The organism is Mesorhizobium sp. M0292, from assembly GCF_040321695.1.
In the GTDB taxonomy this organism is placed as follows: Bacteria; Pseudomonadota; Alphaproteobacteria; order Rhizobiales; family Rhizobiaceae; genus Mesorhizobium.
In genome coordinates this window covers 341,619-435,863 of record NZ_JAMYSB010000002.1, presented here as the reverse complement: position 1 = coordinate 435,863, position 94,245 = coordinate 341,619, and the positions used below count along the sequence as shown (strand labels likewise).

The following is a 94,245-nucleotide window of genomic DNA, read 5'->3' as shown; positions in this document are numbered from 1 at the left end:
TGGCCACAAACCAGCGCCGGAAAACCACCTCGCATTTGCCCTTGCCGTCTCTCTCCACGCCCAAAGCCTATAACGCAACGGGCCCCTTGCGGGGGAGATGGCCGGCAGGCCAGAGGGGGGTGCCTGGGTGCCGACCTCTCACGGCTCAGCCAGCACAATGTTCTCCACGCCGCCGACATAGTAGAACGGCTTCTGCTTGGACGCGGTCAGCCGCAGCACTTCGCGCGAAATATAGTCGGCGAGGCCGAACAGCGTCACGCCGCCGTCGGAGGTCTTGGCCCGGCCGCGCAGGCCTTCGAGGATCGAATAGGTGAAGACGCCATGGCCGAGCTCGGGCAGTTCGGCGGCGGTGTTGTTGGCAGCGGTGGCCGAGAAGACGACGATGCGTGCGTCCTGCGCGTCTTTTTCCAGGCGCGGGTTGAAGGCGTTGGCGGCGTGGCAGGTGTCGAGCAGCATGAAGCGCATGCCCTTGGCCCGCTCAACCGATTTCTGGATGTCGCCCCAGTCGACCAGCGAGGAGCGCTTCCAGCGGTCGGGATCCTGTTTGCGGCCGTCCGTGGGGATGAAATAATAGTCTTCGTCGATGTTGATGCCGTGACCGGCGACGAAAATGATGGTGGTGTCGTTCTCGCCGGGTTTGTCGAGGAAATCGGCGAGCTGGTCGTCGATGGTGTCGGAATCCGGTTGCAGGATGGTGTCGGCGCTGGCGACCTTGAACACGTCCTTGCCGGAATCGGGCGCCTCATCCAGCGCTTCGCGGTTGACCAGAACCAGCGTCTCCATCGCCGAAAACAAGGGCGCGGATTTCTGCGAGATCACCTTGAGGAATTCGGTGGCGTCATCGACGGGATAGCGCAGATCGCAGGCGTGGCCGGCGCATGCATCGGTGAGGAAAGGATATTTGTCGACGCCGATCACGGCGACGTAGAGCTTGCCCTTGTTGGCGGGCTTTTCGGTTTTCCTGCCAAGTGCTGTGACACTGCGCTCGGTCAGATAGCCGAACTCGTTGGTGCCGGTGATGCGAATGGTATTTTCGCCATTCTCGACCGGCACTTCGACGATGGTGCTCTTGCCGCCATCGGCCGAGCGCGCCGTGACATTGCCGACATTGCGGCTGTTCGACAGGATCGAAAATCCGGCGACATCGGCGCCGGCTTCCTGCGCGCCCGAAATCTCGACGGCGACATAGCCCTCGCGGACGTTGCTCTGGTCGGCGGCAAGCTTGATGCCGAATTCCGGCGGTTTGCGCTCGAGCAGCTTTTCCAGCTGGCGGTCGACGCCGGGGCGCATTTCCTGGACCGCCTGTTCGGCGCTGCGCAGGATGATGGCCCGGCGCACCATTTCCGGGCTCCAGAGATATTTCTTCAGCTGGCCGGCGCTGATGAAACGCCCTTCGTGGTCGCGACCCTGATTGACGTGCCAGCCTATCAACTTGTCGCCGTCGGCGGAGGAATAATAGTAGCCCTGCGGCATCCAGGCGATCCATTCGGAACCGGCGAAGAACATCGACACGATCAGTTTGTGTGTCTTCAAATTCCACAGCCGCACGGTCTGGTCGGCGCTGCCGGTGACCAACAGCCCTTCCTTCTCGGCGGCAACCATGGCGTTGATCTCGCCGGTGTGGCCGGTGAATTCACCCGATACCTCGGCGGTCGCGGTTTTATATTCCAACAGCGTGCCGTCGCTGCCGCCGGTGATCAGGCCAAGCCCATTGCCGATCAGCGTGTAAGCCGAATGGACGAAGCCATTGGTGGCGGAATTCTCGATGCTGTGCATCACCTTTCCGCCGCTCGCGATTTCGAGCACGGCATTCTCCAGGCCGTCCTTGCCGCCGGGGGCAGCACGGAGCGACCACTCACCCTCTGCGAGTGCCGCGCGGGCATAGGCGCCCTGTTCCGCAAACGCCACCGGGTCCTCGAAGAACCGCTCGGCCGTCGGTAGTGCCAGTACCTTGTCCAGCGTGCCCTGCAGCTCGGGACAGGACACGCGTTCAGGGCAGGGGTTGGTGTTGCCCCAAGCGATGGAGCTGCTCGCCGCATCGATCCCGATCGCCGTCACCGGTTCGCCGACCCCTTGCAGCAGCGCCTTGCGCTCGCCGGTCATGGGGTTCCAGACCTGGATGGCGTTGCGGGTGCCGCCGGCTGTCGCCACCAGCGAGCCGTCGGCATTGCCGGCGCCAGCAAAGACCGTGCCGTCATGGCCGTTATAGTCGAGCAGTTGCTCGCCGCTCTCGGTATTCCAGACCGCCGAGCGATGCTTGTCGGCGCAGCGATAGCTGCATGACGCCACAAGCCGCGAACCCGTGGCGAAGCTCAGAGCGCCGATCTGGAAATCCTGCTTCGGCATGGCGCGGACGAATTTGCCGTCGCTGGCCCGCCAGAGCTGGACGTCACCGTCCTTGCTGCCGGTGGCAAACAGGCTGCCATCCAATGACACGGCGAGTGCGGCGACGCCGACATCCCGCAGCGGTTCGGCCTCGGCCGGCAAGGCGATTTCCTCAGCCTTGGCCACATCCCAGAGCCTTATGCCGTTGTCGGTGGTCGCTGCCGCCAGCCGGGTTCCCGCAGCGGCGAAGGCGAGCTTTTCCACACGCCAGGAATCGGCATCGAGTTTTTCCGCCAGCGTCCAGCCCGACGCGGATTTGTCGTCCGCCCGCCAGAGGTAGACGAAACCATCGCCACCGCCGGCGGCGAGCGTGTTTCCGTCGGGTGAAAAGGCGACATCATAGATGGCATAGTCAGCGGCCTTGAGCACGGTTTTGATCTTGCCGGTGGTGAAATCGAACAGCCTGACATCGCCATAAGGGGGCTCGTCGCCGATGCCGGCGCCGAAATAACCGCCGGCGGCGATCGTCTCGCCATCCGGCGACACGGCAATCGCAAAGACCTTGCCGTCATTGCCATTGCCAAGATAGCCGCGGATGGTGCGGAGCGTCACCCCGCTCTGCCAGTCCCAGATGCGGATGGTCTTGTCGTCAGATGCGGAGACCAGTTCCTCGCCGTCCGGCGTGAAGGCAAGGTCGGTGACCCTGGCGCTGTGGCCGCCGGTGTTGAGATCGAGACGGAAATCGAGGTCCTCGGCACCGGCGGTTGACGTTAACGCCAGAAGACCGACCAGGATTAGCCACCGGATAGCACGCAAGGGATGAGAGCTGCCCGGCACCTTGTTGCGCCGCTATTTGGAGTCGGCGGGCGGCGGCGACCCGTGACGCACATAATTCTCGATCGCCTGGGCATAATTGGCGGAACCGGCCTTGCGTTCTTTTTCGATGTAGCCGGCAAAATAGCTCCAGAACGACACCGCATAGTCGCGGAAATAGGCATCGGCGACATCGCGCGAACAGAGCTTGCCCTCGACGGAGATCGAGAGACGATTGAGGAAATAGACGATGCGATCGAAATTGTCGTTGAAGTCGGCGATCGGCATGGTGCCGCCGCCGGCAGTCATCGCCTCGATCCCGATGCGTTGCCGAAACACTTGTTCCTCGGTCGGCGACGGCGTGGCGCTGAGCAGATTGTCGTATTTGGCGTTGAGTGCCGACAGGCGCTCCTTGAGCGCGCGTTGCGCCTGCTGAAAATCCTTGCTTTCCCAGAGCTCGACCAGCGACATCGTCTGCTCGACGCGCTTCTGTTCCTGGTTTGCCAGAAACTGGAAGACCGAGAAGCCCAAGGTGAAGACGATCGCCAGGCGCACGGCGAGACCCGACCAGGCATAGATCAGCATGCGCCAGTCGCGGTCGGTGAACGGGTTGGCTTCCTTCTTGATCTCGTGACTGCTCGGCCACGGAAAGCCTTCGGTGGTTTCGGGCAAGGTCGCCGGCTTCTTGGCCGGCGGAGGCGCCGATGTGACCGGCGATTTCTGCGTTGCAGTGCCCCCCGGCTTTTTCATCCGCAGCTGTCCAGTTGGATGATGGCGGTGGGATCGAGCACGATGCCGGGTGTCTCTAGCTTCTTTTTCAGGCAATCGAGCTGCGTGCGCGAAATCATGAACTGCACGTCCGGTTCGGCAGCCGCCTTGCTGGGTGACGGCAAGGGCTCGACCACGCCGCGCGAGGCGCAGCTGGAGAGATCGACGACAACGGCCGTGTTGCCGGTCTTGGCGATCTGGTCGTACTGGTCGAGAAAGCAGGTGGCGAGCTCGGAATTGGTGACGATCTGCTTGGCGCACAGGCCGCAATTCTCGTCCGCCGAGGCGCTGGCAACCAGCAACAGGCTGCCGGCAAGGCCGACCGTCGCTGCACGCCAGGAGAGCACGGGGATAGTCACTGATGTCCTCATCTGTTGCATCCGGCCGCGGCGCATAGAAGTGTCGCGAGCCGGGAATGTTCCTATATCACGCCGGCAAGAGCCGGCGAAGCGATGTCAGGTCAGGCGCGGGGCACCGTCTCCATCGGGAAGATCATCACCGCGCCTTTGGGACCGCTCTTGTCGGCAAGCCGCATCACCGAGCGCGTCGCCGGCGCCATGCCGATGTCGGCCAGCATGTCGGAAAAACCAGGCGTTCCCGATGCGGCACGCGTCACGGCGCGCACGCCTTCCTGGGCAAGAAAGCTCAGATCCTCTTTCTCGCTCTGCGGCGGCGCCTCGGTCAGCACGGCAATCATGCGCTCCATGCCGAAGCTGGTGTCGGTGAAGGCGAGCAGCCCTTCCTTCAGGCCCTGATCGGCCTGCTCGTTGATCGGCGCCAGCCGCTCGGCGACGATATGGGTGATCGAATAGTCGCTGCCGATATAGAGCACGTTGATGTCGACGAACTCGTCGGACTCGTTCTTGGCCGCAATGTGTACCTGATCGCCCGGCGAAACGCGCGGCACCGTCGAGGATTCGATCGGCTCCAGCACATCGCTGTCCTGGCGCTTGATCAGGAACTGGACGCTGACCTCGTCCGGCCGGTAGTCGGACGCCGCGGCGAGCCGCGACAGGCCGGTGGCGCGGAAGATCGTGGTCAGGTTCTTGGCTGTGTTTTCCGCAAGCTTGTCGCGGCCATCCTGATGGATGACGATGCGCGGCGGCTTGCTGCCGTCCTTCAAGCTGATGTCGCCGGACGCCGGCAGGAACCACAGCGCCGGTTCGTCGCTGGCGTTGGCGGCAGCGCCGTCCATGGATTTTTCGCGCAGCACCGCAAGCCGCAGATCGGCGCTCTTGCCGGGCTCGACCAGCGCGATGTGGAAGCCGGACTTCGGCTTCGCCACCAATTCGTCCAGAACCGAATTGACCAGCTCGGTTTCTTTATCGAGCCCTGCGGTCGGCGCCGGCTTTGCCACCAGCAGCTTGTAGTCGACTGCGAGTTCGGCAACGCGCGCATAGGCGCCGGCGGGCACCGCCGTCGGCGCAAGCGCCGGCTTGCCGTCGAATTCGACCGGTGCGAGCTGGCTTTCGAGGTTTTTTGCCGATTTCACTTCGAGATAGCCGACGGCGTCGGAGAGCTTCGACAGCGCCGAAGGCAAAATGGCGAGCTTGCTGCCGGGGGTCAGACCCTGCAGCAGCCCGGCGCCGATCGCGACATCGCCGTCCTTGACGGCAATCGGCCATTGCATGACGGCGTCGGTCTTGTCGGTGCCGAACACGCGGGCGTCCAGTTCGCCCTCGAACAGGGGCGTCGGCCTTGTGCGGCCGTCGGCCGAATATTGCTGCAGCACGGCCTGGCCGAGCTGGCGATAGGTGACGTTGGGGTTCTCGGCCAATTTCGACAGGATGGTGAAGGTGAACAGGCCGAAGCGCGGCGCGTCGGGCGTGCCCTTGGGCAGCGGCATTTCCGGCGTCGTCTCGACCGTCTGCGCGGCATAGAAGGCGACCAGCTTGCCCCTGGCGATCGGCTCTGCGCCGGTCGGCGTCAGGTTGAAGGCCGGCTTGCGGCCGCCATTCTCGTCGAAACCGCGCGATGCGCTTGCCGAGATGTCGTCATAGGCATTCACCGCCGTTGCTCTCGCCGCGTTGTCGCCGCCGACGAGGTCGGCGAACTCGACCTTGCGCTCCAGTTCGTCATCGACTTCCGCGGCGCGCGTCGCGGTGCCCGAATGGCAGCAGTCGAACACCACCCAGACAAAGGCGCCCTTGTCGCGGATGGCGTCGAGTGCGGCGCCGACCTCGTTGTCGACCAGCGCGTTCGGCACGCCCTCTTCGCGGTTGATCCATTTGTCGATATCGGACGGCAGGAAAATCTCGTCGAGGCCGTCGGTCTCGTCACCGGCCTTGGCTTGCGGCTGCTGGGCGCCGTGGCCCGACAGATGCAGATAGACGAAATCGTCGCGTTGCACCTTGCCGGCGAGGTCGGCAAGGGCGGCCTTGATCGCCGCATGCGTCGGCGGGCCGTTGGCGCCTTCGACGTCCTTGGCGAGCAGGATCACATTCTCGGCCGAGAACTTCACCGGATCGGGCGTGTTCTTCAGGAGATAGTCGCGCACCAGGCCGGCATCGTTCTTCGGCCCGATCAGCCAGTTCTTCTGCGGCAGGTTCGGATAGTCGGTGCAGGCAACCAGCAGCGCGTGATAGGTGCGCGAGGCGGCGAGAGCGCGGAACGAAACCGTACCGGCAGCCACAAGCGCCGACGTGCCGACGAGCAGCGTCCGTCGTGTCAGTTTGATCATAATTGCTTCCCCAAGCCCGATCGAATTTGCAAGTGCGGCAGCTTTCGTCGCGAATTTTGTCAGTATTTTGAATGTGGTCGGTGCCGTCAATCGGCGGTGGTGGTCATGGTGTCGATGGCGATAACGGAAACAGTGGCAAAAAGCCTGCTTCATCGCTATCTCAAGAGAATTGAGACCGTCGCATGGCAGAAATGATTTGCGAGCGGCGCTGGATCAAACAGATGGAACGATGTCGTCCGAGAACCGCTCCACACTTTTCGGCATCATGCTCTAAACGATCGGAAAACGGGATCATGGCGGCAAGGGATGTGCTGACGAAGAATCAGCTGAGCGTGCTCGAAAAGCTCGAGGCCGCCAGCGGACCGCTCAGCGCCTATACGCTTCTCGACCAGCTGCGCGAGCGCGGTTTCCGCGCGCCGCTACAGGTTTACCGGGCGCTCGACAGCCTGGTGAAGTCAGGCTTCGTGCACCGGTTGGAAAGCCTCAACTCCTTCGTCGCCTGCGCCGAACCGCACGACCATACGCATTCGATGACAGCCTTCGCTATCTGCGACACATGCGGGCAGGTGATGGAGATGTCCGACCATGACGTCGACCATCGGCTGGACGAATGGGTGCGCTCGACCGGGTTTGCTGCGAAGAAGGCGGTGATCGAGTTTCGAGGGACGTGTGCCAAGTGCCTGGCTGAGGCTGCCTAACGTTTCGACGCTGGCGGGACAGCACCCCCTCTGTCCTGCCGGACATCTCCCCCGCAAGGGGGGAGATTGGCAGTTCAAGCGCTGCGCCCATTGCAGCAACGTCGGAGATTGGCGAAACCGGAAGTGGCGGCTGATCTCCCCCCTTGCGGGGGAGATGCCCGGCAGGGCAGAGGGGGGTGTGAAGGATCGCGGCGTATCCGGCGCTAATGCGCCTCGTCCCAGTTGTTCGCTGCGCGGGCATCGACATGCAGCGGCACCGACATCGAGATGGCCGGCATCGGCGCGTTCTCCATCACCCTGCGCACCACGGGGATCGTCGCCTCGACTTCCGCTTCAACCGTCTCGAAGATCAATTCGTCATGCACCTGCAAGAGCATGCGGGCGGACAGGCCGGCCTTTTCCAGCGCCTCGTCCATATGCACCATGGCGCGGCGGATGATATCGGCAGCGGTGCCTTGCAGCCTGGCGTTGATCGAGGCGCGCTCGTTGAAGGCACGGATCGACGGGTTTGACGACCGGATCTCAGGATAGTGGATGCGGCGGCCGAAGATGGTTTCGACGAAGCCATGCTCGCGGGCATAGGCTTTTGTTGCCTCGATATAGTCGCGGATGCCGGGGAAACGCTCGAAGTATTTCTTGATGTAGGCGCCGGCCTCCTCGCGCGGGATCGACAGCTGGTTGGCCAGCCCAAAGGCCGAGATGCCGTAGATGATGCCGAAATTGATCGCCTTGGCGCGGCGGCGCACTTCGGAAGGCATGCCTTCGACCGGCACGTTGAACATTTCCGAGGCGGTGATGGCGTGGATGTCGGCGCCATTGGCGAAGGCCTGCTTCAACTGCGGGATCTCGGCGACGTGGGCAAGCACGCGCAGTTCGATCTGGCTGTAGTCGGCCGAGACCAGTTTCTGGCCCTTGTCGGCGATGAAGGCCGTCCTGATCTTGCGTCCCTCCGCGGTGCGCACCGGGATGTTCTGCAGATTGGGATCGGAGGAGGACAGCCGGCCCGTCGTCGTTGCGGCCAGCGCATACGATGTGTGCACGCGCCTGGTGTCGGGATGGATGAAGCCGGGCAGCGCGTCGGTGTAGGTCGATTTCAGCTTGGTCAGCTGGCGCCAGTCGACGATCTTGCGCGGCAGTTCGTGGCCTTCGGCGGCGAGGTCTTCCAGAAGCTGCGCGGAGGTCGACCATTGCCCGGTCTTGGTCTTGGAGCCGCCGGGCAGGCCCATGCGGCCGAACAGGATGTCGCCGAGTTGCTTTGGCGACCCGATGTTGATGCGCTCGCCGACAAGGCCGTAGATCTCCTCCTCCAGCCGTGCAGCGCCTTGCGCCAGCTCGCCGGAGAGCCGCGACAGGATCTGGCGGTCGACCGAGATGCCGCGCTGTTCCATCCGCGCCAGCACCGGCACCAGCGGCCGTTCCAGCCGCTCATAGACCGAAACCAGGCCCTTGGCGGCAAGTCGCGGCTTCAGCACCTGCCATAGCCGCAGCGCTACGTCGGCATGGCCGGCGGCGTAGGCGGTCGCCCGGTCGATGTCGACCTGCTCGAACCCGACCGAGCTTCTGCCGGAACCGGCGAGATCCTTGAGCGGCGTCGTGGCATGGCCGAGCCATTTGTCGGCAAGCGAGGACAAAGTGTGGTGGCCGGTGCCGGCGTCGAGCACATAGGAAATCAACATCGTGTCGTCGAAGGGTGCGATATCGATGCCGTGGCGGCTCATGACGACGATGTCGTATTTGGCGTCCTGGGCGATCTTGAGCACCGATTTGTCTTCCAGCAACGGCTTCAGCAGCGCCAGCGCCTCGCGGACCGGAATCTGGTTCTCCAGCGTGCCGCCGCCGAGCAGGTCGCCGGCGCCGCTCTTGTGGGCGAGCGGCACATAGGCGGCGCGGCCGGGGCCGATCGCCAGGGAGAAACCGATGAGGTCGGCCAGCATCGGATCGGAAGACGTGGTTTCGGTGTCGAAGGCGACGGTTCCGGTCTTCTTGGCTTGGGCCAGCCAGGTCTTGAGCGTTGCCGTGTCGCGGATGGCGACATAGGCGGCAGGATCGATTTTGGCCGCGGCGGCCGTTTCCAGGCGAAGTGCGGCAAGCAGCGAAGGCGCGTCCCCGGCCCTTGCGGTTTCGGATTTGGCTTCATCCTGTGTTGCCGCAGGCACCGGTGTGCCGGAGCCGACATCGGGGCCGTGCGCGGTGTCGGCGCGCTCGACGGTGACGGCGACAGCCTGCACATCGCCGGCTTCGGTGCTGGTCGCCTCGGCCACACGGCGGGTCAGCGAGGTGAATTCCATGGTTTTGAGAAAGCCGATCAGCTTCGGCCCATCCGGCGCATGCAGCACGAAATCGTCGAGCCCGTCGGTCACCGGCACGTCGTTCTTCAGCGTCACCAGCTGGCGCGATATGCGCGCCTTGTCGGCATTGGCGATGATGGATTCGCGCCTCTTGTCCTGCTTGATCTCGCTGGCCCGGGCGAGCAGCCCGTCAAGGTCGCCGAACTGTTCCAGAAGCTGCGCCGCCGTTTTCGGCCCGATGCCGGGTACGCCCGGCACATTGTCGACGGAGTCGCCGGTCAGCGCCTGCAGGTCTATCATCTTTTCCGGCGGCACGCCCCATTTCTCGATGACTTCGGGGATGCCGATCTGGCGGTCCTTCATCGGGTCGTACATGCCGACCGTGGGTCCGACCAGCTGCATCAGATCCTTGTCAGAGGAGATGATAGTGGTGTCGCCGCCGGCCTCGCACGCCAGCCTGGCATAAGTGGCGATGAGGTCGTCGGCCTCGTAGCCTTCGATCTCGATGCAAGGCAGGTTGAAGGCCACGGTTGCCTGGCGGATCAGACCGAATTGCGGGATCAGGTCTTCGGGCGGTGCGTTGCGGTTGGCCTTGTATTCCGGGTAAAGATCATTGCGGAAGGTTTTCGACGAATAATCGAAAATGACCGCTAAATGCGTCGGCACGATGCCTACATCGGTGTTGCGGGCGTCCTGCATCAGCTTCCACAACATGTTGCAGAAGCCGGAGACCGCGCCGACCGGCAGCCCATCGGATTTGCGGGTCAGCGGCGGCAGCGCATGATAGGCGCGAAAGATGTAGCCGGAGCCGTCGATAAGGAAGAGATGGTCGCCTTTTTTCATGCCGGCAGGGATAGCGCGGCAGGACGGCGCGGTCCATGGCAAAGGCGGGCTTCCAACAGGTGTTGCGGCGACATGCTGACAGAGCCTGCCTGCCGATAGGTCCTGCTGCTGTTTGCCTCGGCGCTCACGGCTATGTTACAAAAGTGTAATTTTTGTGCCCTTGAAACGCCACGATCCGAGACACAAATAAAGGTCATCGGCAGTTTTCGCCGAGTCCGGAGCAAGGCCCGTCCCCCGCCTATCCCGGACAATTGCGGCAGCCTATCCCCCCTCTCCGGGCTGCCGCATCGTTTCGAGTAAAAGACCGCCGTGGTTCCCCTCCACCACGGCGGTTCTTTTTTGCCTTCTGACAAGTGTTTACGGTCCGTGGTCCAACGATCGCGGGCTTTTCGTTTTGATGCGCTGCCTTTACGGTCCCGGCACCGAAAAGAAAGGCCCGCAGTAATGTCCACCATTTCCTCCGTCCTCGACCGTCTCGACAAAAATCTCGACCAGAGCCTGGAGCGCCTGTTCGGCCTGCTCCGCATCAAGTCGATCTCCACCGATTCAGACTATACCGCCGACTGCCGCAAGGCCGCCGAATGGCTGGTGGCGGACCTCAAGCTGATCGGCTTCGACGCTTCGGTGCGCGACACGCCGGGACACCCGATGGTGGTTGCGCACCATGAAGGCCCCGCCGGTTCGCCGCATGTGCTGTTTTATGGCCATTACGACGTGCAGCCGGTCGATCCGATCGAGCTTTGGGAGAACGACCCGTTTGCGCCGGCGGTCAAGGAGATCGAGCCCGGTCACAAGGTAATCACCGGCCGTGGCTCGGCCGACGACAAGGGGCAGCTGATGACCTTCGTCGAGGCCTGCCGCGCCTGGAAGCAGGTGCATGGCAATCTGCCCTGCCGCATCACCATCCTGTTCGAGGGCGAGGAGGAGTCCGGTTCGCCGTCGCTGAAGCCGTTCCTCGAGGCCAATGCCGATGAGCTCAAGGCCGATTTCGCTCTGGTCTGCGACACCGGCATGTGGGACCGCGAAACGCCGTCGATCTGCGTTTCGCTGCGCGGAATGGTCGGCGAGGAGGTCACCGTCAAGGCCGCCGATCGCGACCTGCATTCGGGCCTCTATGGCGGCGCCGCCGCCAACCCGATCCGCATCCTGGCGAAAATCCTCGCCGACATCCATGACGAGAACGGCCACATCACCATTCCCGGCTTCTATGACGGGGTCGAGGAAACGCCGTCGCAGATCCTGAAATCATGGGAAACTCTGGGCGAGACCGCCGAAACCTTCCTCGGACCGATCGGCCTCTCGATCCCGTCGGGCGAAAAAGGCCGCTCGGTGATGGAACTGACCTGGGCGCGGCCGACGGCCGAGTTCAACGGCATCATCGGCGGCTACACCGGCAAGGGGTTCAAGACGGTGATCGCGGCGGAAGCGTCGTCGAAAATCTCCTTCCGCCTCGTCCACAAGCAGGACCCCGAGAAGATCCGCGCCGCGTTCCGGGAATTCGTCAAGGCGCGCATTCCCAGGGACTGTTCGGTCGAATTCCACCCGCATGGCGGCGGGCCGGCAATTCAGCTTTCCTACGACTCGCCATTCCTGGCCAAGGCCAAGACTGCGCTGTCGGATGAATGGCCGAAGCCAGCGGTGACGACCGGCAGCGGAGGCTCGATACCGGTGGTCGGCGACTTCCAGACCTATCTCGGCATGGAATCGCTGCTGGTCGGGTTCGGGCTCGACGACGACCGCATCCACTCGCCCAACGAGAAATACGAGCTGACCTCCTTCCACAAGGGCCAGCGCTCCTGGGCGCGCATTCTCGATGCGCTGACGCGCTGAGGAGGCTGGGAAGTTTTCTTGTTGATTTTTCAGCGGATCGCGGCGAGGACGAGTTACGCCGCGATCCGGAGACAACTATGCCCGACATCCGCTTCCACAAGAACGATCTGCCCGACCTCGCCCACTACAATGTCGACGCGGTGGCCATCGATACCGAGACGCTGGGGTTGAACCCGCACCGCGACCGGCTTTGCGTGGTGCAGATCTCGCCCGGCGATGGCTCGGCCGACGTGATCCAGATCGCGCCCGGCCAGAAGAAAGCGCCGAACCTCGTCAGCCTGCTGCGCAACCGCGGCATCACCAAGCTTTTCCATTACGGCCGTTTCGACCTCGCCGTGCTGTACAATGCATTTGGGGTGATGCCCGAGCCGGTGTTCTGCACCAAGATCGCCTCGCGGCTGACCCGCACCTATACCGACCGGCACGGGCTGAAGGACATCTGCTTCGAACTGCTCGGCGTCGGCCTGTCGAAGGCGCAGCAATCGTCGGACTGGGCGGCCGAGACCCTGTCGCCCGAACAGCTCGAATATGCCGCTTCCGACGTTCTCTATCTGCACCGTCTGCGCGAGGTGCTGGCTGGACGCCTGGCGCGGGACGGGCGCACCAAGGAAGCCGACGCCTGCTTCCGCTTCCTGCCGACGCGTGCCAAGCTCGATTTGATGGGTTGGGACGAAGAGGATATTTTTGCCCACAGCTGATGGCCTTCGGATAACGCTTCCGGCAGCCTTGCAACCAGACACGCGTCGTGGCGTTCTGTCGACTCAATGAGGGGGATGACGTGGCAGACCGCAAACCGATAGCGACCGCCCCGACGGATGGATCCAAGGTCACTGTCCTGTGGAAGGACGGCGCCGGCGTCGTCAGCGAATCCGTCGGGCAATATCGCGACGGCGCCTGGTGGGTCTACACCGACAGCGATACCCAGAAAAAGGTCGACCCGACCAGCTGGCGGCCAGTCTCCAGCGACGATGACGACGACCAATGAGCGTCCTGGCGGGTGCAACTGCTTTCGCATAGCCTGAAGTCGTTGATATCGAGGCCGATTCGGGGCCTTCCGCTCCGTAGCCTCTCTTCCTGGAGGAACGCGTCATGGGCATCGAAAGCCTTCTCATCTTCATCATCATCGGCGCCATTGCCGGCTGGCTCGCCGGCCTCATCGTCTCGGGCTTCGGCTTCGGCCTCATCGGCAACATCGTCGTCGGCATTATCGGCGCCCTGATCGCCGGCTGGCTGTTTCCAAGGCTGGGCTTCGCAATCGGCGGCGGCATTCTGGCTGCCATCATCAACGCCACGATCGGCGCTGTCATCCTGCTGGTGCTGGTCAAGGTCTTGAAGCGAGCGTGACGCTCGATACGAAACGGAGCGCGCCATGAAACAGAACACCCTCTATCTCCTCATCGGCGCGCTCTTGGTCGTGGTCATTGCGCTAGGTATCTATGTCTATCACGAGCAGACCAAGCCAAAGGGCGTGGAGCTGAAGATCGACGACAAAGGCATTTCGATCCAGCAGAATTGATGATGTCCGCCTGCGGGTGGCGCTGATTTGTCATCCAGGCATTTTACGGCGATTGGGAGTTTCCTTGTGCAAATATTTGCACATCGTGATTGACTTTCGTTTCCACTATGTGCAAAAATTTGCACATAGATTTGAGCCGAGAAATGAACGAAACCAACACCGCCAAAGTCAAGGCCCGGCTCGAGAGGGAAGGCTGGAAGAACGTCGGCGGCACGAAGCATGACAAGTACAAAAAAGACGGCATGCCGACGATCATGGTTCCTCGCCACAAGACTCTGACGCCGTTGGTAGCTCGGTCTATAGCCAAGGCGGCAGGCTGGGAATAAACCGACCTCATCGCGTTCCGAAGCCTAATGGACATAAAGTCGGAATAAGGAAAGCTGTTAGATATGTCTCGCTATGTCGCACTCGTGGATGCTGCCGACGGCTTTGTCGGCGTCTCGTTTCCCGATGCTCCTGGCTGCGTCGCGCAGTCGGAAAGCCGGGACGAGGCTGTAAAGGACGCTATGGCCGCGTTGGCCGAATGGGTGGCTGAAGAAATCGCGGACGGCCGTAAAATCCCCACTCCTCGCAAAGTCGAGGCGCTTTTAGAAGATGCTGAGGTTCGAGCAGCGCTCGCCGCTGGCGCTATCTTGATGTCCGTGCCCTTGATCCGAGATGCCGGCCGTCCGGCCCGGGCCAATATCTCGTTGGATGCCGGTTTGCTCGCCGAGGCTGACGAAACAGCCAATCGGTTGGGGGTCACCCGATCGGCCTTTGTCGCCGCCGCGTTGCGAGACAAGATCCGTCAAACTGTTTGAACAGTGATCTCGGGCACCCGCCAAAGTACCGCGTTGCCGACGCCTGTTAGCCAGCGGCAGCGGATTTTAGAAATTCTTAAGGAATTTCAGAAGGGTGCATAAACCCTGCTTTAACGCGCCCTTAAACCGCCGCATCTACCCTCCAACCCGAGCGCCATTGATACCGGGAAGACAGCGCAACGCATGGCGAACCGCAGAGACAGTCGCGTCGAACCCAGCTTCGAGGGATCGCCAAAGGCGAAATCCGCGGCCGGTTTTTCGGTGAACGAGGAGGATCGGGTCGTGCCGGCCAATCGCAAATCATCTTCGGCGCGCAAAACCTCCAAGGCAAAATCATCGTCACGCGGCAAGCGCGGCAAACCCCGGCGCGGGCTGTTCGGCGTGATGGCGCGGATGTTCTACTGGTGCTTCGTGCTCTGCATCTGGGGCGGCATCGCGGTGGCCGGCATTGTCATCTATTACGGCGCCAAGATGCCGGCGGCCACCACCTGGTCGATCCCCGACCGCGCGCCCAACATCAAGATCGTCTCGGTCGACGGGCAACTGCTTGCCAACCGCGGCATGAGCGGCGGGGAGGCGGTCGGCCTGCACGAAATGTCGCCCTACATTCCGGAAGCCGTCATCGCCATCGAGGATCGCCGCTTCTATTCGCATTTCGGCATCGACCCGATCGGCCTGTCGCGCGCCATGGTGACCAATGTTCTGGGCCGGCGTTTCTCGCAGGGCGGCTCGACGCTGACCCAGCAGCTGGCCAAGAACCTGTTCCTGAAGCCCGACCGCACGCTGGAGCGCAAGGTGCAGGAAGTGCTGCTGTCGCTCTGGCTGGAGCACAAGCATACCAAGGACCAGATCCTCGAAATGTACCTCAACCGGGTTTATTTCGGCTCCGGCGCCTATGGCGTCGAGGCGGCCTCGCGTCGCTATTTCGGCAAGAGCGCGCGCGATGTCACTCTGTCGGAGGCGGCCCTTCTCGCCGGCCTCTTGAAGGCGCCGTCGCGACTGTCGCCGGCGCGGGATCCGAAGGCGGCGGAGGAGCGCTCGCAACTGGTGCTGGCCGCCATGCGCGACGAAGGCAAGATCAGCGCCAAGGAACTGGCCTCGGCGATGAGCGCGCCGGCAACGCGCGCGCCATCCTATTGGACCGGCTCGGAAAACTATGTCGCCGACACCATCATGGAAGAATTGCCCGATTTGATTGGTGACGTGCGCAGCGACATCGTCGTCGACACCACCGTCGACCTCAACCTGCAGAAGCTCGCCGAACAGTCGATCCGCCGGCTGATCGACGAGAGCGGCAAGAAGCTCAATGTCAGCCAAGGCGCGCTGGTCTCGATCGACAATTCCGGCGCCGTGCGCGCCATGGTCGGCGGCTACGACTATTCGACCAGCCAGTTCGACCGCGCCTCCGAAGCACGCCGCCAGCCGGGCTCGGCGTTCAAGCCGTTCGTCTATATGGCCGCGCTGGAAGCCGGCCGCACGCCCGACAGCGTGCGCAACGACGCACCGATCAAGATCGGCAAGTGGACACCGGACAATTACGGCGGCAAGTATTTCGGCAAGGTGACGTTGGCGACCGCTTTGGCGAAGTCGCTGAATTCCGTCGCCGCACAGCTGACCATGGAAGTCGGGCCCGACGCCGTGGTCGAGGCGGCGCACCGTATGGGCATTCAGTCCGATCTGATCGCCAACACCTCGATCGCGCTCGGCACTTCGGAGGTGACGCCGCTGGAGCTGACATCGGCCTATGTGCCGTTCGCCAATGGCGGCTACAAGCCCGACATCCATTTCATCCGCCGCATCACCACGACCGAAGGCAAGGTGCTCTATGACGACAATGGCGGCAGCGCGCCGCGCGTCGTCAAGCAGAACATTGTCGGCATGATGAACTCGATGATGACCGGCACGGTCGAGATCGGCACGGCGAAGAAGGCGGCCTTCGCCTGGCCGTCTGCCGGCAAGACCGGAACCAGCCAGAATTCGCGCGACGCCTGGTTCGTCGGTTACACCGCAAACCTCACCACCGGCGTATGGTTCGGCAATGATGACGGCACGCCGATGAAGAAGGTCACCGGTGGCGCGCTGCCGGCACAGGCCTGGCACGAATTCATGGTGGCGGCGCATGAAGGCGTGCCGGTCAGGCCGCTGCCCGGGACCTGGAAATCGACGCCGCCCGACACCATCGTGCCCGACGATATTCCGTCAGTCGATAACAATCAGGCGGCGCCGTTGCCTGCCGTGGCCGTCAGCCGTTCGGAGCCTGCTGCCGCGCCGGCACCTGCTGCTGTACCCGCACAAGCACCGGTCCGCCGTCCGGCCGAAACGGTCGATGCCGACGGCTTCGACATGCCGGGCGACGGCGGCACCACGGCCTCGATCAAGCACCCGGTACCGCCGGGCAGCGTCGGCGGCCCGGCCAAGAAGCGGAAAACCTCAATCCTGGATATTCTCGGCGGCGGCTGAGCGGCTCGTCATTCTGGCTTCAAACCAATGGCGAGCTGGCAATCCGTTCCTCATATGAGAGCTGAGTTGACAATTCGGCCTCTCGCCACCTCCGCCGCATTCGGCTACATCTCCGGCCGGAGTGACAGACATGGCTGAGACCGACACCAGAAAAACCATCGTGCTGACCGGAGCCAGCCGCGGCATCGGCCATGCCACGGTCAAGCGCTTTTCGCGTGAGGGCTGGCGGGTCATCACCTGTTCGCGCCAGGCTTTTGCCGAGGATTGCCCGTGGCCGGCCGGCCCAGAGGACCACATCAAGGTCGATCTCGCCGACCAGGAGGATGTCGGCATCGCCGTCTCGGAGATCCGTCACCGGCTGGAAGCGCATGGCGGGCAACTGCACGCGCTGGTCAACAATGCCGGCATTTCGCCGAAGCTCAAGGACGGCAACAGCCGCATGGATTCGATCGACACGCCGATGCATGTCTGGCGCGATGTGTTCCAGGTGAATTTCTTCGCGCCGATCATGCTCGCGCGGGGCCTCTTCAAGGAGCTTGCTGCAGCGAAAGGTTCGATCGTCAACGTCACCTCGATCGCCGGCACGCGCGTGCATCCTTTCGCCGGCACCGCCTATGCGACCTCGAAGGCGGCGCTCGGCTCGCTGACGCGCGAGATGGCGCATGATTTCGGCCCGCACGGCATCCGCGTCAATGCGATTGCGCCGGGCGAGATCGACACCGCGATCCTGTCGCCTGGCACCGACAAGATCGTCGAGACGATCCCACTCAGGCGCCTTGGCGCCACCTCGGAAGTCGCCGACATCATCTTCTTCCTGTGCTCGCAGCAGGCGTCCTATGTGACGGGCTCGGAAATCCACATCAATGGCGGCCAGCACGTCTGAGCACTGACAGACTGCTCATTCGGCGATGGTGAGAACAGCCTTGCCGCTGAAGCTGCGCTGTCGCAGGGCGTCCAGAGCCTGGGCGATGTCTGTCCACGGCACGGTCATGGACACACGGGTTTCCAGCCGGCCAGCCGCGACCAGAGCGAGCAGCGAGGCGATGTCCGCGCCAATGGCTGGACCGGATGTGTAGTAGGCGAAAGTCTGAAGCCTCGCTCCCTCATGGCCCGGAACGAACTGTCTGAAGCCAACCGGCGTGAGTTCGCTGCTGCTCGAACCGAACATGACGATGGTGCCGCCGGGGGCGACGCGGTCGATGGCATGGGCGAGGCTTTGGCCGCCGACCGACTCGGTGATCAGAGAGAATGGCCCTTCGGCCAGTTCGATCGACTCGACGACCTCGTGAGCACCAAGACCGCGGAGATCCTCGGCGTGCCGGGCGGCGGCGATTGCAATCACCGCGGCGCCTTGCTCGCGGGCGATCTGGATCTGGAAACGGCCGACCGCGCCGCTGGCGCCGGTGATCAACACCTGCTGTCCCGCGAGGTCGCCGCCATGGCGCAAGACCCTGAGAGCCGTCGTGCCCGCGACCGGAAGCGTGGCGGCGGACCCGAAGCTGACCTCGTCCGGGATGACGGCGAGGCGGTCGGTCGGAACGGCGACCTGTTCGGCCCAGCCGGCCTCGTCGACCAAAGCCACAACCCGGGCGCCGACGGCAGGCCCGGAGCCATCGGCTGCCGCCCGCTTGATTACTCCAACCACGTCCTGGCCAGGTATCCCGCCTTCCGGGCGTATGGTGAGCAGGCGCAATTCACCGCGGTTCAAGGAGGTTGCGTGGACGCAGACAAGCGCTTCGTTGGGGAGGGGCCGAGGGTCCTCGACCTCGGCGAGACTGATCCGGGTGATGCTCTCGGGAGAGATGACAAGCGCGCGCATGGGAAGCCTTCCTGCCGGTTTGTGACATGCCAGCCACGAACCAGAGTCTATCGACTCCCCGCATCAAAGAATTTAGCTATCACCGCGAATAGTCGCTAAAAGCCATCAATCATGAGGCAGCCGCTCCGCTACCCCTGGGTCAATTTCGATGTCGATGATGTGCAGGCACCTGCGATTGCCGTGCGCGTCGATGTCACCGAAACCAAAGCGGAAGTCGCCGCCCATTGGCACCGCAAGGGCCAGCTCGTCTTTGCGCTCGGCGGTGGCGTCACTTGCCGCGTCCCGAGCGGCCTGTGGATGGTGCCGCCGCATTGCGGTGTGTGGATTCCTGGCAGTATGGAACACAGCAACATCGCGACCGCCAATGCGCGGATCTTCTTCGTCTATATCGAGCCGGGAGCCGCCGATCTGCCGGACCGGTGCTGCACGCTGTCGATCTCGCCATTGTTGCGCGAACTGATCATCGAGCTGGCCGATCGCGTGGAGGAAGATGAGGCGAGGGACGGGCTCTTGACCACGATCCTGCTTTCGGAACTGCCGCGCATGCCTGTCCAGCAGCTGCATCTGCCGATCTCCGCCGAGCCGCGCTTGCGGCGGATCGCCGAAGCGTTGGCGCAGAACCCTGCCGATCGCAGCACGCTTGCCGAGTGGGCCAACCGTGTTGCGCTCTCAGAAAGCAGCCTCGCCCGTCTCATCGTGAAGCAGACCGGCCTGAGCTTCGGCCGCTGGCGCCAGCAATTGCACCTGATCGTCGCCATAAGGGAGCTGGCCTCGGGTGCCAGCGTGCAGCAGGTTTCAGGCGATCTTGGCTATGGCTCCGTCACCGCCTTCATCACCATGTTCAAGAAGGCGCTTGGCAAGCCGCCGGCAAAGTATCTCGCCAGCGTCGCGCACAATGGCGGCTCCGCCTTCGTTGGATGATCGATGCGCCTGTGGCAAGCCTCAGGCCGGGGAGGGCTCAATGGCTTCGGGGCGCGGCATCGGCTTTTGCTCCAGCACTTCTTGCACGATGCCGCGGGCGATCTCGCGTTCGCCCATGATGACGGTGTCGGCGCCGAGCCCCATCAGGTGCTCGACCTCGGCATCGGAATGGGCCCGCGCTATGACGTTGATGCCGGGATTCGCGGCGCGTGCCCTGAGCACGATCTGCCCGGCCTCGAACGCGTTGGGGATGGCAAGGATCAAGCGTTTGGCCCCCTGCGGATTGGCGGCGGCAAACACGCCCCCATTGGCCGCATTGCCGGAGACGATTTCGACGCCGTCGTCTCTGAGCCTCGCCAGCGTCTTGTCGGCGTCCTCGATGACCAGGAAGGGCAGCGATGCCTGTTTCAGCGCCGCGCCGACCAGGCTGCCGACGCGGCCGTAGCCGATCAGGATGGTGTGGCCCGAAAGCGTTGTGCGTGGCGGTGGGCCATTCTCTTTTGCCGCGGCGGCCACCGAGGCCACTTGTCCGGGCTGCGTCGCCGGGCCGACCGGCTTGGCCTCTTCCGGTGGTGCTGCCTTGGCGGCGCGCGCGTCCAGCCATGGCTTCATCCAGTCGAGGGCGAGGAACATCAGCGGATTGACCAGGATCGACAGGATGGCGCCTGCCAGGATCAGGTCGCGTCCCTGTTCGGGCAACAGCTTCAGCCCGACGCCGAGCTCCGCCAGGATGAAGGAGAATTCGCCGATCTGCGCGAGGCTGGCCGAGATCATCAAGGCGGTTCCCAGCGGATAGCGGAAGGCGATGACGATAACGAAGGCGGCCAGCGACTTGCCGATGACGATGATGGCCAGCGTCGCCAGGATCGGCCAGCCATTGCTCATCAGGCTGAACGGATCGAACAGCATGCCGACCGAGACGAAGAACAGCACCGAGAAGGCGTCGCGCAGCGGCAGTGATTCCTCCGCCGCGCGGTGGCTGAGCTCGGATTCGCTCATGATCATGCCGGCGAAGAAGGCACCGAGCGCCAGCGAGACGCCGAACAGTTTGGCGGCGCCGAAGGCGACGCCGAGCGCGATCGCCAGCACCGCCAGCCGGAACAGTTCGCGCGAGCCGGTATGGGCGACGTAATGCAGGATCCACGGAATGACGCGGCGGCCAACCACCAGCATGACGATGACGAAGGCGACGACCTTGGCCAGCGTGAGGCCGACGACGCCCCAGATGCCGAAGCTGGCCGGCAGCGACAAAAGGCTCGCATGGTCATCGACCTGCGGCTGGCCGCCGAGCACGCCGGCCAACGCCGGCAAAAGCACCAGCGCCAGCACCATGGCGAGGTCCTCGACGATCAGCCAGCCGACGGCGATGCGGCCGCGCTCGGTCTCGATCAGCCGTCGCTCCTGCAACGCGCGCAACAGCACCACTGTGGACGCGACGGAAAGCGCCAGGCCGAAGACGAGGCCTGCGCCCATCGACCAGCCGAGCATCCAGGCAAGGCCGGCGCCCAGCGCGGTGGCAAAGCCGATCTGGACGATGGCGCCGGGTACGGCGATGGCGCGGACGGAGAGAAGATCCTTCAGCGAGAAATGCAGGCCGACGCCGAACATGAGCAGGATGACGCCGATTTCGGCCAGCTCATTGGCAAGACCGGCATCGGCGACGAAACCCGGCGTGTTCGGTCCAACCAGCACGCCGGCGACGAGATAGCCGACCAGCGGCGGGATGCGAAAACGGTTGGCGAGCGCCCCGAAGATGAATGCCAGCCCCAGACCGGCGACGATGGTGGCGATAAGGGGCGTGTCGTGCGGCATTGTCTATGGAGCGCCTTTCGGGAAATGTCGGGTGTGCGCCGCCCGCAGCCGCCGCCTTTGCAATATGGTGGAGGGGGTGCGGGCGACGCAACCCGCGAGACGTAAATTGGTGGCCAGAGGCGCCGAAAAACGAAAGGCGCGCGCAGCGAAAACGCTGCGCGCGCGAATGATCTATGAGATAGGGTCAGGCTGCCTGCTGCAGCATGGCCTCGATGTCGATCAGCGGGCGGTTGGTCAGTGTCTTTGGGATCTCCGCCTGCACCTTGTCGGTGACTTCCTTGTGCAATTTCTTGCGCATGGTGCCGAGCACCAGCGGCGGCGCGACCAGCACGATGTCGTCGAAGATGCCGTGATGGGCGAGCTTGTAGAGCCGGTCCGCGATCTCTTCGGCAAAGCGTTCCTTGCCCTGCCGGTGCCAGTCGGTTTCCTCAACCGCGCTGCGATGCACGGAGGGGCCGTCATTGTAGCGGCCGGGACTGTCGCTGCCTTGTTCGCGCGTTGCCGGATTGCCCTGGTTCATCTCCTGGAAGAGCTGCAGGTGCGGATAGAGATTGTCGCCCTCGTTCTTCAGGAACAGCGCTTTCTCGCCATCGGCCACCATGACCAGAAGGCCATGTTTCAGGTTGATCTTGCTCATTTGCGGGCTCCTGCTTGAAGGTTCAAATCCAGCCGACGATTGTCTGTTACGGCAGGGGCAGAACGCGTGGCGAAGCGGGAACGTTCCACTTCGTTCGCCGAGATCGCACGCAGCCATATCAAGCCCGATCTATCGTCTATCGGAGCAATGTCCGAGGTGACGGCTTTAATCTACTAGATTGGTAGAATTTAGAAAAAATAATTTTGCAGCTTGGCCGGCTCCCGGATAAAAGAGCCGCAGAACAAAGCCTGCGGCAGCAGCTTGAATCCGCCTGATATGCGGATGTGGAATATTTTTCTCTTGGCCCTTTGGCTTGCGGAAAACCGATTGCCTCCCGTCAGGGGATGCGCGAGTGGGTTCCTTCAGCTTTTTCGCGTCCGCGCCTAAAACTGCCGAATTGTTCCGGAATCTGTTCGTCATGCCGCACACCAATCCCAAGCTCACCGCGTTCCCGGTCTTCATGCGGGTCGAAGGCGAAGCCGTGGCCATCGTCGGCGGCGGAGGCGAAGCGTTGGCCAAGGCGCGGCTACTTGATCAGTCGAGTGCTGTGCTTCGCATCATTGCCGATGTTGCCGACGCCGAATTGCTGAGCTTCATCGCCACGACCGGCGCCATCCGTATCGACGCCCCCTACGACGCCGCGCATCTCGAAGGCGCGGTCCTGGTGTTTGCCGCCAGCGGCGACGAGACGCTCGACCGCCGCGTCGCCCACGATGCGCGCCGCCTTGGCATTCCGGTCAATGCCGTCGACCGGCCGGAGCTATGCGATTTCTTCACCCCGGCGCTGGTCAACCGCGCCCCGGTCGCCATCGCCATCGGCACGGAAGGCGCGGGTCCGGTGCTGGCGCAGATGCTGCGCAGCCGCATCGACCGCATGCTGTCGCCGTCGCTCGGGCCGCTGGCAGCGCTTGCCGCCTCGTTCCGGGGTGCCGCCGAAAAGCTGCTGCCGAAAGGCAACGCCCGCCGCCAGTTCTGGAGCAGTTTTTTCCAGGGTGCACCGGCGCGCGCCGTCGAAGCCGGCGAGCTTTCGCAGGCGCATGACGCCGCCGCCGATCTGTTGCTGTCGAAGGCTCCGGCTTCGGGCCATATCGCGTTGGTTGGCGCCGGGCCAGGTGCTGAGGATCTTCTGACGCTGCGCGCGCATCGGCTTTTGATGGAAGCCGACGTCATCGTCTATGACGCGCTGGTGCCGGAGGCGATCGTCGCCATGGGCCGCCGCGACGCCGAGCGGCTGCCGGTCGGAAAACGCAAGGGATGCCACACCAAGAGCCAGGCCGAGATCAATGCGCTGCTGGTCGATCTCGGCAGGCAGGGCAAGCGCGTCGTGCGGCTGAAGTCGGGCGACCCGCTGGTGTTCGGCCGCGCCGGCGAGGAGATGGCCGCACTGCGCGATGCCGGCATCGCCTATGATGTCGTTCCCGGGGTCACCGCCGCCTTTGCCGCCGCCGCCGATTTCGAGCTGCCGCTGACGCTGCGCGGCGTCTCCTCGTCGATGGTGTTCACCACCGGCCATGATCTGAAGGGCAATTCGCTGCCGGATTGGGCCAAGCTCGCCATTTCCGGCGCCACCGTAGCCGTCTATATGGGCCGCTCGGTCGCCGCCGAAGTCGCCGGACGGCTGATCGAGGCCGGCCTGTCGCCGGACACGGCGGTTGCCGTGGTCGAGAATGCCAGCTTGCAGAACCGCCGCCGTTTCCACGGCACACTGGCCGATTTGCCGTCGCTGGAAGAGCGCGCCGATCTGGCCGGTCCGGTGATGACCATCATCGGCGACGCGGTTGCCGGCGCCAACTTTGAACGTTCCGAGCCGCTCGCGGCACATAACTATGAGGGCGCCGCCAACGCGGCCGACGCAGAGGTCGAGCCATGAAGATACTGACCGCAAACCGCCTCTCCGACGGCATCGCCGTCTGGTATGCCGATGGCGGCTGGGCCGAGACGGTCGACCATGCCGACCTTGCCCATGACCAAGCGGCAGAGGACAGGCTGGAAGCAATCGGCGCCAAGGCCAACGCCAACAATCAGGTTGTCGACGTGAATCTGATCGACGCTGAAGTCGTCAATGGCGTCGTCGTGCCGGTGCGGCTGCGCGAAAAGATCCGCGCCGCCGGCCCGACCATCCGGGAAGATCTGGGCAAGCAGGCTGCGCGGGCAGCTTAACAAAATACGGGCGGACGCGCCCTGAAAGACGAAACATGTACCGCTACGATGAGTTCGACCACGATTTTGTCCAGGCCCGCGTCGCCGAGTTCAGCGACCAGGTCGAACGCCGCCTGTCCGGCGAGATCACCGAGGATCAGTTCCGGCCGCTGCGGCTGATGAACGGCGTCTACCTGCAGCTGCACGCCTACATGCTGCGCATCGCGGTGCCCTATGGCACGCTGAACAGCGCGCAACTGCGCATGCTCGGCCACATCGCGCGCAAATACGACAAGGGCTACGGCCACTTCACCACGCGCCAGAACATCCAGTTCAACTGGCCGGCGCTGTCCGACATTCCGGCGATCCTGGCCGATCTCGCCAGCGTCGAGATGCATGCCATCCAGACCAGCGGCAATTGCATCCGCAACGTCACCGCCGACCATTTCGCCGGCGCCGCCGCCGACGAGGTCGCCGATCCGCGCCCCTATGCCGAGATCCTGCGGCAATGGTCGTCTGTGCATCCGGAATTCTCGTTCCTGCCGCGCAAGTTCAAGATCGCGGTGACCGGGGCCGAGCGCGACCGCGCCGCCATCCAGACGCATGATATCGGTCTGCATCTGAAGAAGAACGCTGCCGGCGAGCTCGGCTTTGCCGTCTATGTCGGTGGCGGCCAGGGCCGCACGCCGATGGTGGCGCGCAAGATCCGCGACTTCCTGCCGGAAGCCGACCTGCTTTCCTACTGCACGGCGATCCTGCGCGTGTACAACCTCTATGGCCGCCGCGACAACAAGTACAAGGCGCGCATCAAGATCCTCGTCCACGAGACAGGCGTCGAGGAAATCACCCGCCAGGTCGAGGCCGAATGGCAGGAGCTGAAGGACGCCGAGCTGAAGCTGCCGGAAGCCGACATCCGTGCCATCGACGCCTATTTCGCGCCGCCGGCACTGACCGCCCGGCCGGAAGGCGACGCGGCGATCAAGCTGGCGCGGCTCGATTCCAAAAGCTTCTCGGATTGGCTCGACCAGAATGTCGTGACGCATCGCCATCCCGACTATGCCGCGGTGACGATCTCGCTGAAAGGCATCGGCGAGGTGCCGGGCGATGCCACCGACAGCCAGATGGAAGCGGTCGCCGACATCGCCGAGAAATACGCGTTCGACGAACTGCGCGTCAGCCATGAGCAGAACCTGATCCTGCCGCATGTGGCGCGCGCCGATCTCAAGGCTGTCTATGATGCGCTGGTCGATATTGGTCTGGCGACGGCCAATTCCAACCTGATCAGCGATATTATCGCGTGCCCTGGCCTCGACTATTGCGCGCTGGCGACGGCGCGCTCGATCCCGATCGCGCAGGAGATTTCGCTTCGCTTCGCCTCGCTGGAGCGGCAGCGCGAGATCGGCGAATTGAAGCTGAAGATTTCCGGCTGCATCAATGCCTGCGGCCACCACCATGTCGGCCATATCGGTATCCTCGGCGTCGAGAAGAAGGGCTCCGAGCTCTACCAGGTGACGCTTGGCGGATCGGCCGACGAGAACACCTCGGTTGGCGAAATCATCGGCCGCGGCTTCTCTTCGGAAGAGATCACCGACGCCATCGAGCAGATCGTCGACACCTATCTCGGCCTTCGGCTCGGGCCCAGTGAACGTTTTATCGACGCCTACCGCCGTGTCGGTCCCGCGCCGTTCAAGGAGGCGCTCTATGCTGGCGAAACCAAGGCCGCTTGACCGCATCCTCGACGTCGACGACAGCATCGCCGCCAAAGCGGCGGGCTTCGACGCGCTGTATGGACATCTGAGCCCGCTCGACATCATCGAACGCGCGGCGAGCGAATTGTTTCATGACGAGATCGCCGCCGTGTCGTCCTTCGGCGCGGATTCCGCCGTCCTGCTGCATATGATCGCCAAGGTCGACCGCACGCTGCCGGTCATCTTCCTGGACACCGGCAAGCATTTCGAAGAGACGCTGGGCTACCGCGATGCGCTGGTCGCCGATTTCGGGCTGACCAACATCAGGGTGATCAAGCCCGAAGACGCAGCGCTCGAACGGGTCGATCCGACCGGCAATCTGCACCAGAGCAACACCGATGCCTGCTGCGACGTGCGCAAGGTCGAGCCGCTGGCGCGCGGCGTCGCCCCCTTCCGGGCCTGGCTGACCGGCCGCAAGCGCTTCCAGGCGGCGACGCGAGCCGCGCTGCCGGTGTTCGAGGCGGTCGGCCCGCGCGTACGCATCAATCCGCTGGCGCACTGGACGACATCCGATCAGGCCGACTACATGCGCGCGCATGCGTTGCGCGAAAATCCGCTGGTTGCGTACGGCTATCTGTCGATCGGCTGCTTCCCATGCACGCAGCCGGTGCAGCCGGGCGAAGATGCGCGCAGCGGACGCTGGGCCGGTCATGCCAAGACCGAGTGCGGCATCCATCTGTCGGGACTGGAAGTGTCGCTGACCGACGCATCCCTTTAAGCTATGGTGATATTCAGGTGAGGTTGGCCTGCAACGGCGGCTTCCGCCCGGAGGCCGCCGGTTTCGTGTGGACCGGCTTTCGCGGACTTCGATTTTGGGGCTTTTAGGAATTTTCGATGACTGAACCGACGACAGCGGAGACCCGCCTCTGGACCCGGACGGGTTTTCGCGAGGACGAGTGGACACATGCCGAAAGTGCGGATGCACTGGCGGGCAATGGCCGCTTCATCCTGCCGTTGCAGGCATTTCTCGGCCTCGATGCCGAAGTGCGGCGCTCGGCCAAGGAGCGGCTTGGCGTCGCGCTGCAGCCCGGCGACCAGCTGGAAAAGATTGTGGATCTGCTCGACCAGCTGTCGCTGGTGGCGCTGGCCTTCCCGGCCTTCAGCGACGGCCGCTCGTTTTCCAAGGGCGAATTGCTGCGCAGCCGCTACCATTTCGAGGGCGCGGTCCGCGCCACTGGCCAGGTGCTCGTCGACCAGCTGCCGCATATGCTGCGCCTCGGCTTCGACGAGTTCGAAATCTCCAACCCGGTTCTGCTGAAGCGCCTCGAAGAAGGCCGCACAGGCGGGCTGGGCCTTTACTATCAGCCGACCGAAGCGTCGGAGCCGAAGGGGCCGAAATACTCCTGGCGGCGCGTTCGCAACATCTGACGCAGCGGTAATTTCGCCTGTCTTTACAAAGACTGTGATCGGGCCTTCTCCTGGCTCTCCGGACGGAAATATCCGCCGGCCGCGAGGGAGGAATCGGCGCTCATCGGCGGCAACACCAATGCACCGTCCATCATGATCGCCGAAAAGGCGCCTGACATGATCAGGGCTGCAAGGTCTGGATGCGCGAGGAGCGCAAGGCTGCCTGAGCCGGTTTTTGGAAGATGCCGCCGCGCCTTCGGTGCGGCGGTTTTTTTCTTTGTCTTACGGCATTCCCAAGCGAAAGCCCGGAAAACCGCCTCACACTTTGCTGGAATTGCTTTCAGGCCAAGGCCCGCGCTTCGCGAAACGAGATCAGCTTGCGGCGGTTCTCGTCCCACAACGCCAGCTTGACGCAGCGCAGGCTGTCGAGAAGCGTGACGCGGCCGATGCCGCGCAGTTCGGGATAGTCGCGCAGCACTTCCTGCAGCCGGTAGCCCGGCACCTTGGCCGAGAGATGGTGCACGTGATGGACGCCGATATTGCCGGTGAACCAGTTCAGCACCGGCGGCAAATCATAATAGGACGAGCCGTGCAGGGCGGCACGCTGGAATTCCCACTCTTCGTCCTTCGCCCATTCCGTCTCCTCGAACTGGTGCTGGACGTAGAACAGCCAGATTCCGGCCGATCCGGCCAGGATCACGATCGGCAAATGGACGATCAGGAAAGCGCCGGGGCCGACCAGCCAGATAAGCAGCGCTGCCGCGACCGCGATGCCGAGATTGGTGGTCATCGACGACACCCAGGGCGTCAGGCCGCCGCGCATCATGCCGACCGGCAGCCTCTGCTCGAAGATGAACAGCCAGATCGGGCCAAGGCCGAACATCACCAGGGGATGGCGGTAGAGACGATAGGCAAGGCGTCCCCGCCAAGACAGCTGCCGGTATTCAGCAACCGTCAACGTCCTGATATCGCCCATGCCGCGCTCGTCAAGATTGCCGGCGCTGGCGTGATGGGTGGCGTGCGCGCGCCGCCAGCAATCGTAAGGGGTCAGCGTCAGCACGCCGAGCGCGCGGCCGATCCAGTCGTCGGCAGTGCGGTTGGCGAAGAAGGAGCCGTGGCCGCAATCGTGCTGGATCATGAAGATCCGCACCAGAAAACCGGCGGCGGGAAGGATCAGGATCAAGCCCCACCAGTGGCCATAGGAATAGGCTGCCGAAGACAGCGCCCACAGCGTAACGAAAGGAATAAGGGTGATGGCGAGTTCAAGAGTGCTGCGTCGCCGGTCGGGCTTCTTGTAGCGCGCCAGGATCTTCAACCAGGCGCGCTTGCTGTTGGCGGCCGTCTCGGGGGAAATCATGTTCATCAGGAAGCATAGGCGGGGCGTCCCGCTGCCGCAAGGAAAAGCTCACGCAAAATTACTGCGCGTAATTGTCGCGCGATAGCATCGCTATTGACGGCGTTGGCCGCCGGCCATGCTGGCTTCTATGCCGTCCAGCCGGTCGAGCAGGTCCCGGAAACGGGCGGGAATGTCGGCCTCGGTGCGGAAGGCCGGCAAGGTGCGCAAGAAGCGCGTCGTCGCCTCGGTGCCGAACTGGCGCCTGATGTCGGCGGCGAGCTCTTCGCTTCTGTTGCCAGTATTGCGGTCCATTGTCTCAAATCCTGTGTCGGTTTCAAAACTCCTCCAAGCTTTGAATGGTTCCCCATAGCGGGGTATTGGCAAGCAAAGGCTGCCGTTACGGTAAAGTTTGAATTAATTTTGAACGTCCTTGCGCCCCGCACCAAGTCCGACGGGCTGCCCGCAACATTGCCTGCTGTGGGGCGTCCTCCTGGGCTTGCCCCTTGATTTTTGGCCGCCAAACCTCGATATCGGGCGCAAATCCAAACCATTCGAATGACGGGAAATGGCGATGAGCGACCAGACAAAAGACGAACGCGCGCCCGAGGATATCGAAACGGCCGAGGCCGAGCGCACGCAAGGCGGCATCGACGGCGACTATGAAGCGCTGGTGCGGTTGCTGAAGGAAAACGAGGAGCTGAAGGACCGCGCGCTGCGCGTCGCAGCCGAGATGGAGAATCTGCGCCGCCGCACCGCCCGCGACGTGCATGATGCGCGCGCCTATGCGGTGGCCAATTTCGCCCGCGACATGCTGTCGGTGTCGGACAATCTGCGCCGCGCGCTCGATGCTATCCCCGCCGAGGCGAAAGCGGCCGGAGATGCCGGCTTCAAGGCGCTGATCGACGGCGTCGAGATCACCGAGCGCGCCATGCTGTCGACGCTGGAACGGCATGGGGTGAAGAAGCTCGAACCGGAAGGTGAGAAGTTCGACCCGAATTTCCACCAGGCGATGTTCGAAGTGCCCAATCCCGATGTGCCGGCCAACACCGTCGTCCAGGTCGTGCAGCCGGGCTATTCGATCGGCGAGCGCGTGCTGCGGCCGGCCATGGTCGGGGTCGCCAAGGGCGGCCCCAAGATCGCGGCCACCGAAGCGCCGGTCGAGCCGGGGCCGGTGAACGAGCAGGCCGAGAAGGATGCGTGAGTAGGGTAGGCAGTAGGGAATAGGGAATAGGGAATAGGCAGGCGTATCAATCGCGCGGCTTCGTGTTATTCATACTTTCCCTAATTCCCAATCCCTACTACCTCATGTCCCTGACACCCATCGACCTCCTCGACTATGCCGGCGTCGCCGTCTTTGCCGCGACCGGGGCGTTGGCGGCTTCGCGCAAGCAGCTCGACATTATCGGCTTCCTGTTTCTGGCCAGCGTCACCGGCATTGGCGGCGGCACGCTTCGCGACGTCATCCTCAACCTGCCCGTCTTTTGGGTCGCCAACTCCGGCTATGTGCTGGTTTGCGCGGCGGTTGCGGTGCTGGTCTTCTTCATCGCCCACCGCGTCGAATCCCGCTGGAAATGGCTGCTCTGGCTCGACGCCATCGGATTGGCGGCCTTTTCCGTAATGGGCGCGGCCAAGGGGCTGGCCATCACCGGCTCGCCGGTCGTCTCCGTTGTTATGGGCGTGTTGACCGCCACATTTGGCGGCATCCTGCGCGATCTGCTGGCCGGCGAGCCATCGGTGCTGCTCAGGCCCGAAATCTACGTCACCGCCGCACTCGCGGGCGCCGGCCTCTACACACTTGGCGATCTTGCCGGCCTGCCGCCGCTCGCCTCGGATATTGCCGGCTTCGTCGCGGCTTTCCTGGTGCGCGGCGGCGCGCTGAAATTCGGCTGGACCTTTCCGTCCTACAAGAGCCGCCCGGGACGGCGACCGGAGGATATTCCGTAGGGAGAGGGGATAGGGAATAGGGAATAGGGAATAGGGAATAGGGAATAGTCGGTAGTCAGCAATTCGCGGCAGCCTTCACTACTGCCTACTGCCTACTGCCTACTGCCTCACGCCGCAAAGCGCTGCGCTTCCCCGCCATAATAGTTGACGTAGCGGGCGCCGATTTCCTTGACCGGCATCACCACGAACACATCGACGGTGGAGAACTCACGGTCGATGACGCAGCCGTCGCCGATGCGGGCGCCGACGCGCAGATAGCCCTTGACCAGCGGCGGCATGGCCGCGATCGCCGCCTTGGCGTTGACTGCCTCGATCGGCATCAGATCCATCGAGCAATAGCGGCCGGAGACCGCCCGCACATCCCAGGCGGAGTTGGTCCGGCAGTGATGGGCAAGGTAGGTGAGCGCCTCGGCATGCGCAGCCGGCACCGTGCCAGGGAACGAGGCACAACCGGTCATCACGCCGATCTCATAGTGGTTGATGTAGGCCCAGATGCCTTGCCACAGCGCCTCGATGGTGCGCTTCGAGCGGTATTCCGGCAGCACGCAGGAGCGGCCGAGCTCAAGGAAGCGCTGGCCGGGATGGCGGGCGATCAGCTTGGTCAGTTCGAACTCGCCTTCGGAATAGAAGCCGCCGGCGGTCGCCGCAATCTCTTGCCGCAGCAGGCGGTAAGTGCCGACGATGCGGCGATGCTCGGGGCCGGAGATCGAAGTGTCCAGCACGAGGAGATGGTCGCACAGCGGGTCGAAGCGGTCGGCGTCGCGCCGGTCCTGCGCCTGGAACAGGTCCTTCCTGGCGCCAAGCTCGTCATAAAACACCCGGTAGCGCACTTCCTGCGCGGCGGCGATCTCGGCCTCATTGCGGGCAAGCCGCACTTCGAGATTGCCGATACGGCCCAGCGGTGCGCCTGTTGCGACGGCATCGGCGTTCCGCGCGGCGAGCAAAGCGCCGCCTGCGCTGGGCCGAGTGTCACATTCCGGCATAACTGTATGCACGAGTGATTCTCCTTCGAGCCATCCCTCTTGGCACGGGGATACGGTGTAGGTGCAACAGGATTGTGACAGTACCGTGATACGGCGCGACGGGCAATACTTCGTCGGCTGGCGAAAACCCTCATTCGGCTACCTACGTGACGCGAGGATTTCTCCAGCGTCGCTTCAGGCGGCCACCTGGCCCTCGACGGCATGGACCAGCGCGTCGGGATCGAGCGGCTTGGTGACGAAGCCGCTGGCGCCATGGGCGAGCACGGCGTGGCGGGTCTTTTCCTGGCTGTCGGCCGAAAGCACCATGATTGGCACCGGCGGCACAGCCATTTCCTCTTCGTGGCGGCGGATGGCGGCGATCGCGTCCAGCCCGTCCATCACCGGCATGTGCAAATCCATCAGCACCACATCGAAGCGATTTTTCAGCCCGGCTTCGGTCACCGCCTCGACCGCGGCCTTGCCATTGCCGACCACTTTCACGCGATGTCCCGCCTTCAAAAGCGTGGCGCGGGCAAGCATGGCGTTGATGTCGTTGTCTTCGGCGATCAGCACCGACAAACCTTGCTGGCGCCCGCCATGGGCACGAAGCGAGGACGCGCCGGTCTTTTCCGGCTTGGGCGGCGGCAAGGCAGGGGCATGACTGGTCAGCAGCACGCGCAGCAGGGTTTCGCCGCGCACCGGCCTCGCCAGGAAGGTGGCGTAGCCGCTGGTGCGGAATTCGCCAAGCATGCCGCGGTCGGTCGGCGCGATCAGCGTGATCGCCTCGCAATCGGCAAAGCCACTCTGGCGCAGGCGCTTGAGCAGTCTGCCGTCGCCGTCCTCCAGGGCCGCGTCGATCAACAGCACATCGCAATGTTCGGCGAAGGGCGTCGCCTGGGAAGCGGTTGCGGCGACGTCGACGGCGCCGCCATGGGCGCGGATGGTGCGGGCGATGGCGTCGGCCTCGACGGCGTTCTTCGACACGATCACGGCGCGCCGGCCGGCCAGGATGTTCTGCCGGTTCTGCGGTGCTTCGGTTGCTCCTGCGGCCGGGATCTCGAAGACGAATTCCGATCCCTCGCCAAGCCGGCTCGACACCGAAATGGCACCGCCCATGGCGGCGACCAGGCGCCTCGATATGGCCAGACCGAGGCCGGCGCCGCCATGGGTGCGGGTCGAGGTGCCGTCGGACTGTTCGAACTCCTCGAAGATGCGCTCCATATCCTCTTCGCGCAGGCCAGGGCCGGTGTCGGCGACGGTGAAGCAGATGCGGTCGCTGGTCTCGGTGCGGGCCCGTGCAACCGAAACCAGCACGCCGCCGGTGTCGGTGAACTTGATCGCATTGCCGATCAGGTTGAGCAGCACCTGCCTGACTCTTCCCGGATCGGCCATGATCATCTGTGGCACGTCGGGCTCGACATGACAGCCGAGGCCGATGTTCTTGGCGAAGGCTTTCGCCGCCATCAGTTCGATGATGTTGTCGGCGATTTCGCGCAGCGATGTCGGCTGCGGCTCCGGGTCGAAACGGCCGGCCTCTATCTTGGAATAGTCGAGCAAATCCTCGATGAGCGCCAAAAGGGCGCTGGCCGAGGTCGAGACAGCGCCGACATAGGTGCGCTGCTCGGGCGACAGATTGGTGTCAGCCAGAAGCTTGGCCATGCCCATGATGCCGTTCATCGGCGTGCGGATCTCATGGCTGACGGTGGCGAGGAAGCGCGACTTGGCCTGGCTGGCATATTCGGCGCGCTCACGCGCGGTGATCAACGAGGATTCGGCGCGCTTGCGGGCGGTGATGTCACGGGCAATCGCCCGGTGCGAGACGGCGCCGCTATCCTTGTCGCGCACCGACAGTTCGATCCACGAGAACCAGCGCGGACCGTTCGGCGTGCGGATGGAGACGTCGGTGGAACTCAGGCATTCGTGATCCGAAAAGGCGGCGTCGGGAACGATACCGACATCGATGCCGAGGTCGGCCAGAGTCCTGCCGGCAAGGTCGCGCTGATCGGTTCCGACGAGGCCGGCGAAAACCATGTTGGCATAGACGATGTGGCCGTCGCGGTCGCGGTGGACGACGAGATCGCCGAGCGCATCGATCAGCCCGCGAAAACGCTCCTCGCTCTCCTGCATCTCCCACATGCGGTCGGCCAGCGTCTCGATCTCGGCGCGGCTGCGCGCGGCGGTTTCGTCGAGCAAGGCCGTCGCGCGGTGGACGGTGCGGCGGTTGCGCAGGTGCATGGCGACGCCGGCAACGCCTGTCGCCAGCAGGCCGAGGGTGATGAAGATCGGCGCACCGGTGAGGTGGGAGAGGCCCGCCAGCACGACACTGGCGACCACCGTCAGGAACGGCAGGCCCTCGGACGTGGGGCGCGGCAAATCCGGCGCCAGCGGCGGCGCGGCAACATGCTGCCGCTTGGGCGTCGCCGGGTTCGGCCCGTCGATGCTTTCGGCGCGGCTCTTCTCTTTCCTGGCGGACTCCGCGATCATGCGGAAATCCTTGCCAGATAGAGATTATGGAAAAGCGCGGCGGATCGTTCGAATTTTAGCGGTCATGCATTTTTGCCGCCCGTTCTGGCGGCTTCGGGGCCTCACATATCCACGACCATGCGCCCCCTGATCTTGCCCTCGACGATGTCGTGGGCGGCGGCGATGATGTCGTCGAAGCCGATGGTCGTCGACAGGCCGGCGAGCTTTTGCAGATCGAGATCGCTGCCGATGCGGCGCCAGGCTTCGAGGCGCACGGCCTTGGGCGCCATCACCGAATCGATGCCGAGCAGCGAGACGCCGCGCAGGATGAACGGGGCGACGCTCGACGGCAGATCCATGCCACCCGCCAGGCCGCAGGCGGCGACCGCGCCGCCATAGGCGGTCATCGACAGCACATTGGCCAGCGTGTGGCTGCCGACGGCATCGATGCCGCCGGCCCAGCGCTCCTTGGCCAGCGGCTTGGCCGGCTGGGAGAGTTCCTCGCGCGAAATCACTTCGGCGGCACCGAGGTCGATCAGATAGGAGCTTTCGGCGTTGCGGCCGGTCGAGGCGATGACGTGATAGCCAAGGCTGGACAGGATCGAGACCGCGACCGACCCAACGCCGCCGGCTGCACCCGTCACCACCACCGGGCCGCGATCCGGCAGGATGCCGTGCCGCTCCAGCGCCATGACGCTGAGCATGGCCGTATAGCCGGCGGTGCCGACCGCCATCGCATCGTGCGCGCTGATGCCGTCGGGCAACGGCACCAGCCAGTCGCCGTTGACGCGGGCGCGCCCGGCATAGGCGCCGAAATGCGTCTCGCCGACGCCCCAGCCATTGAGGATGACCTTGTCGCCCTTGCGCCAGTCGGCATGCGATGAGGAGAGGACGGTTCCGGCGAAATCGATGCCCGGCACCAGCGGCCAGCGGCGGATCACTGGCGCTTTCCCAGTGATGGCCAGCCCGTCCTTGTAGTTGACCGTCGTCGCCTCGACGGCGACAGTGACGTCGCCTTCCATCAGATCGGCTTCGCCGAAATCGACGACCTCCACCGACTGTTTCTTTTCGGCGTCGCGCGAAACGAGGATGGCTTTGAAGGTTTCAGGCATCTCTTCTCCTCGGCTTCGCAAAGGCTGGCGGTCGGCATTGGCTGGCTCTGGCCGAACTGTGCGGCGACCGTCCGGCGAGGTCAATTGGTCAAAAGAGTCGGGCCGTCAGGCTTCTGGGCCTTGCGGCTTGGCCTCGCGCCGCCAGCCGATGAACTCGTCGAAGACGACCAGCGCCGCGCCGACCGAAATGAAGGCATCGGCAAGGTTGAAGACGGCGAAGGACCATACCGGCGTGTGGAACAATATATAGTCGATGACGTGGCCGTAGACGGCGCGGTCGATCAGATTGCCGATCGCGCCGCCGATGATCAGGGCAAAGCCGATGCGGGCCAGCACATGGCCGGAGGGCGTGCGCGTCGCCAGATAAAGCACGAAGGCAACGACCACGACCGCGATGACGACCAGGCCGGTGTCGCCGAAGGACGAGAACATCGAGAAGGCGATGCCGGTATTGTAGGTGCGAAACAGCGCCAGGAATGGCACCAGGTCGAGCTTTTCCTGGAAGACGAGGCCGGTCTCGATCAGATGCTTTATCCACTGGTCTAGCGCGATTGCCACCACCACCAGCAGCGCATAGGGAGACCATGATTTCACGATGTGGCGTCCTCGGGGGCAAGTTTCAGCGCGCCGCGCCGAATCTCGAACAGCATGATTCCGGTGGCGACCGCCAAATTGAGTGAATCGGCGCGGCCGGCCTGCGGAATCCGCAGCAGCCGGTCGCAGCTTTCCGCCAGATTGTCGGGCAGGCCCTGCTGCTCATTGCCCATCATCAAGAGCACCGGTCCTCGGGAGAAATCGACCGAGCGGTAGTCGACCGCACCCTTCAGATGGGTGCCGACCACCAGGCCCGAGAAGCTGTTTCGCCAAGCCAGAAATGCTTCCGGCGTCGCCTTGGTCACCGGCACGGCGAAGATCGAGCCCATGGTGGCGCGCACGGTCTCGACAGAAAAAGGATCGGTAGTCTCGCCGACCAGGATGACGCCCTTGGCGCCGACGGCATCGACGGTGCGGATGACGGTGCCGAGATTGCCGGGATCGCGCACCCGGTCGAGCGCCACCCAGACGTCGCCGTCGTGAGCGCGGATGTCTCTTAGCGGCAGCAGTTTTTGCCGGAAGACGCCGACCACCATTTGCGGATTGTCACGGCGGGTGATGGCGACCAGCACTTTTTCGGACACTTCGAGCACGGTGCCGCCGGCGGCAACCGTGCGCGCCGCCACCTTTTCGACCGCCGCATTGCCGCGTCCGGCCTTGGCGAAAACCAGCGTCCTGATCGACCAGCCGAGGTCGAGGGCGTCGATGACCAGCTTCAGCCCTTCGGCCATGAAGGCGTTCTGCTGGTCGCGGAATTTCTTCTGGGCGAGCGCCTTGATGTCCTTGATCAGCGGATTGGCAAGGCTGGTGACTTCCTTGACCTGCCCGGGCGCACCTGCGTGCCGCTCATTCATTCGGGACTCCCGGGCATTCAGGTCTCCCGGGCATTCAGGCCACCCAGCGCGAAAACAGCGATGTCGACAGCGCCCGGCCGGCAGATTGCTCGCGGATGATCAGTTCGCCTGATTCAACGGTGCCGCCCATGCCGGCAAAGGTGTCGCGCATCAAGGCATGGATGGCGAAGAAGGAGGCGCGGATGGAATAGGCGGTCAGCACTATGGCGACCGGTTTCGGCGTCAGGATCGCGCGGCAAAGGTCGGTCAGGCCGGGCAGGTCCTCGAACAACTGCCAGACCTCGCCCTTGGGTCCGCGGCCATAGGCAGGCGGGTCGAACAGGATGATGTCGTAGCGGCTGCCGCGGCGCTCTTCGCGCTCGGCGAATTTCACTGCATCGTCGACGATCCAGCGGATCGGCTTGCTGCCGAGACCGGCCATTTCCTGGTTTTCGCGCGCCCAGCCGACCGCCTTCTTGGAGGCATCGACATGGGTGACCTCGGCGCCGGCGCGGGCGGCCACCAGAGACGCGAGCCCGGTATAGCCGAACAGGTTCAGCACCTTGATCGGGCGCTTGGCCGCCGCGATCAGGCTGGCCATATGGTCCCAGTGCGAAGCCTGCTCGGGGAAGACGCCGACATGGCGAAACGAGGTGAAGCGGCCGAGATAGTCGATGCCGTCATGCTTCATCGGCCAGGTCTCGCCCAGCGGTACCTTCGGGAACCGCCAGCGGCCGATGCCTTCCTCGTCGGTGTCGCCGGTGAAGATGGCGTCGGCGCGGTCCCAGTCCCTGGCCGGTAAGGCCTTTTGCCAGATCGCCTGTCCCTCGGGCCGCACGATGCGGTAGGGGCCGTATTGTTCGAGCTTCTCGCCGGCACCGCTGTCGAGCAGTGCATAATCCTGATTGGGCGCCACTTCGAGGATCACCGGCAGGCGCTCAGTGGGCAGGATGCCTTCGCGACGCGCCAGGATACGGGGGGCGGGCTTCGGATCAGACCGGTCGTCCGGTTTTGTTTCGTGGCGTTGCTGTCTGGCTTCGGGGCGGATTGGTACGGTCTCCGGCTGTGGCCGCGCATGTTCGGTCCTGCCTTTTGCGGGCGGACGGTTGTCGCTGCGTTTGTCGCGAAAAGACTTCAAGCAGGAGCGTCTCCGGAGGCGGCAGGCCGCTTTTGGCATAGGGTCACCGGCTGCGCAAACAAAATGGTCGAGCGTGCGAATGTCTGAGGTGGTGGACCTCGCTGAGGAAACAGGCAAATCTCGAATCATGTCCCGTTCCGAACGCCTGCTCGACCTGATCCAGATCCTGCGCCGGCATCGCCGGCCGGTGAGCGGTCGCACGCTTGCCGGCGAGATGGACGTTTCGATCCGAACGCTCTACCGCGACATTGCCACGCTGCAGGGGCAAGGCGCGCCGATCGAGGGCGAGGCTGGGCTGGGCTATGTGCTGAAACCCGGCTTCATGCTGCCGCCACTGATGTTCACCGACGAGGAGATCGAGGCCATCGTTCTGGGATCGCGTTGGGTTGCCAGACAACCGGACAAGCGGCTGTCGGCCGCCACCACCGACGCGCTGGCCAAGATCGCCGCTGTGCTGCCGGATGATCTGCGCGAGGACCTCGATGCGACCGCGCTTTTGGTCGGGCCGCACGGCGATGCTGTCGAAAGCATCGACCTTGGCCTGGTGCGCCAGGCGATCCGCAACGAGAGAAAACTCGGCTTTCTTTACCGCGATGCCGGCGGCGCGGCCTCCGAGCGCTTGATCTGGCCATTCGCGCTCGGCTTTTTCGACAAGGTGCGGGTGGTGGTGGCCTGGTGCGAGACGCGGCAGGATTTCAGACATTTTCGCGCCGACCGGATGTCGGGGCTCAACACCACGGATATCCGCTATCCACGTCGTCGGCAGGCGCTGCTGAAGGAATGGCGCGCGACGCTGGACGCACCGAAGCGCCAGCCCGGCGCTTAATGCTCCTTTCTACGCCCTCGCAAGCCGCTGCTGCCAGAATCTGACAGTGGGGTCACCTATGCTCCTCCAATCGAAACCCTGGAGAGCAGACATGAACACCCCCAATTTCGTCATCCTTTATGTCGACAGCCCGGAGCGGAGCGGCGCCTTCTACGGTGCGCTGCTGGGATGCCAGCCGGTGGAGACGTCGCCGACCTTCGTGCTGTTCGTGCTCGACAATGGCTTCAAGCTCGGCCTGTGGTCGCGCCACACCGTGGAGCCGGCGGCCGCAGCCGCGGGCGGCGGTGCGGAGCTCGTCTTCGCGTTGGACCGGCCTGATGCGGTGGACGCCGCTTACACGGACTGGGCAGGACGCGGCTTGACCATCCTGCAGACGCCGACCGACATGGACTTCGGCCGCACCTTCGTTGCGCTCGACCCAGACAAGCACCGGCTGCGCGTCTACTGGCTGAACGACGGAGAACAGGCCAATGGGGAACAGGCCATTGGAGAACAGAAATGAGTGCACACTGGATCGCGGTCGCTTCCGCCGAACATGTCCGGCGCGGCCGCGAGGCCGGCTTCATGCAGGTCAACCACGGCAAGGCGGCACCCTTGCGCCGCATCAAGCCCGGCGACGGTGTGGTCTACTACTCGCCGACCACAATTCTGCGAGAGAAAGACGGCCTGCAGGCCTTCACGGCAATCGGCACCGTGCGAGAAGGCGAGCCTTACCAGGGCGACATGGGCGGTGGCTTCACGCCATTCCGCAGGGATGTCGAATGGGCCAAGGCCGAGGAGGCGCCGATCAAGCCGCTGCTCGAGCAGTTCGACTTCACCGCGGGCAAATCGAACTGGGGTTATCAACTGCGCTTTGGCCTGTTCGAAATTACCGCGCATGATTTCGCGCTGATCGCCGAGGCGATGGGCGCTGCCATGAAGGCAGGCTGAAGCATCCAGCCGCCGGATCGGCAAGGCACCGTGACAAGGCTGCTGACACCAAGTTGTCAGCAGCCTTGTGCGACAAGCGATTGTCTTCAGATAGCGTCGCGCTTGCCCCAGGAGAATAAGATGGACTTCGTCTCGATCCGCATCATTACCGACCAGATCAAGCCCTTGGTGGCATTCTACGAGACGATCACCGGGCTTACCGCAACCTGGTTCACAGACGATTTCGCCGAACTGGCAACGCCGTCCTGCACACTGGCGATCGGCAGCACCCGCACGCTGGCCCTGTTCGGAACTGATGTGGCGCAGCCGGCCGCCAACCGCTCAGCGATCATCGAGTTTCGCGTCGCCGATGTTGATGCTGAGTACGGCAGGCTGGCGAAAATCATCGGCGATTTCGTACAGACGCCGACGACGATGCCATGGGGTAACCGGTCGCTGCTGCTGCGCGATCCCGATGGCAATCTGGTGAACTTCTTCACCCCGGTCAGCGCGGAAGCGATCAGGAAGTTCGATCGCAGCACCGGCGCCGAGGCTACTGCTTGAGCGCGTTGTAGACGGCAATGCCGGCGGCAAGGTCCTCAAGCGCGGCGCCGACCGACTTGAACAGCGTGACCTCAGTGGGGCTCTGCCGGCCCTGTTTTTCCCCGCGCGCCAGCTCATGCAGATCGGCGACGATGGCTTCCGGCTTCAGCACGCCGGAGGCGAGCGGCTGGACGATGTCGCCGGCTTCCTTGGTGGCGCCGGCGCGGGTGTCGACATAGACGCGGGCGCGCGCGATCGCGTCGTCGTCGCTCTCGCGCATGGTCGGCGTGAAGCCGCCGACCAGATCGGCATGCGCGCCCGGCTTGAGCAGCGCACCCTTGACCAGCGGCGTCGTCGTGATCGTCGCCGATGAGACGATGTCGGCCTCGGCGAGTTCGGCGTCGAGATCGCTTGCGGCCTCGGCGTTGAAACCGTCCGCGCGCAAATCGGCCGCGACCTTTTCGGCATTGGCGGGCGTGCGGTTCCAGATGCGGATGGTCTTGATCGGCCGCACCGCGGAGTGCGCCTTGGCGAGGAACGGCGACAGCGCGCCGGCGCCGACCACCAGAAGCCGCGATGCGTCCTCGCGGGCGAGATAGGAGGCGGCCAGCGCCGAGGCGCAAGCGGTGCGCCACTGTGTCAGCCGTTGGCCGTCGATCAGCGCTTCGGGCTCGCCGGTGGCGCCGTTGAGCAGGAGGTAGAGCCCCATTACCGCCGGTTTGCCGATGGCGTTGTTGTCGGGCGATACGGTGACGATCTTGACGCCGATATGACCCCCGACCGACGTGCCGGCCGCATGGAAGTCGGTCCACGCCGGCATCAAAAGCAGCGTGGATGTGGCACCGTCGGGCCGCTCGACCCCGTGATGATGGCGGACGGGTTGCACAGCACCCTCGCGGAAGGCCGCGCGCAATGTCTCGACCAGCCCGGGAAAGGTCAGCGCCTGGTCGACAGCGTCGGCCGAAATGGTCAGCATGCAAAACTCCGCGAAGATAAAAGCTTCGGCTTCAGGCCGTTGGCTTCGGCAGCGCCGGACCCTGGCCCGAGCCTTGCGGTGCGGCGGGTACCCGGCTGACCGCCTGGCGCAAATTCTCGGCCTCGACGCCGCGCTGGCGCGCCAGCTTGCGGTAGCGGCCCTGCTTGACCCAGGTCGCCAGGCTGCCGACGACCATGCCGATGGCGAGCGCCACGAACAGGAAGATGAACAGCGGCAAGGTCAGCGTCAATTTCGGATTGCCGGGGTTGAACGGGTCGAGCGTGAAGGCGACCAGCTCGCGGTTGGCGACGGCCAGCGCAATCAGGATGACGGCGAGCGGCACGAAGACCACGATAAGTATGAAGCGGTTCAACATAGAAATTCCCTGGAGAAGGCAGGCCTTGATAACGCCGGCGCGTTGGTCCGCGCCTACTTGCCGCCATTCAGCCTTTCACGCAATTCCTTGCCGGTCTTGAAGAACGGCACCCACTTCTCCTCGACCTCGACGGATTCGCCGGTGCGCGGGTTGCGGCCGGTGCGAGCAGGGCGATTTTTCACCGAAAAAGCGCCGAAGCCGCGCAATTCGACCCGGTTGCCTTCCGCCAGGGCATCGGTGATCTCGTCGAAGATCGCTCCCACGATGTTTTCGACGTCGCGCAGGAAAAGATGCGGGTTGCGCGTGGCAATGATCTGCACAAGCTCGGATTTGATCATCAGAAAGGTCCCCGTGAAAGCGCTGCGGTCAAATATCAGGATGATTTTATTTGCTTTTTTACTCGCCCCAACCGGCAGATCAAGGGTGCCAGACGGAAACGAGACCGTCAAGAAACAAGCGATCCGCGCCAATTTCGTGAAGCACGTCGCTGCCGGCCTCCGACAGGCCGAGCGCGCTGCCGACGCTGCGCGCTATTGCTTTCGAGAACAGGAAGCCGCCACGCCGCTCGGTGTCCTTCCATTCCACCACCTTGAGCTTGGCGTCGACACCCTTGGTCGCCAGCCAGTCGATCGCCACGCTCTCGCCGCCGACAGCGTCGATCAGACCGTTGGCAAGGCCCTGGCGGCCGGTGAAGATCGAGCCGTCGGCAAGGGCCAGTGCCTGATCGCGGGTCATTTTGCGGCGCTCGGCGACGATGCCGACGAACCAGTCATAGCTGTCGAGGATGAGCTTGCGGACCATGGCTCGCTCGTCTTCATTGGTCGGCTTGAAGGGCGAGGGCGATGCCTTCAGCGGCGAGGATTTCACTTCCTCGAGCTTTATGCCGACCTTGTCCATCAGACCGCTGACATCGGGATACTGGATGAGCACACCGATCGAGCCGACGATCGACGTCTTGCGGGCAACGATATGGTCGCTGGCACTGGCGATCATGTAGCCGGCCGATGCGGCCAGCGTGCCGACCTCGGCCACCACCGGCTTGTCGGCGGCAAGCTTGCGCACCTCCTCGTAGATCGATTCGCCGCCGACCGTGGTGCCGCCGGGCGAATCGATCGCCAGGATGACGCCCTTGACCTGCGAGGATGTGCGGATGGTTTCCAGCCGCTTGATCAGTTCCTCGTCCTCGGTGATGGTGCCTTCGATCCTGACCTTGGCGATGTGGTCGACGGAAGAACCGCCGAGGTCGCCCCCATAGAACCAGCTTGCAAGCGCAATCACCCCAAGGGCCACGATGGCAATGGCGGCGCCGCGCCAGAAGGTCAGCTTGCGCCGCAAGCGGCGGCGGTCGATCAGGTCGTCGGCTCTCAGTGCCATGGTCTGCCTCACAGTCGGTGGGAAGCGATGCTTTTAAAGCAAGCGTCCGCGCCCGGCTACCTCTTCCTCAAGAGCGTGCGACGAAGCGACCATCACGACGGAGGCATTTCAGGAAAAAATGACGCGGCGCGTTCGTTTCTGCTATGAAGTGACGAAATTGTGTCGCCTGAGTTCCGTCTGTAAAACAGCGGCCGTCACATTTTTGCGGTTTTCCTCCGCTTGTGCTTGCTTGCGGGGGCCGGCAACCCACCTATAGCAGGTGTTTTGGCGGACAAGGGTTTATTAGAAGTCAGTCATGCTTGCGCGATCGAACGAACCGACCAATGCCGATGCGGCCTTGGCGCCCACGGCGCCAGCGGGCACGCGCGGCGACGCCTTCGACCGCGCCCAGCGCCACTCGCGCCGCGTGCGCGTGCTTAAGTTCGCCGTGCCGGTGCTTGCCGCCGGGATCGCGGTTGCGTTTCCGGTCTATTCCTATCTGGCGGCGCCGATCAACATTTCGATACAGGCAGACGGCACCGCTTTCGCGGATGGCAAGCTGGTGATGGCCAATCCGAAGCTCAACGGCTTCACCAAGGACAAGCTGCCCTATTCGCTGACGGCCTTGCGCGCCATCCAGGATGTCGGCAAGCAGGACATCATCGAACTCGAAGGCATCCATGCCAAATTGCCGCTGACGGCCGACAATGTGGCGACCGTCGACGCCAAGCGCGGCATCTACAACAGAAACGCCAACACGATGGACATGACCAGCGACGTTACCGTCACCACCACCGACGGCGTCGCTGCCATCTTCAAATCGGTCTTCCTCGATATGGGCAAAGGCTCTATGAAGACAGGGGATGCGGTCGATGTCAGCCGTAACGGCTCGCGGATCACCGCGGGTTCGATGTCGGTCGAGGAGAATGGCAAGGTTGTCGTTTTTGAAAATAAAGTAAGCGTCCACATCGATCCGGCCACTATGAAGGCGGCAGAGGCAAAGAGCGGAGAATCGAATGCGTCCCAGTAATTCGGCACGGCTTGTCGCCGCAGCTTCGGCCTTGCTGTTGCTGGGTATGGCGTCGTCCTGGGCTCAGTCCAGCGCCAGCAGCCAATCCGGGCTCAAACTGTCGGGCGACCAGCCGATCCAGATCGAGAGCGACAAACTTGAGGTCCGCCAGGCCGACAGCATGGCGCTGTTCAGCGGCAACGTCACCGTCACGCAAGGGCCAACGCTGCTCAAGGCCGGCAGCATGGAGGTCTACTACGTCAAGGACCCCAACGCCGCCAAAGGTGCTGCCGCCGGCGCTTCGGCGATGACCGGTTCGGCCAATATCGACCATCTGGTGGTCAAGAACAAAGTCTACATCAAGTCGAATGACCAGATCGCCACCGGCGACAACGCCACGTTCGACATGAAGACGCAGGTGCTTGTTCTGTCGGGCAAGGAGGTCGTCTTGTCCCAAGGACCCAACGTCCTCAAGGGCTGCAAGCTCACCGTGCAGATGAAAAGCGGCCTTGCTCAGGTCGATGGCTGCGGCGGGCGCGTCATCATGTCGATGACGCCGCCACCGAAATCCGAGGCCCCGAAGCCCGAATGACTGGCGTATCTTCGCTGCTGACCCGCCTTCCGGGACGGGCGGCCAGTAAACTTGCAGCACCGGCCACGGTCACCGTCGATTCCGCGAAGTTCAAGGGCACCCTGATCGCCAAGGGTCTGACCAAGAGCTACAAGGGCCGCAAGGTGGTCAGCGGTGTCACCATCGGCGTGCGCGCCGGCGAGGCTGTCGGGCTGCTCGGGCCGAACGGCGCCGGCAAGACCACCTGTTTCTACATGGTCACCGGCCTGGTGCCGGTCGATGAGGGAACGATCGAGATCGACGGTTTCGACGTCACCTCGATGCCGATGTACCGCCGCGCCCGCCTCGGCATCGGCTATTTGCCGCAGGAAGCCTCGATCTTCCGCGGCCTGAATGTCGAGCAGAACATCCGCGCCGTGCTCGAAGTGGTTGAGAAGGACCGCAAGGTGCGCGAGCGCAATCTCGACGAACTGCTCGAGGAATTTCACATCAGCCATCTGCGGAAGTCGCCGTCCATGTCGCTGTCGGGTGGCGAGCGGCGGCGTCTTGAGATCGCCCGAGCTTTGGCGACGCGCCCGGCCTACATGCTGCTCGACGAGCCGTTCGCCGGCATCGACCCGATTGCCGTCGCCGACATCCAGCAGCTGGTTCGTCATCTAACGGCGCGCGGCATCGGCGTGCTGATTACCGACCACAATGTGCGCGAAACGCTCGGCCTCATCGACCGCGCCTACATCATCCATGCCGGCCAGGTGCTGACTCATGGCCGTGCCGACGAGGTGGTGGCGAACCCCGATGTGCGCCGGCTCTACCTCGGCGAAGGTTTCACGCTCTGAGCGTGAAATTTGTTTCCTGACGTGATTTTTGCCGCCCCGCCGGGCTTTTTTCTCCGATTTTGCGTGAGATAATGCTTCGGTAGGGGCCTTTTGCCATCGTTCGCCTTGACAAGCAAAAGCCGGGCCAGTTTCTATGGAAGGTCGGAAAAATTCATTTTCCGGCAGCTTCTGATGTGTAGGCTTCCGGGTGCAGAAGGGCGTTTGAAACCGAACCATGGCGTTGGCGGCGAAACTACAGCTACGACAATCCCAGTCGCTGGTGATGACGCCGCAGCTGATGCAGTCGATCAGGCTGTTGCAGCTCACCCATGTCGAGCTCGACCACTTCATCGACGACGAGATCGAGCGCAATCCGCTGCTGGAGCGCGCCGAGCCCCAGGATGACGCCGCAAGCGACCAGGTGCAGAAGGGCGATGCCGCTCCTGAGCCTGCCGCCGATGGCGACTGGTTCGAAAACGAGACGGCGTGGAGCGCCGAAGCGATCTCCGACAAGCTCGACAGCTCGCTGGAAAATCTGTTCCCCGACGATCCCGGCACCAGCGAGCGGCTCGGTCCGGACCTGACGGCGCAGTGGAAGTCGGCCACCGGCAATAGTTCGTCCGGTTCTTCCGAAGGCTTCGACGTCGGCGACATGGCCGCCGCGGCGATCACGCTGCGCCAGCATGTCGGCGAGCAGATCGCGCTTGCCTTTGCCGATCCGGCCGCAAGGCTGATCGCAGCCGAACTGGCCGACGGCCTGGACGAGGCCGGCTATCTGCGCGCCGATCCCGCCGAGATCGCCAAACGGCTCGGCGCCGATCAGGCGGTGGTGGCCAAGGTGCTGGCAGCCTGCCACACATTCGAGCCGGTCGGCCTGTTTGCGCGCGACCTTGCCGAATGCCTGTCGCTGCAACTTGCCATGCGCGATCGTCTCGATCCGGCGATGAAAACGCTGATCGGCAACCTCGAACTCCTGGCGCGGCGCGATTTCCAGACGCTGAAGCGGCTTTGCGGGGTTGACGAGGAGGATCTTCTCGACATGCTGGCCGAAATCCGCGCGCTCGATCCGCGTCCGGGCACGGCATTTTCAGGCGGCGCCAGCGATGCCATCGTCGCCGATGTCGAAGTCCGTGCCGCCAATGACGGTAGCTGGACGGTCGAGCTCAATGCCGAGACGCTGCCGCGCGTGCTGGTCGATCACATCTATTTCGCCCAGGTCTCGCCGCATGCGAAGAATCAGGCGGAGAAGGATTTCCTGGCCGAATGCCTGCAGAATGCCAACTGGCTGACGCGGAGCCTCGACCAGCGGGCAAAGACGATCCTGAAAGTGGCGTCGGAAATCGTGCGCCAGCAGGACGCTTTTCTCGTCCATGGCGTGCGCCAGCTCAGGCCGCTCAACCTGCGCACGGTGGCCGATGCCATCGGCATGCATGAATCGACCGTCAGCCGGGTGACGGCCAACAAATACATGCTGACGCCGCGTGGCGTGTTCGAGCTGCGTTATTTCTTCACGGCTTCGATCGCGGCGTCGGGCGGCGGTGATGCGCATTCCTCGGAAGCGGTGCGCGACCGCATCAAGCAGCTGATCGACGAGGAAAAGCCCGCCGATGTGCTGTCCGATGACGCAATCGTCGATATGTTGAAGGAAAGCGGCGTCGATATTGCCCGGCGCACGGTGGCCAAGTACCGGGAGGGTATGAATATTCCCTCGTCGGTGCAGCGGCGGCGTGAAAAGCGCGCTCTGGCGAGCGCGGGGCGCTAGCTCTGCTTGCCCGGCAAGGCTTTTGCTATGGTTGGATCTCCACAACTTTCGACCTTAAAGCGCGTCGCGCTGAAACGGATTCATGCGACGCGCTTTAAGTCTTTGTTTTGATGCATGTCGTTGTCCCAGAACCGCAGCGCACTTCTGGGCGACATGCATTAATTGACAAGCTGCAATGAAGTGTCTAGAAGCCCGCCCGCATGAGACGGGCTCGCGGCCCGCATGCGGATGGTCCGTCACGATGAAGGCCACGGGACGGCCAAGAAGGCGGATTGTGATCAACCGGAAAGTTCGGATCTAAAATCGGCGCGAGTTGACGCCGCAAAGCTTGTGCGCACGGATCACGAGTATAAACTCTGGCCAGTTTGAAGCCTGAGCAAGGAAGGTCAGTTTTCAGATGAAATTGCGCATATCGGGTAAACACATGGATATCGGCGATGCGTTGCGTACGCGCATTACCGATCGTGTCGGCGAGGCGATTGGAAAATATTTCGATCGCGGTTTTTCAGGGCACGTCACGGTCATCAAATCGGGGTCGCGTTACTCGGCCGATTGCATGATCAGGCTGGATTCCGGCGCTTCGCTGCAGGCAACCGGCGATTCCCAGGATCCGACACTTGCCTTCGAGGCGGCCGCGGACCGCCTCGAAACCAGGCTGCGGCGCTACAAACGCCGTCTGAAATCGCACAATTCAGGCACTGGAAATGGTGAAATCACCGACATCGCCTATACGGTGATGGCGCCGCTGACCGATGACGATGAGGACATTCCGGAGGACTACGCCCCGGCCATCGTCGCCGAATCAACCATGACGCTGCAGACCATGTCGGTGGCGTCGGCGGTTATCGAACTCGACACCAAGGACAGCCCGGTTTTCGTCTTCCGCAACGCCGGAAACGACCACCTCAACATCGTCTATCGGCGGCCGGACGGAAATATCGGCTGGATCGACCCGTCGACGACCAAAGTCGCACAGGCGTGACGACAACGACAATGGTCGCGCAGGTGACGACAATGGTCGCACAGGGATAATAGCCAGCCGCGCGAGGGGCGAGGACTGGCGACGGCAGGCGAATAAGGGATTTCAAACATGGATCTGAGCGATCTTCTCAACGTTCCGGCGATCTTGCCGGCGTTGAAGGCGAACTCCAAAAAGCAGCTTCTGCAGTTGCTGTCCGAGAGAGCGGCGGCGATTTCCGGCATTCCGGAGCGCGAAGTGTTCGACACCATCCTGCAGCGCGAACGGCTGGGCTCCACCGGCGTCGGCAACGGCATTGCCATTCCGCACGGGAAGCTCGCCGGGGTGAAGCGCATCGCCGGTGTCTTTGCCCGGCTGGAGACGCCGGTCGATTTCGAGGCCCTGGATGACCAGCCGGTAGATCTGGTGTTCTTGCTGCTGGCCCCGGAAGGCGCCGGCGCCGATCACCTCAAGGCACTGTCGCGCATCGCCAGGGTTTTGCGCGACGCCGACACGGTGGCCAAGATCAGGGGCACGCGCGACGCGGTCGCCATCCACGCGCTGCTTTCGGACACGCAGGCCTCGCACGCCGCCTGAAGTTCTTCGGATTTAAATCTTCCAGGGGCCGCCGAAGGCGGCCCTCTCCATTTCAACCGCCAGCAGTCGCCTTAGTGAATGGCGACAGTGGTCAGGTCGTTTTCCATGGCGCCGGCCAAAGCCCGGTCTTTCGCATCCGAAAGCAGGATCGGCTGGCCGTTGGCGGCAAACAGGGCCCACAGGACCATACCGGGCGCTATTTCGCCGAGGTTGGGGAAGCGCCCGAGCAATTCGTCGCTCGAGACCTTGCGGAGATAAGCGACCGAGCCTTCGCCGAGATGGGCGAATTCGCCGCTGGTCATGGTGATGGTTTCGTCAGTTCTGGTCATTTCAAGCCTCCTTGGCGCGAGGACGCCGCTCAAGGCCATCCCGCATGAGAGCCATCGGTAAAGATCAGTCTTTCACCGATATATTTATTTTCCGTACCAGCCGTTCGGTATCCGGCCGATCGAGATCGATCGACAAAAGGCCGTTCTTCAGTTCCGCTGCGATCACCCGCATGCCGTCGGCCAGCACGAAACAGCGCTGGAATTGGCGCGCGGCGATGCCGCGATGGAGGAATTCGCGCTCGGTGTCGTCGGTTTGACGGCCGCGCACGACCAACTGGTTTTCCTCCGTGGTGACATCGAGATCGCTTTCGGCGAAACCCGCGACAGCCAGCGTAATGCGCAGCCTTTCGGCCTTGCCGTCGGCACCGATGAGGCGCTCGATGTTGTAGGGAGGATAACTGTCACCGGATTTCGCCAGTCGTTCCAGGGTCTTTTCCATGGCATCGAAACCAAGGAGAAGCGGGCTGGAGAAGGGCGTCATTCGGCTCATGTTACACTGTCCTCTTTGGAGCGACATAAACTGGAAAAACCCGGATGGCATTTTTCCCGATGGTCTTGATATGGTCCGCGCCGCGGCCAAGTTCAAGCCGCCGAACACCCCCGCCAAAAAGACTCCCCCGCATAAGGAAATGAAATGCCCCAGACCCGCAAGATCATCATCGACACGGATCCCGGCCAGGACGATGCCGTCGCCATATTGCTGGCGCTCGGCAGTGCCGAGCTGGAGATCGTCGGCATCTCTGCTGTTGCCGGTAACGTGCCGCTGAAATTGACCGAAAAGAACGCCAGGAAAATCTGCGAACTGGCCGGACGGCCCGATATCAAGGTCTATGCAGGCGCCATCCGCCCATTGGCGCGCGAACTGGTCACCGCCGAGGAAGTGCATGGCAAGACCGGCCTCAACGGCCCGCAACTGCCAGATCCGAAGATGAAGCTGCAGGGCCAGTATGCGGTCGACTTCATCGTCGAGACCCTGATGAAGGAAGAGGCCGGTACGATCACCCTGTGCGCGCTCGGCCCGCTCACCAATGTCGCGCTGGCGCTGATCCGTGAGCCGAAGATCGCGCCGCGCATCAAGGAAATCGTACTGATGGGCGGCGGTTTCTTCGAAGGCGGCAATGTCACGCCGACCGCAGAATTCAACATCTATGTCGATCCGCAAGCCGCCGACCTGGTGTTCAAATCCGGCATTCCGATCGTCATGATGCCGCTCGACGTCACCCACAAGGCGCTGACCACGGCCAAGCGCACGCAGGCCATCCGCCAGCTCGGCACCCGGGTCGGCACCGCGACGGCCGAGATGCTGGAGTTCTTCGAGCGCTTCGACGAGGAGAAATACGGCACCGATGGCGGCCCGCTGCACGACCCCTGCGTCATCGCCTATCTGTTGAAGCCGGAGCTGTTCAAGGGCCGCAACTGCAACGTCACCGTGGAAACCACCTCCGAACTCACCATGGGCATGACCGTGATCGACTGGTGGGGCGTGACCAAGCGGCCGAAGAACGCCATGGTGATGCGCGACATCGACCATGACGCGTTTTTCGCGCTGCTGGTTGAGAGGTTGGCGCGGCTTTAGCTCTGTCTTTCCTTTCTCCCATTGTGGGTTCCGAAGGGACGGGGAGACAAGTGGCTCGCCCCCGGGCGGCGTCGCCGAAGGCGACGGATGTGGGGTGTTCCAGGGAACGCCCACGTCTCACTCCGCTGGAACACCCCTCATCCGTCTCGGCGCTATCGCGCCGATCCACCTTCTCCCACAGGGGGAGAAGGAAGGCGCCGCCGCCGTTCACTTTGCAAATCGATAGAAGACCATTCCATTCTCGCGCGTGACGCGCTCCATGTTTGCCGTCGCGCCGATCAGATGCGGCCGGTCGTCATCGACAAGAATGGACGAACCGCTTTCGAGCGAAACCAGATAAAGGGTGTGGTCGTGGTCCGATTGGGCGCTTTTGACCGTTGCGTGGATTGGCTCGACTGACCGGATAGGGCTCGCGTCATTCGTCCATTTGTAGAGCGCCGAAGGAACCATCATCGCGAGCATGGCGACGATCAGGACCACGCCGGGCGCGTTCCTTTTCAAATCCCTATAAGTCCATGACATTTGAAAGAATCCCCAGCACAAAGTCATGTGGTGGCGTGGAGACTGACTTTCAATCAGCCTTCACGTACGGGCTCATTCTGCCGTTGGAAACGACCGTCCACGGTTGTTACTTCGCCTTCGAAAAAGCTAGCCACAGGCCGCCGCCGACCAGAAAGCTGCCGCTGATCCTGGACATCAGCTTGATGCGGCTGGCCGAGAGCAGGCGGCCGGCGCGGCTGGCGGCGAGCGCGTAGGTCGAGTCCGAGACGGCGGCAAAGATCATGGCGGTAAGGCCCATGACGACGATCTGCAGGGTGTAATTGCCCTGCGGGGCGATGAATTGCGGGAAGAAGGCGCCGAAGAACACCAGGGTCTTGGGGTTGCTCAGCGCCACGAGCAGGCCCTGCAGGAAGAAGCCGCCGCGCGGCTTTCTCGCGGTGCCGTCGGCATTCAGCGCGCCCTTGGAACGGAACATCTGCACCCCCATCCAGATCAGATAGGCGGCGCCGATCAGGCGTACCCATTCGAACCAGTGGCCCATGCCCGATATCAGCGTGTTGAGGCCGATGCCGACAATGGCGATCATCACGGCGAGCCCAGCCTGCGTGCCGGCGACATTGGCAAGGCCGGCGCGGTAGCCATGGCGGATGCTGTTGGCGATGATCAGCGTGACAGTCGGACCGGGCACCAGGATGATGACGATGCAGGCAAGGACATAGGCGGCGTAGAGTTCCAGCGACATGGGGGATTTCCTCGAGGATGCGCTTAGGCGGCTGGCTGCAATCAATGCATGGCGGCGGGGCTGGTGCAAGCCGGTCGCAGACCGTGCCGCCCCTCGCGTCAGGACGCCCCCACCTGCCAAGGCAAGGTCGCCTCATAGGCCGCTCCGGCCCTGAGCACGGCGAGGTCGCCGCGCGGCCGGCCGATCAGCTGCATGCCCATGGGACGGCCTTTGTCGTCGAAGCCGACCGGCACATTGAGCGCAGGACAGCCGCCGAGCGTGGCGAAGGCCGAAACCTGCATCCAGCGATGGTAGCTGTCCATCGTCCGCCCGGCGACCTCACTTGGCCAATGCGTGTCGACGTCGAAAGGAAACACCTGCGCCGTCGGCAGCGCGATGAGATCGAAGTGCTCGAACAGCGACAGCAGCGTCCGGTGCCAGGCGGTGCGGATGACCGAGGCCGCGCGGATTTGCGGCGCCGTCAGCCGCATGGCGTTCTCCACCTCCCACACGGCTTCCGGCTTCAGCAGGGCGCGCTTGAGCGGGTCGTCGTGATGGATCTTCAGCGCCGCGCCGCTGCTTGCCTGACGCAGCACCACGAAGGCTTGCCACAGCGCTTCGAAATCGACGTCCGGCAGCAAGGGCTCGGTGAAGAAGGACGCGTCGGCGAAGCGGCCGAGTGCGGCCTCGCACAGATCGAGGATGCCCGGTTCCACCGGCAGGTGACCGCCGAGATCAATGAGCCAGCCGACGCGGCCGCCGCTGGCCGGCGTTGCCAGCCCTTCGAGGAACGAGCTGGGCTTTTCCCAGGACAAGGGCGCGTGCGGATGGTAGCCCGCCTGCACGTCGAGCAGCAGCGCCATGTCCCTGATGCTGCGGCCCATCGGCCCGTCTATGCCCATCTGGGCATGAAAGACTTCAAGATCCGGCCCTCCGGGGACAAGGCCCTGCGACGGGCGGAAGCCATAGACATTGTTCCACGCCGCCGGATTGCGCAGCGAGCCGCCGAAATCGCTGCCGTCGGCGACCGGGACCATGTCGAGTGCAAGGGCGACCGCAGCGCCGCCGCTTGAGCCGCCTGCGGTTAGCGCCGGATAGAAGGCGTTCAGCGTCGGGCCGAACACGTTGTTGTAGGTGTTGGATCCCAGCCCGAATTCGGGAACATTGGTCTTGCCGATGATGATGGCGCCGGCCTTGCGGATGCGCTCGACGAAGAAATCATCCTCCTGCGGCACGAAATCGGCGAAGATCGGCGAGCCGAAACTGGTCCTCAAGCCGCGCGTCATGGCGAGGTCTTTTATCGCCATCGGCAGGCCGAACAGCGAGCCGGCCGGCCCGCCTTGCGCTAGATGCGCGTCCGCCGCGTCGGCCTCGCGCAGGATGTCGGAGCGCTCGCGCAACGAGACGATGGCGTTGACCAGCGGGTTTACCGCGTCGATGCGGTCGAGGAATGCCGCCACCACCTCGCGCACGGACAGGCGGCGCAGCCGGATCGCCTCGGCCAGGTCGACAGCGGACATCCGGCAGATGTCGCCGGCGGGGGGCACGGCGTGCTTCGTTGCGGGGCGCAGGGCTGTCATCCGGCGTTGTTGCGCAGGGCGGTGTCGACATCCGCCGCCATCGGGATGGCCGGCTGGGCGCCGGGCTTCAGGCAGGCGAGCGAGCCGGCAGCGGCGGCGCGGGTGAGAGCCTGCTCCAGCGGCAGGTTGGACGCCAGCCCGGCAGCGAGATAACCGCAAAAAGTATCGCCGGCCCCGACGGTGTCGACCGGAGTGATTTTCAGCGCCGGCACGGTCAGGAAATCCTCCGGTGTCGCCGCCAGCACGCCGTCGCCGCCGAGCGTGACGACGATGGTGCGGCCGGTTTTGCCGGCGAAGTCGCGCATGCGCGCCGGGCGGTCGCGGCCTTTGAGCGACAGCGCCTCGCCGTAAAGGTCGAATTCGGTTTCGTTGGCGACGGCGTAGTCGGCCTTGCCGAGCAACGCTGCCGCCTCGCTGCGGAACGGCGCGGTGTTGAGCACGGTGACGGCGCCGGCGGTGCGTGCGGCGTCAAGCGCTGCATCGACGGTCTGCAGCGGGATCTCGTGCTGCAGCAGGACGACGTCGCCCTTCGCAAGGAAAGCCTTGGCGAGATCGCCGGGCAGCACCGAATCATTGGCGCCCGGCACGACGGCGATGACATTCTCGCCGTCGGCGCCGACGAGGATCAGCGCCGTGCCGGTGGAGGCGAAGCTCTGGCCGACGCCGGAGAGATCGACCTTGCCGGCCACGAGCAAAGCGAGGGCTTCGGTTGCGAAATTGTCCTTGCCGACGGCGCCGACCATGCGCACCTTGGCGCCGGCGCGCGCCGCAGCCAGCGCCTGGTTGGCGCCCTTGCCGCCGGGCGCGGTGGCGAAGCCGGAGCCGCGGACCGTCTCGCCCGGCGAAGGCAGGCGGTCGACATTGGCGATAAGGTCGAGGTTGATCGAGCCGACAACGATGATCAAGAAAGCCTCCTGCGGAATGCGCGGGAAGCTAACCTGTAAGCCGGCGGCTTGCCAGAGCGTGCGGATGTTTTGCGCCGGGAGCTCGCAAAAAGAAAAACACCGGCGAAGGGATTTCGCCGGTGTTGTTTGATGCGGGCAGCTTCAGGACGCGGTCTGGCCCGCTTCCCAACCGAGGATGGCGCGTTTGCGGGTCAGGCCCCAGTGGTAGCCGGTGAGTGCGCCGGACTTGCCCAGCGCCCGATGGCAAGGGACGACGAAGGACAATGGGTTGGCGCCGACCGCCGCCCCCACCGCCCGGCTGGCGTTTGGCGCGCCGATCCTGGAGGCGATCGAGGAATAAGTGCAGGCCTTGCCCATCGGGATCCTGAGCAGCGCGTCCCAGACGCGCAGCTGGAAGTCGGAGCCGATCATCACCACGCGCAGCGGCTGGTCGGCGCGCCACAATGTCGGATCGAAGATGCGCGCCGCATAGGGCTGGGTGGCGCTCATGTCCTCGACATAGGTGGCGTTCGGCCAGCGGCCCGACATGTCGGCGAAAGCCGCCCGCTCGCCGCCCGGATCGTTGAAGGCGAGCCCCGCAAGGCCACGGTCGGTGACCATGATCAGGGCGATGCCGAAGGGCGAGATGTGGTAGCCGTAGCGGATGGTCAGGCCAGCGCCGCGCGTCTTGTAGTCGCCCGGCGACATCGCCTCGTGGGTGACGAACAAATCGTGCAGCCGGCCGGGGCCGGACATGCCGAGTTCGAACGATGTTTCGAGGAGCGGCATGCCGGAATCGAGCAGTTTGCGGGCATGGTCGAGGGTGACCGCCTGCAGGAAGGCTTTTGGCGACAGGCCGGCCCAGCGGGTGAACAGCTTTTGCAGGCCCGTGGGTGTCTCGCCGACATCGGCTGCCAGGGCTTCCAGCGAGGGCTGGTCGCGATAGTCGAGGCTGATCTTCTCGATGGCGCGGCGCACGACCTCGTAGTCGCTGCCCTCGGGGGTGATGTCGTGCTGCAGGATCGCTGTCGGTTTCATCTGCGTATTCATGGTCATCTGGGCGTTCATGGCAATATCTCCTTGACCGCGAATATCGGTCTTTCCGCCCCTTGCAACCACCCGAAACTTGCCTTGTTGCCGCCTGTTACCAGATAAATACTGGATTGCGCCCCGGGAGATGCCAATGGCCGGCGAAAGGGTGAATCTGAGCGGAGCAAGGGAGACCTTGCTGATGACGCTTTATGGCAAGGCACTGGAAAGCCGGCTGCCGCATTCGCTGCTCGGGGATCGCTTCGCCGACGAGGCCGTGCGCAAGATCGACTATGATTTCTCGCGCCTCAAGGTCGACACCAATCTCGGCATCGGCCTGGCGATCCGGGCCAAGACGTATGATGTCCGCGTTCAGGACTTCATCGCCAGAAATCCCGGCGCCATCGTGCTGCATCTCGGCTGCGGGCTCGATACGCGCATTTTCCGTGTCGATCCACCCGAAGGCGTGGAGTGGTTCGATGTCGATTTTCCGGATGTCATCGCGCTCCGGCGCAAGCTTTACCCGTCCCGGGACCACTACCACCTCGTCGGCTCTTCGGTAACCGACCCGGACTGGCTGGCAGAAGTGCCGAGCAATCGTCCGGCCGTCGTGGTGATGGAGGGGTTGACGCCTTATCTCCCGGTAGAGGAGGGGCCACGGCTGCTGTCACGCCTTGTCGCGCATCTTGCCGGCGGCGAGCTGATGTTCGACGCCTACAGCCACTTCGGCCTGAAGATGCTGCGCCTCAATCCGACCATCAGGGCGACGGGGGCCGAGGTTCACTGGGCGATCGACGACCCGCAGGTACTGGAGCGTGCCGTTCCGAAGCTGCGCTTTGTCGACGATATCTCGGCCTACAGCGCGGAACGCACAGCGCACATGGGCTGGTCCGCGAAACTGTTCATCGGACTGTGGAGACACATTCCCGCATTGCGCAAGGTCGGCAGGATCTTACGCTACCGGTTCTAATGCGGCGGCTCTAGCGCGTCCTGGCTTTTGTCAGTGCCCGCGAAAAGGCCACAGCAAAACTCTCGCGGGAGTCTGGGTCCAGGAATGACCCGATCGGCACATTCTGTCCTTGTGCTTCCACCGTCATCCTGGTGATGCCGATCTCGGCATGGCGAGCGACGGAAAAGCGCGCCCAGAACGGGTTGAAGCGATGCGCTTCCGACTTTCCCGAGGGCGCCGTCTTGCGGATGTCGAGGCTGGTGCGCGACACCGACACTTCCTCGCGGGCGCGGGCGGCGCGATAGTTGGCGCGGAAGGCGACGTAGACGGCGATGACGTCGAGGCCGAAGAAGCCGAACACCGGCCAGGCGCCGCGCGACAGGAAAAACGCCCCGGTCACCACCCAGCCGAACAGCAGCGCGCCCATCAGCACGGCAAAGCCGGTGCGGCCTAGCGAGCGGTGCGGTGTCAGCAGCGCCTGGAAGAATGGCTCGTCGGCCTGAAACGAGGCGTTTGTGTCGCTCATCCCGGGATATTATAGGAAGGGAATGGCCAGCCCCAAGTCCAAAAATCTTTCCCTATCCAAAAGTGAACTGCCGCCCGGGCGGCGCGACGGCTCGAATGCCAAGCCGCGACCGCGGCCGGCGCGGCTCCGTTCGCTCTACAGCGCGGCCGAGGTGCATGAGATCTTCCGGCGGTTTTCGGTGCAGCGGCCCGAGCCGAAGGGCGAGCTCGAGCACGTCAACGCCTTCACGCTGCTGGTGGCCGTGGTGCTGTCGGCGCAGGCGACCGATGCCGGCGTCAACAAGGCGACGCGGGCGTTGTTCAAGGTCGCCGACACACCTGAAAAGATGCTGGCGCTGGGCGGAGCCAGGGTCGGCGAGTACATCCGCACCATCGGGCTTTGGCGCAACAAGGCCAAGAATGTCGTGGCGCTCTCGGAGGCGCTGATACGCGATTACGGCGGCGAGGTGCCCAGCGAGCGCGATGAGTTGGTCAAGCTGCCGGGGGTCGGGCGCAAGACCGCCAATGTCGTGCTCAACATGGCGTTCGGCCAGCACACGATGGCGGTCGACACCCATATTTTCCGCATCGGCAACCGCCTCGGCCTGGCGCGAGGCAAGACGCCCGAACAGGTCGAGCAAGGGCTGCTGCGGATCATCCCGGACGAGTATATGCGCCATGCGCATCACTGGCTGATCCTGCATGGCCGCTATGTCTGCAAGGCGCGCAAGCCCGATTGCCCGGCCTGCGTCATCGCCGATCTCTGCAAGGCCGAGGTGAAGACGACAGACGTGCCGGCGCCGCTCGTGGAAATCGCGGCGCCCGGCGTCCCGACAACTAGCTTTCCTCCACGAACACCTCTTCGCGCTTCTTCTTGACCGACGGCAGGAAGACGACGACGAGCACGGCCAGTGCGACGAGCAGCAGGCCGGCGCTGATCGGCCGCGTCACGAAGGTCGAGGGGTCGCCGCGCGACAGGATCATGGCGCGGCGCAGGTTTTCCTCGAGCAGCGGGCCGAGCACGAAGCCGAGCAGCAGGGGTGCGGGTTCGCAGCGCAGCTTGGTCAGGATGTAGCCGAGCAGGCCGAAGAATGCGACCGCGTAGAGATCGAAGGCGTTGGTGTTGACGCTGTAAACGCCGATCGAGCAGAACGCCATGATGATCGGGAAGAGCACATAATAGGGGATCGTCAGCAGCTTCACCCACAGCCCGATCAGCGGCAGGTTCAGCACGATCAGCATCAGATTGCCGATCCACATCGAGGCGATGATGCCCCAGAACAGCGCCGGCTGCTCGATCGCGACATTGGGGCCGGGCACGATGCCCTGGATGATCATGGCGCCGATCATCAGCGCCATGACCGGGTTGGCCGGAATGCCGAGCGTCAGCATCGGAATGAAGGAGGTCTGGGCGCCGGCATTGTTGGCCGATTCCGGGCCGGCGACGCCGGCGATGGCGCCCTTGCCGAACTCCTCCGGGTGTTTCGACACGCGCTTTTCGACCGTGTAGGAGGCAAAGGCCGCAAGCACCGCGCCGCCGCCGGGCAGGATGCCGAGCGCCGAACCGATGATCGTGCCGCGCACGATGGGCGCTGCCATCGCCTTGAAGTCGTCGCGGGTCGGCATCAGGCCGGAGACCTTTTTGATCATCACCGAGCGCTCGTGCTCGTTTTCGAGATTGCGCAGGATCTCGGCAACGCCGAAGACGCCGACCGCCACCGCGACGAAGTTCAGCCCGTCGGCATATTCGCGGATGCCGAGCGTGAAGCGCGGCGTGCCGGTGTAGATGTCGGTGCCGACAATGCCGAGCAGCAGGCCGAGCACGACCATCGCCAGCGCCTTGACGATAGAGCCGTGGGCGAGCGCGATGGACGAGACGAGGCCGACGATCATCAGCGAAAAATATTCGGCCGCGCCGAATTGCAGGGCTATTGCCGTCAGCGGCGGGGCAAAGACGGCGACGAGAAAGGTCGACACCGTGCCGGCGAAGAACGAGCCGATCGCGGCGATCGCCAGAGCCGCCCCGGCGCGACCGTTCCTGGCCATCTGGTAGCCGTCGATGGCGGTCACGGCCGAGGAGGATTCGCCGGGCATGTTGATGAGAATGGCGGTGGTCGAACCGCCATACTGGGCGCCGTAGTAGATGCCGGCCAGCATGATGAGGGACGAGACCGGGTCGCCGATCTGGAAGGTGATCGGCAGCAGCATGGCGATGGTTGCGGTGGCGCCGATGCCGGGCAGGACGCCGATCAGCGTGCCGAGCAGAACGCCGATGAGGCAAAAACCCAGATTGGCCGGCGTGGTGGCCGTCGAAAAGCCGAGTTCGAGGTTCCTGAGGAGGTCCATCTCAGCGCCTCACAATGCCAGCCATTGGGGCAACCAGGGGCCGAAGCGCTGGAATGGCAGCCCGAGCGCGTAGCTGAAGACCAGCACCGAAAACAGCGCCAGGCCGGCCGACAGCAGAAGTGCCGTCAGCGGCTTCATGCGGGCGCTGGCAAAAGAGGCGATCAGCGCCGTCAGGAAGATCGACGGGACGAAGCCGAGGCCGCGCACGGTCATGCCGAAAAAGATCGGCGCCGGCAGGATGAACAGCATGCCGCGCCACGCAATGGGGCCGATCGGCTCGCCCTCGACGCGCACCGCCTGGACGAGGATGATGGCGCCGAGCACGATCAGCACGATCGCCAGCACCAGCGGGAAATAGCCCGGTCCCATGCGGAAGGCGGTGCCGATTTCGAGGCCGAGCGATTGTATCGCGAAAAAGGCGCCGAAAAAGATGAACAGCGCGGCGCACAGGCCGTTTGTCCTGTCGATGGCGAAAGGTTTCATGGCGGTCCTCCCCTGACCCTTGCAACGGGCTTGCCGTTGCAAATGTGAAAACGGACGTCGAAGCGAAAACGGGGCGCCGGCAGCGCCCCGTTCAAGCCTCAGTCGGCGTATTGGCCGGCGGCTTCGATGATCGGCTTCCAGCGCATGATCTCGCCTTCCAGCTTGGCCTTCAGCGCTGCCGGCGTCGCGTCGGCCTCGGACGACGGCTTGGTGCCGAGTTCGGCGAAGCGGGCGATGACGTTGGGGTCCTTCAGCGCGACCTGGAGCGATTTCGACAGTCGGCCGGTGATCTCGGCCGGCGTGCCCTTCGGCGCATAGAGGCCGTGCCAGATGCCGACCTGCACCGCGGGCAGGCCGGCTTCGATGGTCGTCGGCACGTCCTTCAGCACGTCGAGGCGCTCCGGCGTGGTGACGGCATAGGCCTTGATCGTGCCGCCCTGGATCTGCTTGGTGGTGTTGGTGGTCTGGTCGCACATAATGTCGACCTGGCCGCCGAGAAGGTCGGTCATGGCCGGACCGGTGCCCTTGTAGGGCACGGTGACCAGCGGCGTGCCGATGGCGCTCATGAACAGCATGCCGCACAGATGCGAGGCAGCGCCGATGCCGGCATTGGCGACGGTGATGGTGTCCTTGTTGGTCTTGGCGTATTCGACCAGCCCTTTCAGGTCGGCCGGCTCCAGGTCCTTGCGGGCGACGATGGCCATCGGCACCTCGGTGACGAGGCCGACATACTCGAAGGCGTTCAGCGTGTCGTAGGCGAGTTTTCTGTAGAGGGTCGCGCTGGTCGCCATGCCGATGTGATGGAGGAGCAGCGTGTAGCCATCCGGGTCGGCGTTGGCGACGCGGCCGGCGCCCAGCGTGCCGCCGGCGCCGCCGACATTTTCGACGATGATCTGCTGGCCGAGATCCTTCGACATGGCTTCGGCGACGAGCCGCGTAACCGTGTCGGTCGGACCGCCGGCCGCAAACGGCACGACGACGGTGATGGTGCGCTCGGGATAGGTCTGTGCGCTGGCGGCGAACGAATAAAGCGAGACGGCCGCGGCGGCGGCCAGGGCGGCTACAATTTTCCTCATCGTAATTCTCCTCCCAGGATATCAATCTCCGATCGCTGTGCAGGTCAGGCAGCGACGGTGCAACAAAGGCAAGCTAACAGATTGTCGCCTGACGCAAACTGCAAAATACAGTCGTGCGCAACCATGGCGATCAGTGGGGAGTATGCCCGGAGGAGATGGGTTTGGTGTTGGCGTTGCTTCAATAACCGTAGCCGCGCGCCATCGCCGCCGCGAAGATCGGGATCAGCAGGAAGATGAAGGCTTCGGCGCGCACATAGGTCTTCACCGAGGCGAGTTCCGCAACCGGCACCTGAAAGCCGGGATTTGCACTGGCTTGCCGGTTCCAGGAGATGAAGCGGATGGTCGGGATGATCGACAGCAGGCCAACGATGCCGAATGCCGCCATCTTGGCCCAGAACACCCAGTTGTAGACGTAGAATTCCCAGCCCTTCAGGCCGTAGATGACGCGGCAGATGCCGATGATGATGATCAGCATGGCGATGATGCCATAATGGCGGTCGATGCCGGCAAGCCGCTTGAGCGTGGCGGCGGAGAGGTCGCCGCGGATCAGGACAAATTCGGCGCCGATGATGCCGGCCAGCGACAACACCAGCAGATGATGGAAAATGGCAAGCACGAGATCGGTGGTGTCCATGGCGTTCTCCTCCCATTGGCGGTATCGAGACCGGCCCTTGCCGGACCGGTTGCGAAAGGTAGCATCGTTCGGCAGAATTCCCAGAGGCGGACCTGGGTTGGACCATCGGCGTCGCCATCCTGACAGCTGGGGTTTTCTGAAATGACCGGACTGAAGCGCGCCCTGAACCCGATGCCGGACGACATCCGCATCGCCCTGACCGAAAAAGGACTGACAGCGGCCTACGAGGCGCGGCCGGACTACCAGAAGAACGATTATCTCGGCTGGGTCGCCCGCGCCAAACGCAGCGACACCAGGCAGAAGCGGCTCGACCAGATGCTGGACGAATTGCGGCGCGGTGGGCTCTACATGAAGATGGTCTGGCACGGCTGAAAGTAAGCCGACGCTGTTCGCTTCGACCGCCTGGTCGCGCCGGGCCGTTCGGAAGCTTCCCTGGCTGAATGATGATCCGGCTTGGCCCTTGTCCGGGCGCGCTGGTTTGCTAAGCGCTGACCGTCAACGGAGGCAGAGTTTCATGGGCAGTCCAAAAACAGCCGGCGTCCCGGTTCTCGAAACGGAACGGACCATCATGCGGGCGCACCGGATCGAAGATTTCGACGACTATGCCGTCATGTGGGCCGACCCCGTCACCACCCGTTTCATAGGCGGCAAGCCGCGGACGCGGGAGGAAAGCTGGATGCGGTTCCTGCGGCATGCCGGCCTGTGGTCGCTGCTCGGCTACGGCTTCTGGGCGGTCGAGGACAAGGCCAGCGGTCGCTTCATCGGCGAAGCCGGATTCCACGACCTGAAGCGCGACATCGAGCCGTCGCTCGAGGGCATTCCGGAAGCCGGCTGGGCGCTGGCGCCGCAAGCGCATGGCAAGGGTCTTGCCAGCGAAGTCGTCAGAAGGGCCCTGGCCTGGGGCGACGAAACCTTTGCCGGCGCGAGAACCGTCTGCATCATCGATCCGGAAAACACCGGCTCGTTGAACGTTGCGGCAAAGTGCGGCTACACCAAGGTCCTGGAAACCACCTATCACGACGGGCTGACGATCCTGCTCGAACGGCGGGTGTGAAGCGCTTCATCGACGCAATTTCCACGTTCTGCCAGGGTTGGCTATTCTAATCTAGCTACGCAATTCCTGTGGGAAAACCGCTCACACTTTTCCTGGAATTGCTCTTTGGGGGAGCCGACCATGCGTGCGATCAATGCGATATTTCTGAAGCTTTTCTGGGCGGGGCTGCTGCTCCTGGCGGCCGTGCAACTGGCGGGCGCCGATGCGACGGTGCCGACCGCCGACATCGAGGGCGGTGCCGACAATCATCTGGCCAAGCGCTACGAGGGGTCGTTCATCGTCTCCTACGAAAAATTCGCCTATACCGATTTTACAGTGCCGCTGTCGCCGCTGAAGCCGAGCGCCGATCCGGATGCCCGTGACACGATGAACAACCGTGTGTTCGCGCCGGACAAGAAGGCTGAGGTCGAAGGCGCGCTGACCCGCATCGCCTATGTGCTGCCGGCCGAGCGCTCCCCGCTCGAAGTGCTGCGCAACTACCAGGATGTGATCGCGGCCGCCGGCGGCGAAGTCCTGTTCGAATGCAAGAAGGAAGAGTGCGGCGGCGCCGCCGACCGGTCGTCGAGCGGTGGCGGCGGCGACATGAGCCTGATGATGTATTTCTTCCATGAAAGCGACGTCAAGGACGCGGCCTTTTCCAATGGCGCCTGTGCGGTAACCACCGGTATCAACGACCAGCGCTTCTTCGCTGCCAAGGTGCCGCAGGATGGCGGCGACGCCTATGTCACTGTTCAGGCCTATTCGCTGATCGACGACCTCTACTGCAAGGAACTCAACGGCCGCACCATCGCCGTCGTTCAGGTGCTGGAGCCCAAGGCGCGCGACAAGAAGATGGTGGTGGTCGAAGCGGCCAAGATGGCGGATTCGCTGTCGGCCACCGGCTCCATCTCGCTCTACGGCATCTTCTTCGACACCGACAAGGCCGACATCAAGCCGGAATCGGAACCGACGCTGAAGGAGATCTCGACGCTTCTGACCAACGAGCCCGGTATGGCGGTGATCGTCGTCGGTCATACCGACAACCAGGGCGCCTTCGACTACAATATCGATCTGTCGTCGCGGCGGGCGCAGTCGGTGAAGGCGGCGCTGGTCTCGAAATACGGCATCGATGGCGGCCGGCTGACCGCCGCCGGCGCCGGCATGATGGCGCCTGTCGCCAGCAATGATGACGAAACCGGCCGCGCCAAGAACCGCCGCGTGGTGCTGGTCAAGGCGAACTGAGGCCGATCACGGTTTCAGCGCCGGCTAGGCGCGCTGCCTGCTCCAGCATCGAGGCATCCTCGCCGAAGGCGCGGGTGGCGCGAGCGGCGGCCTCCAGCAGGTCCGGTGTCATGCGGCGCAGGAACGCCGTATCGACGCGTGTCGACGGGCCGGCGAGCGTCAAGGCGCCGAGCAGAACGCGGCCCGGTCCGAACACCGGCACCGAGACGCCCGCCGTCTCAGGGTCGCGGTCGCCGATCGACAGATAGTGGCAGGCCTTGCGGATGGTCTCGTATGGTTCGCCCGGCTGGCCTGAAAACGCTGCCAGCACGCGGCCGCCCGAGCCGGTGAGCAACGGCAGCAGGTCGCCTTCCCGGATCGTGTAGCGGATAGGATGCTTGGATTCGACGCGGTAGAGACAGGTGCGGGCGTCGCCCGAGCGGACATAGAACGCCACGCTTTCCCAACTGCGTTCGGCAAGATCACGCATGATCGGCAGCAGGATGTCGACCGCCACGACCGAGCGCTGGTAAAGCGCGCCAAGCCGAAAGGTGGCGGGTCCGATGCGGTAGCGGCCATCATCGAGCCGCTCCAGCAACTGCCCGCGCAGCAATGAGTTCGCCAGCCTCAAAATGGTGCTTTTGTAGAGCCCGGTGCGCGCCGCGATCTCGGCCAGGCTGAGCGAGCGGTCGGCGGTCGCGAACGCGTCGAGAATGGCGATCGCGCGGTCGAGCGCGGCAACACCATCGGCCGGCAACGGCTGGGATCGCGCTTCGGTCATCTCACGAACAGTTTCATTCCAGTTTACCTGCTCGGACAAAGGCCGGCCGAAGCGATTGTGCCGCACATCCATGGTTCTGTCTAGTAGAACAGCGTTCCTGTTGACAGAACGTACCGAAATCGGCATGAATTTTTGCCGAGCGGGTCTGTTTTCAGGCTACGTTTCTGGCAGGCACCGGAGGAGGTGTCGTGATTTGGAGGAATCCCATGCTGAACAGACGCAGATTTTTGATGAGCACCGCGGCCGCAGGCGCTGCCGGATTCGTTGCAACGCATTTGACGCCCGCCCTCGGTCAGGATGCACCGCAGATCCAGATCTTCGTGCCGGCCGCGCCCGGCGGCGGCTGGGACCAGACGGGGCGCACCATCGACCAGGTGCTGCGCAGTGAAAAACTGATCTCCGGCTCGCAGATCACCAATGTCGGCGGCGCCGGCGGCACTGTCGGCCTGCCGCAGTTCATCAGCCAGTGGAAGGGCAAGGGCAATTCGCTGATGGTGGCCGGCATGGTCATGGTCGGCGCCATCATCGCCAACAAATCGGCCAACAACCTCTCCGAAGTGACGCCCATCGCCCGCCTCACCGGCGAGTTCGAGGCGCTGGTGGTGCCGGCGGATTCGCCGTTCAAGACGGCCGGCGATTTCGTCGCCGCGCTCAAAGCGGATCCGACCAAGGTTCCGGTGGCCGGCGGCTCGGCCGGTGGCTCCGACCACATCCTGTTCGGGCTGATCGCCAAGACGGTCGGCGTTCCGGCAACCAACCTCTCCTATGTGCCTTTCGCCGGCGGCGGCGAGGCGCTGTCGGCGCTGCTCGGCAACCAGGTGGCGGCCGGCATTTCCGGCTTCGGCGAGTTCTCCGAGCAGGTCAAGGCGGGCGCGCTTCGGCTGTTGGCGATCTCCGCCGACAAGCGCCAGGACGGCATCGACGCACCGACGATGAAGGAAGCCGGCATCGACGTCGAACTGTTCAACTGGCGCGGCGTATTCGCACCGCCAGGCGTCTCCGACGCCGACAAGACGGCGATGGTCACGATGATCGAGACCATGGCCAAGAGCGATGCCTGGGCAGCCGAATGCAAGAACCGCAACTGGACCCCCATCCTTCTGACCGGCGACGATTATGCGAAATTCCTCGTCGACGACACCGCCCGCATCACCGCGATCCTCAAGGATCTCGGCCTCGCCTGATGTCTTCAGGGGCGGCCACGGCCGCCCCTCCGACATTCGCCTGCGGCATGGACATATCATGCGCTGGGAGTGAAACTGCGGATGCGGCCGGCGGGAGGATGCCGGCCATCTCGGGAGGACATCGATGAGCACCAGCGACCAGCAGCCGGCGCCCCCGCGCCTTGCCATGCCCGAATTGTTGATCGGCATCGGGCTTCTCGCCTGTGCCGCGGCCGTGGCGTGGGAGACCCTGGCGATCCCGGTTTCGCCGCTCTATTCCAAGGTCGGGCCGACCGTCTTTCCCTACATCACCATGACCGGCATGATCGTGCTTTCGCTGCTGCTCATCGTCGCCGCGCTGCGCGGCGGCTGGCAGCCGCAGGAGGAAAAGGAAACGCCGACCGACTGGAAGGCGATGGGCATCGTCGTTGCCGGGCTGGTCGCCAACCTGGTGCTGATCCAGCCGCTCGGCTTCACCGCCGCCTCCGTCATCATGTTCGTGCTCGTCTGTTATGGCTTCGGCAGCAAGCACACGCTCCGTGATGCGCTGACCGGCCTTATCCTGGCGCTGGCCGCCTATTTCGGCTTTGCCAGGGCGCTCGGCGTCAACATTGGCGCCGGCTTCATCGAAAACCAGCTGAATACGGTGGTCGACGCGATCATCGCCACGGTAAGGGGCTGACGCCATGGAGACGCTCGGCCATCTCGCCCACGGATTTTCGGTCGCTTTCTCGCCGATGAACCTGCTGTGGTGCCTGGTCGGCACCACGCTCGGCACCGCCATCGGCGTGCTGCCCGGTCTCGGGCCGGCGCTGACCATCGCGCTTCTGTTGCCGATCACCTACCAGGTGGCGCCGGAGGCGTCCTTCATCCTGTTCGCCGGCATCTATTACGGCGCCATGTATGGCGGCTCGACGACCTCGATCCTGCTCAACACGCCGGGCGAAAGCGCCACCATCGTCACCGCGCTGGAAGGCAACAGGATGGCCCGCTCGGGTCGCGGCGGCGCGGCACTGGCGACCTCGGCGATCGGCTCCTTCGTCGCCGGCACCATCGGCACGATGGGCGTCGCCTTCCTGGCGCCGGTGGTGGTGAAGTTCGCGCTGGCCTTCGGGCCGGCCGAATATTTCTCGCTGATGGTGCTTGCCTTCATCACGGTGTCGGCGGTGCTCGGCTCGTCCTCCGTGCGCGGCCTCACCAGCCTGTTCATCGGCTTCGTCATCGGCATGATCGGCGTCGACCTGCAGACGGGACAGCCGCGCTTCACCTTCGGCATGAACGAACTGCTCGATGGCGTCGATGTCATCATTGCCGCGGTCGGCCTGTTTGCCGTCGGCGAGACGCTCTACATGGCATCGCGCCGCTATGCCGGCAAGGACGAGATCGTGCCGCTCAAGGGATCGCTCTACATGACAGCGGCCGAATGGGGACGATCGTGGAAGCCATGGCTGCGCGGCGCTTTTATCGGCTTCCCGATCGGCGCCATGCCTGCCGGCGGCGCCGAGATCCCGACCTTCCTGTCCTATGCCATCGAAAAGAAGCTGTCGAAGCACAAGGAGGAGTTCGGCACGGTCGGCGCCATCGAGGGCGTTGCCGGACCGGAAGCCGCCAACAATGCGTCTGCCGCCGGCGTGCTGGTGCCGATGCTCACCCTTGGCCTGCCGACCTCGGCGACTGCCGCAATCATGCTGTCGGCCTTCCAGAGCTACGGCATCAATCCGGGACCGCTGCTGTTGACGACGCAGGCCGATCTGGTCTGGGGCCTGATCGCCAGCCTGTTCATCGCCAACGTCATCCTGGTCGTCCTCAACCTGCCGCTGATCGGGCTGTGGGTACGGCTGTTGAAAATCCCTGCGCCGCAGCTCTATGCCGGCATCCTGGTGTTCGCCACCGTCGGCACCTACGGCATCTCGCAATCGCCGATCGACCTCGTCATCCTCTATCTCCTGGGGGCCGCCGGCTTCCTGATGCGGCGCTTCGATTTCCCGACAGCGCCGGTCATCATCGGCATGATCCTGGGGCCGCTCGCCGAAACGCAGTTCCGCCGGGCGATGACGATCTCGAACGGCGACTGGTCGGTGTTCTACACCCACAAGCTGTCGCTGGTGCTGCTGATCCTCGCCTTCATCGGTCTAGCCGGGCCGCATATCTGGGCCTTCATCGAGCATCGGCGCCGGCGCGGGCCGGAGCATGTGCCGGGCGATGCCTGAGCAACCTGGAGCATCATGACCGATCTGCTTGCCGGCATCCGCATCCTCGACCTGACCAATGTGCTGGCGGGCCCTTATTGTGCCTACCAGCTGGCGCTGCTCGGCGCCGATGTCATCAAGGTCGAGACGCCGCAAGGCGGCGATCTGGCGCGCCAGCTCGGCGCCTCGCCGGCGCTCAACAATGCGGGCATGGGCGCGTCGTTCCTGGCGCAGAATGCCGGCAAGCGATCGGTGGTGCTGGATCTCAAGAGCGAAGCCGACCGCGAACGCTTCCTCGATCTCGTCGCCTCGGCCGACGCGCTGGTCGAGAATTTTCGACCGGGCGTGATGGGGCGGCTGGGTCTCGGCTATGAGGTGCTGAAAGCGGTCCGCCCCGGTCTCGTCTATTGCGCCATATCCGGTTTCGGCCAGAGCGGGCCGATGCGCGACAATCCGGCCTACGACCAGATCATCCAGGGGCTGTCCGGTATCATGAGCATCACCGGCACGCCGGAGACAGCACCCTTGCGGGTCGGCTATCCCGTCGCCGACACGCTGGGCGGGCTGGTCGGGGCCTTCGCCATCGCCGCGGCACTGGTCAAGCAGAAGACCTCGGGCGAGGGCGCGTTTCTCGATGTCTCGATGCTGGAATGCACGCTGTCGGCGCTGGGCTGGCCGGTGTCCAACTATCTGACCGCCGGTGTCGAGCCGCAGCCGATGGGCAATGAGAACATGACGGCTGCGCCCTCCGGCGCGTTTCGCACCGGCGACGGCCTGCTCAACATCGCCGCCAACAAGCAGGAGCAGTTCGTCACGCTTTGCCGGCTGATCGGCCAGCCGGAACTGGCCGACGACCCGCGCTTTGCCGAGCGCGAGACGCGCAAGCAGAACCGCGCTGTGCTGAAGGTGCTGATCGAGACGGCCTTGGCGAGCGCCTCGGCCGCAGCCTGGGAGGAAAAATTCAACCGCGCCGGCGTGCCGGCGGGCCGGGTGCTGACGATCCCCCAAGTGCTTGGCGAGCGCCAGGTCGTCGAGCGCGACATGACTACGCGTTTCCAGGGTCTGCCCGGCATGGCGCAGCCGCTGACCGTGGTGCGCGGCGGCTTCATGGTCGATGGCGCGGCACCCTTGCCGGTCCTGCCGCCACCGGTGCTGGGTGAGCATATGGACGAGGTTTTTTCCACCCTGCCGCCGCGCGCCAGGAGAAGCGCGTGAGCGAGAGAAAAACCGGCCGCGAGCGCGGCGAGGAGTGGTGGCAGACCGGCATCATCGAGATGAGCCCCGGCATCATCCGGCTGCGCGGCTATGAAATCCAGGAGCTGATCGGCCGCGTCAGCTTCCCGGCAACGATCTGGCTGATGCTGCGCGGCGAATTGCCGAGCAAGGAGCAGGCGGCGCTGCTCGGCATTGCGCTGGGGGCGGCCGTCGACCACGGGCCGCAGGCGCCGTCGATCGCCATTGCACGCATGGCCATCACCTGCGGCGTCGGCATCAACAGCGCCATGGCGTCCGCCGTCAACGTGCTGGGTGACGTGCATGGCGGCGCCGGCGAACAGGCGCTGTCCTTCTATGGCGACATTGCCGTGGCACTTGACCAGGGTGTTGCGCTGGACCAAGCCGTAGCCGCACGGCTCGACCGTTTCTTCGCCGAGGAGAAAGGCTATGTGCCGGGATTTGGCCATCGCTTCCACCCGGTCGATCCGCGCGCGCCGCGCCTGATCGCAGTGACGCGCGAGTTTGCCGCGCGCGGCGTCGTCAGCGGACGCTTTGCCGACATCGCCGAGGCCGTCGAATCAGAGGTGGCACGGCGCAAGGGGAAGAAAATACCGCTCAACATCGACGGCGCCACCGCCGTCATCTATGGCGAGCTCGGCTTTCCGCCGCCGTTGACGCGCGGCCTGTTCGTGCTCTCGCGCTCGGTCGGCATCCTGGCGCATGCATGGGAACAGTCGCAGCAAAGCGAGCGCAACAAAGGGCCGCTGCCGCGCGAATGGCTGTGGGCCTATACGGGCACGCCGCTGCGGCCATTTCCCGCTGAGGGGGATGAGGGTCCCGCTGAAGGGGACGAGGGCAAGTGAGGTTGGTCAGGCCGGGTCCGGCACTGCCGGCTGAGGCGGCGCCAGGTTGGCCATCAGCGTCGAGAGATCCGGCTCATCGATGAGCAACGCCGCGTCCTGCGGCTTGAGCCATGCCCGCTGGCGGCTCTTGGCCTCCTGCCAGTTGGCCAGTTCCTCGGACACCTCCAACAGATAGACGACGACGTCGACGCGCACGAAATTGTGCTCCAGCCGTTTCCAATAGGAATAGCTGCCGGCCGGCGCCTTGCGGGTCTTGCCGAGCACGCCGGCTTCTTCGCGCGCCTCGATGGTGGCGGCCTTGCGCCCGCTCTTGCCTTTCATGGGCCAGCCCTTGGGCACGATGAACCGCTTCGTCGCTCGCGACGTCACCAGCATCACTTCGAAATTGCCTGAAACGTCCAGGCGAAAGGGAATGGCGGCAACCTGGCGAATGCGTTCGCCTCGCCTTGCCTTGCGTACCGCCTTTTTCTTGGTCGTCGCCATGTGCTGAAAATCCGGTCGGCGGGCGCACCGCCGCACGCCGCCTGCAAACCCTGATATGCCCGCGAGGCAATGAGCATTTTTAGTAAATAAGTCGACTAAGTAAATCGCAAGCGACCGATATCAACGGCAAACACGCACAATCTGGTTGTTGACGATCTGAATCGGACAAGCTTGCCGGACGACGGGCACTTCGGGGCGCGGCTGCGGCACGATCCGACGGTCCTGCTCGCGATATTGCTGCTGCTGTTGCTGGAACTGCTGCCGCTGCAGGCTGTTGCGCAATTGCTGCAGCTGGTTCTGCTGGATCAGCCGGTTGGCGCTGGGATTGACGGACTGAGCCGCAGCAAATTGCATGATGCCGGCGAGCGTTGCCGCCGCCAGCATTGCCGACATGAGAACTGTCGATAGGCGAAGCGTCGACATCAGTTCATTCCAGTACAGATATAACCTCCTCTCTATATAGGGCGTTCGTCTCGATCTGCCATGGGCCGGTCTGCCATTGGCGGATCTGCCACGGGTTGGCGAAATCCCTGAGGATGCGGCCTGCCGCACTTGACAGAAAAGATCGATTGACCGCTCTATCGGGCGCGGATCTCGGGCTCAATCGCGGCTGACTCGAGGCACAATCGGGAGCATATTGATGAAAAGCAGGCAAGTATATTTCGCGGCGCTACTGGGCAGCATCTGTATTCTTGGCCCGGTGGCAGTCGCGGCGCAAACCAAGACCGACAAGGCGGCGCCTGCCGCCGCAGCGCCCGCCCCTGCTGCCGGCCCGACATTGCCTGGCGGCGCCTCGGCGCTGTCCGAGACACATGGCGACTGGACGGTCAATTGCCAGGTAACCGGCACGGCCAAGGTTTGCAGCCTGTCGCATCAGCAGTTCAACAAGCAGTCCAACCAGCGCCTGCTGGCGATCGAGCTGTCGAGCAAGAGCGGCGACGATGCCGCCGGAACGCTGGCGCTGCCGTTCGGCCTGGCGCTCGCCAAAGGCGTCAGCCTGACCATCGACGACCAGAAGCTGGAAGGCAGCCTGCCGTTCAACACCTGCCAGGCCGTCGGCTGCCTGGTGCCGGTGGCGTTCGATGCCAGCGTCACGCCGCTGCTCAAGGCAGCCACCACGCTGAAGATCGACGCCTTCGCGGCCGACACTGGTCAAGCGGTGAGTTTCACCATCCCGCTCAACGGCTTCGGCGGCGCACTGGCACGGACCGCGGAACTCTCGGCGGACTGAGCGGAAAACGTCCGGTCACTCAACCTCGCGCAGCCGGTACCCAACGCCGGTCTCGGTGGTGATGTAGCGCGGCTGGTCGGGCGACTTTTCGATCTTCTGCCGGAGCTGGCGGACATAGACCCTGAGATACTGCACGTCGGTCGAATCGCCCCACACCTGCTTCAGCAGGAAATGGTGGGTCAGCACCTTGCCGGCATGCTGCACCATAATGCGCAATATGTCGTACTCCTTGGGGGAGAGCTTTATCTCCTTGCCTTCGACCTTGACGATGCGCTTGACCAGGTCGACGCTGAGATCTCCGGTGTGGAACACCGGCTTTTCGCCCTGCTGCTGGAATTTGTGGCGCAGCGCGACGCGGATGCGGGCGACCAGTTCGTTCATGCCGAACGGCTTGGTGATGTAGTCGTCAGCGCCGAGTTCGAGCGCCGCGACGATGCCGGCTTCGTCGGTGCGGCTGGACAGGATGACCACGGGCACGTCGAGGCCGTCGTCGCGCCATTTCCGCAGGAGATCGAGGCCACCCATGCCGGGCAGGCCGAGGTCGAGCAGGATCAGATCCGGCTTTTGTGCATCGACGAGTTCGATCGCAGCCTTGGCGTTGGGCGCTTCGCTGACCGCATAGCCCTGGCTGCCGAGGCCGACGCGCAGCAGTTTGCGGATCGGCGGCTCGTCATCGACGACCAGTATGCTGACATTGGAATTTGTCATGCCGGATCACCAGATGCTTGCTCGTCCACACCTGATACGTCCGTATCGGACGATTGTACCAACCTCGGCATGCGGATTGTGAAGACTGCGCCCGGGCGATCGCTGCGGTTCGCCGCCATGATCGTGCCGCCCATCGCCTCGATGAAGCCCCGGCAGATCGACAGGCCGAGCCCGGTGCCGGCCTGGACCTGATCGCGCTTGCGCACCCGGTAAAAGCTGTCGAAGACGCGCTCCAGGTCGGCGGGCGGAATGCCCGGTCCCTCATCCATGATCTGCAGCGCGACGGAGCCATTGTCGGCCCAGCCCTGCAGCCGGATTGTCGATCCCTGTGGCGCGTATTTCGCGGCATTGTCGAGCAGATTGAACAGCATTTGTTCGAACAGCACGGGATCAAGCTTCAGCATCGGCAGGTCGGCCGGAATATCAACCTCGGTCTTGTGCCCGGCAGTGATCTTGCGTGCCCGCTGCAAGGCCGAGCCAACGACATCGCCGACATAGTGCAGGGCGAAATTCGGTTCCATGGCGCCCGATTCAATCTTGGTCATGTCGAGCAGATTGGCGATGAAGCGGTTCAGCCGTTCGGACTCGTCGAGCACGGTGGTCAGCAGCTCGGCCCGATCGTCCTCGGGCAGTGCCGGCGCAAATTCCCTGAGCGTGCCGGCCGCGCCCATGATTGCCGCCAGCGGCGTCTTCAGATCATGCGAGATCGACGTCAGCAGTGCCGAGCGCAAGCGGTCGGCCTCGGCCGCCAGCCTGGCGCGGTCGACATCGGCGACCAGCTGGATGCGCTCGATGGCAACCGCCGCCTGGTCGGCCAGCGCGTCGAGCAGGCGCTGTTGCTCGGGCGTCAAGAGCGGCTCCTGCTTGTCATTGTCGAGGCCGACGACGCCGATGGCGGTACGGCCGGTCCGCAAGGGCAGGTAGAGCCGTTTTGCCCCGGGCAGGGTATCGGCGCCACGGCCGGCAGCCCGGTTGTGTTCCCAAGCCCAGCGTGCAGCCGCGATGTCGGCCTCGGCCAGCGTGTCATCGGGGGGATAACCGGCCTTGACGGTGATCGTGCCTTCTTCCGGCAAAAGCAGCACCACGCGCAGCTTCAGCATCGAGGCGATCTGGAAGGCTGTGGCCCACAAAACGTCGTCGAGCGTGCCGGCGCCGGCGAGCTTCTTTGAAAAGAGGTAGATGTCCTCGGTGGCCCGAGCGCGTGAACGGGCGGCGGCTGCCTGACGCTGCACACGCGCCGTCAGATTGCTGGCGATGACGGCAACGACGAGGAAGACGGCGAAGGCAACGATGCTCTCCGGATCGCGGATCGTCATCGTGTAGCGCGGCTCGAGAAAGAAGAAGTTGAAGGCAATGGCGCTGAGGAAACAGGCGTACAGCGCCGGCCACAGGCCAAAGGTCACTGCCGATGTCAGCACCGCCAGCAGCAGCACGCTGGCAAGGTTGCGAACGTCGAGGAACTGATCGAGGACGGCGCTGACGGCAAGCGCGCCGGCGACATAGACGGTCGAGAAAAGATAAGGCCAGATTTGAAATGGCGTCTGCTCGGCCGCCGCCTTGACCCTCGACGTGGCCTCGTTGTCGCGCTCCGTTCCTGAAATGACATGGACGCTGATATCGCCGGCATTGCGGATCAGATCGTAGGTGAGCGAACCCTCGATCAGTTCGCGCCAGCGCGAGCGGGTCGGCCTGCCGACGACGATATGGGTGAAGTTGTTGGCCATGGCGTGGCGGACGATGTCCTGGGCGACGTTCTGGCCCGGAATGGTCGTCACCTCGGCGCCGAGCTGCTCGGCCAGGCGCAACAGTGTGGCCAGCCGGTCCTTGTCTTCCTCCGACATGCCGGCCGAACGCGGCGTGTCGACATGCAGCGCCGTCCACGGTGCGCGCAGCCGGTCGGCCAGCCGGCGCGCATAGCGGACACGAGACGCTCCGCCCGGACGCGCATCGACGCAGACGAGCACCCTTTCGCCCGCCGCCCAGGGGCCGGGAATGGCGTGCGACTGCATGTGGTTGAGCAACTGCTCGTCGACGCGCTGGGCGGTGCGGCGCAGCGCCAATTCCCGAAGCGCGATCAGATTGCCCGGCGAGAAATAGTTTTCGACTGCGCGCTGGGCAGTGTTGGGGAAATAGACCTTGCCCTCCTTCAGCCGCTTGATCAGGTCGTCGGGCGTGAGGTCGATGATCTCGATGTCGTCGGCCTGGTCGATGATGGAGTCCGGGACCGTTTCGCGCACCCTGACGCGGGTGATCTGTGCCACGACGTCATTCAGGCTCTCGACATGCTGGATATTGAGCGTGGTGTAGACGTCGATGCCGCGCGCAAGGATTTCCTGGACGTCGAGATAGCGCTTGGGGTGGCGGCTGCCGGGTGCGTTGGTGTGGGCGAGTTCGTCGACGAGCACCAGCGCCGGCCGGCGGGCGAGGATGGCGTCGATGTCCATCTCATTCAGCACGCGGTCCTTGTAGTCGACCTTCTGGCGCGGGATGACCTCGTAGCCGTCGACCAGCGCCAGTGTTTCCTTGCGGCCGTGGGTCTCGACGACGCCGATCACTACGTCGACGCCGTCGGCCAACCTGGCGCGGCCGGCCATCAGCATTTCATAGGTCTTGCCGACGCCGGGGGCCGCGCCGAGAAATATCCGCAGACGGCCGCGCTCTTCCCGTTCCGCATGCTCGAGCAGCGCGTCCGGAGAGGGTCTGGTATCGTTGCTTCTGGCGTCCGGCATCAGGCTCGATCATGAACGGCGCCGAGGATCGTGTCGATCCCCGGCCCCTGGCTTCAGAGATTGTCTCTCACTGCTTGGTATCGTCCAGTGCCAGGTTGAGCGCCAGCACATTGACGACCGGCTCGCCGAGGAAGCCGAGTTCGCGGCCTTCGACATGGCTGTCGACAAGCGCCTTGACCTTGGCTTCGTCGAAGCCCCTGGCCTTGGCCACCCGAGCGACCTGGAAATAGGCGGCGTCCGGGCTGATAGCGGGGTCGAGGCCGCTGCCGGACGTCGTCACCAGATCCATCGGCACCGGCTGGTTCGGGTTCTCCGCCTTCAGCTTTGCAACATCGCCCTTGATGCGGTCGATCAGCTTGGGGTTGGTTGGACCGAGATTGGAGCCGCTGGACGCTGCGGCGTTGTATCCGTCGCCGGCAGCCGAGGGGCGGCCATGGAAATACTTGTCGTCGGCAAAGCCCTGGCCGATCAGTTCGGAGCCGATGACCGTGCCGTTTTTCTCGATCAAGCTGCCATTGGCCTGGTGCGGAAACAGCGCCTGGGCGATGCCGGTCATGCCCAGGGGATAGATCAGGCCGGTCAAAACGGTGAAAAAGACGATCATGATAACAGCGGGTCTTATCTGAGTGAGCATGGACGTATTTCCTTAAGCGAGGCCGAGGCCGGTGACGATCATGTCGATCGCCTTGATGCCGACGAAGGGAACGATGATGCCGCCGAGGCCGTAGACCAGCAGGTTGCGGCTGAGCAGCGCGCCGGCGCCGATGGCGCGGTATTTGACGCCTTTAAGCGACAGCGGGATCAGAGCGATGATGATCAGCGCGTTGAAGATGATGGCCGACAGGATGGCGCTCTGCGGCGTGGCCAAGTGCATGATGTTGAGCGCTTGCAGGGGGCCGATTGTATGTCCCGGCGCAACGTAGAAGACGGCAAACATGGCCGGGATGATGGCGAAGTATTTGGCGACGTCGTTGGCGATCGAGAAGGTCGTCAGCGAGCCGCGCGTCATCAGCAGCGCCTTGCCGATCTCGACGATCTCGATCAGCTTGGTCGGGTCACTATCGAGGTCGATCATGTTGCCGGCCTCGCGGGCGGCAACCGTGCCGGTGTTCATGGCGACGCCGACGTCGGCCTGCGCCAAGGCCGGCGCGTCGTTGGTGCCGTCACCGCACATGGCGACCAGCTTGCCCTTGGCCTGTTCGTCGCGGATCAGCTTCAGCTTGTCCTCGGGCGTGGCCTGGGCGAGGAAATCGTCGACGCCGGCTTCGGCTGCGATCGCCGCCGCAGTCATCGGATTGTCGCCGGTGATCATCACGGTGCGGATGCCCATTTTGCGCAGTTCGGCAAAGCGCTCGCGGATACCACCCTTGACGATGTCCTTGAGGTGGACGACGCCGAGCAGGCGGCCGTCACGCTCGACGGCCAGCGGCGTGCCGCCCGACTTGGCGATCTCGTCGGCGATCGCCTGGAGATCCTTGACGGTGTCGCTGCCGGGGCGCGTGCCGTGAGTGGCCGATGTCGACTGGCTGACATAGGCGAGAACCGAATCGACGGCGCCCTTGCGCACCGACGAGCCATCGATGTCGACGCCGCTCATCCGGGTCTGCGCGGTGAAGGGCACGAAGCTGGCATGCAAGGTTGCCATGTCACGGGCGCGGATGGCGTATTTCTCCTTGGCCAGCACGACGATCGAGCGTCCCTCAGGCGTCTCGTCGGCGAGCGAGGCGAGCTGCGCGGCATCGGCCAGTTCCTGTTCGGTGACGCCCTTGACCGGGCGGAATTCGGTGGCCTGGCGGTTGCCGAGCGTGATGGTGCCGGTCTTATCGAGCAAAAGCGTATCGACGTCGCCCGCCGCTTCGACGGCACGGCCGGACATGGCCAGCACGTTGAAGCGCACCAGGCGGTCCATGCCGGCAATGCCGATGGCCGACAGCAGGGCGCCGATGGTGGTCGGGATCAAGGTGACGAACAGCGCGACCAGCACCGTCACCGGGATATAGCCGCCGGAATAGGAGGCAAAGCTCGGGATCGTGGCGGTGGCCAGCACGAAGATCAGCGTCATGCCGAGGAGCAGGATGTTGAGCGCGATCTCGTTGGGCGTCTTCTGGCGCGAGGCACCCTCGACCAGCGAGATCATGCGGTCGAGGAAGGTGTGGCCGGAGGCGGCTGATATGCGCACGCGAATCCAGTCGGACAGAACCTGCGTGCCGCCGGTGACCGCCGAACGGTCGCCGCCGGATTCGCGAATGACGGGTGCGGACTCGCCGGTGATTGCCGCCTCGTTGACCGAGGCCACGCCTTCGATCACTTCACCGTCGGACGGGATGATGTCGCCGGCTTCGACCAGCACGATGTCGCCAACCTTCAGGCTGGTGCCGGGCACCAGCTTGAACCTGGAGCGGTCTTCGCCGGCAAGCAGCTTGGCCTGGGTTTCGGTGCGCGCCTTGCGCAGCGAATCGGCCTGCGCCTTGCCGCGGCCTTCGGCGACGGCCTCGGCGAAGTTGGCGAACAGCACGGTGAACCACAGCCAGATGATGATCTGCAGCGTAAAGCCGAAATCGCCGCCGCCGGTGGCGAGATCCTTGACGAACAGGACCGTGGTAAGAAGCGAGACGATGGCGACGACGAACATCACCGGGTTCCTGACCAGCGTGCGGGGGTCGAGTTTCCTGAAGGCGCCGCCGATGGCCGGCCACAGGATGCGGGCATCCATGATGCTCGCGGATTTGGACTGGCTCATTTGGTGGCTCCAGTATCTGAACTGTTGGCCGGCACCGACCGATCGGATGCCGAAAAGAGGGGCGGCGGACCATAGGCCAGCAGCCAGATCACGATCATGACTGCCGCGAGGCCGAGGAAGGTAGATACGCTGGGGAAGGGAGGGGGCGTTTCCTCCCCCTCATTGCCGGCTCGTGGGCCGGCTCGCGGCCGGGCCTTCATGCGTTTTGGGTAGAACCAGGACATGACAAGCCTCAGAATGTCTGGCCGTTGATGGCAGCCAGGTGCTCGACGATCGGTCCGATCGCCAGTGCCGGGAAGAAGGTCAGGCCGACGACGATCAGGATGACGCCGATGAGGAGGCCGACGAACAGCGGGCCGTCGGTCGGGAAGGTGCCGGCGGAAGCCGGAACCGTCTTCTTCGTCGCTAGCGAGCCGGCAATGGCAAGCGCTGGAATGATGACGAAGAAGCGACCCACCCACATGGAGATGCCGAGCGTGATGTTGTACCAGGGCGTGTTGCCGGAAAGGCCGCCAAAGGCCGAGCCGTTGTTGGCCGCCGCCGAAGTGTAGGCATAAAGAACCTCGGAGAAGCCATGCGGACCGCCATTGGCCATCGAGGCGACGGCGCTTGGCAGCACGACCGCTATTGCCGTGAAGACCAGCATGACCAACGGCAGAGCGAGGATGGCGAGCATTGCCATCTTGACCTCCTTGGCCTCGATCTTCTTGCCGAGATATTCGGGCGTGCGGCCAACCATCAGGCCGGCGACGAACACGGTGATGACGATGAACATGACGATGCCGTAGAAGCCGGCGCCGACGCCGCCGACGATGACTTCGCCGAGCTGCATGTTGAGCATCGGGATCAGGCCGCCAAGTGCTGTGAACGAGTCATGCATGGCGTTCACCGCACCGCAGCTCGCAGCCGTGGTGATGACGGCGAATAGTGCCGAAGCGGCAATGCCGAAGCGGCTCTCCTTGCCTTCCATGTTGGCGCCGTCGACGCCCAACGCATGGACCAGCGGATTGCCCGCGGCTTCCGCCCAGTAGCAGATAACGACGCCAGCGATGAACAGCACACCCATCGTGGCCAGGATCGCCCAGCCCTGGCGCTGGTTGCCGACCATGCGGCCGAAGACGTTGGTGAGTGCAGCACCCAGCGCGAAGATCGTCACCATCTGGATCATGTTGGAGATGGCGTCGGGGTTTTCGAAAGGATGCGCGGCATTGGCGTTGAAGAAGCCGCCGCCATTGGTGCCGAGCATCTTGATGGCGACCTGCGAGGCGACCGGCCCAAGGGCGAGCGTCTGCTTGGCGCCCTCCAGCGTGGTGGCGTCGACATAAGGCCCGAGCGTCTGCGGCATGCCGAGCCAGACATAGACAAGGGTGAGCACGATGCTGAGCGGCAGCAGGATGTAGAGCGTGCAGCGGGTCATATCGACCCAGAAATTGCCGATCGATTTGGCCGAGGCGCGGGCGAAGCCGCGGATCAGCGCCACCGCAATGGCAATGCCGACGGCGGCGGACATGAAGTTCTGAACAGTCAGGCCGGCCATCTGCACGAGGTAGGACAACGTGCTTTCGCCGCCGTAATTCTGCCAGTTGGTGTTGGTGACGAAGCTGACGGCAGTGTTGAAGGCGAGATTGGGTTCGACCGATGCCATCCCGGCCGGATTGTAAGGCAGGACGCCCTGCAGGCGTTGCAGAAAGTACAGCACCAGGAAGCTGGCAAGGCTGAAGAAGATGATTCCTGCCGCGTAGGTCGTCCAGTGCTGCTCCTCGCGCTCGCTGGTTCCCGAAATGCGGTAGAGGCCGCGCTCAACGGGCCCGAGTATGGGCGAGAGAAAGGTGCGATCGCCATTGAAGACGCGGTACATGTAGCCGCCGAGCGGCTTCACCAGCAAAACGACGATCCCGCAATAAACCAGGATCTGTATCCATCCGTTGAGTGTCATGGGTTTCCGTGCCTTGCTTCAGAAGCGTTCTGGGCGAACGAGGGCGTATGTCAGGTAGACGAGCAGGAACAAGGTCACGCCGCCACCGAGGATGTAATCGACAAGCATGGTGCGATCCTTCCGCTTAAAGAGCGTCGCAAGCTTTGATGTAGGCGAGGGAAAGACCGAAGAACAAAACCTCGATCCCGATGACGACGATGTCCATTTGTGTTGGTCCTTGCTTCTGCTTGTATTTGGCGCCAGCGACTGGCGAGCCAGAAATTCCATGAGAACGGCCCGCCGTAACTCTGGGGTCACGGCGTCCGCAGCGTTTTGCTCGAGATGGAATATGGACCCGATCGCCATAAAGGTTCGAGACGGGGCCGGGAGGAAAGATATAAAATTCCTATAAAGATTTCCGGGAGATGGCTCCGTTCCGGGCCGCTAGAAACCGACGCCATGATATCGCGACCCCTCTTGCGGCGGCTCCGTCTTTCGAAACAATGGGAACGCAAAACGAGGGAAAAACAGATGCTCGACATGGCACCATCGAAACAGGCGGCGACATGGCTTTGCGCGCTTGCACGGGCGCTGGAAGCTGATGACGCCGAGGCGGCCGCCAACCTGTTCGTCGAGGATTGCTACTGGCGCGATCTGCTGGCTTTCACCTGGAACATCACCACGATGGAAGGCCGCGATGAGATCCGCGACATGCTGCAAGCGACGCTGGCGGAAACGAAGCCCTCACACTGGACGCTGTCCGGCGAGGCGACCTCGGATGAGGGCACCGTCGAGGCCTGGTTCACGTTCGAAACGGCGGTCGCGCGGGGCGAAGGGATTGTGCGCCTTACGGACGGCCGCTGCCGGACCTTGTTCACGGCGGTGCGTGAGCTCAAGGGGTTCGAGGAACAAAAGGGACCGGCGCGGCCGCTTGGTATCCGTCACAAGGCCGATCCGAAGCGCGAAACCTGGGCGGAGGCGCGGGCGCGCGAGACGCGCGACCTCGGCGCCACCGAGCAGCCCTATTGCCTGGTGATCGGCGGCGGGCAGGGCGGCATCATGCTCGGCGCGCGGCTGAGGCAGCTCGGTGTGCCCACCATCATCATCGAGAAAAATGCGCGCCCCGGCGATTCCTGGCGCAACCGTTATCGCTCGCTCGTGCTCCACGATCCGGTCTGGTACGACCATCTGCCCTACATTCCGTTCCCGGAGAACTGGCCGGTGTTCACGCCCAAGGACAAGATGGGCGACTGGCTGGAGATGTACACCAGGGTGATGGAGCTCAACTACTGGGTCGCCACCAAATGCCTCAGCGCCAGCTATGACGAGGCCGAGAAGGTGTGGACTGTGGTGGTCGACCGCGTCGGCCGGCAGATCACGCTGAAGCCGAAGCACATTGTCTTTGCCACCGGCGCCTATGGCCCGCCACGCCAGATCGCGCTGCCCGGCGCCGAGACCTTCAAGGGCGAACTCCTGCATTCCAGCCAGTATGCAAGCGGCGAGAAATTCCGCGGCAGACGTGTCGCTGTCATCGGCGCGGCAAGCTCGGGGCACGATGTCAGCGTCGACCTCTGGGAGAGCGGCGCAGACGTCACCATGATCCAGCGGTCGCCGACGACAGTGGTGAAATCCGACACTCTGATGGAAGTCGGCTTCGAGATCTTCTCGGAAAAGGCTTTGGCGCGCGGCATCAGCACCGACAAGGCCGACCTGATCGTCGCGTCCACGCCGTTCGCGCTTGTACCCAAGGGCCAGCGGGATCTTTACGAGGTGATCAAGGCACGCGACGCAGACTTCTACGACCAGCTACGCGCCGCCGGCTTCGCCATCGATTTCGGGGAGGACGAGACCGGGCTGTTGATGAAGGCCTACCGCACCGGCTCCGGCTACTACATCGATGTCGGCGCCTGCGAACTGATCATCAATGGCGAGATCAAAGTGAAGAGCGGCGTCGGCATCAGTTCATTGACGCCGACCGGCATCCTGTTCGACGACCGCAGCGAGCTGGCCGTCGATGCGATCGTCGCCTGTACCGGCTACCAGTCGATGAACGAGACCGTGGCGGCCATCGTCTCGCGCGAGGTCGCCGACAAGGTCGGGCCATGCTGGGGCCTCGGCTCCGGCGTCAAGGGCGATCCCGGTCCTTGGCAAGGCGAGCTGCGCAACATGTGGAAGCCGACGGCGCAGGACGCGCTGTGGTTCCACGGCGGCAATCTGGCGCTGTCGCGGTTTTACTCGAAATATGTGGCGCTGCAGATCAAGGCGCGGATGGAAGGGATTGCGACGCCGGTGTTTGGGGCGGTGAGTAACGCAGGGCGCTAGCGATCTCCTCCCCCCTCGAGGGGGAGATGTCGCCGAAGGCGACAGAGGGGGTCGCCACGCGTGGAGCGCTGACCTTCATTCTCGGCAAGGAAGGTCGCGTCCGGTCGAACCGACCCCCTCTGGCCTGCCGGCCATCTCCCCCTCAAGGAGGGAGATTATCCACGCCCGAAATGCCGTGCCGCGACCTCGACATGCGTATGTGCCGCATGCGGCGCGAAGCGCTCGGTCTCGTTGTGGTCGGGCGCTTCGTTCGGCCACCAGACACCGCCGATAACAATGCCTTCTGAGACCAGCCGCTGATCCGCGATCAGCGCCGCACCGACCGCATCGACGAAGGTAAAGCGCCCGGGGCGCAGTCTCAGCACCGCGACATCGCCGACACCGCCAACTTTCAACGTCCCAAGCTCCGGCCTGGCGATCGCCTCGGCTGGCCTTTGCGTGGCGGCGCGCAGCACCTCGACCAGCGGCATGCCCAGCGCCATTAGCTTCGACATGCAGACCAGTATGTCGAAGGCCGGACCGTCGACGCAATAGAGATGCACGTCGCTGGAGATGACGTCGGGCGCGAGGCCCTCGGCCAGCATCGCTTTCGCCACGGCGAAGTCGAACGATCCCATGCCGTGGCCGATGTCGAAGATGACGCCGCGTTCGCGGGCCAGCCGCATGTCCGGCCGCACCGCGCCGGAGGCGAAGACCGGCGCGTTGGGGAACGGGCGAAAACAGTGCGTGAGGATGTCACCCTTGCGCAGGCGCGGCAGCACCTCGGAACGGCCGGGCGGCGGCTCGTCTATATGCGCCATCAGCGGCAGGCCGGCCCGGTCGGCGGCTTCCAGCGCGAGGTCCACCGGCGCGATGCCGCTGGTGCCGCCGGCATGCTTGCCGGAGCGCACTTTTACGCCGACGACGACACCGGCGTGCTCGCGCACCGCGGCCACCGTCTCGCGTGGCTCGCAGAGCCTGAGATCGCTGCATTCGCCGACAGAGACGCTTTGCGAGAAGCCGAATATGCCGGCAAAGGAGATGTTGACATAGGCCAGGATGCGCACCTTCGAGCGCTCGATGACATGGCGGCGAAAGCCCAGAAAATTGCCGGCGCCGGCGCTGCCGGCATCGATGAAGGTCGTGGTGCCGCTCTTGGCCGCCAGCCGGTCGGCGTCGACGCCCAGCGAGGTGCCGCCCCAATAGACATGGCTATGCAGGTCGATGAGGCCGGGCGTGACGATGCAATCACGAGCGTCGACTATCTTGGTGGCGTGCTCGGCATCGATCGCCGCCTCGATGGCCACGATGCGTCCGCCCGCAACGGCGACATCGCGCGGCGCGTCCAGGCCCGAGGCCGGATCGATCAGGCGGCCGCCCTTGATCAGGAGATCGAACTGCATCGGCGCCTGCCTCTCTTCGTTTTGGGGCATGATCTCTGGACAAAACGATTTCCGTTTGTCCGAGAAAACCCCGTCTCCACTTTTCGGGATCATGCCCCGGCTGGTCAAACCGGCCGGTAGGCGACGGCTTCGACCTCGATCTTGATGTCGATCATCAGCCGCGATTCGACCGTGGTGCGGGCCGGCGGATTCTTCGGGAAGTGCTTGGCGTAGACGGCATTGAAGGCGCCGAAGTCGCGCGCGTCCTCGAGCCAGACCGTGGTCTTGACGACATCGTCCATGGTGCAACCGGCCAGCGCGAGTGCCGCCTTCACATTCTGCAGCACCTGCTCGGTCTGCTCGGTGATGCCGCCCTTGACCACGATGCGGTCGCCGTCGACCGGCACCTGACCTGAGATGTAGACGAAATCCCCGGCGCGCACGGCCGGCGACAGCGGCACGTGGGATGTTCCAAAACACTCTTTGGGCAAGGGAAACTCCTGTTCAGAATGGCGGGCCGCGCCCCGTTTTCGCCGACCGCTCTACGCCTGTCCCGGTGATCCTCATAGGGGGCTTTTTGGAAAGCAACATTTTTCCAAACGCGTGTTGCTTTATCGCAGGCTCGCCAGCATCTTGCGCGTCGCATTTTCCCGACAGGAGATTTCAATGACCTTCGACAAGAACCCGTTTCCAGAGGGCGATGCGGATCGTCACGCGCTCTGGGAAATGCTGGTGCGGCGCGACATCGACGCCTTTATCGGTCAGGACTGGTCGATGGTCGAGGATGATTTCCTCGCCGACAGCTTCTTCGGCATGCATGCGCATTTCCTCAGCGATGCCGACGCCTGGCGTCTGCAATTCCCGAGCCTTGCCGTCTATCGCGACGAATGGCTGCGCCAGGCCAAGGAGACGGCGGCGGCCAGATTCGCCGAGCCGCTGCGCGAGGCGCTGTTTCGCGTCACCAACATGCGCGACATCGACGTCGATGGCGACCGCGCCGTGCTGCACAAGAAGTTCAACGGCTCGGTGGCCAAGGCCGATGGCAGCGTCGACAAGCTGAAATGGCAGACGCTGTATTTTTGCAGGAAGGTGGCGGGCCACTGGAAGATCGGCGGCTTCGTCGGCTACATGCCACATCCCTTGGGGATCTGAGTCTTGCCGCTCATGCTATTGCCGTCCTTCGCGCACGAAGACGTCCGCTTCCCGGGCTGCGGCTGTAAAAGCTCGGCGCGGCGCCAACCGAACTCACTCGAACTCAAGCGAGTTGAACGGCACAGGTTCGTCCCACAGGGCTAGCGGGAGCGGTGGTCGAACACGACCGCCATGGTCTTACCAATTGCCGCCATGACGACGAGTTCGACGAGATCGTCGTCGCTGTCGACACAGGTTGGATCCATGCGGCGGATGGCGTCGAGCGCCGCTCTAGTCGAGACGGTATCGCCAGCGCGGAATCTGGAAAGCGCAGAGGAAACAAGGTTCTGGGTTGTCACGTCGATGACAGGTACGCTCGGCACTACGTTCATGGCTTCCTCCTGCCAAGAACCCTCTCCCGAAGGAAATAATACGCCGAACAACGGCGTGTGCCAGCGGAATCGTGGTCCGACCAGATTGCCGGGAGGGCACGTTTGCGTGTTTGATAGGATCGAGCCCACAGCGTCCAGGACGGGACATGAAACTGTACTTCAGCCGCAATCCCAATCCGCGCCTCGCGGTTGCAACTGCACGTCATCTGCAGGCCAAGGTCGAGTGTGAGTTTGCGGCACCCATGGCGCCCGGGCAGGCTGAGCGGTTTCGTCAGCTCAATCCCAATCTTACCCTGCCGATATTGGCATGGCCGGGCGGCAGCCTGTGGGAAGCAGACGCCATAGCCTGCCTTCTGTCGCGCGAAGCGGGTTCGGATTTCTGGCGCGGCGGCGATGACCAACCCGACATGATCCGCTGGCTGAGCTGGGGCAAGGAGAATTTCGTCCGGGCCTGCGACATCGTGCATTTCGAGCGCGGAACCAAGCAGCGCTACGGGATTGGGCCCGTCGACCAGGGCAAGGTCGAGGAGGGGCTGGCGGAGTTCCGCATCGCGGCAGCGATTCTCGAGGCGGAGCTCGCCAAGCGGCCATGGCTTGTGGGCAAGTCGCTCTCCTATGCCGATTTCCGTATGGCGACGTTTTTGCCGTTCAACGATGCAGCCGGCCTGCCGCTGGCGGACTATCCCTCTGTCCTGGGTTGGTATCGCCGGCTCGAAGCCATCGATGCCTGGCGCGATCCCTTCGACGGGCTGGACGCGCCGCTTCTGCCGCCGGTCAACTCCGCTTGATGTGCTTCCCTTTGGGCAGATGGGCTGATGTGTGGCGCTTTGGTAGCATAGGTGTGGAACAGCGGGCGAGTTGCCATGGCGCGCTCGACGGCTCGCGGCCGGGTTGATAAGCCCTGTCCGCAAGGAGAGTCGTGACATGACCGTAGCCATCGAGATGGGACAGACGACGGCGGGTGCGCCGGCGGCGCTCGACCTTGAGGAGCTGCTGGCGACCCGGCTTCTGGTGCAAGGCAATTCCGGCTCCGGCAAATCGCACCTTTTGCGCCGGCTCCTGGAGCAGAGCGCGCCCTGGGTGCAGCAGACCATCATCGACCCGGAAGGCGATTTCGTCTCGCTGGGCGACCATTACGGCCATCTGGTCATCGATGCCGAGGAGCATACGGAGCGTGGCCTGCAAGCAGCCGGCGAGCGGGCGCGCATCCACCGCGTCTCCACGGTGCTCAATCTCGAAGGGCTCGATGCCGAGAACCAGATGCGGCGCGCCGCTGCCTTTCTCGGCGGGTTGTTCGAGGTTGCCCGCGAGCATTGGTATCCGATGCTGGTGGTGGTCGACGAAGCGCAGCTGTTCGCGCCCGCCGTGGCCGGCGAAGTGTCCGACGAGGCGCGAAAGCTCTCGCTCGGCGCCATGACCAATTTGATGTGCCGCGGCCGCAAGCGCGGCCTTGCCGGCATCATCGCCACGCAGCGGCTGGCAAAGCTCGCCAAGAATGTCGCGGCGGAGGCGTCCAATTTCCTCATGGGCCGTACCTTCCTCGATATCGACATGGCGCGCGCCGCCGACCTTCTGGGCATGGAACGGCGTCAGGCCGAGGCGTTTCGAGACCTGGAGCGCGGGCACTTCATGGCGTTGGGCCCAGCGCTGTCGCGCCGTCCGCTGGGCGTGCGCATCGGCCAGACCGAGACCAGCCCGCGCAACGGTACGCCGCGGCTGATGGCAATGCCGGAAACAGCGCTTGAAGACGCGCGCGCCATCATCCTGGCGGCGCCGCCGCCCGAGACGATGCGCGCGCCGCGCCGGATGGCGTCGCCGGAGCTGCTCGACCAGCTGATGGCGGCCAAATCGGCGGCGATGGAGATCCGCCCGGAACCTGCGGAACCGGCGGTAAGCGCCGAGGATATGGCCGAGCGGCGAGAGCGGGTGGACCGTGTCCTGCGCGCCATCCTGGCGCAGCCCGATGCGGGTTTCCGCGTCATCGGCGTGCTTTATCAGGAGTTCGTCGTCCGCTGCCGCATCGAAGGCCTCGCTTCGGTGGTGCCGGACCTCTCAGAATTCCGTCGCATGCTGACGCGCGCCCGCGCCGGGCTCGGCGCCGACATGGCAGGCGATGACGCCTGGCAGGACGTTTCCGTGCGCGCCTCGCTGCTGCCCGAGGACATGCAGGGCGTGTTCATGATGATCGCCCGCGCCGCCAAGGAGGGCTGGCCGTGCCCGAGCGATGCGGCGATCGCGCGCGCCTACGGCTCGCATTCGCTGCGGCGCGCCCGGCGGCTGCTCACCTATATCGAGGAGCAGGGCCTCATCGTCTGCCAGCTCGACGGCACCGGCCGCCGCACGGTGACGCTGGTCGAGCTCGCCTGGGCGACGGCGCCGGGCGACCCCAATGCTGCGGAGGCGGAACAGGGCAGCCTGGCGCTGTGAAAGGCGAACAGGCAGCTACCTGACTTGCTTGCGCGGTTCTGAACAAGATGTGTTTCGCCGATCGGCGCGCGACGATTTATGATGGGTTTCCGAGAATCGCAGAACGGTTCGGGCGGGAGGGTTGTCCGGTGCGGTTGAAATCTCTGGCTGTCTTTGTCTTTGGCCTCCTCGCCATCGCCGGCATCGCCTTGACGATGTCTGCCCGGTCTTTTGCCGCGTCCTCCGATATACCGGCGTGGCTGCAGGCCCACGTCGGCAATGACGACGGCGAGATTTCGCAAGTGGTGCTGGAGCGGGCGCGCGCGCTTTACCTGAAGAAGGTCGCGCAAGGCGCGGTCCACAATGGCTGCTATTTCGCCATGGATGCGACGCGCCCCGGCGATCTCGGCAATGGCGTGCTGGGGCGGCGCTACTACGTCATTTGCGAGGCCAAGCAGTCGTTCAGGGCGATCTCGTCGGGCCATGGCGGCGGCCGCAATCTGAAGGGCGTGGTCGATTTCTCCAACGGGAAGCGCTGCGCGAAAAACTTCGGCAATGCGCTGGACTCGTCCTTGACGACCGGCGGCGCCTATATGACCGGCGAGGCAAAGACCTCATTCAAGGGTTTTTACCGCATCGGCGCAAAAAAGGACCAGGCGCTGCTGCGCACCTTCATCCAGTTCGACGGCGAGGGCGAGACGGCGAATGCCAGGCAGCGGGTGATCGGCGGCCACGCGGCGCGGCTGTTGCGCGGCATGTGCCTGCGCAAGAACCCGAACAGCTCCTATGCCGACCATGACGGCTTCGTGCCATACGGCAAGCTGGTGGATTATGCCGGCGGCCGCAGCAATGGCTGCACCAGCTGGTCGCCGTCCGACGCCGACCAGATCATTTCGATGGTGAAGGGCAATCCGACGACGCTCTATATCTACCCGGAATCGCGCGACATCACCGCCGTTGGTAAATCGGGCGCCTATTGGAATGCGTCCTGCCTGAAGGAGATCGGCAAGCCGAAATTCTGGCCGCGAAAGAGCCTTGAGCCGATCATCGCGCAATACGCCAAGGACAACCCGCCACCGCCGCCACAACCGTTGCCGATCTGCACCGGGCCGTGAGGGATGAGTCCTCGGCTCGGCATTGTCGGCGGCGCGGACTGGCTGGGCGGCGCCGCCGATCCGATGGGCTCTACTGATTGATCTCGGGTTCGACGAGCTTTGCAAGATTGCGCAGCGACTCCTGCCAGCCGAGATAGCAGGCTTCGGCCGGAATAACGTCCGGAATGCCGGCCTGCGTGATGTCGAGTTCCGTGCCGACCGACATTTTCTTCAGGAGCACGGTCACTTCGATCTGGCCGGGCAAATTGGGGTCGTCGAACCTGTCGGTGTAGCGCAGGCGCTCGCCGGGAACGAGTTCGAGATATTCGCCGCCGAAGGAATGGCTGCCGCCCGTCGTGAAGTTTCGGAACGACATCTTGAAGGCGCCACCGACTTTCGCGTCGAAGCTGTGTACCGTGCAAGTGAAGCCGTTCGGCGGAAGCCATTTCGCCAGCGCGTCGGCTTCTGTGAATGCGCGGTAGACCTTCTCCGGGCTGGTCGTCAGAACGCGTTGCAAACGTACGGTGCTTGGCATCTCTTCGGTATCCTTTGTGGTTTCGTTGTTCGATGCCCCAAGGACGGGTGAACCTCACCCGGTCCGACATAGCCTGTCAAATTTTCTTGAGCCCTTTGCCGGCAGCCATCCGCCCGCGACTTCGAGTCGCCGCCTCAGGCAGGCGGTCGTGTCGCGTCAAATTGCATGAATCATTGACAGGTTGCCTAACCTTTCGGCGCGGATCTCACAATTTATTAAAATTGTAAGTCTCTCCTACAAAGTTGTATTAGGATCAGCTTAACGCCTTCGGCATTATCTATTAAATGATGGGCGACGATCTCCTTGGTGTACTATAGAATGATTCCCTGGAACGACGGATCAATTTAAGAGTTGATCCGAAATGGTCGCTCGAAGGTTGTCGAACGACCAAGGCAGCACGCGCAAGGAGTGTCGGAATGACCACAGTCCTCAACGCCAAAGGCATTCCACTTCCCTATACCGGCGCTTCCACCCATTGGTTCTCGGCGACTGGAGGCGCGCCTTACCGCTACGGCACCTCGGGCAACGATTCCTTCTGGGGCGACACCAACGTCAAGGTCACCATGTATGGCGGCGCGGGCGACGACTATTACCATCTCTATTCGACGATCAACAAAGCGGTCGAGAACTACGGCGCGGGCGTCGACACGATCGATACCTGGATGAGCTACAAGCTGCCCGCCAATTTCGAGAACCTCGTCGTCACCGGCGACGGCCACTATGCCTTCGGCAATGCTCAGGACAACATCATAACGGGCGGCGCTGGCAGCCAGACGCTGGACGGCGGCAAGGGCAATGACGTGCTGATCGGCGGCGCCGGCGCCGACACCTTCATCATCACCAAGGGCAATGGCAGCGACCTTATCTCCGATTTCGGCGCGACCGACACGGTGCGCCTCAACGGCTATGCCTTCACCTCGTTCGAGGCCGTCCACGCCAATATGGTCCAGGTGGGATCGAACGTGCAGCTGAACCTCGGCTCGAGCGAGGTGCTGGTGTTCCACAACACCACGATCGACAAGTTTCAGCCCGGCCAGTTCGAGCTGCCGATCGACAAGACCGGCATGACGCTGTCCTTCAACGACGATTTCAACACGCTGAGCCTGTGGAACGGCCAGAGCGGCATCTGGGATTCCAATTTCTGGTGGGGGGCGCAGAACGGCAGCTCGCAGCCCCAGAACGGCGAGCTGCAATGGTATATCGACGCCAATTATGCGCCGACCAGCTCGGTCCATCCGTTCAGCGTCGCAAGCGGCGTGCTCACCATAACCGCGGCGCATGCGCCCGACGACATCAAGCCGCTGATCAACAATTACGAATACACTTCCGGCATACTGACGACGCACGACACCTTCTCGCAGACCTATGGCTATTTCGAAATGCGGGCCGATCTCCCGGAAAATGCCGGCGCGTGGCCGGCCTTCTGGCTTCTGCCCGAAGACGGTTCATGGCCCCCGGAACTCGACGTGATCGAAATGTATGGGCAGAACCCGAATGCGCTTCTCATGACCGCGCACACAAATGAGACGGGAACCCACACCACGGTCGGGTCGACGGTGAATGTCTCCAACACCGACGGCTATCACACCTATGGCCTGTTGTGGACGCCGGACAAGCTGGTCTGGACCTATGATGGCGTCCAGGTCGCGGAAGCGGCGACGCCGTCCGATATGAACAAGCCCATGTATATGCTGGTCGACCTTGCGGTCGGCGGTCAAGCCGGCGCGCCGCCCGACCATCTGGCGACGCCCGCGCAAATGAAGATCGACTATATCCACGCCTATACGCTGAACGATTTGCAGCAGAGCCATCTGAGCACGACAGCCGAGCACGCGGTCTAGATGTCACGGGACCGCGCGCCACTCAGGGATGCGGCCATCGGCCTGCGCCCGGTTTTCCTGCGCGGCATCGCCGATATCGGCATCTTTTCGTTGCTGATCAACATCCTGCTCCTGGTGATCCCGCTCTATCTGCTGCAGGTCTATGACCGGGTGTTGCCGTCCTCCAGCGTCGAGACTCTGCTTTATCTCTCGGTCATGGCGGTCGTCGCGCTCGCCTTCCTCGGCCTGCTGGACGCGGTCCGCGCCATTTACGCGCAACGTGTTGCGGCCACCGTCGACCAGAAACTGGGCGCGCGGACATTCGCCGCCTCGCTTGGCGCCAGACATGCCGGCAGCGGGCTGTCGCCGCTGAACGACCTTGCCACGACTTGCGCCTTCATCAGGTCGCGCGGCGTGGCGGTGCTGTTCGACCTGCCGTTTGCGCCCGTCTTCCTGGCGTTGCTCTATTTCATCCATCCCGTCCTGTTCTGGCTGACGCTCGCCGGCGCCGTGCTGCTGTTTCTCCTGGTCGTGGCCAACCAGCTTGCCATCGGCAGGAACGATGCCATGTCGGCGGAGCGCTCGGCGGTGGCCAGCCAGGCGGAGCAGGCCTTTGCCCGCAACACCGACACGCTGCGCGCCATGGGCATGGTGCAAAATGCTGCCGCGGTCTGGGGACAGCACGTCACTGAGGCGCTGACCCTGCATGACCGTTCCGGAAGCGCCAATGCGATCTTCAGCGCGACGTCGCGGGCGCTGCGCATGATGCTGCAACTGGCGATCCTCGGCGCCGGCGCGTGGCTGGTGCTGCAGGGGCAGATGACCGCCGGCATGATCTTCGCTTCGTCGCTGGTGTCCTCGCGCGCGCTGCAACCGCTCGACCAGTTGATCGGATCGTGGCGGCAGATCGTCGACGCCAGACGATGCTGGAAGCGGCTGGACACAGCCCTTGCAGCGCAACCGGCGCAGGGGCGCAAGCTCGTCCTGCCCGATCCATTGGGCGCGATTTCGGTGCAGGATCTGTTCTTCATCGCGCCGAATGCCTCTTTCGGCACGGAGCCCATCCTCAAGCGGCTGAATTTTGCCATCGGCGCCGGCGAAGCGGTGGCGATCGTCGGCCCGAGCGGGGCCGGCAAATCGACGCTGGCGAAATTGCTTGTGGGCGCGCTGCAGCCGACCGGCGGCGCGGTCAGGATCGACGGCGCCGACCTGAGGAGCTGGGACGAAACCCAGCTTGGCAGGCATATCGGCTATCTCGCGCAGGAGGTGGAGCTTTTCCCCGGATCGATCGCGCAAAACGTCGCCCGCTTCGAACCCGACGCCGATGACGCCGCGATCGTCGAAGCGGCCAGGCGCGCCGAGGCGCATGAGCTGATCCTCACGCTGGCCGACGGCTATCAGACTGTGATCGGCCCGTCGCATACCGTGCTGTCGGGCGGCGAGCGCCAGCGGATCCGGCTGGCGCGCGCCTTCTACGGCAAGCCACGCATGCTGGTGCTGGACGAGCCCAACGCCCATCTCGACGGTAGTGGGGAGGCGGCGCTCGAAGCTATGCTTTCGGCCGCGCGAAATGCAAGCGTCACGACAATCGTCATCACGCATCGCCCTTCGATCGCCGCGGCCTGCGACCGCGTCATGGTCCTGCGCAACGGCATGGTCGAAGCTTTCGGCCCTGCGAGCGAGGTGCTGAGGCAACCGGCGGCCGGCAAGGCCGGGAGCGCGGTGGTGACAGGCTCGTTCGTGCCGACCGTGCGCCCGCACAGCGTCCGCTTCGGGTCATAGACGATGATGCAGCAGAGCCTCGCCTTCGAAGGTCGACCGCGCACCGACTTCCGCCGCATGGCCGTCGTCGGCTACGTGGCCATAGCGCTCTTCGTCGGCTGCTTCGGCTATTGGGCGGCGAACGCGCCGCTCTCCGGCGCGGTGATCACCTCCGGCACGATCTCGGCGACGGGCGGCAACATCCTCATCCAGCACCCCGAGGGCGGCATCATCGAGCAGTTGCTGGTGCATGAAGGCGACCGCGTGCAACAAGGCGAACCGCTGGTCCTCCTCGACCGCACGGCGGCCGAGGCCGACCTCAACCGGCTGACCAGACAGTCGATCGCGCTCAGGGCAAGTGCCGCGCGGCTGGAGGCCGAGCGCGACGGATCGGACAGGCTGGCACCGATCACAGAGGCAGCACCCGCGCCGTTCCAGCGCGATTTCGACAATCTGGTGCACGAACAGCAGAAGGAGTTCGAGGCCAGGCTCGCCCGGTTCCGCTCCGAGCAGTCGATCCTGGCGCAGCGCGTCGCCATGCATCGTGAGTCGGCGCTGGGACTGGACGCGCAGAAACTGGCCATCCAGCAACAGGCCGAGATCGTGAAGAAGGAACTCGGCATCAAGACCGGCCTGCTCGACAAGGGTCTCACCAACCGCAGCGAATATTCGCAGCTTCTGCGCAGCGAGGCCGATCTGGTCGGCCAGGCCGGCGCGCTGGAGGCGGATATCGCAGCGACCAAGACGCAGATCGTCGAAGCCCAGGCGCAGATCGAGCGGGCGACGACGCAACGCGTAGAGGACGCGCTGACCAAGCTCGACGAGGTCCGCACCAGCCTGGCCGACATCGGCGAACAGATCACCGCAGCCGAGGCGGTGCTGGGGCGCACGACGATCAAGGCGCCGGCAGCCGGCATAGTAGTATCGTCGACCTACAACTCCAAAGGCAGCGTGATTGCGCCGGGGCAGAAGATCATGGAGATCCTGCCGACCGCGTCGGGCCTCATCGTCGACGCGAAGCTGCGGCCGAAGGACGTGGATCTGGTTCGCGTCGGCCAGCCGGCGAAGCTCAGGCTGTCCGCCCTGAACGCGCGCCTCACCCCTGAGGTCCCGGCTACGGTGACGCAAATTTCCGCCGACCGGCTGATCGATGAAACCACGCATGAGGCGTATTTCCGCGCCAGGCTGAAGATCACCGACACGCTGCCGCAGGGCGTGAAAGCCGAGCAGCTTTACCCGGGAACGCCGGTCGAGGCGTTTATCAGTACCGGCGACCGAACCTTCCTCGAATATCTGGCGCGGCCGATGCTGGACTCGTTCGCGCGGGCGTTCACGGAGCGATAGGCGAGGGCGCCCCGCCCGACATTCGGTTCGGATGCCTGAGATGGGTCGGCGTGATACCGGTCTGATGGCGGAAGACACGGCTGAAATGGCCGGCATTGGGAAAACCGCAGCGGTAGGCGATGTCGCCGATTGCCAAGTCGCTCCCCTCCAGCAGCGACTTGGCCTGATGTACGCGCAGCGCAAGATAGGCGGCCATCGGGCCGATGCCGAGCTCGGCGCCGAACAGCCGCTCAAGCTGCCGCCGGGATAAATGCAACCGGCCCGCGATCTCGGCGACCGACAGCGTCTCCTGGAGATTGCTTTCCATCAGAAGCAGCGCCCGCTTCACCGCTCGGCTCGACGCGGCCGGAAAGAGATCGCCGACGGGCTGCACATCCAGGCTCGAGCGGATGCGGTCGAGCACGAGGATCTTGGCGGCTTTTTCCGCAGCCTTGCGGCCGATGAACTGCGACACGAAATGGCCGGCAAGGTCGGCCGCACCCGTGCCTCCGGCGCAGGTCGAGCGGCCCCTATCGACGGAAAACAGGCTGTCGGCATGGGCGTTCACATCAGGGAATTGGCTGCGGAAATCCTTGATGTGAAACCAGCTGACGGCGGCACTGTAGCCATCGAGCAGACCGTAGCGCGCGAGCACGAAGCTGCCGGTGCAAAGCGCCGTCAGCGGCACGCCCTTTT

The 94,245-nt window shown here is 63.9% G+C and carries 95 protein-coding genes (1 of these 95 cut by a window edge); 48 read left to right on the top strand and 47 right to left on the bottom strand.

What is annotated here, in order from left to right; genetic code table 11:
* Nucleotides 1-138: 138 nt before the first annotated feature.
* The 4 genes from NKI96_RS04930 to NKI96_RS04915 form a co-directional block, all read right to left on the bottom strand.
* Nucleotides 139-3,141, bottom strand: a complete 3,003-nt coding sequence (locus NKI96_RS04930) for a hypothetical protein (protein WP_352803153.1) — start codon at nt 3,139-3,141, stop codon at nt 139-141.
* Between the two features lie 33 nt (nt 3,142-3,174).
* Nucleotides 3,175-3,888, bottom strand: a complete 714-nt coding sequence (locus NKI96_RS04925) for a DUF4760 domain-containing protein (RefSeq protein WP_352803150.1) — start codon at nt 3,886-3,888, stop codon at nt 3,175-3,177.
* Entirely contained in the window at nt 3,885-4,277 is a 393-nt protein-coding gene (locus tag NKI96_RS04920) for a hypothetical protein (RefSeq protein ID WP_027049727.1), read from the bottom strand. The genes NKI96_RS04925 and NKI96_RS04920 overlap by 4 nt, the downstream gene beginning before the upstream one ends.
* An 89-nt stretch (nt 4,278-4,366) precedes the next feature.
* Nucleotides 4,367-6,586 carry a caspase family protein gene (locus NKI96_RS04915; protein WP_352803148.1) on the bottom strand — a complete coding sequence of 740 codons (2,220 nt, stop codon included), beginning with the start codon at nt 6,584-6,586 and terminating at the stop codon, nt 4,367-4,369.
* A gap of 293 nt (nt 6,587-6,879) precedes the next feature.
* On the opposite strand from NKI96_RS04915, the gene NKI96_RS04910 reads away from it, so the two are divergent.
* Nucleotides 6,880-7,284 (top strand): Fur family transcriptional regulator, encoded by a 405-nt coding sequence (locus NKI96_RS04910; RefSeq protein ID WP_023669789.1) that lies wholly within the window; start codon nt 6,880-6,882, stop codon nt 7,282-7,284.
* A 203-nt stretch (nt 7,285-7,487) separates the two neighbouring features.
* On the opposite strand, the gene polA is transcribed toward NKI96_RS04910, so the two are convergent.
* Nucleotides 7,488-10,415: a DNA polymerase I gene (gene polA / locus NKI96_RS04905; protein ID WP_352803162.1), complete on the bottom strand. Its 2,928-nt coding sequence runs from the start codon at nt 10,413-10,415 to the stop codon at nt 7,488-7,490.
* 444 nt (nt 10,416-10,859) lie between these two features.
* Between polA and NKI96_RS04900 the strand changes: the two genes are divergently transcribed.
* The 9 genes from NKI96_RS04900 to NKI96_RS04860 all read left to right on the top strand — a co-directional run bounded on the left by NKI96_RS04900 (nt 10,860) and on the right by NKI96_RS04860 (nt 17,904).
* On the top strand, nt 10,860-12,245 hold the full coding sequence (locus tag NKI96_RS04900) for a M20/M25/M40 family metallo-hydrolase (RefSeq protein WP_023698187.1): 1,386 nt from the start codon (nt 10,860-10,862) through the stop codon (nt 12,243-12,245).
* Nucleotides 12,246-12,322: 77 nt separating this feature from the next.
* Nucleotides 12,323-12,943 carry a ribonuclease D gene (locus tag NKI96_RS04895; protein ID WP_023669784.1) on the top strand — a complete coding sequence of 207 codons (621 nt, stop codon included), beginning with the start codon at nt 12,323-12,325 and terminating at the stop codon, nt 12,941-12,943.
* A gap of 80 nt (nt 12,944-13,023) precedes the next feature.
* Nucleotides 13,024-13,230, top strand: a complete 207-nt coding sequence (locus NKI96_RS04890; protein ID WP_023683046.1) for a hypothetical protein — start codon at nt 13,024-13,026, stop codon at nt 13,228-13,230.
* A gap of 104 nt (nt 13,231-13,334) precedes the next feature.
* On the top strand, nt 13,335-13,589 hold the full coding sequence (locus NKI96_RS04885; RefSeq protein ID WP_023683047.1) for a GlsB/YeaQ/YmgE family stress response membrane protein: 255 nt from the start codon (nt 13,335-13,337) through the stop codon (nt 13,587-13,589).
* 25 nt (nt 13,590-13,614) lie between these two features.
* A complete protein-coding gene (locus NKI96_RS04880; protein WP_023683048.1) occupies nt 13,615-13,761 on the top strand; it encodes a hypothetical protein in 147 nt (48 codons plus the stop codon).
* A 143-nt stretch (nt 13,762-13,904) separates the two neighbouring features.
* Nucleotides 13,905-14,087, top strand: a complete 183-nt coding sequence (locus tag NKI96_RS04875; protein WP_023669780.1) for a type II toxin-antitoxin system HicA family toxin — start codon at nt 13,905-13,907, stop codon at nt 14,085-14,087.
* A 63-nt stretch (nt 14,088-14,150) separates the two neighbouring features.
* The gene (locus NKI96_RS04870) at nt 14,151-14,561 is read left to right on the top strand and encodes a type II toxin-antitoxin system HicB family antitoxin (RefSeq protein WP_023669779.1); all 411 of its coding nucleotides are present in this window, start codon (nt 14,151-14,153) and stop codon (nt 14,559-14,561) included.
* A 183-nt stretch (nt 14,562-14,744) separates the two neighbouring features.
* Nucleotides 14,745-17,021, top strand: coding sequence for a transglycosylase domain-containing protein (locus NKI96_RS04865; protein WP_352803145.1), 2,277 nt, complete (start codon nt 14,745-14,747; stop codon nt 17,019-17,021).
* Between the two features lie 130 nt (nt 17,022-17,151).
* The gene (locus tag NKI96_RS04860) at nt 17,152-17,904 is read left to right on the top strand and encodes an SDR family NAD(P)-dependent oxidoreductase (protein ID WP_023669777.1); all 753 of its coding nucleotides are present in this window, start codon (nt 17,152-17,154) and stop codon (nt 17,902-17,904) included.
* Between the two features lie 15 nt (nt 17,905-17,919).
* Here the strand turns inward: NKI96_RS04860 and NKI96_RS04855 are convergent, their stop codons facing one another.
* Nucleotides 17,920-18,840, bottom strand: a complete 921-nt coding sequence (locus NKI96_RS04855; RefSeq protein ID WP_352803143.1) for a zinc-binding dehydrogenase — start codon at nt 18,838-18,840, stop codon at nt 17,920-17,922.
* Between the two features lie 111 nt (nt 18,841-18,951).
* Between NKI96_RS04855 and NKI96_RS04850 the strand changes: the two genes are divergently transcribed.
* On the top strand, nt 18,952-19,761 hold the full coding sequence (locus NKI96_RS04850; protein ID WP_023754252.1) for an AraC family transcriptional regulator: 810 nt from the start codon (nt 18,952-18,954) through the stop codon (nt 19,759-19,761).
* Nucleotides 19,762-19,782: 21 nt separating this feature from the next.
* Here the strand turns inward: NKI96_RS04850 and NKI96_RS04845 are convergent, their stop codons facing one another.
* The 3 genes from NKI96_RS04845 to NKI96_RS04835 all read right to left on the bottom strand — a co-directional run bounded on the left by NKI96_RS04845 (nt 19,783) and on the right by NKI96_RS04835 (nt 22,630).
* The gene (locus tag NKI96_RS04845; protein WP_023754253.1) at nt 19,783-21,573 is read right to left on the bottom strand and encodes a cation:proton antiporter domain-containing protein; all 1,791 of its coding nucleotides are present in this window, start codon (nt 21,571-21,573) and stop codon (nt 19,783-19,785) included.
* Between the two features lie 184 nt (nt 21,574-21,757).
* Nucleotides 21,758-22,210, bottom strand: coding sequence for a baeRF12 domain-containing protein (locus NKI96_RS04840; RefSeq protein WP_352762627.1), 453 nt, complete (start codon nt 22,208-22,210; stop codon nt 21,758-21,760).
* Nucleotides 22,211-22,375: 165 nt separating this feature from the next.
* The gene (locus NKI96_RS04835; protein ID WP_156933432.1) at nt 22,376-22,630 is read right to left on the bottom strand and encodes a hypothetical protein; all 255 of its coding nucleotides are present in this window, start codon (nt 22,628-22,630) and stop codon (nt 22,376-22,378) included.
* On the opposite strand from NKI96_RS04835, the gene cysG reads away from it, so the two are divergent.
* The 5 genes from cysG to NKI96_RS04810 all read left to right on the top strand — a co-directional run bounded on the left by cysG (nt 22,629) and on the right by NKI96_RS04810 (nt 27,465).
* Nucleotides 22,629-24,080 (top strand): siroheme synthase CysG, encoded by a 1,452-nt coding sequence (gene cysG, locus NKI96_RS04830; RefSeq protein WP_023704213.1) that lies wholly within the window; start codon nt 22,629-22,631, stop codon nt 24,078-24,080. The two genes, NKI96_RS04835 and cysG, sit on opposite strands and share 2 nt — an antisense overlap.
* Complete coding sequence (locus NKI96_RS04825; protein ID WP_023737532.1) at nt 24,077-24,370, top strand: DUF2849 domain-containing protein; 294 nt, start codon at nt 24,077-24,079, stop codon at nt 24,368-24,370. Before cysG ends, NKI96_RS04825 begins: the two co-directional genes overlap by 4 nt.
* Nucleotides 24,371-24,405: 35 nt before the next feature.
* The gene (locus NKI96_RS04820; protein WP_023683051.1) at nt 24,406-26,076 is read left to right on the top strand and encodes a nitrite/sulfite reductase; all 1,671 of its coding nucleotides are present in this window, start codon (nt 24,406-24,408) and stop codon (nt 26,074-26,076) included.
* Nucleotides 26,051-26,815, top strand: a complete 765-nt coding sequence (locus tag NKI96_RS04815) for a phosphoadenylyl-sulfate reductase (RefSeq protein WP_023691979.1) — start codon at nt 26,051-26,053, stop codon at nt 26,813-26,815. The genes NKI96_RS04820 and NKI96_RS04815 overlap by 26 nt, the downstream gene beginning before the upstream one ends.
* 116 nt (nt 26,816-26,931) lie before the next feature.
* Nucleotides 26,932-27,465 carry a DUF934 domain-containing protein gene (locus tag NKI96_RS04810; protein ID WP_023691978.1) on the top strand — a complete coding sequence of 178 codons (534 nt, stop codon included), beginning with the start codon at nt 26,932-26,934 and terminating at the stop codon, nt 27,463-27,465.
* 319 nt (nt 27,466-27,784) lie between these two features.
* On the opposite strand, the gene NKI96_RS04805 is transcribed toward NKI96_RS04810, so the two are convergent.
* Nucleotides 27,785-28,807, bottom strand: coding sequence for a fatty acid desaturase (locus NKI96_RS04805; protein WP_023691976.1), 1,023 nt, complete (start codon nt 28,805-28,807; stop codon nt 27,785-27,787).
* An 84-nt stretch (nt 28,808-28,891) separates the two neighbouring features.
* Nucleotides 28,892-29,092, bottom strand: coding sequence for a hypothetical protein (locus NKI96_RS04800; RefSeq protein ID WP_023669766.1), 201 nt, complete (start codon nt 29,090-29,092; stop codon nt 28,892-28,894).
* A gap of 259 nt (nt 29,093-29,351) precedes the next feature.
* On the opposite strand from NKI96_RS04800, the gene grpE reads away from it, so the two are divergent.
* Together grpE and NKI96_RS04790 are read left to right on the top strand one after the other, a co-directional pair.
* Nucleotides 29,352-29,981 carry a nucleotide exchange factor GrpE gene (gene grpE, locus NKI96_RS04795; RefSeq protein WP_023691975.1) on the top strand — a complete coding sequence of 210 codons (630 nt, stop codon included), beginning with the start codon at nt 29,352-29,354 and terminating at the stop codon, nt 29,979-29,981.
* 110 nt (nt 29,982-30,091) lie between these two features.
* Entirely contained in the window at nt 30,092-30,724 is a 633-nt protein-coding gene (locus NKI96_RS04790) for a trimeric intracellular cation channel family protein (protein WP_023683056.1), read from the top strand.
* A gap of 107 nt (nt 30,725-30,831) precedes the next feature.
* On the opposite strand, the gene olsB is transcribed toward NKI96_RS04790, so the two are convergent.
* The 6 genes from olsB to NKI96_RS04760 all read right to left on the bottom strand — a co-directional run bounded on the left by olsB (nt 30,832) and on the right by NKI96_RS04760 (nt 37,826).
* Nucleotides 30,832-31,707, bottom strand: a complete 876-nt coding sequence (olsB, locus tag NKI96_RS04785) for a l-ornithine N(alpha)-acyltransferase (protein ID WP_023683057.1) — start codon at nt 31,705-31,707, stop codon at nt 30,832-30,834.
* A gap of 174 nt (nt 31,708-31,881) precedes the next feature.
* Nucleotides 31,882-34,170, bottom strand: coding sequence for a response regulator (locus tag NKI96_RS04780; protein WP_352803140.1), 2,289 nt, complete (start codon nt 34,168-34,170; stop codon nt 31,882-31,884).
* Between the two features lie 101 nt (nt 34,171-34,271).
* Entirely contained in the window at nt 34,272-35,261 is a 990-nt protein-coding gene (acuI, locus tag NKI96_RS04775) for an acrylyl-CoA reductase (NADPH) (protein ID WP_023740833.1), read from the bottom strand.
* 105 nt (nt 35,262-35,366) lie between these two features.
* Nucleotides 35,367-35,855 carry a signal peptidase II gene (gene lspA / locus NKI96_RS04770; RefSeq protein WP_023669760.1) on the bottom strand — a complete coding sequence of 163 codons (489 nt, stop codon included), beginning with the start codon at nt 35,853-35,855 and terminating at the stop codon, nt 35,367-35,369.
* Nucleotides 35,852-36,709: a TrmH family RNA methyltransferase gene (locus NKI96_RS04765; protein ID WP_023683061.1), complete on the bottom strand. Its 858-nt coding sequence runs from the start codon at nt 36,707-36,709 to the stop codon at nt 35,852-35,854. Before NKI96_RS04765 ends, lspA begins: the two co-directional genes overlap by 4 nt.
* A 34-nt stretch (nt 36,710-36,743) precedes the next feature.
* Nucleotides 36,744-37,826: an RsmD family RNA methyltransferase gene (locus NKI96_RS04760; RefSeq protein WP_352544908.1), complete on the bottom strand. Its 1,083-nt coding sequence runs from the start codon at nt 37,824-37,826 to the stop codon at nt 36,744-36,746.
* A gap of 127 nt (nt 37,827-37,953) precedes the next feature.
* Here NKI96_RS04760 and NKI96_RS04755 point away from each other — a divergent pair, with 127 nt between their 5' ends.
* The 4 genes from NKI96_RS04755 to NKI96_RS04740 all read left to right on the top strand — a co-directional run bounded on the left by NKI96_RS04755 (nt 37,954) and on the right by NKI96_RS04740 (nt 40,125).
* A complete protein-coding gene (locus NKI96_RS04755) occupies nt 37,954-38,652 on the top strand; it encodes a helix-turn-helix transcriptional regulator (RefSeq protein WP_352803137.1) in 699 nt (232 codons plus the stop codon).
* A 91-nt stretch (nt 38,653-38,743) separates the two neighbouring features.
* Entirely contained in the window at nt 38,744-39,154 is a 411-nt protein-coding gene (locus NKI96_RS04750; RefSeq protein ID WP_352803134.1) for a VOC family protein, read from the top strand.
* Entirely contained in the window at nt 39,151-39,582 is a 432-nt protein-coding gene (locus NKI96_RS04745; RefSeq protein WP_352544910.1) for an EVE domain-containing protein, read from the top strand. The genes NKI96_RS04750 and NKI96_RS04745 overlap by 4 nt, the downstream gene beginning before the upstream one ends.
* A 120-nt stretch (nt 39,583-39,702) precedes the next feature.
* Entirely contained in the window at nt 39,703-40,125 is a 423-nt protein-coding gene (locus NKI96_RS04740) for a VOC family protein (RefSeq protein ID WP_023712336.1), read from the top strand.
* On the opposite strand, the gene lhpI is transcribed toward NKI96_RS04740, so the two are convergent.
* From lhpI to sppA, 4 genes are all read right to left on the bottom strand, one after another.
* Nucleotides 40,115-41,080, bottom strand: a complete 966-nt coding sequence (lhpI, locus tag NKI96_RS04735; protein ID WP_023712337.1) for a bifunctional Delta(1)-pyrroline-2-carboxylate/Delta(1)-piperideine-2-carboxylate reductase — start codon at nt 41,078-41,080, stop codon at nt 40,115-40,117. The two genes, NKI96_RS04740 and lhpI, sit on opposite strands and share 11 nt — an antisense overlap.
* A gap of 31 nt (nt 41,081-41,111) precedes the next feature.
* Complete coding sequence (locus NKI96_RS04730) at nt 41,112-41,456, bottom strand: lipopolysaccharide assembly protein LapA domain-containing protein (RefSeq protein ID WP_023698203.1); 345 nt, start codon at nt 41,454-41,456, stop codon at nt 41,112-41,114.
* Between the two features lie 53 nt (nt 41,457-41,509).
* Nucleotides 41,510-41,794, bottom strand: coding sequence for an integration host factor subunit beta (locus NKI96_RS04725; protein WP_006200394.1), 285 nt, complete (start codon nt 41,792-41,794; stop codon nt 41,510-41,512).
* Nucleotides 41,795-41,873: 79 nt separating this feature from the next.
* Nucleotides 41,874-42,830 carry a signal peptide peptidase SppA gene (gene sppA / locus NKI96_RS04720; protein ID WP_023698204.1) on the bottom strand — a complete coding sequence of 319 codons (957 nt, stop codon included), beginning with the start codon at nt 42,828-42,830 and terminating at the stop codon, nt 41,874-41,876.
* A 295-nt stretch (nt 42,831-43,125) separates the two neighbouring features.
* Between sppA and lptC the strand changes: the two genes are divergently transcribed.
* The 6 genes from lptC (at nt 43,126) to ptsN (ending at nt 48,521) form a co-directional block, all read left to right on the top strand.
* The gene (gene lptC / locus NKI96_RS04715; RefSeq protein WP_023712338.1) at nt 43,126-43,839 is read left to right on the top strand and encodes an LPS export ABC transporter periplasmic protein LptC; all 714 of its coding nucleotides are present in this window, start codon (nt 43,126-43,128) and stop codon (nt 43,837-43,839) included.
* Nucleotides 43,826-44,410, top strand: a complete 585-nt coding sequence (locus tag NKI96_RS04710) for an LptA/OstA family protein (RefSeq protein WP_023814707.1) — start codon at nt 43,826-43,828, stop codon at nt 44,408-44,410. The genes lptC and NKI96_RS04710 overlap by 14 nt, the downstream gene beginning before the upstream one ends.
* Nucleotides 44,407-45,225 carry an LPS export ABC transporter ATP-binding protein gene (gene lptB, locus NKI96_RS04705; RefSeq protein WP_023700100.1) on the top strand — a complete coding sequence of 273 codons (819 nt, stop codon included), beginning with the start codon at nt 44,407-44,409 and terminating at the stop codon, nt 45,223-45,225. The genes NKI96_RS04710 and lptB overlap by 4 nt, the downstream gene beginning before the upstream one ends.
* 214 nt (nt 45,226-45,439) lie before the next feature.
* Nucleotides 45,440-46,966 carry an RNA polymerase factor sigma-54 gene (gene rpoN, locus NKI96_RS04700; RefSeq protein WP_023735117.1) on the top strand — a complete coding sequence of 509 codons (1,527 nt, stop codon included), beginning with the start codon at nt 45,440-45,442 and terminating at the stop codon, nt 46,964-46,966.
* Between the two features lie 397 nt (nt 46,967-47,363).
* The gene (gene hpf / locus NKI96_RS04695) at nt 47,364-47,948 is read left to right on the top strand and encodes a ribosome hibernation-promoting factor, HPF/YfiA family (protein ID WP_023683071.1); all 585 of its coding nucleotides are present in this window, start codon (nt 47,364-47,366) and stop codon (nt 47,946-47,948) included.
* A 108-nt stretch (nt 47,949-48,056) separates the two neighbouring features.
* The gene (gene ptsN / locus NKI96_RS04690) at nt 48,057-48,521 is read left to right on the top strand and encodes a PTS IIA-like nitrogen regulatory protein PtsN (protein WP_023669743.1); all 465 of its coding nucleotides are present in this window, start codon (nt 48,057-48,059) and stop codon (nt 48,519-48,521) included.
* Nucleotides 48,522-48,592: 71 nt separating this feature from the next.
* Here the strand turns inward: ptsN and NKI96_RS04685 are convergent, their stop codons facing one another.
* Nucleotides 48,593-48,850, bottom strand: a complete 258-nt coding sequence (locus tag NKI96_RS04685; RefSeq protein ID WP_023683072.1) for a BQ00720 family protein — start codon at nt 48,848-48,850, stop codon at nt 48,593-48,595.
* Nucleotides 48,851-48,914: 64 nt separating this feature from the next.
* Complete coding sequence (locus NKI96_RS04680; RefSeq protein WP_352803129.1) at nt 48,915-49,340, bottom strand: Hsp20 family protein; 426 nt, start codon at nt 49,338-49,340, stop codon at nt 48,915-48,917.
* Nucleotides 49,341-49,484: 144 nt separating this feature from the next.
* Between NKI96_RS04680 and NKI96_RS04675 the strand changes: the two genes are divergently transcribed.
* Nucleotides 49,485-50,426 (top strand): nucleoside hydrolase, encoded by a 942-nt coding sequence (locus NKI96_RS04675; RefSeq protein WP_023698210.1) that lies wholly within the window; start codon nt 49,485-49,487, stop codon nt 50,424-50,426.
* Nucleotides 50,427-50,633: 207 nt separating this feature from the next.
* On the opposite strand, the gene NKI96_RS04670 is transcribed toward NKI96_RS04675, so the two are convergent.
* From NKI96_RS04670 to NKI96_RS04650, 5 genes are all read right to left on the bottom strand, one after another.
* Complete coding sequence (locus tag NKI96_RS04670; protein WP_352757825.1) at nt 50,634-50,906, bottom strand: hypothetical protein; 273 nt, start codon at nt 50,904-50,906, stop codon at nt 50,634-50,636.
* A gap of 148 nt (nt 50,907-51,054) precedes the next feature.
* The gene (locus NKI96_RS04665; RefSeq protein ID WP_023669737.1) at nt 51,055-51,669 is read right to left on the bottom strand and encodes a LysE family translocator; all 615 of its coding nucleotides are present in this window, start codon (nt 51,667-51,669) and stop codon (nt 51,055-51,057) included.
* 98 nt (nt 51,670-51,767) lie between these two features.
* Nucleotides 51,768-53,228 carry an amidase gene (locus NKI96_RS04660; RefSeq protein WP_352803126.1) on the bottom strand — a complete coding sequence of 487 codons (1,461 nt, stop codon included), beginning with the start codon at nt 53,226-53,228 and terminating at the stop codon, nt 51,768-51,770.
* Complete coding sequence (locus tag NKI96_RS04655) at nt 53,225-54,133, bottom strand: ribokinase (protein ID WP_352757823.1); 909 nt, start codon at nt 54,131-54,133, stop codon at nt 53,225-53,227. The genes NKI96_RS04660 and NKI96_RS04655 overlap by 4 nt, the downstream gene beginning before the upstream one ends.
* Before the next feature lie 141 nt (nt 54,134-54,274).
* Nucleotides 54,275-55,180 carry a methylated-DNA--[protein]-cysteine S-methyltransferase gene (locus tag NKI96_RS04650; protein ID WP_023669734.1) on the bottom strand — a complete coding sequence of 302 codons (906 nt, stop codon included), beginning with the start codon at nt 55,178-55,180 and terminating at the stop codon, nt 54,275-54,277.
* A 115-nt stretch (nt 55,181-55,295) separates the two neighbouring features.
* Between NKI96_RS04650 and NKI96_RS04645 the strand changes: the two genes are divergently transcribed.
* Nucleotides 55,296-56,111, top strand: a complete 816-nt coding sequence (locus tag NKI96_RS04645) for a class I SAM-dependent methyltransferase (protein ID WP_023831690.1) — start codon at nt 55,296-55,298, stop codon at nt 56,109-56,111.
* Nucleotides 56,112-56,121: 10 nt separating this feature from the next.
* Here NKI96_RS04645 and NKI96_RS04640 read toward each other — a convergent pair whose 3' ends face one another.
* Nucleotides 56,122-56,616 (bottom strand): DUF2244 domain-containing protein, encoded by a 495-nt coding sequence (locus NKI96_RS04640; protein WP_023700093.1) that lies wholly within the window; start codon nt 56,614-56,616, stop codon nt 56,122-56,124.
* Between the two features lie 22 nt (nt 56,617-56,638).
* Here NKI96_RS04640 and nth point away from each other — a divergent pair, with 22 nt between their 5' ends.
* Nucleotides 56,639-57,472: an endonuclease III gene (gene nth, locus NKI96_RS04635; RefSeq protein ID WP_352803124.1), complete on the top strand. Its 834-nt coding sequence runs from the start codon at nt 56,639-56,641 to the stop codon at nt 57,470-57,472.
* On the opposite strand, the gene NKI96_RS04630 is transcribed toward nth, so the two are convergent.
* The 4 genes from NKI96_RS04630 to NKI96_RS04615 all read right to left on the bottom strand — a co-directional run bounded on the left by NKI96_RS04630 (nt 57,432) and on the right by NKI96_RS04615 (nt 61,133).
* Nucleotides 57,432-58,940, bottom strand: a complete 1,509-nt coding sequence (locus NKI96_RS04630) for a tripartite tricarboxylate transporter permease (protein ID WP_023683079.1) — start codon at nt 58,938-58,940, stop codon at nt 57,432-57,434. The two genes, nth and NKI96_RS04630, sit on opposite strands and share 41 nt — an antisense overlap.
* A gap of 9 nt (nt 58,941-58,949) precedes the next feature.
* Entirely contained in the window at nt 58,950-59,423 is a 474-nt protein-coding gene (locus tag NKI96_RS04625; protein WP_352803122.1) for a tripartite tricarboxylate transporter TctB family protein, read from the bottom strand.
* A gap of 98 nt (nt 59,424-59,521) precedes the next feature.
* A complete protein-coding gene (locus NKI96_RS04620) occupies nt 59,522-60,499 on the bottom strand; it encodes a tripartite tricarboxylate transporter substrate-binding protein (protein ID WP_352803119.1) in 978 nt (325 codons plus the stop codon).
* Between the two features lie 178 nt (nt 60,500-60,677).
* Nucleotides 60,678-61,133, bottom strand: coding sequence for a DUF2214 family protein (locus NKI96_RS04615; RefSeq protein WP_023735112.1), 456 nt, complete (start codon nt 61,131-61,133; stop codon nt 60,678-60,680).
* Between the two features lie 141 nt (nt 61,134-61,274).
* Here NKI96_RS04615 and NKI96_RS04610 point away from each other — a divergent pair, with 141 nt between their 5' ends.
* From NKI96_RS04610 to NKI96_RS04600, 3 genes are all read left to right on the top strand, one after another.
* The gene (locus NKI96_RS04610) at nt 61,275-61,505 is read left to right on the top strand and encodes a YdeI/OmpD-associated family protein (RefSeq protein WP_023683083.1); all 231 of its coding nucleotides are present in this window, start codon (nt 61,275-61,277) and stop codon (nt 61,503-61,505) included.
* Between the two features lie 142 nt (nt 61,506-61,647).
* Nucleotides 61,648-62,187 (top strand): GNAT family N-acetyltransferase, encoded by a 540-nt coding sequence (locus NKI96_RS04605; protein WP_023686555.1) that lies wholly within the window; start codon nt 61,648-61,650, stop codon nt 62,185-62,187.
* 120 nt (nt 62,188-62,307) lie between these two features.
* Entirely contained in the window at nt 62,308-63,408 is a 1,101-nt protein-coding gene (locus NKI96_RS04600) for an OmpA family protein (RefSeq protein WP_352803116.1), read from the top strand.
* Here NKI96_RS04600 and NKI96_RS04595 read toward each other — a convergent pair.
* Complete coding sequence (locus NKI96_RS04595; RefSeq protein WP_023683085.1) at nt 63,395-64,168, bottom strand: IclR family transcriptional regulator; 774 nt, start codon at nt 64,166-64,168, stop codon at nt 63,395-63,397. The two genes, NKI96_RS04600 and NKI96_RS04595, sit on opposite strands and share 14 nt — an antisense overlap.
* Nucleotides 64,169-64,374: 206 nt before the next feature.
* Between NKI96_RS04595 and NKI96_RS04590 the strand changes: the two genes are divergently transcribed.
* The 5 genes from NKI96_RS04590 (at nt 64,375) to NKI96_RS04570 (ending at nt 69,598) form a co-directional block, all read left to right on the top strand.
* Nucleotides 64,375-65,352 (top strand): Bug family tripartite tricarboxylate transporter substrate binding protein, encoded by a 978-nt coding sequence (locus NKI96_RS04590; RefSeq protein WP_352803113.1) that lies wholly within the window; start codon nt 64,375-64,377, stop codon nt 65,350-65,352.
* Nucleotides 65,353-65,476: 124 nt separating this feature from the next.
* Nucleotides 65,477-66,013, top strand: a complete 537-nt coding sequence (locus NKI96_RS04585; RefSeq protein ID WP_352803110.1) for a tripartite tricarboxylate transporter TctB family protein — start codon at nt 65,477-65,479, stop codon at nt 66,011-66,013.
* A gap of 4 nt (nt 66,014-66,017) precedes the next feature.
* Nucleotides 66,018-67,541 (top strand): tripartite tricarboxylate transporter permease, encoded by a 1,524-nt coding sequence (locus tag NKI96_RS04580; protein WP_023686551.1) that lies wholly within the window; start codon nt 66,018-66,020, stop codon nt 67,539-67,541.
* Nucleotides 67,542-67,556: 15 nt separating this feature from the next.
* Complete coding sequence (locus tag NKI96_RS04575; RefSeq protein ID WP_031199647.1) at nt 67,557-68,735, top strand: CaiB/BaiF CoA transferase family protein; 1,179 nt, start codon at nt 67,557-67,559, stop codon at nt 68,733-68,735.
* A complete protein-coding gene (locus NKI96_RS04570; RefSeq protein ID WP_031199646.1) occupies nt 68,732-69,598 on the top strand; it encodes a citryl-CoA lyase in 867 nt (288 codons plus the stop codon). The genes NKI96_RS04575 and NKI96_RS04570 overlap by 4 nt, the downstream gene beginning before the upstream one ends.
* Nucleotides 69,599-69,604: 6 nt before the next feature.
* Here the strand turns inward: NKI96_RS04570 and NKI96_RS04565 are convergent, their stop codons facing one another.
* Together NKI96_RS04565 and NKI96_RS04560 are read right to left on the bottom strand one after the other, a co-directional pair.
* Nucleotides 69,605-70,081 (bottom strand): NUDIX hydrolase, encoded by a 477-nt coding sequence (locus NKI96_RS04565; protein WP_023669717.1) that lies wholly within the window; start codon nt 70,079-70,081, stop codon nt 69,605-69,607.
* Between the two features lie 120 nt (nt 70,082-70,201).
* A complete protein-coding gene (locus NKI96_RS04560; RefSeq protein ID WP_155923979.1) occupies nt 70,202-70,474 on the bottom strand; it encodes a hypothetical protein in 273 nt (90 codons plus the stop codon).
* Nucleotides 70,475-70,721: 247 nt separating this feature from the next.
* Here NKI96_RS04560 and NKI96_RS04555 point away from each other — a divergent pair, with 247 nt between their 5' ends.
* Nucleotides 70,722-71,312: an invasion associated locus B family protein gene (locus tag NKI96_RS04555; protein WP_023691943.1), complete on the top strand. Its 591-nt coding sequence runs from the start codon at nt 70,722-70,724 to the stop codon at nt 71,310-71,312.
* A gap of 15 nt (nt 71,313-71,327) precedes the next feature.
* On the opposite strand, the gene NKI96_RS04550 is transcribed toward NKI96_RS04555, so the two are convergent.
* The 6 genes from NKI96_RS04550 to NKI96_RS04525 form a co-directional block, all read right to left on the bottom strand.
* On the bottom strand, nt 71,328-72,020 hold the full coding sequence (locus tag NKI96_RS04550) for a response regulator transcription factor (protein WP_023691942.1): 693 nt from the start codon (nt 72,018-72,020) through the stop codon (nt 71,328-71,330).
* Nucleotides 72,017-74,749 carry a DUF4118 domain-containing protein gene (locus NKI96_RS04545; RefSeq protein WP_352803105.1) on the bottom strand — a complete coding sequence of 911 codons (2,733 nt, stop codon included), beginning with the start codon at nt 74,747-74,749 and terminating at the stop codon, nt 72,017-72,019. The genes NKI96_RS04550 and NKI96_RS04545 overlap by 4 nt, the downstream gene beginning before the upstream one ends.
* A gap of 67 nt (nt 74,750-74,816) precedes the next feature.
* Nucleotides 74,817-75,383, bottom strand: a complete 567-nt coding sequence (gene kdpC / locus NKI96_RS04540; RefSeq protein WP_023744101.1) for a potassium-transporting ATPase subunit KdpC — start codon at nt 75,381-75,383, stop codon at nt 74,817-74,819.
* 12 nt (nt 75,384-75,395) lie between these two features.
* The gene (kdpB, locus tag NKI96_RS04535; RefSeq protein WP_352803103.1) at nt 75,396-77,489 is read right to left on the bottom strand and encodes a potassium-transporting ATPase subunit KdpB; all 2,094 of its coding nucleotides are present in this window, start codon (nt 77,487-77,489) and stop codon (nt 75,396-75,398) included.
* Nucleotides 77,490-77,721: 232 nt separating this feature from the next.
* Nucleotides 77,722-79,425 (bottom strand): potassium-transporting ATPase subunit KdpA, encoded by a 1,704-nt coding sequence (gene kdpA / locus NKI96_RS04530; RefSeq protein ID WP_352803100.1) that lies wholly within the window; start codon nt 79,423-79,425, stop codon nt 77,722-77,724.
* Between the two features lie 18 nt (nt 79,426-79,443).
* Nucleotides 79,444-79,533, bottom strand: a complete 90-nt coding sequence (locus tag NKI96_RS04525; RefSeq protein ID WP_023669708.1) for a K(+)-transporting ATPase subunit F — start codon at nt 79,531-79,533, stop codon at nt 79,444-79,446.
* Nucleotides 79,534-79,935: 402 nt separating this feature from the next.
* On the opposite strand from NKI96_RS04525, the gene NKI96_RS04520 reads away from it, so the two are divergent.
* Nucleotides 79,936-81,726: a flavin-containing monooxygenase gene (locus NKI96_RS04520; RefSeq protein ID WP_023704186.1), complete on the top strand. Its 1,791-nt coding sequence runs from the start codon at nt 79,936-79,938 to the stop codon at nt 81,724-81,726.
* A gap of 155 nt (nt 81,727-81,881) precedes the next feature.
* On the opposite strand, the gene NKI96_RS04515 is transcribed toward NKI96_RS04520, so the two are convergent.
* The gene (locus tag NKI96_RS04515) at nt 81,882-83,108 is read right to left on the bottom strand and encodes an amidohydrolase/deacetylase family metallohydrolase (RefSeq protein WP_023704185.1); all 1,227 of its coding nucleotides are present in this window, start codon (nt 83,106-83,108) and stop codon (nt 81,882-81,884) included.
* Between the two features lie 104 nt (nt 83,109-83,212).
* Entirely contained in the window at nt 83,213-83,578 is a 366-nt protein-coding gene (locus NKI96_RS04510; RefSeq protein WP_023683098.1) for a RidA family protein, read from the bottom strand.
* 175 nt (nt 83,579-83,753) lie between these two features.
* Here NKI96_RS04510 and NKI96_RS04505 point away from each other — a divergent pair, with 175 nt between their 5' ends.
* Nucleotides 83,754-84,239 (top strand): hypothetical protein, encoded by a 486-nt coding sequence (locus tag NKI96_RS04505; protein ID WP_023669704.1) that lies wholly within the window; start codon nt 83,754-83,756, stop codon nt 84,237-84,239.
* Nucleotides 84,240-84,379: 140 nt separating this feature from the next.
* Here the strand turns inward: NKI96_RS04505 and NKI96_RS04500 are convergent, their stop codons facing one another.
* A complete protein-coding gene (locus NKI96_RS04500) occupies nt 84,380-84,610 on the bottom strand; it encodes a hypothetical protein (RefSeq protein ID WP_023669703.1) in 231 nt (76 codons plus the stop codon).
* Nucleotides 84,611-84,756: 146 nt separating this feature from the next.
* Between NKI96_RS04500 and NKI96_RS04495 the strand changes: the two genes are divergently transcribed.
* The 3 genes from NKI96_RS04495 to NKI96_RS04485 all read left to right on the top strand — a co-directional run bounded on the left by NKI96_RS04495 (nt 84,757) and on the right by NKI96_RS04485 (nt 88,131).
* Complete coding sequence (locus NKI96_RS04495; RefSeq protein ID WP_023700072.1) at nt 84,757-85,398, top strand: glutathione S-transferase family protein; 642 nt, start codon at nt 84,757-84,759, stop codon at nt 85,396-85,398.
* Nucleotides 85,399-85,534: 136 nt separating this feature from the next.
* Nucleotides 85,535-87,037 (top strand): helicase HerA domain-containing protein, encoded by a 1,503-nt coding sequence (locus NKI96_RS04490; RefSeq protein WP_023691930.1) that lies wholly within the window; start codon nt 85,535-85,537, stop codon nt 87,035-87,037.
* A gap of 128 nt (nt 87,038-87,165) precedes the next feature.
* On the top strand, nt 87,166-88,131 hold the full coding sequence (locus NKI96_RS04485) for a hypothetical protein (protein WP_023691929.1): 966 nt from the start codon (nt 87,166-87,168) through the stop codon (nt 88,129-88,131).
* 70 nt (nt 88,132-88,201) lie between these two features.
* Here the strand turns inward: NKI96_RS04485 and NKI96_RS04480 are convergent, their stop codons facing one another.
* Nucleotides 88,202-88,645 (bottom strand): SRPBCC family protein, encoded by a 444-nt coding sequence (locus tag NKI96_RS04480; RefSeq protein WP_352803097.1) that lies wholly within the window; start codon nt 88,643-88,645, stop codon nt 88,202-88,204.
* Nucleotides 88,646-89,061: 416 nt separating this feature from the next.
* On the opposite strand from NKI96_RS04480, the gene eglC reads away from it, so the two are divergent.
* Genes eglC through NKI96_RS04465 form a run of 3 tightly spaced genes read left to right on the top strand, consistent with a single transcriptional unit; the run spans nt 89,062 to nt 93,570 of the window.
* Nucleotides 89,062-90,486 carry an endo-1,3-1,4-beta-glycanase EglC gene (eglC, locus tag NKI96_RS04475; protein ID WP_023669698.1) on the top strand — a complete coding sequence of 475 codons (1,425 nt, stop codon included), beginning with the start codon at nt 89,062-89,064 and terminating at the stop codon, nt 90,484-90,486.
* On the top strand, nt 90,487-92,247 hold the full coding sequence (locus NKI96_RS04470; protein ID WP_023691926.1) for a type I secretion system permease/ATPase: 1,761 nt from the start codon (nt 90,487-90,489) through the stop codon (nt 92,245-92,247).
* A gap of 3 nt (nt 92,248-92,250) precedes the next feature.
* A complete protein-coding gene (locus NKI96_RS04465; RefSeq protein ID WP_023691925.1) occupies nt 92,251-93,570 on the top strand; it encodes an HlyD family type I secretion periplasmic adaptor subunit in 1,320 nt (439 codons plus the stop codon).
* Here the strand turns inward: NKI96_RS04465 and NKI96_RS04460 are convergent.
* A protein-coding gene (locus NKI96_RS04460) for a GlxA family transcriptional regulator (protein WP_023691924.1) crosses the window boundary here: on the bottom strand, nt 93,557-94,245 show its 3' portion. Its footprint extends 301 nt past the window's final position; only the last 689 of its 990 coding nucleotides appear in the window; its start codon lies off the right edge, out of view; its stop codon occupies nt 93,557-93,559. The genes NKI96_RS04465 and NKI96_RS04460 overlap by 14 nt on opposite strands.

Bases quoted from the DNA above. Each gene is read 5' to 3' on its own strand.
- NKI96_RS04925 (WP_352803150.1), bottom strand. From the start codon at position 3,888: ATGAAAAAGCCGGGGGGCACTGCAACGCAGAAATCGCCGGTCACATCG.
- NKI96_RS04920 (WP_027049727.1), bottom strand. From the start codon at position 4,277: ATGAGGACATCAGTGACTATCCCCGTGCTCTCCTGGCGTGCAGCGACG.
- NKI96_RS04915 (WP_352803148.1), bottom strand. From the start codon at position 6,586: ATGATCAAACTGACACGACGGACGCTGCTCGTCGGCACGTCGGCGCTT.
- NKI96_RS04910 (WP_023669789.1), top strand. From the start codon at position 6,880: ATGGCGGCAAGGGATGTGCTGACGAAGAATCAGCTGAGCGTGCTCGAA.
- polA (WP_352803162.1), bottom strand. From the start codon at position 10,415: ATGAAAAAAGGCGACCATCTCTTCCTTATCGACGGCTCCGGCTACATC.
- NKI96_RS04900 (WP_023698187.1), top strand. From the start codon at position 10,860: ATGTCCACCATTTCCTCCGTCCTCGACCGTCTCGACAAAAATCTCGAC.
- NKI96_RS04895 (WP_023669784.1), top strand. From the start codon at position 12,323: ATGCCCGACATCCGCTTCCACAAGAACGATCTGCCCGACCTCGCCCAC.
- NKI96_RS04885 (WP_023683047.1), top strand. From the start codon at position 13,335: ATGGGCATCGAAAGCCTTCTCATCTTCATCATCATCGGCGCCATTGCC.
- NKI96_RS04880 (WP_023683048.1), top strand. From the start codon at position 13,615: ATGAAACAGAACACCCTCTATCTCCTCATCGGCGCGCTCTTGGTCGTG.
- NKI96_RS04875 (WP_023669780.1), top strand. From the start codon at position 13,905: ATGAACGAAACCAACACCGCCAAAGTCAAGGCCCGGCTCGAGAGGGAA.
- NKI96_RS04870 (WP_023669779.1), top strand. From the start codon at position 14,151: ATGTCTCGCTATGTCGCACTCGTGGATGCTGCCGACGGCTTTGTCGGC.
- NKI96_RS04865 (WP_352803145.1), top strand. From the start codon at position 14,745: ATGGCGAACCGCAGAGACAGTCGCGTCGAACCCAGCTTCGAGGGATCG.
- NKI96_RS04860 (WP_023669777.1), top strand. From the start codon at position 17,152: ATGGCTGAGACCGACACCAGAAAAACCATCGTGCTGACCGGAGCCAGC.
- NKI96_RS04855 (WP_352803143.1), bottom strand. From the start codon at position 18,840: ATGCGCGCGCTTGTCATCTCTCCCGAGAGCATCACCCGGATCAGTCTC.
- NKI96_RS04850 (WP_023754252.1), top strand. From the start codon at position 18,952: ATGAGGCAGCCGCTCCGCTACCCCTGGGTCAATTTCGATGTCGATGAT.
- NKI96_RS04845 (WP_023754253.1), bottom strand. From the start codon at position 21,573: ATGCCGCACGACACGCCCCTTATCGCCACCATCGTCGCCGGTCTGGGG.
- NKI96_RS04840 (WP_352762627.1), bottom strand. From the start codon at position 22,210: ATGAGCAAGATCAACCTGAAACATGGCCTTCTGGTCATGGTGGCCGAT.
- cysG (WP_023704213.1), top strand. From the start codon at position 22,629: ATGCCGCACACCAATCCCAAGCTCACCGCGTTCCCGGTCTTCATGCGG.
- NKI96_RS04835 (WP_156933432.1), bottom strand. From the start codon at position 22,630: ATGACGAACAGATTCCGGAACAATTCGGCAGTTTTAGGCGCGGACGCG.
- NKI96_RS04825 (WP_023737532.1), top strand. From the start codon at position 24,077: ATGAAGATACTGACCGCAAACCGCCTCTCCGACGGCATCGCCGTCTGG.
- NKI96_RS04820 (WP_023683051.1), top strand. From the start codon at position 24,406: ATGTACCGCTACGATGAGTTCGACCACGATTTTGTCCAGGCCCGCGTC.
- NKI96_RS04815 (WP_023691979.1), top strand. From the start codon at position 26,051: ATGCTGGCGAAACCAAGGCCGCTTGACCGCATCCTCGACGTCGACGAC.
- NKI96_RS04810 (WP_023691978.1), top strand. From the start codon at position 26,932: ATGACTGAACCGACGACAGCGGAGACCCGCCTCTGGACCCGGACGGGT.
- NKI96_RS04805 (WP_023691976.1), bottom strand. From the start codon at position 28,807: ATGAACATGATTTCCCCCGAGACGGCCGCCAACAGCAAGCGCGCCTGG.
- NKI96_RS04800 (WP_023669766.1), bottom strand. From the start codon at position 29,092: ATGGACCGCAATACTGGCAACAGAAGCGAAGAGCTCGCCGCCGACATC.
- grpE (WP_023691975.1), top strand. From the start codon at position 29,352: ATGAGCGACCAGACAAAAGACGAACGCGCGCCCGAGGATATCGAAACG.
- olsB (WP_023683057.1), bottom strand. From the start codon at position 31,707: ATGCCGGAATGTGACACTCGGCCCAGCGCAGGCGGCGCTTTGCTCGCC.
- NKI96_RS04780 (WP_352803140.1), bottom strand. From the start codon at position 34,170: ATGATCGCGGAGTCCGCCAGGAAAGAGAAGAGCCGCGCCGAAAGCATC.
- acuI (WP_023740833.1), bottom strand. From the start codon at position 35,261: ATGCCTGAAACCTTCAAAGCCATCCTCGTTTCGCGCGACGCCGAAAAG.
- NKI96_RS04765 (WP_023683061.1), bottom strand. From the start codon at position 36,709: ATGAATGAGCGGCACGCAGGTGCGCCCGGGCAGGTCAAGGAAGTCACC.
- NKI96_RS04755 (WP_352803137.1), top strand. From the start codon at position 37,954: ATGTCCCGTTCCGAACGCCTGCTCGACCTGATCCAGATCCTGCGCCGG.
- NKI96_RS04750 (WP_352803134.1), top strand. From the start codon at position 38,744: ATGAACACCCCCAATTTCGTCATCCTTTATGTCGACAGCCCGGAGCGG.
- NKI96_RS04745 (WP_352544910.1), top strand. From the start codon at position 39,151: ATGAGTGCACACTGGATCGCGGTCGCTTCCGCCGAACATGTCCGGCGC.
- NKI96_RS04740 (WP_023712336.1), top strand. From the start codon at position 39,703: ATGGACTTCGTCTCGATCCGCATCATTACCGACCAGATCAAGCCCTTG.
- lhpI (WP_023712337.1), bottom strand. From the start codon at position 41,080: ATGCTGACCATTTCGGCCGACGCTGTCGACCAGGCGCTGACCTTTCCC.
- NKI96_RS04730 (WP_023698203.1), bottom strand. From the start codon at position 41,456: ATGTTGAACCGCTTCATACTTATCGTGGTCTTCGTGCCGCTCGCCGTC.
- NKI96_RS04725 (WP_006200394.1), bottom strand. From the start codon at position 41,794: ATGATCAAATCCGAGCTTGTGCAGATCATTGCCACGCGCAACCCGCAT.
- sppA (WP_023698204.1), bottom strand. From the start codon at position 42,830: ATGGCACTGAGAGCCGACGACCTGATCGACCGCCGCCGCTTGCGGCGC.
- lptC (WP_023712338.1), top strand. From the start codon at position 43,126: ATGCTTGCGCGATCGAACGAACCGACCAATGCCGATGCGGCCTTGGCG.
- NKI96_RS04710 (WP_023814707.1), top strand. From the start codon at position 43,826: ATGCGTCCCAGTAATTCGGCACGGCTTGTCGCCGCAGCTTCGGCCTTG.
- lptB (WP_023700100.1), top strand. From the start codon at position 44,407: ATGACTGGCGTATCTTCGCTGCTGACCCGCCTTCCGGGACGGGCGGCC.
- rpoN (WP_023735117.1), top strand. From the start codon at position 45,440: ATGGCGTTGGCGGCGAAACTACAGCTACGACAATCCCAGTCGCTGGTG.
- hpf (WP_023683071.1), top strand. From the start codon at position 47,364: ATGAAATTGCGCATATCGGGTAAACACATGGATATCGGCGATGCGTTG.
- ptsN (WP_023669743.1), top strand. From the start codon at position 48,057: ATGGATCTGAGCGATCTTCTCAACGTTCCGGCGATCTTGCCGGCGTTG.
- NKI96_RS04685 (WP_023683072.1), bottom strand. From the start codon at position 48,850: ATGACCAGAACTGACGAAACCATCACCATGACCAGCGGCGAATTCGCC.
- NKI96_RS04680 (WP_352803129.1), bottom strand. From the start codon at position 49,340: ATGAGCCGAATGACGCCCTTCTCCAGCCCGCTTCTCCTTGGTTTCGAT.
- NKI96_RS04675 (WP_023698210.1), top strand. From the start codon at position 49,485: ATGCCCCAGACCCGCAAGATCATCATCGACACGGATCCCGGCCAGGAC.
- NKI96_RS04665 (WP_023669737.1), bottom strand. From the start codon at position 51,669: ATGTCGCTGGAACTCTACGCCGCCTATGTCCTTGCCTGCATCGTCATC.
- NKI96_RS04660 (WP_352803126.1), bottom strand. From the start codon at position 53,228: ATGACAGCCCTGCGCCCCGCAACGAAGCACGCCGTGCCCCCCGCCGGC.
- NKI96_RS04650 (WP_023669734.1), bottom strand. From the start codon at position 55,180: ATGAACGCCCAGATGACCATGAATACGCAGATGAAACCGACAGCGATC.
- NKI96_RS04645 (WP_023831690.1), top strand. From the start codon at position 55,296: ATGGCCGGCGAAAGGGTGAATCTGAGCGGAGCAAGGGAGACCTTGCTG.
- NKI96_RS04640 (WP_023700093.1), bottom strand. From the start codon at position 56,616: ATGAGCGACACAAACGCCTCGTTTCAGGCCGACGAGCCATTCTTCCAG.
- nth (WP_352803124.1), top strand. From the start codon at position 56,639: ATGGCCAGCCCCAAGTCCAAAAATCTTTCCCTATCCAAAAGTGAACTG.
- NKI96_RS04630 (WP_023683079.1), bottom strand. From the start codon at position 58,940: ATGGACCTCCTCAGGAACCTCGAACTCGGCTTTTCGACGGCCACCACG.
- NKI96_RS04625 (WP_352803122.1), bottom strand. From the start codon at position 59,423: ATGAAACCTTTCGCCATCGACAGGACAAACGGCCTGTGCGCCGCGCTG.
- NKI96_RS04620 (WP_352803119.1), bottom strand. From the start codon at position 60,499: ATGAGGAAAATTGTAGCCGCCCTGGCCGCCGCCGCGGCCGTCTCGCTT.
- NKI96_RS04615 (WP_023735112.1), bottom strand. From the start codon at position 61,133: ATGGACACCACCGATCTCGTGCTTGCCATTTTCCATCATCTGCTGGTG.
- NKI96_RS04610 (WP_023683083.1), top strand. From the start codon at position 61,275: ATGACCGGACTGAAGCGCGCCCTGAACCCGATGCCGGACGACATCCGC.
- NKI96_RS04605 (WP_023686555.1), top strand. From the start codon at position 61,648: ATGGGCAGTCCAAAAACAGCCGGCGTCCCGGTTCTCGAAACGGAACGG.
- NKI96_RS04600 (WP_352803116.1), top strand. From the start codon at position 62,308: ATGCGTGCGATCAATGCGATATTTCTGAAGCTTTTCTGGGCGGGGCTG.
- NKI96_RS04595 (WP_023683085.1), bottom strand. From the start codon at position 64,168: ATGACCGAAGCGCGATCCCAGCCGTTGCCGGCCGATGGTGTTGCCGCG.
- NKI96_RS04590 (WP_352803113.1), top strand. From the start codon at position 64,375: ATGCTGAACAGACGCAGATTTTTGATGAGCACCGCGGCCGCAGGCGCT.
- NKI96_RS04585 (WP_352803110.1), top strand. From the start codon at position 65,477: ATGAGCACCAGCGACCAGCAGCCGGCGCCCCCGCGCCTTGCCATGCCC.
- NKI96_RS04580 (WP_023686551.1), top strand. From the start codon at position 66,018: ATGGAGACGCTCGGCCATCTCGCCCACGGATTTTCGGTCGCTTTCTCG.
- NKI96_RS04575 (WP_031199647.1), top strand. From the start codon at position 67,557: ATGACCGATCTGCTTGCCGGCATCCGCATCCTCGACCTGACCAATGTG.
- NKI96_RS04565 (WP_023669717.1), bottom strand. From the start codon at position 70,081: ATGGCGACGACCAAGAAAAAGGCGGTACGCAAGGCAAGGCGAGGCGAA.
- NKI96_RS04560 (WP_155923979.1), bottom strand. From the start codon at position 70,474: ATGTCGGCAATGCTGGCGGCGGCAACGCTCGCCGGCATCATGCAATTT.
- NKI96_RS04555 (WP_023691943.1), top strand. From the start codon at position 70,722: ATGAAAAGCAGGCAAGTATATTTCGCGGCGCTACTGGGCAGCATCTGT.
- NKI96_RS04550 (WP_023691942.1), bottom strand. From the start codon at position 72,020: ATGACAAATTCCAATGTCAGCATACTGGTCGTCGATGACGAGCCGCCG.
- NKI96_RS04545 (WP_352803105.1), bottom strand. From the start codon at position 74,749: ATGCCGGACGCCAGAAGCAACGATACCAGACCCTCTCCGGACGCGCTG.
- kdpC (WP_023744101.1), bottom strand. From the start codon at position 75,383: ATGCTCACTCAGATAAGACCCGCTGTTATCATGATCGTCTTTTTCACC.
- kdpB (WP_352803103.1), bottom strand. From the start codon at position 77,489: ATGAGCCAGTCCAAATCCGCGAGCATCATGGATGCCCGCATCCTGTGG.
- kdpA (WP_352803100.1), bottom strand. From the start codon at position 79,425: ATGACACTCAACGGATGGATACAGATCCTGGTTTATTGCGGGATCGTC.
- NKI96_RS04525 (WP_023669708.1), bottom strand. From the start codon at position 79,533: ATGCTTGTCGATTACATCCTCGGTGGCGGCGTGACCTTGTTCCTGCTC.
- NKI96_RS04520 (WP_023704186.1), top strand. From the start codon at position 79,936: ATGCTCGACATGGCACCATCGAAACAGGCGGCGACATGGCTTTGCGCG.
- NKI96_RS04515 (WP_023704185.1), bottom strand. From the start codon at position 83,108: ATGCAGTTCGATCTCCTGATCAAGGGCGGCCGCCTGATCGATCCGGCC.
- NKI96_RS04505 (WP_023669704.1), top strand. From the start codon at position 83,754: ATGACCTTCGACAAGAACCCGTTTCCAGAGGGCGATGCGGATCGTCAC.
- NKI96_RS04500 (WP_023669703.1), bottom strand. From the start codon at position 84,610: ATGAACGTAGTGCCGAGCGTACCTGTCATCGACGTGACAACCCAGAAC.
- NKI96_RS04495 (WP_023700072.1), top strand. From the start codon at position 84,757: ATGAAACTGTACTTCAGCCGCAATCCCAATCCGCGCCTCGCGGTTGCA.
- NKI96_RS04490 (WP_023691930.1), top strand. From the start codon at position 85,535: ATGACCGTAGCCATCGAGATGGGACAGACGACGGCGGGTGCGCCGGCG.
- NKI96_RS04480 (WP_352803097.1), bottom strand. From the start codon at position 88,645: ATGCCAAGCACCGTACGTTTGCAACGCGTTCTGACGACCAGCCCGGAG.
- eglC (WP_023669698.1), top strand. From the start codon at position 89,062: ATGACCACAGTCCTCAACGCCAAAGGCATTCCACTTCCCTATACCGGC.
- NKI96_RS04470 (WP_023691926.1), top strand. From the start codon at position 90,487: ATGTCACGGGACCGCGCGCCACTCAGGGATGCGGCCATCGGCCTGCGC.
- NKI96_RS04465 (WP_023691925.1), top strand. From the start codon at position 92,251: ATGATGCAGCAGAGCCTCGCCTTCGAAGGTCGACCGCGCACCGACTTC.